The organism is Synechocystis sp. PCC 7509 (genome assembly GCF_000332075.2).
Lineage (GTDB): Bacteria > Cyanobacteriota > Cyanobacteriia > Cyanobacteriales > Chroococcidiopsidaceae > Aliterella.
The window spans coordinates 3,385,042-3,500,384 of the sequence record NZ_ALVU02000001.1; the positions used below are offsets into that span (position 1 = coordinate 3,385,042).

The window sequence follows — 115,343 nt, forward strand, 5'->3', positions numbered from 1 at the left end:
TTCGTCTTGGGCTTCATAAATGCCAAAAACTTTTGTGGTATCTTTTGTTGGGCCAATGGTAATTAAAACCCCCGATGCTTTTTGCCCAGCCAATCCATCTAAATGCGCTTGGCGATAAGGAGCGCGTTTTTCTAGCACATCCTGGCAATAAGTACCCCACATTATGTATTTAGGCATGGTAGTTTTAGTTAGTTTTGAATTGATTTGAGCGGCGAACCGATACACCTGTACATTATTTAACTTCTAAGATTGACATGGAATTTTTCAATCAAAGATGCTCGTACTTTTTGATGGACTGTTTCAACCTCACTATCGGTTAAAGTGCGATCGCCGGCGCGATAAACTAATCGAAATGCTAAACTTCTTTGCCCTGGGGGGACATTTTCGCCCCGGTACTGATCAAATAACTCTACTGATTCTAAAATTTCTTTCCCTGCTAAGGAAATCGCTTTCAGTAATTCAGCCACAGAAATCTGTGTAGAGGCAAAAAAGGCAATATCTCGATCTGTTGCTGGGTAAGTAGAATAACTTTGGAACTGATGCTTGGCAATCTCCGCCGCATCTATACAATCAACTAGTACATCTAAATAGAGTTCAAAAGCATACACCTCATCAGGTAAATCCCTTTGTTTGCGTAACCCTGGATGTAACTGACCAAAAGTTCCTAAGCGGTTTCCCTGCAACCACAAAGACGCTGTGCGACCTGGATGCAGGCGCGAATCTTGATGATTGGGTTGGTACTCCACTATTAAACCTAGGCGCTGAAATACGCTTTCCAAAACGCCTTTAGCTTCAAACCAATTGATCGGGCAATTTTTGCCGCCACGCGTCCACTTTCCACTACTTGGATCGCCGCCCAAAATTCCCGCCAATGCCTCCGCTTCCGCTAATCCTTCCTCGTCTTGCCAAAAAATTCTCCCAATCTCAAAGCCATTTAGGGGCGGATTACCTTGGGAGCGATTGTACTCAAAAGCTTCAATCAAACCAGACACTAAATCTGTCCGTAGGGCGGAGTATTCAGCAAATAAAGGGTTAGCTAAGACTATTTGCCGATCTTCTCCGGGTTTGACTAAAGAATAATGGATTAATTCTGTAAGTCCTGTAGCGCGAAAGGCGGCGCGAATTTCTCGCCTTAGTTGTACCTCTAAACCAAGATCACCAGGTTCAGTTTTTTCGGGGAGAGTGTCGCAAAAGCGATCGTAGCCGTAAACCCGACCAATTTCTTCAATTAGATCGATCTCTCGTTCTAAATCTCGATGGCGGTAAGGAGGAACTTTTACACTCCAAATTCGCGCTGCGTTTGGGTGGGGTTTAATTTCACATCCCAAAGCAGTCAATATTTGCTGCATTTGCTCCTCTTGGAGTTCCCCAGTAGTTTCACCCAAATCTATCGGACCCAACAACTGATTGACGCGGTCTAAACGCAGTTCAATGGAACGCGAAAACGTTTCTAAGTTTGGGCGCGTATCAACCATAACCTGTTGCTCAATAACCGCCCCAGTTATCTCTTGCAACAAGTTTAAAGCGCGATCGCAAGCCCTCTCTAGTTCTACGGAGTTTACACCCCGCTCGTAACGTGCTGAGGCTTCGCTTCGCAGTCCTAAGCTTCTTGCCGAGCGCCGAATTGTGGCACTATCAAATAACGCGGCTTCTAAAACTAAATTCTCTGTCCCTGCATGGACTTCGGTTTCTTGTCCCCCCATCACCCCAGCAATAGCTACAGGCTTGTCGTTGGCGGTAATCAACAAGTTTTGAGGAGATAGAGAACGATTTTGACCGTCTAACGTCCTTAAAGATTCTCCCGCTTCGGCAAAACGAACACCCATTCCTAAACTATTTGCTCTTGCTACCAATTGCAGGCGATCGCGATCAAAAGCGTGTAAGGGTTGTCCCCATTCCAATAAAATATAATTTGTAATATCTACAACATTATTTATCGGTCGGACTCCCGCCGCTTGCAAGCGCTGCTGCAACCAATGGGGGGAAGCCGCAACTTTTACTTGAGAAATTACCGTCCCAATATAAGTAGGATTTGCTTGGGTTGCCGATATTTTTAGTTGCAAGTGACTTGCAGCCGTTGGTTTTTCAACTTTTGCCACTGCTGGTAATTTTACTGTCACCCCAGTCAAAGCTGCTACTTCTCGCGCCACTCCCACCATACTTAATGCGTCGGCACGATTTGCTGTTGCTGTCAAGTCCAGTATTACATCATCTAATCCTAACAAAGGTCTAGCATCGCTCCCTACGGCTAATAAATCGGGATTTTCCTGGTCTACCTCTGCAAAAATATGAATTCCCGCCGATTCCTTGGCTAAACCAACTTCCGCTAAAGAGCAGATCATGCCCTCGGAACGAACGCCTCGCAGTTTGGCGGGGCGAATTTTTAAGTCTATTTTTGGTAAATAAGTACCAACTGTTGCTACCGGGACGTAAATATCTGCCCGGATGTTAGCCGCGCCACAGACAATCTGCAATGGTGACGATTGCGAACCAATATCAACGGTTGTAACGCTTAATTTGTCAGCATTTGGGTGGGGCAAGCACTCTAATACCCTACCCACCACAACCCCAAAAGCCCAAGAAAGACGATCTTCAATGTCTTCGACCTCAAACCCTGCCAGCGTTAGGATTTCGGCTAACTCCTCTGGAGTAAGTGTCAACGCTGGTTCTACCAGTTCCCGCAGCCAGTTAAGAGAGATACGCATGGAAAAAAATGCTTATTTTATGCTCAAGTCAGCCTGACTATCTTACTGCGGTCTGGTAGAAAAACCCAATAATTGGGAATTATAAGTGCGGAGGATAAAAATCCGGATTTTTTCGCGCTTATGGATGATCTTTTGGGAGGTTTCCGTAGCACGGAGTTAATCACTGACGTATCTTTATCTTGTCTTCACAAAATCTTCAGCAAAAATGAGTTTGTATTTGTTCGTATTTGTTTGGATAATTAAGTTGGGGTACAACTATCCAAAAAACCCTAATCTTAGGAGTTGACCCGTTCATGACCTACTGCTTAAATCCTAAATGTCGTCATCCAGAAAACCCTATAGAGCAAACAAAATGCGCTGATTGTGGTTTTAGTCTAGTTAAGTTGCGCGATCGCTATCGTGTATCCCAAGCACTGGCTCATGGAGGCTTTGGAGCTACTTTTCTAGCGCAAGATGAAGGCTTACCTGGCGAACCTGTGTGCGTCATCAAACAACTGCGCCCATCGGTAAATGAGCCAAATGTTTTTCAAATGGCACGGGATTTATTTGAACGGGAAGCTAAAACTTTAGGCAGAATTGGCAATCATCCCCAAATACCAAGGCTACTTGATTATTTTGAAGAAGATAATCAATTTTATTTAGTGCAAGAGTACGTTAATGGCGCTACCTTACAGCAAGAAGTCAAACGCTACGGTGCTTTTAGTGAAGCTGGGGTGCAGCAATTTTTAAGCGAAGTTTTACCAATACTGCAATACATCCACGATCAACGGGTAATTCACCGCGACATCAAGCCTGCTAACTTAATTCGGCGCGTGGAAGACTGCAAACTCGTCATGATTGACTTTGGCGCTGTCAAAAACGAAGTCAACAACACCATCAATAGTCAATCCTTGCACACTAATGTGACCTCTTATGCTGTCGGTACGGCAGGCTTCGCTCCACCCGAACAAATTGCTCTACGTCCAGTTTATGCTAGTGATATTTATGCAGTAGGGGTAACTTGCATCTATTTACTTACGGGTAAATCTCCTAGAGACTTTGATTACCATCCTTCTACCGGGGAAATGTTATGGGAAAAAAAAGTTCGCGTTAGCGATTCCCTAACAGAAGTTCTCAAAAAAATGCTAGAAGTATCGGTTCGCCATCGTTACAAATCTGCTACCGAAGTATTAAACGCTATTCAACTTGAACCCTACGAAGACAGTTTAGCGAAAAGCATGGCTAGTCACAAAAAGCCGCTATCTGGTAATGACAAATCGGGGTTTTTAGATCGTTCTAATCCAGAAGAAGGTTACAATCCATCAATTGTCCAAATGGCAACATCAATCCGCGAAAGACGGGTAAAATCTATAGAAGCTAATCCTAAGTCAAGTGCAGATATTACTCAAGAATTAAAAGCCAAAACTTGGAAAGCAAAAATAACTAATCAAAGTATTCCTCTTAGTTCCAAAAATCCGCCTGTTCCTCGTATAGATAGCAATACTTTATTAAGTGCTTATATCAACGGCAGACGTGACTTTGCTATGCAAAACTTAAGTATGCTGGATTTGGAAAGAGCAGATTTAACGGAAGTAAATTTTCACGGTTGCAATTTGCATAAAACTAATTTACACAAAGCAATTTTATTTAATAGTGATTTAGGGCAAGCTAGTCTCAATCAAGCCTCCTTGAAAGACGCAAACCTTAGTAGAGCTTACCTTAGCCATGCTGACTTAGAAGGGGCAGATTTACGCGGCGCAGATTTGAGCGATGCCTACCTTAATCATGCTAACCTACGCGGGGCTAATTTAAGCGGTGCAAATCTCACTAATGCTAAGGTTTCTGAGGAACAGTTAGCAATGGCTAAAACTAATTGGATGACTGTACGCCCTAATGGCAAACGCGTAGTTTTGTAGAGACGTTATTAGTTAATTTGGAGAACTTGAACCTGCTCTCCGGCGGGGATATGGGTTTGTCCTACAGGCAACACGGCTAAACCGTTGGTTTGGGCTAAGTTAATTAAATTACCTGAACTTGGACTACCACTTGCGAGGGCAAATTCATAATTGCCATCTACTAAATGTAACTGTCCCCAGAGGTAAGTTTCGCGTTTACCATCAGAAGTTAAATCGTAACGAGTCCGCGCTAATACAAACTTTGGTTGCCAATTATTTGCCAAGCCAGAAAGTTTCCGCAATGCTGGTTGAACAAATCGCCAAAAAGTTACTAAAGCCGAAACCGGATTTCCGGGTAAACCAAAGTATAAAACGCTTTGTTGGGTTTTGGGCTTGGGAAAGGTAGCGACTGTTAGCGGTTTACCAGGTTTTATGCCTACGGAGCGAATATGAATTGTAGCTCCCAATTGCTCTAAATTTTTATCTATATAGTCGTAATCTCCAACCGAAACACCCCCGGAAGATAAAACTACATCCGCTACAGATATTGCTTGAGCAATGGCTTTTTTTACCTGTTCTGGGCGATCGCGCACAATTCCCATTGGTACGGGTTCTGAGCCGATTTGTGCCACTAATGCCGCTAAAGCATACTGATTTGAGTCTACAATCTGACCGGGATGGAGCAGTTCGTCGGGTGCTACTAATTCGTTGCCTGTAGATAAAATTGCCACGCGCGGACGACGGTATACAGTTACTTCTCGACATTGCGCCGCCGCTAATACGGCAATTTCTGCCGGATTAATAGTGATTCCTGGCGGCAATAGTTGCCCTCCAGCTTGGTAAAATGAAGCGCGATGACGAACAAATTCTTGGGGTTTGGGAGCCGCTAATATTAATACGCGATCGCCTTGTTTTTGGGTTTGTTCTTGCATAACAACAGTATCCGCACCTTCGGGCATCACCGCCCCAGTAAAAATCCTTGCTGCTTGTCCCGATTGAATATAGCGTAAAGGTTTGACTCCGGCGGGGATTTCTTCCACTACTTCTAAAACTGTGGGACAGTCTTTAGTAGCGCCGCTAACGTCTTCGTAGCGTACTGCGTAGCCATCCATTGCCGAATTATCCCAGTGGGGAAAATCTAGTTGGCTAGTCACAGGTATTGCTAAAATGCGATCGATCGCCGTTAATAAAGTCACTAACTCTCTGTCCCATTTTTTATCTAGAGGCTGGACTAAATTAAAAATAATTGCTTCCGCATCGCTAACTTGTAGCATGGCGCTCTCTTGCTCCGACTTTTTTACTAAACTATCAGCTATAAAAACATCCACAACTATAACTTGTGCGTGGCTCACAAATTATTAGTTATTTAGCTTGCGATCGCCCTTCCTAGTCAAAATTAATATATTATTTTTTCTTTCCCCTGACTTCGCCCTTGGGAATTAAAAAGTAAATATTTAATAATAGTTGCTAGGATAGACAATCGTGTGAGATAATAGATATTTGTGTAAAATTCCGTCCAAAGCAAACAGCATTAAAGACTATGGCTAAAAGCAAAGGTGTACGGATTGTTGTGACATTGGAATGTACCGAGTGTCGCACCAATCTAGATAAGCGATCGCCGGGTGTATCTCGTTACACCAGCATGAAGAACCGCCGCAATACCACCGCCAGATTAGAATTAAAGAAATTTTGCCGCTACTGCAACCGTCACATTGTTCATAAGGAAATTAAGTAATATATGGCTTACTATCGCCGTCGTCTATCTCCTATTAAACCCCAAGATCCAATCGATTATAAAGATATCGATTTGCTGAGAAAGTTTGTAACCGAGCGAGGCAAAATTCTACCTCGTCGAATTACGGGATTAACATCCAAGCAACAAAGAGACTTAGCACTAGCAATCAAGCGGGCGCGAATTGTGGCTTTAATGCCATTTATCAATGCTGAAGGATAATTGGGCAAAGCGGTTACAAAATCGCTTTCAAGTTGCAGATTAAAAGTTAATAATTTTTTACGTTTGTTGTGGATAAGGGAACGCTAGTTGAATTTAAAGTCCAAGGCGATCGCCGACTTGCGGTGGTAGATCGTCCTGATGGCAAAACACGTTGGTTTGTAGTCGATGAGCGCGGTACTGCTCATAGCTTAACGCCTCGACAAGTTACCTATAGCGTTCCCGGACAAACTTATAAAGCTTCAGAAATTCCTAAGTTTTTAACCGCAGTCCAACCTTATATCGATCCGTCAAGCTTGGAAATAGCCTGGGAATTGTTAATAGAACTGGGGGAGGAAAGTGTTAACCCAAAAAAATTAGCTTCCTTACTATTCTCCGAGGAAAACCCACCCCAGTGCTACGCGGCACACTGCTTATTATCGGAGGATAAACTTTATTTCAAGCTAAAAGGCGATTATTACGAACCGCGTAGCGCCTCCCAAGTAGCAGAACTCAAGCACCAAAGCGAAGTAGCCAACCTTCGCCAAAAAGAGCAAGAGCAATTTTTCGCGCGAATTTCTCAAGTTCTAGATGGTGCAACGGTAGAGTGGGAAAAGTACGATCGCCAACGTTTAGAAGCGATAGAACGTTTTGCCTTAACCATGGTTGAGACAGGGCGGTCAGGAGGAATGCAAGATCCTAATCGCAATCCCCCGGCGTTGCTACTAGAAATTATGAATCATCTAGGACGCACCGCTACCCCGCAAGCGGTAATGCAATTATTGATTGATTTAGGTATCTGGAGCGAGCATGAAAATTTGGTATTGCGGCGCTCATTAATTCCGTCTCAGTTTCCTATCAAGGTATTAGAAGTGGCGCAGCAGTGCTTAGATTCCCCACCACCAGACTTAGACCTAGACCGTTTAGACTTAACGCGGTTAAAAGTTTATACAATTGATGACGAGAGTACCAGCGAAATTGATGATGGTCTAAGTTGGGAAGTATTAGCCAACGGACAGCAAAAGCTATGGGTACATATTGCCGATCCCACGCGCTGGCTAATACCGGAAGATGAATTAGATAAGGAAGCAAGAAGGCGCGGTACAACAGTGTATTTGCCTACAGGGATGATCCCAATGTTTCCCGCAGTATTGGCTACAGGCCCAATGAGCTTAATTCAGGGCAAATCTTGTTGCGCCTTAAGTTTTGGTGTAATTTTAGACGAGCTAGGGGCGGTGGAAAGCTACAGTATCCATGCAAGTGTAATTAAGCCCACCTATCGCCTGACCTACGAAGATGTAGACGAGATGTTGCAACTAGGATTACGAGCAGAACCAGAAATTGCGGCGATCGCCTCTTTAGCCCAATTACGTAAAACTTGGCGGCATTCTCAAGGCGCAATTAGCATTCATTTACCCGAAGCCAGCATCAAAGTCAAAGGCGACGAAATTACTATTAATGTTTTAGAAGATTCGACTTCTAGGCAGTTGGTAGCCGAGATGATGATTTTAGCTGGGGAAGTTGCGGGGCGCTACGGTCAAGCTCATAATATTGCTTTGCCTTTTCGCGGTCAGCCGCAGCCGGAACTACCTTCTGCCGAAGAATTGATTCAATTGCCCGCCGGGCCTGTCCGTGCTTGCGGGATGCGCCGTTGTATGCCTAAAAGTGAGATGAGTATTACCCCCAGTCGTCATGCTGGATTGGGTTTGCAAACTTATACGCAAGCAACTTCCCCCATCCGTCGCTATAGCGATTTGCTAACTCATTTTCAACTCAAAGCTCACCTGCGGGGCGAAGATTTGCCTTTTTCCGCCGAACAGCTTAAAGAAGTGATGTTAAGCGTATTTAGCGTCACTCAAGAGGTGGTTCTGGTAGAACGACAAACTAATCGTTATTGGGGTTTAGAGTATCTCCGCCGCCACCCAGAGGAAGTGTGGCAAGCCTTAGTTTTGATGTGGTTGCGCGAAGACACGGGTTTAGCATTGATTTTAATTGAAGACTTGGGTTTACAGTTGCCCATGCCCTTTAAACGAGATGTCGCCTTGGGCGAACAAGTATTACTCAAAGCTGCTTATGTAGACCCCCGCCAAGACATACTTCAGTTTCAAGAAGTAAGTCATGCAGAGGTTTAATCGGGCTTTTTGAAGTCTTGCAAAATTGCTGATAAAGATAAATGCTTGCGAATATCCATCATTTCGGCTAAAGATTGCCCACTTAAATCGCTAGAAACTTGAGTTGGTTCTGGTGGTAGTACGGTAACTACAGGGGTATTATCTATTAAATCAGTCTCTACAGATTGGGTTTCTAATAATGGCTCTGGGATAGGTGGTGGCTCTACTTCTACCGTAGTAGTCTTATTGCCTACAGTTTCACCTTGTTTGAGCATTAGTCGGCGCTGCTGGCGACGCGATCGCCCACGTTTAGGAATTGTTGGCAAATTATGCCGCCATTTATAAATTGCTACCGTACTTGCCACACCAGCACCCATTAACGCAATTGTTGGCAACCAGTTACCCCCGGTAGGAGTAGGTGCTTTTTGACTAGCGATGGTAGTTTGTTGGCTGGAATCTTTATCGGTACGCCCGGTATTAGTTAAGCTGACAACCGCGATCGCGGCGATCGCCATTGATAAAGCGCCAAATCCCAATATTAGCAACCAAAGATATATCAACAATGGCGACTTATTCGGCAGCTTCGACTCGGTTAATTTGGGCGGAGGCTCTTGAGTATTAAGGTGGTTTGTCATCGCGATTTTCAACGACTATTTAGAGATTTTACATTTAAGGCGATCGCTCCTCCAAGATCGGGATCAACCAATTGATAATACATGGCTTCAGTCCTATAGACTGTAACTTCAAGATAATATTTAAACGAATATATCCAAAAATAAGTAGATTTTTGACTAAGAGTGTTTAAGTAATACTTAAGAAGTTAGAAAGTGCGATCGCCAGTAGATGATCGAGCGGAACGCTCGAACCGATAGGGCTACACCTTCTGCTAATAAACTAGCCCTAATAGTATCCAAAATTTAGGGTACGCACGTCTGAGACACGTGGGATATAATTTTATACTCAATCAATTTCTTATTTGGAGTTATTATGCGTTATTTTGACGTATTGGTTGGTGCGATCTTAGCACTAGCCATCCCCTCGACTGCTGTCGGTGCGACCTGTGAAGATAGCTTTGTCAAGAAAGGCAACGAGCTATCAGGGCTGCGCTTTATCGCGGAGATTGCCGTTGAGGATTTGATGCCGCCTACCGCCATTGGTCAGATGCGTGGGATAGCGGTAGCCAAGGGCTATGACATCATTACCGAAGAGGCAGAGTATGGAAGTATGCTGATTGAACAACCACGTTCAGGTTCAGTACGACCCTTCCCGATTGTTGTCACTGCGACATCAGAAGGTGGTGCTTCGCGAGTAAAGCTGGAGGCAAAATTGTTCAGAGGGATGTTTGCTGGTGTAGAGAATGCAAAGACCGAACTATGCAGTATGTTGAACAAAGTGCAGGGTGGACCCGCCGGGATTGAAGCTGCGGCGCGCAGTAAAGACGCAGTTTCAGCCAATGCGCCCAGCGTCAGTGCCTCAATGACGCTTTCACAGCAAATTTCCCAAGAAGCCGCCAGCAATGCGGCGATTGTTCCGTCGCGCTATCGGGGGAAGTCATACACGATCAAAGGGCGTGTTGCTTATGTAATTGAGGATGCCGATAGCTATCGCATTGCTTATGATATTCCAGAAACGACTAGCGATCTCGCTCTGCATATAGGCAAGTTCCGGTTTTTGACACAGATTAGCTGCATCGTCGCCAAAGGGCAGAGCGCTTACGCATTATCCCTAAAGAAAGGCAGCAGCATTAAGCTAACTGGTCAATATCGCGACTTTGACCAATTCAAGCACGTCATGTGGTTTGACGGTTGTAGACCCGCCGAATAAGAGATTTTGCTCAATAGCTAATTTTTAATTCATTCTTCGCTGAGAATAGCCGTTTGAGCCAACCAATCAATAATCAAAGGATTTACTTTGTCTGGTGCTTCATCGTGGGGACAGTGACCAGCATTGGCAATCGGCTTCACCTGTACCGGTTGACCCATTGCGCTTAAGTCTTGAAAAATCTTCGACCCATTAATCGGAGTCCAGGGGTCAGCATCTCCCCAAATTACCAACAACGGACACTGAACTTTAGGCAATAACTGAGCAGGGGTTGGCCCTGGAGGTGCAGTTAAAATTGACACAAAAACCTGTTGCGCCCCTTCGTCGCAAGATGGTTGATACAGCAGGTCTACAAGCTCATCGGTAACGGCTGTGCGATCGCGATACACTTGCATCAGACTCCGCCTTATTTGCGACTTTTGCCGCACTCTATTAAACAAAACTTTGCCAGTAATCTTAGAACGTATTAAGCGATTAAATGCGCCCATTACCAACCTTAAAGGCGGATTTAGTTCGTGGGGACGGTGGCTAAGTCCTCCCGCACAGTTAATTAGAATTCCCCCCGCCGCAATGTCTGGATGATTGGCAATCACCATCAAGCTTAATAATCCGCCGATAGAATTACCCACAAATACCGCCCGTTGCCGAATATGCGCCGTCCAAAAATCTTTAACTAATTCTTCCCATAATTCCATTGTGTAGTTCAACGGTGGCTTATTGGAACTTCCAAACCCCAGTAAATCAATGGCAAATACTCGGTAGCCCGCCGCAGCTAATACAGGGATATTTTTGCGCCAGTGTCCGATAGAAGCACCGAAACCATGAATTAATAATAAAGGTTGTCCCGTACCCATGACTGTATAGCCAATTTTGTAACCTTTCCAGTCCCAAGTTAGTTTGTCGAAAATGCCAATTACCTGTTGCTCAGTGATCACAATAAACTTTATTAATATTTGTAACTACTTAAATTGTAGATTAAAGGGCGTTGATGTCGGTGTTGCTGAATTGGTAATGGGTAATTGGTCATTGGTAATAATTTCAATGAGCAATTTTCAACTTTCAACAACGCCCACAATGTCTAGTTCCCCCAGAATTGGGGGTTAGGAGGTGTGTAAAGCTGTTTAAAGTCCCAAGTCTACCGCTACTCGATGAGCGCAAGCAAAACCAGAAAAAGCTACAGCATTCAATCCTTGTCCGGGAAAGGTACTATCACCCACGCAATAAAGCCCAGGAATTGATGTGCGGTTAAAAGGCATCCCCAATAATCCCATTAACTTCCGCCGGGGGATAGGGCCATAAGTACCATCTTGTCGATTTAAAAACCGTCGATGGCTGCGAGGCGTTCCCACTTCCATGTAGTCTAAAGCCGCATCTAAACCCGGAAAAATCTGTTCTAAACGTTTAATTATTTTTCCTGCCGCCGCTTCTTTTTTTTGTTCGTACTCGCACTGAGAAAGCTCTTGCCAATCTTCTACCCAGCTTGGAGTAAAAGTATGAATAATATGATGACCCGCCGGGGCTAAATCGGGGTCTAGTAAGGTAGGAATTGAAACAAAAATAGTTTCTTCCATTTTTTCCCAATCTTCTACCAAAATATGATGGCATTCTGTCCCCACAGGCAACAATTGCGCCTTTACACCCAAGTGCAGATTTAAAAAACTCGGAGATTTTTGATAGCGTTGTTGCCATTTTTGCTCGGAGGCTGGCATTTTTTCTTTTGGTATCAATTTCTCGAAGGTATCCCAGCGCGTAGCATTAGAAATAATCCTTTTTGCCCTGTAAACTTTTCCCGAAGCTAGCTTTACGCCAACGGCGCGATTATTTTCGGTCAGAATCTTTGTAACTCTAGCTTGATACTGAATTTCTCCCCCAGCTTTTTCTAGCCCATCGGCTAATTTTTGGGCAATTTGACCGACACCGCCTTTGGGGTAGTTAATTCCGCCGTAATGACGGTCAGAAAAGACCATTCCCCCATTAATCATTGGTGTCAAGTCGGCGGGGACTACTGACCAGATATAACACTCTATATCAATAAACTTCAATAACAAAGGGTCTTTAATATACTTTCGCGCTACATCGCCCACATTTTGGGGCAAATACTTAACCAAACCCAAACAAGCCAAAGGATGCTGAAAAAATACCCGTGCTAGATATCTTGGTTCTTCTAGGGAAAGTAAATCCATCCGATTGAGACAGTTAAAAACTGTCCAGCATTCATCGTAAAATTGGCGGATACCTTGCTTTTCGTGAGGAAAATAACTTAGGAGTTCTTGCAAAAATTTCTCATAATCGCGGTGAACTTTTACTTCTAAATTGTTAGGTAAATGATAGTGAATTTGCACCGGGTCGGGGATCGTTTCCAGACTTACATTTACTGCCTCTAACGCTTTGGTGAGAAGGTTTGTAGTGCCTTGAGTCCCAAAGCCAAAAATCATCGACGCGCCAACATCAAAGCGGTAGCCTTCGCGCTCAAAATACCCCGCACTTCCTCCAGGAATTAAATAGCTTTCTAGAACTAGCACTTTAGCGCCCTTAGCTGCTAACTGAGTAGCCGCCACTAAGCCGCCAATACCAGCACCGATGGTGATCGCATCAAATAAAGTTTCGGCAGTAGGCATACATTCAACTTTGTTTAAGAGTTCTAAATAAAATTTTTGCGCTTGCTGGATATACAGTTTAGCTCTTTTTAGCTCTCCGCACCAGGCAAAAAAAATAGGATGGGTCTGCTGACTTGAGCCGACCTATCCCATCTGCCGATCCTTAAAGAGAGGAGAACACTGAAAATTACTATAAACTTGATTGAGAATTTATGTCAATAGCTAATGCAAATTATTTTCAATTAGCGGCAAAAACTATAGGAGTAAAACAGACTTTTTTTCCAGATTGGTACTAAGAATATTATGATGAGTCAGACTTTAAAAGAAGTGCCACCCCTAGCTATGACACTGCAACTACGTGTTTACGTTCCCCCCCATCCTTTAATCAAGCACTGGCTAGGAGTTGCCCGCGATGAGGCCACGCCGTCAGTATTGTTTAGAAGTGCGATGACTGAGTTAGGGCGTTGGCTTACTTACGAGGCAATCCGCGACTGGTTGCCTACAGAAGAAACTATCGTGCAAACGCCCCTAGCACCTTGCAAAGCGACGATGATTGATTTTACAATTCCGATTGCCGTAGTACCAATTTTACGAGCGGGGTTGTCTTTGCTTGAAGGAGCGCAGACATTGTTACCTTTGGCATCCATTTATCATTTGGGATTGGTACGAGATGAAGCAACTCTTACTCCTACTTGCTATCTCAATAAATTACCTGCGCAGTTTGTACCCGAAACTAGAGTATTGATTCCTGAGCCAATGTTGGCAACGGGCGGCTCAATTATGGCAGCAATGGAGCAATTGGTATCTAGAGGAGTAGACCCAGCCAAGGTGCGGATTATTTCAGTAGTAGCTGCGCCTCCAGCTTTGCAAAAACTCAGTGTTGCTTATCCAAATTTGATTATTTACAGTGCAGCTATTGACGAAGAATTAAACGATCGCGGGTTTATTGTGCCAGGATTAGGGGACGCAGGCGATCGCACCTTTGGCACTTGAGGGGCAATACTTCCGGTAAAATAGTCTGTATTTAGAGCGAGTCATTTTTGAAGACGGTAAGCATATGAATCAGCGCGATGGATTTACAGGCGGCTTTATAGCAGGGACAGTTGTAGGCAGTGTTGTAGGCGGTGTCATCGGCGCACTACTCGCTTCACGAGTTTTAAATGAAGCAGACAGCGATATCGAGCCAAGAAAGAAAACAAACTTAGCAGAGGGTAGTAACTCTAGACCAAAACGCCGTCCGCTTAAAGCTTCTTCCGAACAAACAATTGAGGTGGCGCGGCGCTCTTTAGAAGACAAAATTGCCCAACTAAATGAAACAATTGACGAAGTACGCCTAAACTTGGGCAATGTAAATGGAAACCCACTACCAGCCAATTTAGAAAGGACTACTTTGGGAGAATAACTCAATAGTGGGTTATTTGCCTTACTATTGTCAGAGCAAAAATCCGCAGAAATCGGCTAGATTAAAGTCAAACCGATATCGCTGTTAAAACTTACCACTCGCTGAATTAACCTATGTCTTCAATCGCGTTACTCGCCAATACGCTATCTACTTTTATCACCATTTACACCGGGCTATTATTTGTTCGCATTTTGTTAACTTGGTTTCCCAATATCAGCTTTTACAATCAACCCTTTGCGACTCTAGCCCAACTTACCGATCCTTACCTTAATTTGTTTCGGTCAATTATTCCGCCTCTAGGTGGCATGGATTTTTCGCCAATGTTAGCAATAATCGTTCTTCAATTGTTGGGTAGCTTTGTGGCAGGAATTCCAGCATTTGTATAGAAATAATTAAAACTTGTAAAGACAAAACCCGCAATAAGTACGGGTTTTGTCTTTAGGGTAATGAGTAAAAACAATTACTTTCTAATCAATAATTCCTATCTTCTAACTTGTCCGCTAAAACCTGCGGCTTTAAACTGCTTGAGTTGCAAGGGTAAAGGCTGATTTGCGGGTACAGAAATTCGCATATTAAACTCGCTTACACCCGCAGGTATTTCAGGAATTGAGCCAAGTCTAGTACGGTTTTGCATTACTGAGTCATTGTTAGCATCGTAAATCCGCCCAAATACATCAGCGTCATAAACAGATTTACCCGAAGTATTTTCAGCTTTGCCCGTCACAATAAAACAATTAGCGGCGGTGGTAGTCCCGCTAGTAACCGCCCCTTGAGCGAGTTCTGGGGGACACTCTTTATAACCAATATCTGTTAATTTAATTTGAGTTAGCGCACTAGCTGAGGGAGTATATACCAAGGAACTTATCCCCAATAGCATAGTCAAGGCGATAACAAATAGGGAGCGTAACCGCATACACTGCACCACATAAAAGGCAACTTTTTTAGCTTACCACGCGATCGCTCCAAGGAAAATTTACCCTACTTTGTGAGGAATCGCGATTATTAAAGTTTTGTCATAATTAATTAATCAAGTGCGAAAGCGCAAGTTAGCCATGACACCAGCCGATCTTGAAGCCGCCCTAAAAGCTGCTTTTAGCCGTTGCGATCACAATTTTTGCCCTTTAAGTGAGGAGCAAAAAGAAATCCTGCTGCAAGTAGCGGCGGAATTGAGTGGGCAAAAAGCAAAAACTAATAATAGGTTAAATAACCCCTTAGACGAACTTTCCCCAGAGCAACGTCAGAGCTTTTGGCAATATATTCAAGTTCAAGAGCAACAAAATCTCTCGTGGAAAGCGCAGTTACTCAATGATTGGTTGCAAGAGCGCGATTCTGGGGAAATGCAATTTATCCGCGAATCCTATGGTTTTGCTTGGCTTAATCGCATTCAGCCTGCACACATTGCTAAATATGCCCAAGAAGTCTTAAAACTAAAAATAGGCGATCGCATTGAAGTAGCTAACGGTTTATGGGAATGGGTGCAAGAAAATGGTCCCTGTAGCCGCCAATGGTTTCCCTGTACAGTAGTTGCTGTAGATGACACAAGTTGTACGATTCGCTTTAGTAACGGCGCTGAATACCAAATTCAGGGCGTTTACAACTGGAATCGTTACAATTGGCGCTGGATAGAATAATAACTAGCCACCGATGCCCAAACGCCCCGCCAATGCTGGCGTTAGCGGCAAAAGGACACAAATCATCAAAAATAATGCAAGTAAGCCTAAAGCCGCTCTAGCATCGTCTGGTTCGGTAATTTCGTTGAGGCTGGGACGCTCCAAATCACGCTGTAAAAACAAAATTGCGATCGCCCAATACATGGCTACAGGGTTTGCTAATGATGCCACAGCTAAAATAATTAACGTGGCAATAGTAGCCCGTCCTGCGGTCTTGCGCCCGTAAATAGCTTGTACAATCCGCCCCCCATCCAACACCCCGGCGGGCATTAGGTTTAGAGCAGTAATCACTAAACCCAACCAACCGATTACTGTTAATGGATTTACGTCAACTAAACTATCGTGGAGATTAGCACCAATAATTACCCGTGCTAAAGTTCCCACTAATATTGAGCCTTGAAAAAACTCTGTAGGGACTTGAAACAAACTACCGGGGTGAGATAGCAATAAACCAACTATTAGCAGCAATAGAGAAAGCAAACCCCCCGCCGCCGGGCCTGCAAAAGCAATATCAAACAAAGCTTGGCGATGGGGAACTAAAGACGCAAACCGGGTAATTGCGCCAAAAGAACCTAGTTGTAAAGTTGGTAAGAAAAAAGGCGGACTCAATTTAACTTGGTAACGTCGCGCTACAAAGTAATGAGCAAGTTCGTGGGACGCTAAAATAGCAATAATCCCGATACCAATAGGTAAAACCTCTGTAAAACGCTCTAAGTGAGTAAAAAAATCAAAACCCAGTAATATACCAGCCGTTTCAAAAATCGTCGCCATAGTGGCAATAATTAAACCCACTGCCAAGATATACTGACTCACCGTTACTGGACGTACATCGGCGCTACGGGGAAGGATGATTACTACAGGTTTGGCATCTACATTTTCGACCAAAAACAGCCGATAGCGATCGCTTAATTTCTCCTGCAAGGAAGCCGTCAACTTTTTGTGTACAGCTTCTGGTTCTCCGCGCAAGTTTCCCTTAATAATTACTCCTTCTTGATAGGGAATTGTTTCTACAGCAAAATAAGTATCAATACTAAAAATTCCTCTAATTGCTACCATATCGTCCGAGGGAATCGGGACTATAGTTTGCTCTGGTGGCTTGCTTGGCGTAATCGTCTCGTTGGTGGGAGTTGGTGGCGTAAGACTAGGTTTAGTTTGGGTTTGGGTTCTTAGCCGATTATTAATTGCTATATAAGCCACCGTTGAAGCTACAACTAAAAATAAAATACCCACAAGATTTAGATAAATTCCGGCAGCAAATAAGCCAAAAAACAACAACCAAGGAGCAATTAAGACCACCGACTGTAACCAAGTCAAAAGGCCTAACTTGCCCAAAGCTTTAGCTCGATAAAAACCCCAGCCCAATATAGCGCAAGCTACCAATACAACTAAGGCGATCGTAGAAGTTTCTGATGCGGTGTACATTTTTAAATAAAACTACTTTTTGCTATAGCCTATAAGTCTACCGTAATCCCGTAGGCTATCCAAAAATCACCCTGGATCTCTAACATTGAGACTGGGCTGCTAATAGATCCTCAATTGCTTTCGTATTTACGGCTTTTGAGAAAAAATACCCCTGTGCGTATTGGCATTTGAGCGCTTTGAGTTTCATTAGTTGCTCTTTGGTTTCTACGCCTTCGGCTACAACCTCTATTCCCATATTTGCGGCTAGAGCGAGGATAGTTTGGATAATCTTAATTTTAGAATTGTCGTCATCGTCATGGTTATTCATACCCAGGACAAAAGAACGGTCAATTTTTAAGATGTCAATAGGAAAACGGTGCAGATAACTAAGGGATGAATAGCCTGTACCAAAGTCATCTAGACACAAGATTATCCCTAAACTTTTTAATTGCTTGAGAGTTTGGTCAATTTGCTGACTATTTTCTACCAGTACGCTTTCGGTAATCTCTAAATGTATATGGTTTGGTTGCAAGTTATAGGCATCCAAAATTTCTTTTATAGATTTAACTACATTGGGGGAGGTGAATTGTTTGCTAGAAAAGTTCACACTCATAGTGATGTCAGCGTTAGGAAATTTTACTTGCCATAAATGTAACTGCTTGCACGCCTCGCGCATTACCCACTCTCCCAAAGGAATAATTAGCCCCGTTTCTTCTGCTATAGGTATAAACTCTGTAGGTGAAACAAAGCCTAAATCGGGATGCTCCCAGCGCAATAAAGCTTCAAATCCAATGATTTTGGCAGTTTTTAGTTCTACAATCGGTTGATAATAAATTTGCAACTCTTGGCGTTCTATAGCTCGGCGCAAGTCTGTTTCTAACTGCAACGTTGCTATTGCTTGGGAGTGCATATTGCTATCAAAAATTTCATGCCTGGCTTTACCTTGAGATTTAGCGTAATACATAGCTGTATCTGCATCGCGCAAGAGGTGGTCTGGTTGATCGTAACCTTGATTATTGATAGCAATGCCAATGCTAGTGGCGGCAAACATTTCGTGACCGCTCAAATTAAATGGTAGTGCTAATTCCTTTTTGACTCGCTCGGCAATATCTGTCGCCGAATTGACATCTTTGATGTTGTCTAGCAAAATTGCAAATTCATCGCCTCCCAGGCGCGCTACAGTATCGCTAGAGCGGACGCATTTTTCTAAACGGCGGCTAAGTTCAATTAATAAGCGATCGCCTATGCGATGCCCCAAACTATCATTAACTAACTTAAATCGGTCGAGATCCAAAAATAAGACCGCAAACTGGTAATCTTGATGGTGTTTGGCTTTTTGAAAGCAATTGGTTAGGCGTTGCATCAACAAAGCTCGATTGGCAAGTCCTGTCAGCACATCGTGCAAAGTATCGTGGACTAATTGTTTTTCAATTTGCTTAAAATGGGTAATATCCACGATGATGCCCCGTAAAAGCTTCGTATTTCCGGCTTCATCTTTTACCGCTTGTACCAAATCGCGTAGCCAGACTTCACGACCATCTTTTGTTTTGGCTCGATACTCTACTACTTCCTCTTGTCCCATAATTACTGCCACTTGATAGCGGCTTTGAACTATCGCCAAGTCGTCAGGGTGAATATAAGTTTCCTGAAAATTCGCCTGATCCAACCATTTACTAACGGGATAGCCGAGTAATTCTTCTGCTCGTTGGCTAATAAAAGAAAATTGCATTGCGATCGCGTCGGCTTCCCAAACGATCGCATCTAGTCCATGTACTAAGTCGCGAAATCTTTGTTCTGAGGCTTGAGCTAAGGCTTGCAATACTTCGCTATGAATCTTAGCTTCCTGTAAGGTTTTAATTAAGCTTTGTAATTGCTTTTCCATACTGCCAACTACTTTAGTGGGAAAAAAGATAATTAAAATACCTAGCCCCGTACCCAGGGTAATCGACAAAGTAAAAAATGCTAAAGTCGTTTTTTCTAAATTGTCTTGAGACAAAGTAACTTCTACAGTTCCCAAAGTGCGATTATTAAATTTAATTGGTGCTGTACTTCTAGAGTCAAGGCTCTGCCACCATAGTTTATCTATTTGAAGATTATGTTCGTAATGTGCGATCGCCATTCCTCGCTCATCTAAAACTCTCAGACTTACTTGTTCTGTTTCGACAATTTCTTGGGCAATTATCTGGGTGTATTTGTGGCTTTGATATTTCCACAAATTCGGCTCTTGCAATACCAAGTCAGTAAATTTTTCGGCGAGGTTTTGAGCATGGATAGTTGCAGTCCTTTTTAGGGCGGTAATTTCCAAAAAGTAGAAAATTGCTGGAAACCCCAAGCTAATTAATAACCAAACTAGCACTGTTAATGGATATAATCGTTGTCGCAAACGTTTACTTAGTCTAATTTCTGTTTGCAAGTCCATAAGAGGTGCGTTGAGACAAATAGGTTTAAGTTTCGATCTAAATCAAGTCATTATTCCCAAACTTAAAACTACTTTTTGTCTTCCCCCATTGCCAAATAGCTATTGGCGGCTAATATTTTTGCTCCATCCTGCGATCGCACAAACTTTATAAATTCTTGAGCATCTGGGGAAATTTTACCCGGATGAAAAACAAAATACAAGTTTTTGACTAAAAGGTATTTGCCCTTAGCGGCATTTTCTATAGTTGGAGCAATACCATTAAATTTCAAAATTTTTATAGAAGATAGTCGTTTTTCTGTTGTAATTGTTCCTATGTCAGCGATTCCTAGAGCTAGAGGTGTTTTTTCTAGTTGCTGGTTCATTTGTTGGTCTTTGTACAAAGTAGTCCAACGCTCGTCTTTCTGGCTATCTGTGTAAACTTGTTTAAACCCGCTAATTTTTTGCTCTAATATAAGAATCGAGCTATCGCTAGGCTCTCGCGTCAAAACGATTATTTCTTTACCATCAAGCCACTGAGTTTTTTTGCCTTGATAAATATCAAGTAATTGGGCGGAAGTAATATTATTGTCAGCGACGGAGGGATGAACGGCGAAAGCTAGAGGCGTTTTTGCGATCGCAATTACTGTAAGTCCCAGTTTTTTTTCCTTTTCTTTCAACGGTCTAGAAACCATCCCAACAGCCACTGCACCATCCGCCGCCGCTTGAATTGCTCCACCAGAACCAATACTTGCAGGCACATTTATCTTGATTTCGGGATGAGTTTTTTGAAATTGTCTGGCTAAAATTCTGGTGATTTCTAAACTTACTCCCGATCCAGCAAAGGTTAGTGGTGTTACGGTGGGCGGTTGTATATCTGTTTGGGGCTTAATTGGTGTATTTAGTGAGACAGTGTTATTAACTTGACTCTGGTTATCTTTAAGTAAAGATCGCCATACTAATACGGTATTGACGGACATCCCAAAAAATATTAGTAGTATTAACCACCAAACTATATCGATGCTTTGCACTTTGGCGAAGTTTGTTAGCCTTTGCCAAAACGCTGAATGCTTAGGTTTATCCATTTTTTAACCACAACAACGTTGTTTATTAACTCACATTCGTAGGTTAATTATAGATACCTAGTTGGGTTAGCGCTGACTGAGTAGTATAGAGCGCAACCAGTCTATATAGGTTAATTTTATCAAGTCTAGAATGCTTAATTCTATAGTTCCCATTTTTGCCATGATTATAACTAAGCTGACAAATTTGTTGTCCGATTGACTACAAAAATATTGCGATTGCGATCGCCTAGCTTCTCATAAACAAACTTATCCACCCCTTGAAAAGCTAGAAAAATCCCCAATCCCCCTATCGGTCTTTGCGCCAAAGGTCGCTCCAAAGTTTCGGTTTCTACCGGTACTTTTTCCAACGGGTTAAAGGCTGCACCCGTGTCTTCAAGGGCAATTGTGACGCAATGATCGTCAATATCGGCTTGTACGCCTAATACGCCCTCTTTTCCCGCTTCTTGGTAGCCATGAATAATTATATTGGTGGCAATTTCGTCTATGGCTAGACGCAGCTTGTAAGCGGCTTTTTTATCTAATCCCGCTTGAGTGGCTACAGCAAGAATGTATTTAGCGATCGCATCTAGTGATTCAATAGTTCCCGGTACGGTTATAGCTTCCATAAGTTTCATCGTAGTTTTAATAATTAACTAATCAATGGGTGTATTCCACTGCACCGCTAACATGGTGATATCGTCAAACTGTGGCGCTGAGTCGGTATGAGCAACTACATCGGTTTTGATTTGCTCTAAAAGTTTGCAGGGAGAAGAAAAGGATTGAGTTATTAAGGAAACTAAACGCTTGTAGCTAAAAAATTCCCCCGTAGGACTTCGCGCTTCGGTAACTCCATCGGTGTAGCCAATTAAACTGTCCCCAGGTTCTAATTGCAAAGTGCCGATCTTAAACTTAGCATTGGGAATCATCCCAACGGCTGGCCCTGTAGGCGCTAGAGTTTGTTTAATCACTCCAGCATTGGCAACTATTAGCGGCTCGTGTCCGCCATTAATATAAGTCATCAATCCTGTATCCGGGTTGAGGATGCCAAAAAACATGGTGGCAAACATCCCCGTCTCGCCGTGTTCTTTGACAATATAGTTATTGGTAATTTCTACTGCTCCTAGTCCATAGGTTTGCTCTAGTTGGTTTTCTTCGGGTGCTTTAGTCAGACAATTTTCAGTTGTATTTCTGGGAGTCAGTGCTAATTTATCCAAGCAAATTTGTCCAGAAAAAACTCTAATAAAGCTGCGAAATAGTCCCATAAACATTGCTGCGCCGACACCTTTATCGCAGACATCAGCAATTACAAGTCCGACATAGTTGCCAGGAAGCATAAATACATCATAAAAATCCCCAGCTACGGTTTTTGCTGGCTCAAAAACTGCGGCAATTTCCCAGTTAGGCAATTTTAAAAGTGGTTCTGGTAAAAAATCTCTCTGGAGTTTTTGACCTTTTTCTAAATCGAGTTCTAAAGCTTGTTTTGCTTCATTTAATTGCCTTGTTCGTTCCGTAACTCGATCTTCCAAAGTGCGGGTATAGCTACCCATTTCGGCAACCATTGAATTAAATGTTTCTGCCAATAGTTCCAGTTCATCATTACTTTTAATTTCAACTACTGTATCAAAATTGCGATCGCGTACTTTTTGCGCTCCTTCGTACAGTTTAATAATGGGTCTAACTAACCACTGTGCCAAAATAAAAGCCACTAATAGCGAAAATAGCAAGCTGCCAACAATCACATGAAGGTAAGTATATTTCAACCCTTCAAGCTGTTTAGCAATGCTTCTCACATCCATATCTAAACCCATGACAGCGATTACTTTGCCGCTTGCATCTTTAATCGGAATCCCCGCCGTAATAAAACTACTCCATTGATTGGCATAAAATGTACTGTCAGATTGTGCTACCCCATCAAAAGCTGGAGCAAGGGAAACAGAGCCAGGAGTATAATAATAGCCAATCCAACGGTTGCTTTTTGAGGTAGACGTAGCGTATCTATATTCTCCATCCTCTGCTAAAACTCTTAATATTTTTCGGTCAGAGGAGTTAGGCGCAGTAGTAACTAAATAACTACTCCAAATAAAAACATCTGAGCTATTATCTCGACGGGTTCTATTTGTAATATCTCCTAGTTTTTGAGCAATAATTTGATAAATTTTTAAGTTAACAATTTTGGTTCTTTCCGCCTGAGATTTCAAGCCATCAGCAGCTATCTGAGATTTAAAACCACCGGCAGCAATTTTTTCTTCTAAAAGTATTTTATGATCTGTTGGAACACTTGCCTTTGCTACTTGGTTACTTATCTGGCTAATTGCCTTGATATCCTCCGGTGTAAAACTTGCAGCTTCTTTAGTCCCAATAGCTTTTAATTCCTCAGACAAATCTGCCAAAATAGCGCCTTGGGTGCGGGTATAGATCCAGCTAATACTTGCCCCCGCAACGCTAACTGACAGTAAAGAAATAGCTAATCCTAATTTGAGATAAAAAGGGAAAGTTAGCCCTTTTTTCGCCATTATCTTAGGAACGTCAATAAGGCTTTCTGCCACACTATTTTTTTTGGGCTTTTGCAGCTTTAAATAACCAAGCATCTGCATTTTTTTACCTTTGCTATCAAGCAAACGATCAGGTTATCAATGATTTAATCATCGATAAACTTATGGACTCAAACTAAAAATTTGTAGAGCTATAGCAATCCTATTTGATTCATAAACATTAACCGTAGGGGTGTAAGGCATTACACCCCTACAACGTTCGCAATTGATTTAGGATTGCTATAGAATTATTTTCTATCTCTACTGCAACTAGCAGACAAGTATTTTAAACTTGAGCAACTCCGTATTCTTCAACAACAAATACACTTTCAGCAAAGCCAGTTTTGGTAAGAGTATCTAGCACCATCTCTTGAGGAGCAACTACATAAATATCAACGTCAGAACCCATCTTTTGTTTAGCAAAGATCAGGACGCGCAAGCCAGCACTAGCCATGTATTCTAAGTCTTGCATAAACAGCACAAGTTTCTGTGGTTGACTTGCGGCGGCTTGTTCTACCGCAGTTTTAAATAAAAGTGCTGAACCTGCATCTAATTCGCCAACTAAAGTAATTTTAGCGACATCTTTGTCCATTTCTAGAGTTGCAGTAAAAGCCATAATTTTGTTTTCCTTTGATGTAAAATTATTTACCAACGAGAATAACTACCGTGCGATCGCCTAGTAGTAAACCAGACTGATTATCTAAGCGCGGTTCTGTCCCTGGAATCCAGCTATCTTCCCCAGGGTTAGAGCCTGTATTAGCAAAAACGTGCCATTGCATAGAATCCGGCAATCCCGGCAACTCAAACCAATGAGCAACATAATCGGTATTCATCGCTACATAGATGTAGTTATCAACTACCGTTCCCTCTTTGGCGTGTTTGCCACAAAGCATAAAAGCTAGGGTGCGGCTAGACTCTGACCAATCAGCACTCCAAGCTTGCTGTCCGTGCCAGGTGATGTCTGCGTAACCGCTACCAACATAGTCTCGATTCTGGAAGTGAAAGCGATTTCTTAGTACCGGGTGAGCTTGGCGGAAAGCATTGCAGTGGGCAAAGAATTGAAATAAATGCTTGTTGGATTCTAATAGCGTCCAATCGATCCAGTTAAGTTCGCTATCGTGGCAATAGGTATTGTTATTACCTTGCTGACTGCGCCCAACTTCATCTCCCATCAAAATCATGGGTACGCCTTGACTAACCATCAACATAGCAACAGCATTTTTCATCTGCCGTTGACGTAAGGCATTTATTCCTGTATTTTCTGTCCACCCTTCAGCGCCACAATTCCAGCTATCGTTATCATTACCTCCATCGTTATTGTTTTCGCCATTTGCCTCATTGTGCTTATCGTTGTAAGACACCAAATCCGCCAAAGTAAAGCCATCATGACAAGTAATAAAATTAATCGATGTCGCTGGCCCTCTACCCGCCCAAGCATACAAATCGGGAGAACCTTGGAGACGTTGAGCCATATCGCCTACACAGCCCGGTTCTCCTTTCAAAAACTTGCGAATCCCATCGCGGTACTTACCATTCCATTCTGCCCAGCGTCCAAAGGCGGGAAAAGAGCCGACTTGATATAAGCCGCCAGCATCCCAAGCTTCAGCAATTAGTTTGCATTTAGCAAGGATGGGGTCAAAAGCTAGAGATTCTAAAAGCGGTGGATTTGCCATTGGCGCACCCCAAGGATCTCGCCCCAAAATTGACGCAAGGTCAAAACGGAAGCCGTCAACGTGATACTCCGCCGCCCAAAAGCGCAGACAATCAAGCACCATATTTCGCACAATGGGGTTATTGCAATTTAAGGTATTGCCCGTACCGCTAAAGTTGAAATAGTACCCATCGGGGGTAAGCATATAGTAAGTTTGGTTATCAATCCCCCGGAAGGAAATTGTCGGGCCGCGTTCGTTACCTTCGGCGGTGTGGTTAAAAACTACATCTAAAATTACTTCAATACCGTTTCTGTGTAGTTCTTTAATTAGCGTTTTTAACTCGTCAACCTGCATTCCCAACTTACCTGTAGCTGCATAGCCAGCTTTGGGAGCAAAAAAGCCGACGGTACTATAACCCCAGTAATTAAATAACATTTCCCCGGTTTTGGGGTTGGGGCGGCTATTTTCAAATTCATCGAATTCGTAAATAGGCAGTAATTCAAGACAGTTAACGCCTAATTCTTTAAGGTAGGGGATTTTTTCGCGGATAGCTGCATAAGTCCCTGGATGCTTGACTCCAGAGGAAGGATGACGAGTAAAACTCCTGACGTGAGCTTCGTAGATAATTTGATCTTCTGGTTCAATTTCTAAAGGGCGGTCATCTTCCCAATCAAAGTCATCAAAAGCAAGGCGGGCGCGGTGTTGGTATTTATCGTTCCAATCTGGCGTATTACCCCAAACATCTCTACCGCCAATGAGTTTGGCGTAAGGATCCATGAGGATTTTGGTAGAATCAAACCAATAACCTGCGGGGGGGTCAAAAATTCCATCCATGCGGTAGCCGTACTCGATATCTTCGTAATTGAGATCGAAGACAATCATGCTAAATACGTTGCCAATCCGAAAAGCATCAGGAAAAGGAATTTCTACTAAAGGTTCGAGGGCGTGTTTTTTGAATAAAACTAATGTACAAGACTTAGCATGGCGCGAATAAATCGAGAAATTTACACCTCCCGGTAATAAAGTAGCGCCAAAAGGTAGGGGTTTACCGGGTCTAAGCTTGTAGCCGTTGTGGGTGTGAGTGGGGCTAATATCAATTCTGCCTAGGGTCATGGGGATAATTTACAATTACTAGGTGGGTAATACTTGGGGTTGATTCTTTAAGGCAGCAATTCCCGCTTCAACGGTATCGCAGTTGATAAAGTAGTCTAAAAAACCTGTAATAGACATCGTGTCTTTGATGTCGTCCACTAAGCCAACTAAAACTATTTGCCCTTCTTGGTTTGTGACTTGCCGATACAAAGACAACATCATTCGCAGTCCCGCACTCGACATATAAGGAACTTTAGTCATATCCAATAAGAGTTTGACCTGGGGTTGAGCAAGAGGTAGTAGCTGATCTTCGACCATCGGAGCGGTGTTATAGGTTACTTCCCCATTCATTTCAACTAGGGTGATGTTGGTTGCTGGGTTGGCTTCTGGCAGTGGTATCGTGGCGATTTTAATTTCCATATTTGAGCTGTTTAGAGGTTGAAAGATTGACTTATTGGTTATCTAAAATTTCGTTGAGGCTACTAAAACAGCCAGCAACTTTGTTGAAACCTGCATAAACGCACATAAATAACAGTAATTCTTCAATTTCGGCGCGGGTTGCTCCTTGCTTAGTTGCCATGTCTACATGAGCCGCAAAGGGGCTACCTGTACCGATTTGGTCTTGAATTACTACATCAACCGCGATCGCAATTAAGGCTTTAGTTTTTTGGTCAATTAGCGGCAATCCCCACGCTTCTCCAGCAACTCTAGTCACAAAATCGCCAAACTTGGGGTTAATTTGTTTTAACGCCTCTTGGAGTTCGTGGTCGTCTAAAACTGCATTTTTATAAGTCATATGTGATCGTTTTCCAGTATTTTTTTAACTAGGAGGCAGTAACTAGCACTACCTCCCACAAATCCCTAAACTGGGGCAATTTGAACTTTAACGGTGACTCTTTCGGTTGTTTGGGGCAATTTTACCGTCAGCGCTTCCGCATCAAAATCGGTGTAAGGTTCGCCGTTGATTTCGCACTTGGCAATTTTGACGCTACCAGGGGGCAAAATATCGGGTTGAACGCGCAAAATATTATCTTTAAACCCTCCCGGTTGCGGCTTAAAGAAGAAGTCCATCGGCTGCTTATTCGTTAGCAAATTGGTGTAAACCGCCGCTAAAAAGCATAGTTCGGTGGAGTGATAACCGCTCATAGAGTGGCTACCCTTAAAACGCTCTGTACCTGTGAGAAAAGGAATGCCGTTAGCTTGGACGTTGAAATAAACCCCGCCGTCGTCATGGTCTAAGAAATAGGCATTGTAGAAAGCTGTAACTTCCCGACTATGGCGCAGAGATTCGGGATATTTGAGAACGCCTTGCAAAATCATATAGGCTAGGATAGCTTGCTCTTGCTGCCACCAAGCTTTGCGATCGTGGTAGACAAAGCGATAATGTTCTTCCCCAGGCTCTAATTTGCGCTCCAATACATCATACCAACCTCCCCGTTGGCGATCGCTGGCAAGGTCTGGCATTAGTACGGCTATTTTGGTTGCTAAAGATTTGTATTCCTCTTTAGGTTTCAACGAGTGCATCCGCATCAAGTTCCAAGCAATTTTCAGGTTGTGACCAACCACCGCCCGGTTTTGCTGTCCTACCCAGGTACTATCATGCGACCAGTCTTCGTGAAAGCGCTCTTGTACAAAGGGACTATTTTCAAAGTCAGGGAAGTATTTAGCAATAGTATCGAAGGTGTCTTCTAACATCTCTGCGTACTCGGCTTCACCTGTTGCTAAGTACAAATTGATCAAATAAGCCGGAGCATGATCTCCTACGGAGTTCCAGTTTTTACGGGCGCGATTGACTCCCAATGTCTCGCTACGGGGGTCTAAAGTTAAGGGATCAATACTGGAAAAATAGCCGCCTTGTACGGGGTCGCGGTAGAAGTTTTTAAACAGTTTGACAGTTTTTTGGGTATCGCTGAGAATCTGGGGATCTCCGGTAATTCGATAAGTCTGTACTGGCCCTGCTAGAGCGTAAACTTGCTCGTACATGGGGATCGATTCGCGGTCTTCGCTAAAAGCATCGCCATGTTCAGAAGATAATAACTTTAATTCGCGATCGCCTTTAACTTGAATGCCGTGATACCAGTAAACAATATCTTCATCTTGGTCATAAAACCGCATATGGTCGCGCAGGTATTCTGTTCCTTTTTCCGCCGCTTCCAAAAATCGGTCTTCCCCAGTCATCATGTAAGCAGTAGCAAAACCATAAACTAAGCGAGAAATCGTATCGGTTTCTTGCAGATAGTCATCTTGCTTTTTTTCCCCAGCTAAATTGAGGTAAGTCCGGTAATTACTGTAATCAATTTCTTGGTTTGGATAGTTAAATTGCCATTTGAGATAGGAGTCAGCAATGGAGTGAATTTGCTTCACCCACCAGTCGGGTTCTTCATGGCGATAGTTTTCGGGTGCATCTCCAGGGAAAACTAGCGATTTAACTTCAAACTTATGTTCGCCACCTTGGGGGTAAAAGATTCCATAGGCAAAAACGTGTTGACCGGGAATTAGTAGTTCTGCCAACCGCCCCGTACAATCGTTGTAAGGCTCTTCTAAATTGTGGGTAATTCGAGCGTAAACTGTTGGGGTTAGGTAAGCTTGAAACTCTTTGCCATCAGAGGTTTTAATCCCAAAGCTTTTTTCTGTCCGGTTAAAAGAGGTAACGTACCCGGCGATCGCATCTGAAAATGTAAACTCAATATTACTCATCTATTTGTCTCTCTTTGCTAAAAGATAATTACTTGAATTTGCTGATATTCCACCCTAGACAACACAATTTTTAAGCCAGATTTATGGCTATTTATCCAGCAATATTCACTAAAGTTTGTTGGGATTGCTTTTCAATTTCTCCTACAAATGATTGGAGAAACATATCAACAACTCCCGGATGTTTGGCAGTGATTAAATCACCGTCAATTACTAATTCTGCCGTGCCATCATTCTCATAAACAACCTCACTCCCGGCGTTTTCGACATCACAAATAATATTGTGAGCGCAAGTAACTTTACGACCTTTTATTAAGTCAGAGTCTGCACAAAATAGCCATAACCCATGACAAATAGTCCCTACTTTTAAGCCTTTTGTCTGCATAGCTTTGCGGAGAAAAACAACGGCTGGAGCTTGGTTTTTTTGACCTTTTTTAACCGTTACTTGATATCTCAAACGATCCATTGCATAAGCGCCAATTGCAATGATGCCTTTGTAATCTTCTGGATTAACTTCGTTAACTTCAGTAGTTACAGTTACATGATCTTCAACTTCGCCATTATCTGGATTAGCACCAAAAGTTAATTGAGGATTTCCCCACAAATGCGAAATATATTCAACTTCATAGCCTTGGGATGGAAAGTATTTATTAAATTCGCGGTATTCAGTTTGATCGAAATGTTCTTCAATCAAAACACCAATTTTACCTTTAATGGACATTTTTAAACCCCAAAAAATTATTGAACTTAAGTTGTAATTAATTGCAAAAGTGGTTCTGGAGCAAATACATCGCGGTAAAAAGTTAACTGCTCAGTTTTTAAGTAACAAGCACCTCTATGTCCCCTCCGTATCCAGGTAACATTACCTTTAGCAAGAGTTTCGTTTGTTTCGTCGTCTACACACTTCCATTCAAAGTAAGTAACTTCACCGTGAAACATGACAATTGGCCAACACATAGTTACGCCGGGTTGAGCAATTAACGCCCACCAATGTTTTTCACGGATTTTTTGTTTTTCTAAACCGTAATAAGGGCCGTCTTGACAGAGATAAACTAATTCATCACGATATTCCGCAGTAAGAATATCGCCGCGTCCTTGCCTTAAAGCTTCGCAATGAGTTGGCCACCAGTCTTTATTTTCTTGCTCTATTTGTTTAAGAGTGTATTCGCCAATTTCTGGCAAAGTATCCTCTTTCATCGCCATAAATTTTTCCGCATCTTGAATAAAGACCGTTTTTACTCGATCTTCAATTAATCCAGGTTTTGAATAGTCGGCGGCTAAAGCTTTGTAGTAATTGGTTTTTGCCCCCATTAGGTCGCTCCTTGATAGTTGTATTAGACATTTTGCTAATAAATTGCGCGATCGCATTTAGCAAACATATTAATTTGCCAACTATCAAGGAGAAACCCGTAAAACTACGGCAAGTTTTATTTTGCTTCTAGCTAATATCAGTGAATATACTGTAGTCGATCTATTTAAAACCTTAAGTGCTATTTGTTAATTAACGCAAATTAAATATTGCATAGAAAAATGTTTTTTAAGGCTTAGATAAATTATTAATTATAGTTATAAACTAATAATTGTATTCAATATTTTTACTCCCCCCGAAAGAAATAAAATTTGTAATTAAACATCAATTCAAAATATTTAATTTATTGCTGCAACAATCATTTCAAAATTACCCATTTTCAAGAAATCGTACAAATTTTAATGATTGCAATTCTACTAATTATTAAAATCTATAGATTTAAGGGAGTACAGCAAGTATAGGTTGTTTGTAGCTAAGAAAATAAGTTGAATCGCTGCAACTGCGTTTCAATGACCTGGGGCAATACTTTATCTAGTTCAGCGCTATCCTCAAAGGGCAAAGATTGGTAACTCGGTAGTTCAAAAGGATATTGCCCTAATAGTTGTCGCGACATTTGAGCAATTAAGATTTGTTCTGAACGTTTGCTAGTCACCGCATACCCAATTTCGACACACACGCTCGGACTTAAAATTAGCTGCGTAGTGCCATCAATTTGAGCTAGGGGCGTACCGTCAGCGATAAATAACAGGCTTTTACGGATTTTGCGAGTAGCAGTGCTGCTAAGTCGCAGGGGGCTATTACCAGAACGTGAGGATTCCACTAGAGTTATGGGGAAACGCGATCGCTTGTTTAAGTTTTCTAGTACCTTAACTAGGGATGCTCTGAGTATTTGACTTGACTGTGGGTACTCGTTTTGATTGCATAAAAAAATTGTTGGCTCTATCTGAGCGATGGTTGTCTGCTTGATAAAATAAATTTCATGGCTGCTCAAATCGATATTGGCGATCGTGTAGCCGCCACTACCTTCAATATAAAATTCGACTACTTCTCCATCTAGGTAGCGTTGAAACCATCCTGACTGCTTAATTTCGGCGCTGTCTTCTAAAAAATCTGCTCTTAGCGCCGACTTGAGGAGGCTATTTTTACTGAGCCTCAAATCGTGGGGGCGTTTTTCTAATTCTTGAAGCGGCTCATACTTGTTTAAATACCAAGCTTTTAGGGCAATAATCGCCATAACACAGATTTTATTTAAGGCTGCTTTTTAATTATATTTACTCAGCCTAGGGTTGTAGTAAAATTTTTCATACAACAACACCCAACTTGATACTAGCCGAGGAATTTCCTATCTTAGGCGATTTTACTTAGGGTTGCACTGAATAATTACTGTATTATTAAGCTCAGTAATATTGCTTTCAGTCGCAGCGCCCCCGATTATAACCACTTCAGGAAATATCAGTTTTAAATAAGTTGGGTGTTGCTGTGTATTGACGAGACAGATAAGAATTTAACAGCGCTTTTTACCTCTTAATTTATATGTGGACTTTAGCTGTTGGATCTGCCAGGGAAGCTTTGTAGCTTCAATTAATAGATTAAGCTTTTGACGCTGATAAAAGCTAGGAAATGATATTAAAGTTTACTTTTAATTTCTTCCCGGACGCTCATCAATATTTTGCCTAAATGGTTATCGCCAGTTTTGGCTTCTCCACAACCCCAATAATAGTCATTCGGTGAATTTTCTACTATTATCAAGTTGGCAGTAGATAACAAAATGGCTTGAATATCTTGATGAGTCAAAAACTTTTGCAATACCGCAAGTCGCATCACTTGAGTTTTGACTTGTTGCCAATTTGAGCGCAGTTGACGGCTACAGTCGCGCCCCAAGGCGGCGGCTTGTTCTGGGGTAGAGGCGGCTTTAATTATGGATGCGAGTTTTTCGTCTAGGGAGCCGATAAACTTTTGCGCCTGATAATAATGCTCGACGGTTTGCCAAGTCTCGCCCTGTAGCTCAATACTATGGGGGGAAAAGTTGGAAAAGCACCCGTAGGGTTCATTCACCTTATAAAAGTAAATGGTCATTGCGATCGCACTTGTTAACTCCAACTTTCTCAAGTGTAAATAATAACAAAAAATGTTTGCTTTTAGCTAAATATTATTAAATTAATTTAATAATCGATTAATTAAAGTCTAAGTATGCTCTACTTTTAGCTTGGCTATATTTAATTTAGCCCGCAGTTATTAGCTAAACATAGTTTTTAAAAATTATCCAATTTTGAGATCGGTAAAATACACGCTCCAAAAAGTAAAACTTATTTGTTATTTAGTTAAAATAACCCTCTTTTTTAGGAGAGGGAATAGGATAACTAGGCTGGCTTTTAAAGCCATTAATCGGGCAAAAGTCCTTTTTGGGCTAACCAATCTCGGTTAAACAACCGCGACTGGTAGCGAGTACCGCTATCGCACAAAATTGTCACGATTGTATGTCCATCTCCTAGCTGTTTTGCTAATTGGACGGCGGCGGCAACATTGATCCCTGTAGAGCCGCCCAGAAATAGCCCTTCTTCTTGTAGTAATCGGTAAACAACGCGGACGGCTTCAGCATCGTCTATTTGAATTGCATCATCTATGAGAGCATTGATTAAATTAGCAGTGATGCGACTATTGCCAATACCTTCGGTAATAGAGCTACCTTCGGCGTGGGGTTCGCCCGTTTTGACATAGCTATACAGCCCGCTACCCATAGGATCGGCTAAAACGGTTTTAATTGCTGGATTTTTTTCTTTAAGGTACATGGAAACGCCCGCCAGCGTCCCACCAGTTCCCGTCGCTGCTACCCAAATATCAACTTTTCCGTCGGTTTGTTCCCAAATTTCTTTACCTGTAGTTTCGTAATGCGATCGCCTATTTGCCAAATTATCAAACTGATTTGCCCAAATAGCATTTTCCATTTCGGAGGCAATTCTACCGGAAAGTCGGACGTAGTTGTTAGGGTCTTTGTAGGGTACGGCGGGAACGGTTCGTACTTCAGCACCTAGAGTTTTTAATGCCTCAATTTTTTCTTGGGACTGAGTATCGGGAATTACAATCAGGCATTTATAGCCCTTGGCGTTGCAAATATGGGCAAGTCCAATACCTGTATTTCCGGCGGTTCCCTCCACTACCGTACCACCGGGTTTGAGTAAGCCTTTTTCTTCCGCCTCTTGAATCATATACAATGCCGCCCGGTCTTTAACAGAACCGCCGGGATTCAAAAATTCGGCTTTACCAAGAATTTCGCAGCCAGTTTCAGCGCTGAAGCGATTTAAGCGAATTAATGGCGTATTGCCTACAGTATCTATGAATCCATTTTTGATATCCATGCCCAGATTACCTAATATACCCTCTATAAAGATTTTGGCTTAGATTTGCGATCGCACTTCTATCTTTAGGAATTAGTTTGGCGATTTCACTGGTTGCCGGGATATCTTGAAAACATAAATACTGCTAAAATCTGCTCGACTTTTAGCAAGCACATTTTTTACTTTGAGATGTTTTGCATCTATTTTTGTTAAGAAAAATTAAAAAATTTTGTTGTTAAATTACTTGAAATTTGCTTGATTTTTTGATAAAATTTATTTTATAATGGAAAGTCAAACTTTAATAAAAAAAATTCTGATATTTCCATTATTTAATTATACTTTAAACATTGTCAATAAAAAGCTAAAAATTGTTAAAATAACCAAAATTTTTTAGATAAAACTTAACAATGAATTTGGATAAACTCTAACGCGGTTGCCAAGTCGCTAGTTTGCTGAGGATAAGAAATCACAGGTCTAGCAACTACAATTAATGGAATATTTAATTGTTGGGCTACAAGGCGCTTGACAGCTTCACCACCCGCCGCTCCAGAAGCTTTAGAAACCACTAAAGAAATCTGCCATTGCTGCCACAGACTGCGCTCTAATTCCAGGGAAATAGGGGGACGCAAACAGATGAGGCGACTATTAGGGAAGCCAGAATTTAAAGCAGTTTCTAGTGCGATCGCACTAGGTAAAATTCGCGCAAATAAAGTAGATTTTTCTTGCCAAGATTGAAATAGCGGTAATGTGCGATAGCCGACAGTTAATAGCACGCGATGAGAGTGCAAATAATCACCCGATAGTAGCGTATTAAAACTATCTACATTTATTACTGAAGCGTCATCTATAGCAGGTCTTTCGTAACGTAGATAGGGAATTTGTAGCTTTTGAGTAATAGAAATCGCCCTTTGGGAAATTTCTGTAGCATAAGGGTGAGACGCATCTAAAACCGCCGTGATTTTTTGTTGGCAAAGAAACGCCTCTAACTGTTGAGAATCTAAACGTCCTACCCAGACTTGGAGATTAGGACTAGGGGGATAAAGATTTTGCGCCCAAACCGTAGTTACAGAAACTACACAAGAAATATGACTGTGATAAGAAAGTTCTGCGGCAATGGCGGCACTTTCAGTCGTACCGCCAATTAGCCATAGACGGCGGGTATAATCTATTAATGGCAATACTTTTTAGCCTTTAAGCGCTTTTCTAAAATTCTGGCGATAAGATTTGCTGTACGCTAACAGAAAAGGCCAAAGTATTGCTAAACGCAACTTATTGGTGAAAGCACCGTTGAAACTTGTGCGCCTAAAACCGTTCCAAAACTTCCACACGCCACCACCATAAACCAATATCAAACCAAAAGTAATAAGACCACCCATTTTATTCAACCTCTTGAGCGAATGACAAAATAGAAATTGAATCTGCCAATTAGATAATTATACATTTCGGAGATTGTGTTACTCCCTAAATAGGTTATCAGCGATCGCTTGAGTATACTAGGCACAAGTAATTGCTGGTACTACCAGTGTAGATGAGCGCTTCCAAAAACTTGATTTTAGTTTGCTCCCCTGGATGTGTCTTGTGGGAGTATCTTAAAAGCCAAGAAAAATCAGAAAATAGATTAATTATTAGTAAAGTGCGATTTCGTCAGCTTTAAGTCTAAAGACGAATTGCCCACACCTCAAGGAGAAGTTATGCGTGCAGTATTGATGGCTGGAGGATCGGGGACGCGGCTAAGACCGTTGACTTGTGACTTTCCTAAACCGATGGTGCCGATTTTGAATCGCCCAATTGCCGAACATATTATTAATCTCCTCAAACGACATCAAATTAACGAAGTAATTGCGACGCTGTATTATTTACCTGATGTATTTCGAGATTACTTTGGCGATGGTAGCGATTTTGGCGTACAGATGACTTACGCCGTTGAAGAAGATCAACCATTGGGGACGGCGGGTTGCGTAAAAAACATTGCTGATTTTTTAGATCGAACTTTTTTAGTAATTAGCGGTGATAGCATTACAGATTTTGACCTTACCGCCGCGATTGAATTTCACAAACGCAAAAAATCAAAAGCAACCTTAATATTAACTCGCGTCCCCAATCCAATTGAGTTTGGGGTAGTAATTACCGATGAAGACTACCGGATTCGCCGTTTTTTAGAAAAACCTTCTACAAGCGAAATTTTTTCGGACACTGTTAATACTGGCACTTACATATTAGAACCGTCAGTCTTGGATTATTTACCGACAAATCAAGAGTGTGACTTTTCTAAAGATTTATTTCCCCGGCTATTAGAAAGCGATGAGCCAATGTACGGATATATTGCTCAAGGCTACTGGTGCGATGTCGGACACCTAGAAGCTTACAGAGAGAGTCAGTATGACGGCTTGCAGCGAAAAGTAAAACTTGATTATGCTTACGAGGAGCAATCCCCGAATCTCTGGGTTGGGCAAAATACTTTTATCGATCCTAGTGCAAAAATTTCCACTCCCTGTTTGATTGGTGATAACTGCCGAATTGGAGCTAGAGTCCAAATTGAAGCTGGAACAGTAATTGGCGATAATGTCACAATTAGCGCTGATGCTAATCTTAAGCGTCCGATTATTTGGAATGGGGCAACCATTGGAGAAGAAGTTAACTTACGAGCTTGTGTCATCGCTCGTGGTACGCGCGTAGACCGCCGCGCTCAGGTGTTGGAGGGTGCTGTAGTTGGTTCGTTGTCTACGGTGGGAGAAGAAGCTTTAATTAGCCCTGGAGTGCGTGTTTGGCCCAGCAAACAAATAGAATCGGGGGCAACTTTAAATATTAATTTAATTTGGGGTCACACCGCCCAGCGTAATTTATTCGGTCAGCGTGGGGTACAGGGACTGGCAAATATTGATATTACGCCAGAATTTGCGGTCAAGTTAGGTGCAGCTTACGGTTCGACCTTAAAGCCTGGTAGCCAAGTTACCGTATCGCGCGACCAGCGTAGTATGTCTCGGATGGTAACGCGAAGTCTGATTGCGGGTTTAATGTCTGTGGGCGTGAATATCCAAAACTTAGATGCGACGGCTTTACCAATGGCGCGAACGGTAGTCTCTAAGCTTTCGGTAGCTGGAGGTATTCACGTGCGCTTGCATCCCGATCGCCCAGATTCGATCTTAATTGAATTTATCGATCGCAAGGGCATTAATATTTCTAAATCCAAAGAAAAGAAAATTGAAGGCTCTTACTTCAAAGAAGACTTGCGGCGGGTACAAATTCATGAAATTGGTAATGTAACTTATCCAATTCAGATGATTGACACTTACTGCACGGCTTTCGAGAAAAATTTGAATGTGGAAGCAATTCGTCACAGTAACTCAAAGGTAATTATTGACTATACTTACTCTGTTTCTGGGGCAATATTACCGCAACTACTAGCTAAATTTGGCTGCGATGCGGTAGTGCTAAATGCCAGTCTCAAACCTTCGGCGGTTTCTCCAGTAGAAAAGGAGCAATTACTGACTCAATTAGGTCAGGTGGTAGAAGTCTTAAAAGCTAGTTTTGGGGTGCAAGTGTCGGCAAATGGCGAACAATTAATTTTGGTGGACGAGTCGGGGATGCCAATCAGGGGTGAATTGCTCACAGCGCTAATGGTAAATACAATTTTGACGGCTCATCCTAGAGGCACTGTAGTAGTACCGATTCATGCTTCTAGCGCCGTAGAGCAAATTGCTCGTCGTCATGATGGTAAAGTTACGGTTCTTCCGAGCTTTTGGTGATCTAGTCATAAAGCTGGATAATTCTAGGAGGATAAGACACCTTTAAAGCTTATGACTGTGCAATTCTTCCAATACCTACTTCCTGATTGCAACCTGCTCCGTTTAGAAGACTGTGAAATCGACACGGATAACTATCTGATTACTTTGAACGTATCCTCAACCCAGATATCAGCCCAATGCCCACTCTGCGCTACGTCAACGCAGCGCATCCATAGCCGTTATAAACGAACACTAGCAGACATTCCTTGTGTGAGCTTCAGTTTGACCTTAGCACTCCAAGTCTGTAAGTTCTTTTGCGATAATTGCGCTTGTGTCCGTCGTATTTTCACCGAGCGGATTGGGGGAGTCGCTGCTCCTTGGGCAAGAAAGACCGTTCGCTTGGTGCATTGGTTGCAGAGCATTGGTTTAGCTTTAGGAGGTGCCGCCGGGACACGTCTGGCGCACCAACTGGGCATTCAAGCTTGTGGAAGTACCCTGTTGAACCACCTCAAACAGTTACCCTTACCACAATTGGAGGTGACAAAACTGCTGGGGGTGGATGATTTTGCTTTTCGTAAGGGACGGCAATATGGCACTATCTTGGTGGATCTAGAGCAGCATCAACCGATAGCTCTACTGGCAGATCGCAAAGCCGAAACGTTGGCACAGTGGTTATTGCACCATCCTGGGGTGGAAGTTGTGTCGCGCGACCGTTCTAAGGTCTATCGAAGTGGGATAAACCAAGGCGCACCGGATGCTTTGCAAGTGGCTGACCGATTTCATCTAGTGCAAAACTTAGTTGAAACCTTGGAAAAAGTATTTAGCAGCTATAGTGCTGAACTCAAAGCCATTGAGCAACGGCAGCGCCCCAATGTCACTGCACCGAAGCCAGCGATTGTCAAGGCTAAACCAACGGCAACCGTAACGGCTCAAGCCCAGACCCAGACTGCTTATGAGCGAAGGGTGGAGCAACAGCAGCAGGTAAAGAAACTCCACCAGCAACAATGGTCTCAAATCGCTATTGCCCAAGCCCTTGGGGTTAGTGTTCGGACGATACATCGTTACCTGACGCGGCCAAACTTACCAGCAACACTGCCTCGGCGCAAATCCTTTGGCAGAAGTGTACTTGACTCTCACAAGCAGCTTCTTTTAGAGTGGTGGAATGGGGGCATCCGGCAGCCTAAACTGCTGGTGAGCTTGCTGCAACAGCAGGGATACAGTGGCAGCGAGCGGACTGTGACTCGCTACATTAGTCAACTGCGTCAGGCTCAGGGGCTGCTTGCAAAACCTGGGCATTCTGCTCAAAGCCTAACCAAAGTGATTGACGAGCAGTCTCCGCCTTTGACGGCTCGTCGAGCCAGCTATTTAGTTGTGAAGCGCCAGGAGAATCGAGCGTGCGAAGACATCGAACTGTTGGGGCAGCTAGTAGCACAGCACCCAGACTTAGCAATGGCAGTAGAGTTAGCAGAGGAGTTTTTACGACTGCTACGCCAGCGACAAGGTGAGGCGTTTGCAGCTTGGTTGACTAAGGCTCTCAAAAGTTCATTGCAGCCCTTTCAATCACTTGCATCAGGTCTTTTTGATGACTTTGCAGCTGTTAAGGCAAGCATGATGTTAAGCGTGAGTAATGGTCCAGTGGAAGGATTGAATAATCGATTAAAGATGTTGAAACGACAGATGTATGGACGCGCTGGATTAGCATTACTCAGCAAACGCTTTATTCTGTCTCAGTAAGCCATATCCAAGCATCATCAGTTCCTCACATTATGACTAGATCACCAAAAGCTCGGAAGAACCAAAGTTACTCGTACCAAAGCTAACCCCACCGCGTTGATGGAAGAATGTCAAAACGATCCCAATGTAGTTATGGGGGGAAGCGGCGATATTGGCTTTATTTTCCCGCAGCTACATCCAGGGTTTGATGCCATGTTCTCGATCGCCAAACTTATTGAAATGCTGACTATCCAAGAGCGCAGTTTAGCTTCGGTGCGAACAGAGTTACCGCGCGTTTATCACAAAACTTACACTGTACGTTGTCCCTGGACGGTCAAAGGTGCGTTAATGCGCCATTTGGTTGAAACTCATCCCGCCCAGGATTTAGAGTTGGTTGATGGAGTCAAAATTATTAATCCTCAAAATGACAACTGGGTGCTAATTTTGCCTGATGCCAGCGAACCACTGGTACATTTGTACGCTAACAGTAATGATAGAGAGTGGGTAGATAGCAGTTTGAGGGATTACCGCGCTCGCGTTCAATTATTTGTGGAGCAAGAGCAAGAGGCAAGTGTAGAAATCAATCAAGAAACGGTAATGGGATAAGCAACAGACAGAACTGTTATCTACTCAAAGTCAGGCAAAATTAGTTAGGCAGCATAATGATTTTATGAATAGTTGCATTTTAATGGCTCAAATTGTTCAAGAACCGCAGTTGCGCTTTACCTCTGACCAAATGGCGATCGCCGAAATGTTGGTAGAATTTACTGAGCGCGGCGCAAACGCTCCATCCCAGCTAAAAGTAGTCGGTTGGGGAAATTTGGCTCAAGAGATTCAAAAGTCTTACCATCAAGGCGATCGCGTAATTATCGAAGGACGTTTGACCATGAATAGCGTTCAACAAGATGGTTACAAAGAAAAAAGAGCCGAATTAACGGTACAAAAGATTTATCCTTTGGGTGCGGGAACAAATCTTGAATCCTCCGTAAGTAGCGGCGACCAATCAGATAATTATGAAATGCGATCGCCGGTGAGTGTAAGTAGCTACAACCAAAGCCCTCAAAGCGATCCCGAAGGCGAGCAAAGCGATCATAGTAGTGACAGGTTTACTCGCCCCGAACCTCCAGCGCCGTTACCGGACTACAGTGCGGACAACGACGATATTCCGTTTTAAAACTTGCGTCAGCTACAGAACGTAGCTGACGGATTAAAAATCCAAATATTAGTTAAATGCACAGAAAACAACCAAAAGCACTGTTAAAATCCAGTTAATTTTTAGCGACCGACCCACAATTCCTATGAGTGAAACAGTCTTAGATGTTCGCAATTTACAAGTTGAATTTATTACCGACAACAAAGTAACTACGGCAGCGCAAGGTATCTCTTTTAAGTTAGAACAAGGTAAAACTCTAGGAATTGTTGGCGAATCGGGATCTGGTAAATCTGTTACATCTTTAGCATTAATGGGATTAGTGCCAAGTCCTGGAGTAATTAGCGGCGGTGAAATTTGGTTCAAAGACGAACACCAGCCAAAGGTAGACTTATTAAAGCTATCTCAAGAGCAAATGCGTCAATACCGAGGTGGCAAAATTGCCATGGTGTTTCAAGAGCCAATGAGCGCTTTAAACCCAGTCTACACCTGTGGCTTTCAGTTGTTAGAAGCTATACTGCGCCACCAAAAAGTATCAACTATAGAAGCGCGACGCATAGCATTAGGTTTGCTCCAAGAAGTTAAGCTCATACCTAGCAACGAAGAATTAGAAGCTCAATTAATCGCAACTAAAACTGCTTTAGGACAAAATAAGCGCAAATTAGCTCAAGCCGTAGACGAGCAAAAACAAGCCATGCTCGATCGCTATCCGCATCAACTTTCTGGCGGTCAATTGCAAAGAGTAACGATCGCTATGGCAATTTCTTGTAACCCCGCCATTTTAATCGCTGACGAACCCACTACCGCCTTGGATGTTACGGTACAAGCTACGATATTAGACTTGCTGCGGGAATTGAGCTTAAGCCGTCAAATGGCAATGATCTTTATTACTCACGATTTGGGACTGGTGGCAGAAATTGCCGACTCAATAGCGGTGATGTACCAAGGACAAATTGTCGAATGTGGACTTGTAGAAAGCGTATTTACTCAACCCCAGCACCCTTACACTAAAGGGTTACTTGCTTGTCGTCCCAACTTAGAAGTGCGATCGCAATACCTGCTTACAGTTGCTGATTTTATGGGCATGACAAGAGTAGAAAATGGTCACGTCCACATTGAAGAAAAAAGCCCTTTACCACCCCCAGAAGTTACAACAGATGCCTTGGAGCAGCGTTTAGCAAATCTAACTAAGCAAAACCCCTTGCTAGATGTCCGTGACTTGCAAGTAGGTTTTCGCCAAGCGGGAGCTTTTGGTCAAACAAAACGTTATTTTATGGCAGTTAAAGGGGTTTCTTTTCAAGTCTACCCTGGGGAAACTTTAGGTTTAGTCGGCGAATCTGGTTGCGGTAAAACTACCTTGGGACGGACTTTACTAAAATTAATTACCCCCATTAGCGGCAGTGTAATGTTTGAGGGGCAAAATGTGGCGACAATTCGCGGTATGGCTTTGCAAAAACTGCGCCAGGAAATACAGATTATTTTTCAAAACCCCTTTAGCTCCCTCGATCCCCGCCTAAAAATTGGCGATGCGGTAATTGAACCATTGGTAATTCATGGTAGAGGCAATAGCGATCGCCATCGGCGCAAAATTGCGGCGGAACTTTTGGAGCGAGTAGGACTAGATCCGGTCTTAGTCAATCGTTATCCTCATGAATTTTCTGGCGGTCAACGGCAAAGAATTTGTATTGCGCGGGCGTTGGCGTTGCGACCTAAATTTATCATTTGTGACGAATCGGTTTCCTCTTTAGATGTCTCAGTGCAAGCACAAGTATTAAACTTGCTGAAGGAATTGCAAAAAGAATTTAACCTAACATACATTTTTATTTCTCATGATTTGAATGTAGTTAAGTTTATGAGCGATCGCATTTTAGTGATGAATCAAGGGCAAATTGTCGAACAAGGAGCCGCCGAAAGTATTTATCGATCCCCACAACAAGACTACACCCGCCGCCTGATTGCTTCTATTCCGACAGGAAAAAAAACGCCTAAATCCTGATAATTTCTGTGGGATTTTCCTTCTAGCAATTTTAGCCAGTTGTGGTAATATACCCTTTAAAATTAGCTGATTAATTTTATTTATTCGTGAAAAATAAGGCTTAAAAAACTGCTGGATTTGGCAGCAAAAAGCCTATTTTTAAAAGCAAGGAAATCACACCAACATAAATTGTCAGATTACTATGAATAATATTGCCTCCGTTTCTCAAGGAGAATTGACTCAACGCCGTTCCCTGCTGCGTCGTCATAGACGATTAAAACAGATCAAATCAGTTTGGAGAACTGTGGCAATTGGTGGACTATTGGGAGGATTGGTATGGGGAGTTACTCAGCCTGTGTGGATAGTGCGAGAAGCTGGACAAATTAATGTTACAGGAAATAAGCTTTTAACTACCCAAGCAATTCAATCGCTATTAAAAATTGCTTATCCACAAACGTTGATAGAAATTAAGCCCGAAGCATTGGCACAATCTTTGGAAGCCCAACCAGCGATCGCCCAAGCGAGTGTAACGCGCTCTCTATTTCCGCCTAGCTTGAGCGTAAAAGTTATTGAAAGAGTACCAGTAGCGATCGCCTTAACCAAAAATCCAACTTCGCCAGGTCTAATTGCCCTTGATGGTGTATGGATACCTCAGCAAAGCTACAACCCGCCTAATAGTACATCGTTTAAAATGCCCAAACTAAAAGTTGTGGGAGAAGTAAAACAGTACCAATCTCACTGGACGCAAGTTTATCAAGCTGTAAATAGTCTTAATATTCAAGTCAGCGAAATTGATTGGCAAAATCCCAACAATTTAATTTTAAAAACTGAGCTAGGAGTCGTACATTTGGGCGCTTATAGCTCAAAATTAAACGATAAGCTCCAAGTTCTCGAAAAAATGCGGTATTTACCTAAGCAAATAAATCTTCAAGACGTTGCTTATATTGACCTCACAAATCCTGCAACTCCATCGGTACAAATGACTTTGGTAGGTTCACAGCTAGATAAACGAACCAAAAAACCTGATCCCCGCCCTCAATAGAACTTTTGGAGAGCAAAAAAACACATTAGTTAAGCGAAATTCTTGTAGGTAGTGTAACCTAGGGACTGTAAAGCATATTGCAGCATCTATGTTAGAAAGTCACCTTAGTATTAGACTTCCAGAAACAGAAATGAAAGTTTTAGAGCAATATTGTCACAACGCCCAAAGGACTAAAACTGACGTGATTCGAGAGTTTATTCGCTCCTTGAATCAAAAAGTTTAGGGGAGTTTAAGTGCGATCGCACTAGCAAACAAGTTTGGCATTACTTTTGCTCAAAACTACCTTGTTAGTTATCTAACAAAACTTTAAGCTAAGGAGTAAATTGCTTGTCCTAGGATCTACGATCCTCAAAACTGCCCAAAAGTTGATTCTATACTCCAAATTTTTTGTAATCAAATAAGCTGAACACTCAGACGGATTCGTAAAAGTACGGGATTATAGTAGACTCTTAGCCAAATTGCCCAAAGTCGTTTATAAAAGTAGTTTGAAAATTGCAATGTCGCTCAACAATAAACAAGGGCTTGCCCATAATAATTCTCAATCACCAGGACAGTCAGCGTTTACACTGGCAGTAAATTCTCACAATCCTTTTAACAATACAGGGCTTAATTTCGGTCACGACGACAAGGGAATGCCAGCAACAGACGACTTAAGTAATCCTATTGTCCCCGGTCGAGTAGCAAATATCAAAGTAATTGGTGTTGGTGGTGGTGGTGGAAATGCTGTAAACCGCATGATTGCAAGCAACGTATCGGGAATTGAGTTTTGGTCAATTAATACCGATGCTCAAGCTTTGGTACAGTCAGCCTCCGTCAAACGCTTGCAAATAGGGCAGAAATTAACGCGGGGTTTGGGAGCTGGGGGTAATCCAGCGATTGGTCAAAAAGCTGCGGAAGAATCTCGCGATGAAATTGCGGCGGCTTTAGAAAATGCGGATCTGGTATTTATCACCTCTGGAATGGGTGGCGGTACAGGTACAGGGGCTGCACCTATAGTTGCAGAAATAGCTAAAGAGATGGGAGCGCTGACCGTTGGAGTTGTGACTCGCCCATTTATATTTGAAGGTCGGCGGCGGACAAGCCAAGCAGAGCAAGGTATTGAGGGGCTAGAAAGCCGAGTAGATACGTTGATTGTGATTCCTAACGACAAATTGTTGTCAGTAATTTCGGAACAAACCCCCGTACAGGAGGCTTTTCGGTTTGCCGATGATATATTGCGCCAGGGCGTGCAGGGAATTTCGGATATTATTACGATTCCCGGTTTAGTGAATGTAGATTTTGCTGATGTCCGAGCAATTATGGCAGATGCGGGTTCGGCTTTGATGGGTATTGGCGTAGGATCGGGCAAATCTCGCGCCCAAGAAGCCGCCAATGCGGCGATTTCGTCTCCGCTCTTAGAGTCCTCGATTGAAGGGGCTAGAGGGGTTATTTTTAATATCACTGGTGGCAGCGATTTGACACTGCATGAAGTCAACGCCGCCGCCGAAATTATCTACGAAGTAGTAGACCCCAATGCCAATATTATCTTTGGCGCTGTAATTGATGAAAGACTGCAAGGAGAAGTCAGGATTACAGTTATTGCCACCGGGTTTACTGGCGAAGCGGTGGCTGCATCGCCCACGGCTACTAAAGTAGCCCAGACGACAAAAACGCCGCAGCCTACTACACCCCCACCCAGCGCCGCAAGTTACGAACCCAAAGAAAAAACCGGGTTAGATATTCCTGATTTTCTGCAAAGAAGACGACCTTCCCGTTAAGAAGGCAATAGGGAAAAATAACTTAGATTTTTCCCTATTGCTTTTGTTCTACCCATTGAATTACTTGTTGCCCTAGGTGCGTAGCTTCTAGGCGATCTATTTCTCTAATCCCGGTAGGACTTGTGACATTGACCTCGGTTAAGTAGCCACCAATAACATCAATACCGACAAAATACAAGCCATCAGCTTGCAGTTTGGGCGCAAGTTCGCTACAGATTGCCTGTTCGCGTTCGGTAATTTCCGTTTGGGCTACTGTACCTCCAGCCGCCATATTATTGCGAAATTCGTTACCGCTAGAAAGTCGATTGAGAGCGCCAATAGGTTCGCCATCAAGTAAGATAATCCGCTTGTCTCCTTGCTTGGCGGCAGGTAAAAACGTTTGCACCATCACCGGAATTCTGCCTTGGAAGGTACTTAGTTCAACGATAGAATTAAAATTGCGATCGCCCGGCTCTAAATAAAGTATTCCTTCTCCAGCTTTATTACCCAAAGGCTTCAAAATTGCCGCCCCTTTTGCTTCCATAAATTCCCGAATAACTTGTTTATCGGGACTAACAATAGTTTCGGGGATAGAATTTGTAAACTGCAAAGCGTACATTTTCTCATTAGCCGCCCGTAATCCTTGGGGATTATTGACCACTAAAGTTTTGGTGTCTATATAATCCAGAATGTAAGTAGCGTAGAGATAAAGGGAATCTATCGGGGGATCGGTACGCATAAAAACGGCATCCATCGTTTCTAGCGGGGCAAAAATGCGATCGCCTAGTTGATACCAAGGAGATTTTATTACCCATCGCCCTGCTACTAATTCCGCTTTTTGCAACTGCACTGATTCTAAGGTCGCCCAAGCTTTGCTAGCAACGACACTTAGTGAGTTTGCCTGAGTTATCCAAACTTGATGACCTAGCAATTGCGCGGCTTCCATCAGCGCGACGCTAGTATCGTGGAGGGGATCGAGAAGGGCAATGGGATCGATAATAAAGGCAATTTTTAACACAAGTATTGTTTGATGATTAATGGGCAATGGACTAAAGTATCACCAAATTATACGCTGTTGTTAGCCGTCAGCAGTTCGTCAAGCTTGCCTTGCCAGTCTAATTCGTACATATCATCGCAACCGCCGATATGTTTGTCGTTGATAAATATTTGCGGTACAGACCTTCTACCATTGGCACGTTTAGCCATTAGGCTGCGCGCGGCTTCATCGCCATCAATACTGTACTCGGTAAATTGCGTGCCTTTGCTTTGGAGCAACTGTTTAGCACGAATACAATAGGGGCAAGTTCTCCAAGTGTAAATTTCAACAGTGGCAGCCATGATCTGATCTCTACTATGAATAATGATTTTTAATTTTAAGCCTTCTAGTCATTGTCACCCATTACCCATCTTCATCAAACTTTTGCAATCCTTGCTGCTGACTGCGGCGAGATGTACGACGATATTTTTTAGTTTCAAGCTTCGGTTCGTACTGATTTTTACCACGCTTAGTTTTTAACTTCGTAGTAGCTTCGGGGTCGCTTGTGCGATCGCGTAATGTAGCACGAGTAATCGCCTCTGCCAAAAATTCTAAATAATGCTCGTAGCGTTCCCAATCCCCCCGGACAACACAGTTTGGCTCGTCTCGGTGCGTACAGTCATTAAACTGACAATGAGCAACGGCTAAACGCTCCCTAGCTTCGGGAAAGTAATTAATTAATTCTTCTGGTTCGCAGTCCAAGTCTGGTTGATTAAAACCTGGAGTATCGGCAAGTAAGCCCCCTTTAGGCAACTGGAATAGTTCAACGTGGCGCGTAGTATGACGACCTCTGCCCAATTTGCCCGAAACCTCGCTAGTACGCACTTTAGCATTAGGAATTAAATAATTAATTAAGCTAGATTTTCCCACCCCTGAAGGCCCAGCAACGACAGTAATTTTGTTATCTAGTTGACCTTGGATCTGTTCGATAGCGGCTTGATGGACGCTGATAAAAACGGGATCGTAACCCCACTTATGCAATCGTTTACGCCAATCAAGCAACTGTTCGGGGGTCAATAAGTCACTTTTATTTAAGTATAAGTACACTTCTAAACCTGTAGTTTCTGCCTTAATTAAAAAACGGCTTAATTGATAAGGCTCTATTTTTGGTTCTTCCAAGGCAAAAACTAATAAAATTTGCTGGGCATTAGCAACGGGAGGACGATCCAATTGTGTATGTCTGGGGAAAACTTGGGAAATTGCTCCGCGTCCGCCTGCCCAATCGGGTTCTACCACTTCTACGCGATCGCCTACCATGACTTTTTGCCCCATTTTCTTGAGCAATGCTCGCCGAGTACAGAGTAATAAGGGCGAAGCACTAAGCTCTAACTTAACTTGATAATAATTGGCTTGAACAGCAATTACTGTACCCGTTAAGGGCAAGTTAGAGGGTAATTGTAGCTCGTCCTCTGGCTTCATGCTGTAGACAGAGGACAACGAACTAACAAACAATAATAGCTGGCAACGGGTGCTATATGTTCGATACTGTAACCCGCCATAGTTAGGCTATCAGGGACTTGCTCGATCGGTTCTCCGGGGTCTAGCCATACTTCTAATAATGCCCCTGGCGGCATCTGCTCTAAACGAAGTTTAGTCCGCACAAAATTGATCGGACAAGGTGTACCGCGTAAATCTAGCTTGGCATCAGGAGTAGATATATTACTCATTATTGAAACAACTTACCAAACAAGCCATCTCTACCACCTTTCCCCGTGCGATCGCCTTTAATTTTTGCCAATTTTTCTAATAGCTCCCGTTCCTCGCTACTAATTTTATTAGGAATATCTACTAAAACTGTAACTAAATGATTGCCACGACTTACCGGATTGCCTAAACGCGGCACGCCGCGATCTTCTAAAGTCAAAACTATATGTGGTTGAGTTCCAGGGGCAATAACTTGTTCGACCGGGCCATCTACAGTATTTATTTCCAGCCGAGCGCCTAAAATTGCTTGCAAATAGCTAATTTTAATTTCCGATAAAATATTGATGCCGTCGCGTTTAAACTCCGCATCTTCATTAATGAACAAATACACATACAAGTCCCCTGGAGGCCCGTTGCGCTGCCCGGAATCACCCTCAGAGGAGATGCGTAAACGCGTACCGTTATCTACTCCCGCAGGGATAGTAATTTTCAGTTTTTTAGTAACTTGGTGCGCGCCTTTGCCATCACAAGTTTCACATTTATCTTCAATCATCTGCCCTGTACCGTTACAGGTAGGACAAGCCGATACTTGAGTAAAACTGCCAAAGGGCGTTCTGGTGACGCGGCGCACTTGACCAGAACCAGTACAAGTTGAGCAAGTGCGGGGACGAGTACCAGGTTTAGCACCAGAACCGCTACATATTTCACAAGTTTCTAGGTGGGAAATGCGAATTTCTTTCTCGCCACCAAATACCGCCTCGCGAAAGTCTAGTCTGAGGTCTAAACGCAAGTCATCGCCGCGTACTGGCCCATTGCGCCGCCTTTGACTTTGTCCTCCGGCGACACCGCCAGCAAAATTATTAAACAAATTTTCAAATATGTCCGCAAAGCCGCCCACATCACTAAAGTCTTGAAATCCGGCTCCGCCAGCACCGGCGGCTACTCCAGCTTCGCCAAAGCGATCGTATCTTTCGCGGGTTTCGGGTTCCGATAAGACTTCATAAGCACGACTAATTTCTTTAAAGCGGTCTTCGGCTCCAGCTTCTTTATTGACATCAGGATGATATTTCCGGGCTAGGCGGCGGTAAGAGGATTTTAGTTCTTCTTTGTCTGCATTACGAGAGACACCCAGAATTTCGTAGTAGTCGCGGGCCATAGAGCGCTGCTTCGTTTATAGATAAAGTTTACGGATAGAGCGGAAAGCTAATAGCTATTAGCGTTAGTTCTCTTAATTAAATGTAGACAAATAACTGCAACTACAACAAGCCTACTTTACTCAATTGCTTCATAATCAACGGTTACTGTGCTATCTTCTTCGGCAAAGTCTAGATCGAATACTTCTGCGGTTATTGGTACAGAAGCCTTGGTAGACTGGGGTATTGTTTCTTTGTTTTGCGGTGAAACTGTAGTTTCTACGAAGTCGTGCGCTCCTGAAGAATTAGCTTTTTGATAAACGCTTGTGCCAATTGTGAGCAATAACTGCTGGAATTGGTCTAACTGTTGTTGGACTCTGTCTATTGTAATTGCCGGATCGTTGAATAGTCCTCGCAGCAAAATTACGCTTGCGTCTGCTTCACCCTTCAACGCTTCTGCAACCAAAGAGCCGTTGTCTTTTAACGTGGACTCGTAACTGTAGATCAAATTTTCTGCTTGATTTTGTAAATCGATTAATTCAATGCGTTTTTTATCTTGCTCTGCATATACTTCAGCTTCAAGGCGCATCCTTTCTATTTCGCTAGTAGTTAATCCTCCAGTGCTTGTAATCCGAATGCTTTGTTCTCGACCTGTGCCTTTGTCTTGAGCAGCAACTTTTAATATACCGTTGACATCAATTTCAAAACTTACCTCAATTTGCGGCATTCCGCGCGGAGCAGGGGGAATCCCGGCTAAAACAAATCTACCCAGGCTTTTATTATCTGTTGCCATCGCCCGTTCGCCCTGAAGGACATGAATTTCTACAGAAATTTGTCCATCGGTAGCTGTAGAAAATATTTGGGCTTTACTGGTGGGAATTGTCCGATTGCGTTCGATTACTTTAGTAAATACTTCCCCTAAAGTTTCAATTCCCAGCGATAGCGGCGTGACATCTAATAGCAATACATCTTGAACTTCGCCACCCAAAACGCCACCTTGAATTGCTGCTCCTAAAGCTACAGCTTCGTCGGGATTAACTGATTTATCAGTAGCTTTGCCACCAAAGAATTTTTGTAGCGCATTTTGCACCGCCGGAATCCGCGTCGAACCGCCAACTAAAATTACTTTATCAATGTCTGAAGGCTTGAGTTCACAATCTTTAAGCGCTTGTACCATTGGTTCGATAGTTCTCTCTACCAAGTGTCCAGCTATCTCCTCAAATTTGGAGCGGCTTAGTTCCATTGCTAAATGCTTTGGCCCTGTGGCATCGGCAGTAATGAAGGGTAAATTGATTGACGTTGATCCCAGCGCGGAAAGTTCTATTTTGGCTTTTTCTGCGGCTTCTCTAAGCCTTTGGGTTGCCATATTGTCTTGAGACAAGTCAATTTGCTCTTGTTCTTGGAATTGGGATAGCATCCACAAAACTACACAGTTATCAAAATCATCGCCACCCAGATGATTGTTACCAGAGGTGGCTTTAACTTCAAATACTCCCGATCCTAGTTGCAGAATTGAGACATCAAACGTGCCACCCCCTAAGTCAAATACCAAAATTTTTTGTTCTTGATTGAGCTTATCTAACCCATAGGCAAGGGCGGCGGCGGTGGGTTCGTTGACAATGCGGAGAACTTCTAATCCGGCAATAGTGCCAGCATCTTTAGTAGCTTGCCTTTGAGCATCAGTAAAATAGGCTGGTACGGTGATTACTGCTTGGTCTACCGTTTCCCCCAAAAAATTTTCCGCATCTTGTTTGAGCTTGTACAAAATCATCGCCGATATTTCTTGAGGGGTGTAGTTGCGCCCGCGAATTTGCACATCTACCGTATCGTCTCGCCCTTTCACGCACTTATAAGTGACTCTTTGGCGTTCGCTAGCCGTATCATCCCAGCGCCGACCAATAAAACGCTTGATACTATAAATTGTATTTTCCGCATTGGTCACGGCTTGGCGCTTTGCCAATTGACCAATTAAGCGATCGCTACCTTTACCAAAGGCTAATACACTTGGGGTAGTGCGTCCGCCTTCGGAATTAGCAATGATTGTTGGTTGACCACCTTCTAAGATGGCAACACAACTATTTGTTGTGCCTAAGTCGATACCGATGACTTTTCCCATACTTAGTAGCAGTTGTTTTCAAGGGTTAGTGGGTGGGAAGTGGTGTTTACAAGGCTTAGAAGTTAGAAGCGGGGAAAATTTTTTGAGTCAAGACAAGCTAACTTTCTTCTGGAGAAGTTGCCGAATTTTCTTCTGAGGTTACCACGGACTCTATAGGAGCCGCAACTTTGACCATAGCGTGGCGCAAAATGCGATCGCCTAAGAAGTATCCGCGTACTAATTCCTCTAATATCGTACCTTCCGGTTCAGCGCTGGGAGCGCGCATGACAGCTTCATGAAGACTAGGGTCAAATTCCTTCCCTTCGGGGCGCATGGGGGCAACTCCCAGGCGTTTGAGACAGTCTACCAGTTGTTTGTATACGCTTTGATAACTTTTATGAATGTTCATCTCCGCGTCGGTTTGGGGTTTAAGTTGCGATCGCGCCCGTTCAAAATTATCTACTACTGGCAGCATCTCCGTAATTGTATTGCCTTTAATTTGCTGTTCTAACTCGTCTTTTTCTTTTTGAGAGCGTTTGCGGAAATTATCAAAATCTGCCACAATTCGCAAATATTGGCTGGTACGTTCTTCTACTTGAGTTTTTAGCGCTTCTACTTCTTGTTCTTTTTGGGCTAATGCTTGTTGATAATTGCCATTATTTTCACTAGCCGAGGCGACAGTATTTTCATCTAGGGGGATTTCCTCCCTTGATAAATTAGCTGATTCGACGACTTGGGGATTTTCCTCGCTATTGGCATCAAAGTTAGAATTCATTTTTGCTGGTGTTGTCTCCATTGTTACTTTTGAGTTTTCTAGGGGTTCTGTAATTGACTTAGTGTATTGTTTGTTTATTTTTCCTCAACCATTATGCACTAATCCTAGATGCTCAAAACTGTTCTTTAAGAGGCATATTTTCTTCATTTACTTTCTCTAGGATGCACCAATTAACCCTGGAATAGCAAAGTTTTAAAAATAAATTGCCCGAAAAAGACATTTTGTTGCTATTCGATGGCTAGAACCTCTTTTCTAGCCGCCTCCAAGGTCTAAGTTGACTTACAATTAACCAAACAGAAATTTGTATTTAGATTATTCCAGCCATTTTTGGCAGCCTTAGACAGCTAAAACTTCTTCCTAGGTTTATTTATTTATATTTTTTGCCACAAAATGCTTTTGCATAGCAACTCTAACCTAGGGTTGGGGCATACTCTATCTATAGCAACTTTTATCACAAATTATTTATGACTTACTCCCCACAGCAGCGACGAGCGCTAATTGTTAAAAATGACCTATCTCCTTTTGGCAATAAAGTAATTGAAGCGGGCTATGCTAACCGCGATCAAGTGCATCAAGCTTTAACAGAGAGCCGCAAATCGGGAAAATCTCTGACAGATTCTTTAGAATCGATTACGGGGAAACAACTCACCCCCGACTTGATTAGACACTATAAAAAGCAGCAGTTATTTGAACTAAAAATTCTTTACGGGGTTGAATTCCTCGATCCCGAAGTTAGTGAAACTAGCATCCCTGCCGCCGGAAACTTAATTGATACTCTCATTCCTGTAGATGCTTGTCGTCGCTATCGGTTAATTCCTTTAGCCAAAAATGATACTTCACCGCCTTCGGTGCTGGTGGCGATGGTCGATCCTGATAACCTAGATGCTCAAGACACTTTGAACCGAATTTTGCGCCCCAAAGGGTTGAGCCTCCAAAGGATGGTGATTACCCAAGAGGACTTTCAGCAAATCCTCTCCAAATATCTAGACGAGCAAGTTGAAAAACAAAAGCTGATAGATATAGAAAAGTCCGTTGATGTAAAATCCGAACTCGAAAATCTGGACTTGCAAGAGGACCCCGATGACGTAGACGCAGATTTGGGGGCGGCGGTGCAAGATGCGGGGGCGGCTCCCATCATTGCTTTAGTAAATAAAATTCTTGTCAAAGCGCTGCAAGAAAAAGTTTCTGACATCCATATCGAACCCCAAGAAGAACATCTGCGCATTCGGTTTCGTAAAGATGGCGTGTTGCGTAAAGCTTTTGAGCATCTGCCCAAACAAATTGTCCCCGCCGTTACCGCCCGGTTTAAGATTATTTCGGACTTAGATATTGCCGAACGGCGGATGCCTCAAGATGGACGCATCCGCCGAATGTTTGAAGGGCGCAAAGTAGACTTTCGAGTTAGTACCCTACCTAGCCGCTACGGGGAAAAAGTCGTGCTGCGGATTTTAGATAACGCTTCTACCCAGCTTGGCTTAGACAAATTAATTAGCGACCCTGTAAGCCTCCAAATTGTCCGAGATATGGCAAGTCGTCCCTTTGGGTTATTGCTCGTTACTGGGCCTACAGGCTCCGGCAAATCCACCACTCTATACTCAGTCCTCGCCGAACGCAACGATCCGGGCGTAAATATTAGTACCGCCGAAGATCCAATTGAGTATTCCTTACCAGGAATTACCCAAGTACAGGTAATTCGGGAAAAAGGCATGGATTTTGCTTCAATTTTGCGCTCCTTCTTGCGCCAAGATCCTGATGTAATATTAGTGGGGGAAACTCGCGATAAAGAAACAGCTAAAACGGCAATTGAAGCGGCTTTAACCGGACACTTAGTTTTAACTACTCTCCATACCAACGATGCCGCCGGAGCAATTTCGCGGTTAGACGAAATGGGTGTAGAACCCTTCATGGTATCGGGTTCGCTCTTGGGGGTAGTTGCCCAACGTCTAGTACGGCGCGTTTGTGTTCAGTGCAAGATTGCTTACACCCCAACGGCGGCAGAACTTGCTAGATTTGGCTTATCAAGTTCTTCTCAAGAAGTCGCAATTAGTCTTTACAAAGCCAATAGTTTACAACCAGAACAAATCCAGCAAGCTCGAAATACTGGGGAACTTTGCTCAAACTGTAGTGGAATAGGTTACAAAGGACGTTGTGGTGTTTATGAAGTTATGCGGATCACCGAGCGGTTGCAAACTTTGATTACTGAAGGAGCGCCCACCGAAAGGCTCAAAGAAGTTGCCGTAGAAGAAGGAATGGTCACTTTGCTAGCTTATAGCCTCAACTTGGTAAGAGAAGGAAGTACAACTTTGGAAGAAGTAGAACGAGTAACCTTTACCGATTCGGGATTAGAGTCTGAACTCAAAGCCAAACGCAAAAGTTCTTTGGAATGCCGTAATTGCCATGCTCAATTACAACAAGAATGGTTAGATTGTCCTTACTGCATGACTAATCGTTTTCAAGAATAAACAATTTTAAGTTTAAGATTTGCCCTAAAACAACGACGTTGCTATTTCCAGCCTTAAATATATTTAACTAGGAGAAAAAACATGGAGTACATGATTGAAGACTTAATGGAGCAAGTAGTGGAAAGTGGTGGCTCCGACTTGCACTTATCGGCGGGTTTACCTCCCTACATTCGTGTCAGTGGCAAATTAACGCCCACAGAACACGAACCATTGACCCCAGAACAATGTCAGCGACTAATATTTAGTATGCTCAACAACACCCAACGCAAAAACTTAGAGCAAAACTGGGAACTAGATTGCTCCTATGGTGTAAAGGGGTTAGCTCGCTTCCGGGTAAACGTATATAAAGATCGCGGTACTTATGCGGCTTGTTTGCGGGCTTTGTCTTCCAAAATTCCGGCGATGGAATTATTAAATTTGCCCAACATCGTCCGGGAAATATCCGAAAAGCCCAGAGGACTTGTACTGGTAACGGGGCCGACGGGATCGGGTAAGACTACAACCCTAGCTTCCATGATCAATAATATCAATATGACTCGCTCCGAGCATATTTTGACGGTGGAAGATCCGATCGAATTTATCTACGAACCACTGAAAAGTTTGATTCACCAGCGTCAAGTGGGAGAAGATACGAGAAGCTTTGCTAACGCTTTAAGAGCAGCTTTGCGCGAAGATCCAGACGTGATTTTGGTAGGAGAAATGCGCGACTTAGAAACTATCCAGTTGGCAATTTCGGCGGCGGAAACTGGTCACTTAGTATTTGGAACTTTACACACAAGTTCTGCCGCTCAAACTGTTGACCGGATGGTGGATGTTTTCCCTCCTGAGCAACAACAACAAATCCGCGTCCAGCTATCTAACTCTTTGATTGCCGTATTTAGTCAAACTTTAGTATCTAAGAAAAAGCCTAAACCTAACGAATTTGGACGGGTAATGGCGCAAGAAATTATGATTGTTACCCCGGCTATTTCTAACTTAATTCGGGAAGGCAAAACCGCTCAAATCTACTCAGCAATTCAAACAGGGGGTAAGTTGGGAATGCAAACTTTGGAGAAAGTGTTATCGGACTTGTACAAAGCTGGAACTATCTCTTTTGAAGCTGCGATGTCTAAAACGTCTAAAGTTGATGAGTTACAGCGTTTGATTGGTGGAGTTCCGGGAAGCGCAACACCAGGCGCAAAACCAGGAATGGCGGGTATGCAAGCTCGTTAGTTTTCTCTAGAGATGTTATAAAAGCTTCTCTATTTACTAAGTTATCTATTACAAATTATTAGGAGAAAGGCTATGCCTACCTACGTTGCCCGTGTTCGAGATTCTAAAGGGAATGCGAGAAAAGAAAAAGTTATTGCAGCTTCCCCCTTTATAGCCCGTTCCAACTTACGGGAAAGAGGTCTTGTAATTCAAGACTTGAAGCAAGCTCAAGAATTTAAACTAAGTGGAGATTTAGACCTCAGTCAATTTACCGCCGCTTTGGCAAAAGTTTCTGTTAAGGACAAAGCGGTTTTTTCCCGTCAGTTTGCGGTGTTGACCAATGCGGGAGTAGCGATCGTTCGCAGCCTTGGGGTACTAGCTGAACAAGCGCCTAACCCAAAGCTAAAAAAAGCCTTAATTGAAATTAGTGAGGACGTGCAGCAGGGAGTAAACCTTTCTGATGCAATGCGCAAGCACCCGCAATGTTTTGATAATTTGTACGTCAGCATGGTGCAAGCAGGAGAGGTTGGCGGTGTACTTGACGAAGTTATGAATCGTTTATCTAAGTTGTTGGAAGATGTCGCAAGACTACAAAATCAAATTAAATCCGCTTTAGCTTACCCGATCGCTGTGGGCATATTAGCTTTACTGATTTTCTTGGGTATGACAATATTTCTAATTCCAATTTTTGCGGATATTTTCAAACAATTAGGCGTAGAGTTACCGCCTCTAACGCAGTTTATGCTTACCATTAGCGAAACAATTACAAGTTGGAAGGTTTTTATTCCGATTGTTGTATTTATGGGTAGTAGTTTCTTTTTGCAGCAATACTACAGAACTCGGCTTGGTCGAGAAACCATAGACCGCCTTTCTTTAAAAGTACCTTTGTTTGGCGACTTGATTCAAAAATCTGCCGTAGCTCGTTTTAGCCGGACTTTTGGCGCTTTGACTCGTTCAGGCGTACCGATTTTGACGGCTTTAGAAATTGTCCGCGATACGGCGGGAAATCAAGTAATTGCTAATGCTTTGGATGCTTCAAGGTTAGAGATTCAGCAAGGTGGCATGATTAGTTTGGCTTTGAAGAAAGATGCAGTTTTTCCAACTATGGCGATTCAAATGATTAGTATTGGTGAGGAAACTGGGGAATTAGATCAAATGCTGATGAAAGTAGCTGATTTTTATGAAGACGAGGTAGAACAAGCAGTAAAAGCGCTTACCAGCGTCATCGAACCAATTATGATTGTGGTTTTAGGCGGAATGGTAGGAGTAATTTTGCTATCAATGTATTTACCAATGTTTAAGGTATTTGAAACTCTAGGTTAAAACAAAAAAGTTGTGTAGGGGAGACTAACACCCCTGCAATTTACCTTTAGTTCTAAAGGTTTTTGTTTGCCTAAAAAATAGCTAATTTAAAATATGACGAGTAAAAAATCTGATTACGAACAGTTATTGGCACAATACAGCAATCCAGGATCTGCGATCGCACTTCTCAAGCAACACCGTCCTTATTTAGAGGCTATTCCTAGTCTCCGTCGCGCTGAAGAAAGTTTAATTACTATTCCTTTACCAGTTGTGCGCTTGCGTCAACCCGCTTCTAGCTTTTCTGAAAAAACTACGGAAACTAGAATGCTACCTTGTGAAGTGGCTATATTAATGTGCGATCCAGAATGGAAAATCAAGACAGGCATAGAGCTTTTTGTTTTTATTCACCGCCCTGATGAAGATTTTTCTGATTTACTGCGGCGCTGGCGACAAATTCAAGTTTGGCTAGATAAGGATTATGAATGGGTAATGCCTCCCCGCTACAAACATATCTTTAGTGAAGGAGCTAATGCTATTCACCCTTTGTTTGTGGTCTTTCCAGAAACTCCAGAAAGAATAAAAAAAGGCTTGCAAGGTGCAAATTTGCCTTTTGTGCCGCAAGTAATTACGGCGGATAATGAAGAAATAGCTTCGTTGACCAAAGAAAATGTTTAGAGAGACGTTTCGGTGAAACGTCTCTACAATTCTATTTGACAAACTGGGGCATAATTTCCGCCGCCGTAAATAAACCGTAAATTCCCCGCTTTTGCAGTCCAATTCCGGCTTTGAGATAACCAAAAGCAGTTCCGCAAACGTTTGCTGCCATGCTGGTTTCGTCTCCTAGAGTAAAAGTATGAGTGGAAATTTTGCCTTCAAAGGTTCTACCCGTTACCTGAACATTGGTGCTGAGGGGTTTTTTGGGATTACGAGTATCGACTACGCCTCCAACAGTAACGCGATCACGATCGCATATCCCAGCTAATTCCAACATCACATCGTCGGCGTGTTCCATATTTTCTAAAGTTAATACGCCATTAGTTTCATCTAGCAAAGCTTCTACTTGTGCGTCAGTCATGGCTCTTGCTCTTTCGACGCTATAACCTGGTAAATGAGCGATATCTTCTCTAATTGTTGCTCTATAAGCTTCCCAGTTGGCAATTCCTACGCCAAAGGTAATTTTGACGCTATGAACTTCGGCGTAGCTTTGGGCCGCTAAAACGGCGGCGGCGGTTAGTAATCCTGGTGTTGCGCCACAGCCTGTTAAATAGGTAATTTTGGCAGCTTGGAAGTCTGATTTTAAGGCTAATAGTTGCTCTACAGCGCTTGTGCGTTTGATTGCGTCTACTAATACTCCTTGCCAATGCGATCGCATAAACATTTGCGCTACAGACGCTATAAAGGTATTTGGCAAGTTAGGTAAGGCTAAAAAATAACCATCTACTTCCGAGTTTTCGATTAATTCTTGAATACTTTGGTTACTGAGTATTCCCTCGGCTTGTAAATATCCTACCGAGCCTTGAGAGCTATAAGCACTAATACATTTATCTACATTTAACCCTTGGGGGGCGTAAGCATAGCCTTTGAGATCGGCTACTGCTACTAAAATCATCTCGCTTTTGGGGGCAATTAATTTAGCCGCCGCTTGTCCTAATCCACCAAAACCCAATACTCCTACGCGCATTGGAGTAGTAAAACTTTTAATATCGGCACTCATGCCTGTTACCCATACTGAACGAATTTTAATTATCGTAAACTTTTGCCGCTTTATTTCGCCTCTTTTAGCGCAAAAATTCCTTTATTTGTAACGTTAGAAAGCGATCGCGCTAATTGTAAAGTTTTTTATCTCCCTTGACGGCAGCGTATAGTTAAGGGAAACTTACATATAACTAATGCCACCGCTCAGTTATTTATAATTTTTGTATCTTTTGGATTCTATCTAATTTGATAGATGAAAAAGTAAGCTACATAGCTGACAAATTAGTTATAAGCAATTTTTGCTTAAGTTATGTAAATTTTTAGTACAGTTATGTAATTCTATGCTGTAGGAAATTTAGCGATATATGGAAACTTTAGAGTTTGTTATTTATCCAGACGGTAGAGTGATGGAAACAGTTACCGGAATTATTGGCGCTTCTTGTGCGGAAGTTACCGCAGCCATTGAAGCCCAGTTAGGAACAGTAGTTGACACAGAACAAACCTCAGACTTTTTTACCGCTCAAGTTTATCAAACTAACGTTACTACAACTCAAAATGCCTTGAATTCGTGGTAGCTTATATTTTTTATTTTGTTTAGTCTTCTTTACTTACAAACACCATGTCACATTTTAGCCAAATCAAAACTCAAATCCGCAACTTAAACTCTTTACAAGCTGCGCTTACGGATTTAGGAATTAAGTGGAAAGCCGAACCTGAGACAGTACGGGGTTATCGGGGACAAAGCCGGGAAGCGGCGATCGCAATTGAGCAAGAAAACGGCTATGATTTAGGGTTTAGCTGGAATGGCAAAGAATACGAATTGGTAGCGGATTTACAATATTGGCAACAACCTTTATCCGTTAAGGGTTTCTTGCGCCAGGTAACTCAACGTTATGCTTACCATACAGTAGTTAACGAAACAGCAAAGCAAGGTTTTCAAATTTCCGAACAACAACAAAATACCGATGGTTCAATTCGGCTTTTAGTGCAGCGTTGGAGTAATTAATGGCTGAATTTGGACAAGAGCGCTCGGAATTAGAACCAGAATTAGGGGGAATTTTTCGAGACAATCCGGAGCGTTCTGGTTTCGAGCCAGAATTGGGGGGTATAGTCCGGCAAAATGGCGTATATGTAGATGAAGTAATCTGTATTGGTTGCAAGCATTGCGCCCATGTAGCCCGAAATACCTTTTATATTGAGCCAGATTATGGGCGATCGCGGGTAATTCGCCAAGATGGGGACTCAGAAGAATTAATTCAAGAAGCCATTGATACTTGTCCAGTCGATTGCATCCATTGGTTAGATTATACAGAAGTCAAAAAACGCGAAGAAGAACGCCAATATCAAGCAATTCCGCTAATTGGATATCCCGTAGATGAGGCGGTAGTTGCGGCACATAGGCGACGCAATAAACAGGAAAAATTAGCTCGGAAAAAAGGAAAATATTAGAGAAGTTAAAAAAGCGGTTGTTTAATACAATCGCTTTTTTGTTTAATATATAGCGATTGTATATGTTTTTTGACATACTCACTGGGCTGAAGCCGCAGTGATTCTTGACGCTTCAACGACGGATGCTACCAAAGTAGTCTTACTCTGTCTCTGCGTCCGTTTAGAGTCGTGCCTATGCCCAGTGCCGACTTTGTTTATATTTTTAGCTGCATTCTCATCGCGATCTTGTTGAATACCGCAATTGATGCAAAGTACAGACCTTATTGATAGGTCTAGCTTCCCCCATTTATAGCCGCAATCGTTACATATTTGGCTAGTGGGTTCCCATCTACTGATTACTCGAAAGTCTCTGTTATATTTTTCTGCTTTAGCTTCACAAAAAGTCCTAAATTCACGCCATCCTAAGAGACTAATTGCTCTAGATAGTTTGCGATTTTTGACCATACCAGAGACATTCAAATCTTCTAAAATTATTGTTTGGTTCTCACTAACAACTTTAGTAGATAGTTTATGCAAAAAGTCTTTACGAGTATCAGCTATTCGATTGTGGGTTTTTGCTATCTTTAGGCGGGTTTTATTCCTATGCTTAGAATTTTTTTGTTGACGGGCTAATTTCTTTTGAAATGAGCGAACTTTACGATCTAACTTTTTATAGCTAGGGCTTACTGCTTTAGTTCCGTCAGACATCACTGCAAAGGTTTTAATACCTAAATCAATCCCGATGCTTTGATTAATAGCTTCTGTAGAAACTGATTCAATTTCAATTACAAAGCTTAAGAAATAGCGGTCGGCACAATCTTTAATGACGGTTACTGAACTTGGCTCAGATGGCAAAGCTCTTGACCAAATAGGCGTAAGATTGCCAATTTTAGCTAAATAGACAGAACCATTTTTAATGCTAAACCCAGAAGTCACAAAGGTAGCCGATTGCTTGTTAGTCCTCTTTTTAAATTTGGGATAACCTACTTTTTTACCTTTTCTTTTGCCTTTGCAGGAATCAAAAAAGTTTTTGTAAGCGGAGTCTATTGCTTTTAAAGACTGTTGCAAGGGGACTGAAGATACTTCAGACAACCATTTACGCTCATCAGTCTTTTTAGTTTGAGTTAACAATCCAGCTAATTTGTTGTAGCCCAGATACTTATCCGTCTCTTTGCTAAAAGCTAGGGCATCATTCCAAACTACTCGCACACAACCAAACAATGATCGCAGTCTCTTTTGCTGTTGGTTTGTCGGATAGAAACGGTATTGATACCTAGCTTTCATTGCTTATGCTAAAATTGGTCTACAGCTATATATTAACTTGGTCTACAGTAAATGACAACCCAATTACGCAGGGAAAGACACTCTGTTTCTAGCCTTAAAATACATTTGGTGTGCGTAACTAAATATCGTCGGTCGGTGTTTACTTCGGAAAGCCTTAGTTTGATTGAAATATCATTTAATGAAGTGGCAAAAAAAATGGATTTTCAGGTACTTGAATTTAATGGAGAATCTGACCACATCCATGTACTAATTGAATTTCCCCCTAAGCTTTCTATCTCTCAAATGGTTAACGCGCTAAAGGGAGTATCTAGCCGCCGCTACGGTCAAGCTGGACACCCTAAGCCTTATGGAAAGGAAGCTCTCTGGAGTCCATCGTACTTTGTTAGTTCTGTTGGTGGTGCGCCTATTGAGGTTCTGAAAAAGTATATCCAGAATCAAGAAAAGCCGTGCTGAAGCAACGGGGTTTTTACCCACTTTTCTGATAATCATTTTCCGTCGCAAGGCCTTGCGCCCCTACAAGTCCACAATTGATTAGACCTCCGGTATGAATAGTAATAACTCCTCTGTTCTATAACTTTTACACCAATTATTTACACAAACGTACTCAAAAAGCACCAATAATAGTACGGAATTACTATAAATCAATCTTTTCAAGATAGGCTGAAAACCCTTGAAGTGACTGAATTGCTTGTGTTTAATTAATGCCAGGACGCAGATTTGAACTGCGGACACGAGGATTTTCAGTCCTCTGCTCTACCAACTGAGCTATCCCGGCGCACAGCAACTTGTGTTTTGAGTGCTTTATTAAGCTAGCAAATATAGATAGTTTTGGCAAGCAAATAATCAAAAAAACTTAAGCTGTCTTGATTATCAACTTAGCAGTACCAAAAATCGCCAAAAATAGCACAAATTGCACCAAAACAATACTAGGCCCGGAAGCTAAGTTGAATAAACCAGATATCACCATTCCAGCGAGGCTACTTATTGCCCCAAGAAATACAGATAGAGTGAGAAAGCGTGTAAAGTGATGGCTGAGAAGTTTGGCGCTAGAAGCAGGAATGACTAAAAAAGCATTGACTAGCAACACTCCTACAGCTTTAATTGCTACGGCGACAGCTAGAGACAGCAAAACTACAAAAAAGTAACGATATAACTGTACAGGAATCCCCTGAACTTGCGCCACTGCTGGATTGAGAGTGAGTAATATTTGCTGGCGAAGTGTAGACAATAAAAAAACCGCCGCACCTACTAGCACGATCGCAGTCAAAATTAAATCAGTAGTATTAATGGCAAGAATATCGCCAAATAGTACCGCCATTAAGTTACCGCGATAGCCTTTAATTAAGCTTGTCAGGATAACACCGACAGCTAAAGCCCCCGATAAAACAATGCTAAGTACGTTGTCACTAGCTAAATCAGTTTGATCGATTAAATACAGCACCACTAAGCCAAATACTAAAGTAAAGGGCAAAAGCATTAAAGTGGGTTCTATATGCAGTAATACGCCCAAAGCCACACCAATTAAAGCCGCATGACCGACTGCATGGCTAAAAAACGATAGTTGACGTAAGGTAACAAAACTCCCTAGTAAGCCGCCTAGGAGTCCCATTAATACCCCACCAGCGAGCGCTCTTTGCATGAAAGGAAACTGTAATAGAGTTACTAAGTTTTGAATATTAGTTACAGCAAAATAGAAATCAGGATTAAACATCAGCAAAAATAAACGCATTAATACCCTTAGTGTGAGGCAATTTCGCTTTTGTTATGGTGAAAATTATTTTAAAGCGCGATCGCCCTATAGCAATCCGTTTTGATTTATAAACATTTTCCGTAGGGGCGCAATGCATTGCGCCCCTACACGTTCGTAATTGATGCGAGGATCGCCCTAGCAATGATAATTACCCATTCTCAAATTCATCTAGACGATATTGCTCAGTTTCTCTCTAACTTTTTTAGGGTAGATCGTTTTAGCAATGACCAAAATGGGGTGTATATACCATCAGAAAGAGCGATCGCCCGTTTTGGACTTGCCTTAGAACCTTGGTCAGAACTCGCTGCCTGGACGCAGCAAGAGCGCTTAGACGGGCTATTTTTACATCGCCCTTGGCAAATGCCAACGGTTGATATTGGTGTAATTGCTTATCATTTAGCTTTTGATGAATCTTTAACTATTGGTTTTAATCCTCGCCTCGCAACGGTACTAGAAATATCTAATTTGGAAGTGCTAGGGGAAAAAGAGGGACGCGCTATTGGGATGATAGGAGACATTGAGCGCCATAGTTTCGATAAATATTGCGATCGCCTCAACCAAATTTTTCATGGGTGCGATCGCGTAATTCCCGGCACTACAGGCGATATTTCGCGGGTGGCGGTGGTGGGTGCAATGACAGATGTTTTAGTCCGCGAAGCTAAAGATCGAGGGGCAAATATTTACATTACCGGACAATTGAGGCAACCAGGTAAACTAGCTTTAGCTGAAACTGGGATTAGTTGCGTAGCTATTGGACACAGACGCAGTGAAGAATGGGGATTGCGGTCATTATCTGGCTTGCTGCGCGATCGCTTTAGTCAATTAGAGGTTATTTTACCTAAATAATTTTCCACAAGTTTCAAAATCCGTTCTGACGCATGACCATCACCAAAAGGATTAATTGCTGTAGACATTTTTTGATAAGCAGTTTCATCGCTTAATAATTCCTTTGCATTCGAGACAATGACATCGGGATTAGTGCCTACAAGCTTTGCCGTACCTGCTGTTACAGCTTCCGGGCGTTCGGTAGTTTCCCGCAATACTAATACAGGTTTGCCTAAACTTGGCGCTTCTTCTTGTAATCCGCCGGAATCAGTTAGTAAAAGATAGGATTTGGCGATCGCGCCGACTAATTGAGCATAATCTAAGGGTTCTGTTAAAAATACTCGCGGATGATTGCCTAATAGTTGCTGTAAAGGTTCGCGCACTGTAGGGTTGCGATGCAAGGGTAATAGTAAAGCTGTATCGGGAAATAATTCTAATAATTGTAAAAAGCTTTGAGCAATATCTTGAAGTGGTTCGCCCCAATTTTCCCTTCTATGCACGGTTGCGAGTAAAACGCGGTATTTTGACCAGTCTAAACCCTTGATATCGCAAGCTGGTTGACGTTTGGCGACAGCGAGTAAAGCATCAATAACGGTATTTCCTGTATGGTGAATTTCCCCCACAACTCCCGAACGTTGCAGATTTTCCACTGCTAAAGTTGTGGGTGCAAAATGCAATTGCGTAAGCTGCGAAATTAACCGCCGATTGGCTTCTTCGGGAAAGGGATTAAATAAATCGTCGGTTCGCAATCCTGCTTCAACGTGACCTACAGGAATTTGTTGATAAAATGCTGCTAAAGTCGCTGCAAAAGCTGTAGTAGTATCGCCTTGAACGATGACAAAATCCGGCTTATTTTGTTTAAACAACTTCTCTAAACCGCGTAAACTACGTTCGGTAATATCTGTAAGCGATTGTCCCGCTTGCATAATCTCTAAATCTTTATCGGCTTTGAGGTCAAATAGCTGCATTACTTGTTCGACCATTTCTCGATGCTGACCTGTTAAAATTACCTCCACGTCTACAGATTGGGCTTTTTGAAACTCTTGAATTACGGGAGCAAGTTTAATTGCTTCGGGGCGCGTACCTAAAATAATATTTACTTGGGGTTTAAGCATATTCCTTTAATTACTGATTAAATTTCTAATCGATCGCATAAGTCAGCCAGGTAAAAACACCATTTTTAGCCACTTTCGGCAATGCCAAACGCCAAGTTTTACCTTCTTTTTGGCGCTGCAAATAAAGATCGAAGGGGTTTTTCTGTTGGCTTATTTTTTTTGAAAACTTAGACGCAGGAATACTCCCGCGCTCAAGTTTCCGCTCAATTGTAAAGTCATAAGTACCTTGGATTCGATAACCTGTTAATTTGTCAATGCTTAATGGCTGCTTTTGGGTAATATTTACTTGGGAAATGTCCAATTTACTAACGTTTTGCTGTAACTGCTGTTGAAGTTGCCGAGTTTGCAAAGCGATCGCATTAGTTACTATTTCTCTGTTTGGTTCTCCGCTAATACAACCTGTCAGCAATAACACTAAAACTAAAATTAACCGCCACATAACTACTTTTATTGCAAGTTTCCAGCGTTAGTATAAGCTTGAGAACCCAAATAATCCTATCTATGTCCTCAATTAGTCACGCACTCAAAGAATGGGCGATCGCCATTAATGCCTTAGAACAAGGTAAAACAATTATGTTGCTGCGTAAAGGCGGCATCAAAGAAAGCAATGGTAAATTTGTTGTCCCGCGCGATCGCATTCTCCTTTATCCCACTTACGAACATCAACAACCAGCACTTTTAAAACCTGAGTATCAAAGCAGTGTTACCCCCGTAGCTTCCGGCTGGCATCCTCAGCAAGTTACTATATCTAGCTGGGCAGAAATTACCGATGTTTTGCCTGTCAGTGAAGAAAATACAGTAAAAGCGCTTTTACCTTTCCATGTCTGGAACGAAGAATTTATCACAACTCGCTTAAAATGGAAACCGCGCCAACCTATCTACATTCTGTTACTACGCACTTACAAGCTACCAGTACCCCAAGTTATCGATTATCGTACTGAATACGGCGGTTGCACGTCTTGGGTCGATCTAGGTTTGGGTATTGATTGCGATCGCACTTCCCCAGTTTTGCTAGATGATACTTATAAACATTTAACTACCGAAATTCGTCAGATAATCGGCAGTAACTTAACTTTTGCTTAAATATTTTATATCAATCCTAAATAGACTTCTTGCGTAAATAATTTTTTGCCCCCCTAACCCCCCAATTCTGGGGGGAGACAGAGTTTGAAATCCCCCAAAGTTGGGGGATTTAGGGGACGATCTTAAGATTCATTCAAGAGGTCTAATAGACGGCGTTTGAGTAGCAAGTGTGACAAAAACCACTCTAAGAGCTTTTAGCCAAGTTAAGTCAACGAGCGCGCGTGGGCTTTCACCGGTGCGAGATCGCACTTGAAATTTTTAGACCGCCTGTATAATTAGTAATTCTATACTTATTAAAACTTTGCTATGACAGAGTTTCAGGCAAAACATTTTTTTTCTCCGTTGCTACTCCAACCCCATTTCAGGCTTTGCAGTTGGGCAATTAAGGCTGATTCTAGTTCGGCTTCGATTTGAGTAGTCATAGATGAATGCTAGGTAACTGTTTGAATGTCAGTTTTAGAAAAATCGTCGCCTTTAAACAATAATGACTGATTGAGATATTTGGCGATCGCATAACTACAACAATCACCCCACAGTCCGCTCGGACTCTGCTCATAGCCCAATATCTCATCGGGAGTCCGCTCGTCAATTACTGGTAAACTTTCACACCTTTTAATAATTTGTTGAATGGCTGAAAATTTTTGGGATTTTTTGAATTCCGACTTGCTTATCATGAGAAAGGAGTATTTTGCACAAACGAGCTACTTCTACGCAAATTCTAATAAAGTTACTCTCGTTACAAGTAATGGATAAAAGCTATAAATGATTGAAACCTCTGGACAAACTCATCTAATTGCGGCGGTTGTCGTTGCTGCGAGCTTGATTGCACTTGCTTTTTTTGTGTGGGAAGGAATAACAATGGCTTCTCTGTACGATCGCGGTGTCAAGTTGTACCAAAAAAAAGACTATAAAAGTGCGGAGTCTGTTTTTGTCAACGTGCTTTCTAGACATCCTAGTAACGATATTGCTCGTCTGCTGTTAGGCGAATCGTTAATGGGGCAAAATAAAATAGAGGAGGCGGTGACTCAGTTTACAACGTTGATTGCTCGCGCTCCCAAAAATGCTGAGGCTCAAGTTAGATTAGCAACGGCTTTTATGAAGTTAGAAAAGTTACCAGAAGCAACGCTATCTCTAGAAAAAGCCCAAAATTTATTTAAGTCCCAACGCAACGAGCAAAAATCTGAGCAAATCGAGCAGTTATTGCAGAGCATTTCTGCTAATAAAAATATCTAAATATACTAATTTTTCCTTGGTACGCCTGCTAACTTATGCGCGCAATTCGCTTTATTAGGTTTTTTTACTATTTGCGTTGGGCGACAATCATCAAAACTATTGCTCGTGTAGGCGAACGACGGCTACTAGGATTGTCTTCAGAAATTGCTTACAATGCAATGCTATCGTTATTTCCAGCTATTTTGGCTATCTTGACAGCGATCGGTTTATTTGAAGAATCGTTGCAATCATTTTTTCGAGATTTAGCCGTGCAAATTAGTAAAGTTGCCCCCGATGAAGCTTTAGTATTAATTCGGGATTTTGCCAGGCAAATTACCCAAACCAAAAATACAGGCTTATTTTCTCTGAGTTTTATTGTGGCAATTTGGGCAGCTAGTGGGGCATTAAGTGCGGCGATGAATGCTTTAGATCAAATTCATCAAATTCCTGCTAAACAGATACGTCCTTTTTGGAAAGCAAAAATTATCTCTATTGGCTTAACTATTGGCACAATTGGTTTGCTTGTATTAGCTTCTTTTTTAGTTTTTATTAGCGATTGGTTGCTGAACTATTTTGTCCGTGAAAGTGGTTTTTACATCTTATTAGTTGTTTGGCAACTGCTGCGCTGGCCCTTGGCTTTAGCGATTGTTTCGGCGGCTTTTGCTTTTGTCTACCGTTATGGGCCAAGTGTTTGGGATGCTGGTACACCAATTATGCCCGGAGCTTTCTTAGCGGCGGTTTCTTGGGCGTTGGTATCTGGTTTATTTCGGCTGTATGCGTCCAATTTTGGCAACTACAATCAAGTGTATGGCGCAGTGGGAGCGGTAATTGTTTTGATGCTGTGGCTGTATATGAGTGCTGTAGTGCTTTTAGTGGGCGATCAATTAAATGTTACCGTGGGCGAAGCCATGCGATCGCCAAAAATTTCCGCTTCCTAAATCTAGCTGTAGCTAGAGCGCGATCGCCACTCAATTATATTTGCATAGATAAAGCGCGATAAATTAGGTCTATGTCTCAACCTGTTCAATTTGCCTCTATGGTTGCTCCCTCGAAACTTGCTACTCTCAACCGTTTGCGTAAGTTTAGCCGCTTGCTAGATAGTGCTATTGGCATTCCGGGGACAAAGTTTCGGTTTGGCTTAGATCCCATATTAGGACTAATCCCCGGTGCGGGAGACTTTTTAGGTACAGTCCTTTCAGCTTACTTAGTAATAGAAGCGGCGCGGCTAGGTTTACCCAAAGAAACGTTACTTAAAATGGTGTCTAACATCGTTTTAGAAAGTGCTGTAGGTACGCTTCCAGTAGTTGGGGATTTGTTCGATGTGGCTTGGAAAGCTAACACCAAAAACTTTGAATTAGTCGAAGCTCATCTCAATATTCCTCAAGCAGTTGAAAAGAAAAATCCCTGGTTTATTTTTCTCCTGATAGCTGGATTATTTATATTCAGCGTCGGTATCTTAGCGATTAGCTTTTTTACGCTCAAATTGTTGATTAGTGTCATAACTGGCTAAAAATATAAAATTGAAGTAAGCCCTTAAACCTTGCTTGCTTATATATGGAAACCAAAACCCAGTTACCAATTCCCCCACACTTCGATGCTCAAAAAGTAGGAGAAGTTTGGCGCGTACCTTACCTTGAAAGAGCAGAACAAGCTAGAGACTGGGCAAAAAAGTATAATATTAAGCCAGCTTTTGAGGACAAAGAGCGAACTTGTTTGCTATTAATCGATGTGCAAAATACTTTTTGCATTCCTGGCTTTGAACTGTTTGTAGGCGGACAATCGGGAAATGGTGCTGTAGAGGATAATAAAAGGCTGTGTGAGTTTATTTATCGCAATTTAGGGTCAATAAGCGCGATCGCACCTACCCTTGATACTCACACAGCAATGCAAATTTTTCACCCGATATTTTGGATAAATGCCGCCGGAAATCACCCCACCCCTGCCGCTACCAATATCACGCCAGAAGATATCGAACAAGGAAAGTGGAAAGTCAACCCCGCCGTTGCCTATAGTTTAAAATCCGATTACGAAACGCTGCAAAACCACGCCCTGCATTACGTCAAGCAATTAAGTCAAAATGGTAAATATCCATTAACCGTCTGGTTTTATCATTCTATGCTTGGTGGTATTGGTCACGCTTTAGTTTCCGCCGTAGAAGAAGCTGTATTTTTCCATTGCATTGCTCGCGACAGCCAAACTCAGTTTGAAATCAAAGGTAATAATCCTTTAACAGAAAACTACTCAGTTTTGCGTCCTGAAGTGCTAGAAGGTGTAGGTGGAAAGCAACTAGCGCCAAAAAATACCCGCTTAATTGAACAATTACTAGCATTTGATAAAGTAATTATTGCCGGACAAGCAAAAAGTCATTGTGTAGCTTGGACAATTGACGACTTACTAACAGAAATTAACCAAATAGATCCACTTCTGGCACAGAAGATATACATTTTGGAAGATTGTACAAGCCCTGTAGTAGTCCCCGGCGTTGTAGACTACACCGAACAAGCGGAGTCAGCCTTTGAAAAATTTGCTAAGGCGGGAATGCACTTAGTAAAATCAACCCAATTTTAAACTTCCCTTGTCTTGCTAAGTCCAAAGGCAAAATAAAAATTATTACCAATTACCAATTACCCATCCAGCAATGACTTCTACAAACTCTTTTATTCGTTCAGCGCGTCGGGGTAAACATAAAATCTTTATTGGGATGGCTCCAGGGGTAGGCAAAACTTACCGAATGCTTGAAGAAGCCAAAATGCTCAAACAAGAGGGAATTGATGTCGTTATTGGCTTGCTAGAGACTCACGGGCGCAAAGGAACGGCTCTTAAAGCCCTCGATTTAGAAATAATCCCCCGCAAACAAATTGAGCGCGGTGAATTGACACTAACCGAGATGGACACTCAAGCAATTATCGAGCGATCGCCTTCTTTAGTATTAGTAGATGAATTAGCTCATACCAACGTCCCCGGTTCTCCCACAGAAAAACGCTACCAAGACGTGGAACTAATTTTAAATGCTGGTATTGATGTCTATTCTACGGTGAATATTCAGCACCTAGAAAGCCTTAATGACCTAGTAGCTAGGATAACTGGGGTTGTAGTCCGCGAACGAGTCCCCGATCGCCTGTTGGAAGAAGCTGACGAAGTTGTTGTAATTGATGTTACCCCCGAAACTTTAATTGAGCGCCTCCAAGACGGTAAAATCTACGCGCCGCAAAAAATTCAACAGTCTTTACAAAACTTTTTTCAACGCCGCAACCTAATTGCGCTGCGAGAATTAGCGCTACGGGAAGTCGCCGACAATGTAGAAGATGATGCCATTTCTTCCACTCCCGCCGGAAAATTTTGCAATATTCACGAACGAGTTTTAGTTTGTGTCTCCACTTATCCCAATTCTATGCAATTATTGCGCCGGGGAGCGAGAATAGCGGGCTATATGAATGCGCCGCTTTATGCCTTGTATGTTGCCAATGAAGATCGCTTTCTTACCAAAGAAGAAAGCTTGCATATTGAGACTTGCGAGAAACTATGTCGAGAATTTGGCGGCGAATTTATCCATATTAAAGACCAAAATATTCCCAGTGCGATCGCTCAAGTTGCCCAAGAAAAACATATTACCCAAATTGTGATTGGCGAAAGTCAGTGATCGCGGTGGAAAATGTTATTTCAAGGCTCTTTGACTCAACAATTGATGCGATTGCTGAGAAATATTGACTTGCACATCATCGCCACTGAAAAAATAACCGCCCCATCCTTATCGAAGGCAGAGCTTAAGTAGGCGATCGGGTTTAAACTCTAAAAATAAAAAACTAACTTTATTATGACCCGTGTAATTGGTTTAATCAGTGGGACATCCGTAGATGGCATTGATGCAGCATTAGTAGACATAACAGGAACAGAATTAGACTTAAAAGTTGAGCTTTTAGTTGGGGAAACCTATCCTTACCCAGAAAAATTGTCAGCGCAAATTTTGGCAGTTGGCGGCGGCAAAGAACTATCAATGGCAGAACTAGCAGTGCTTGACGACGAGATTGCTTGTAGCTTCGCCCAAGCTGCCCTAGATATTCAAAAGCATGGCGGCGCGTCACTAATTGGTTCTCACGGACAAACAGTCTATCATCGACCCCTTGACCCCACTACTCCTCATTCTTTAGCTTATAGCCTCCAACTCGGTAGGGGCGACTTAATTGCTCAACTTACGGGAATTCCAACTATCAGCAACTTTCGCGCCGGAGATATCGCCGCCGGGGGAGAAGGTGCGCCCTTAGTGCCAAAAGTAGACGCTTATCTTCTCAGTCATCCAGAAAAATCTACCTGCGTTCAAAATCTAGGCGGGATTGGAAACGTAGCTTACTTACCTCCTCGCAGCAATCCCCATTGGCTAGCAGAAATTCGCGGATGGGATACAGGCCCAGCAAATTCCCTAATTGACTTAGCCATGCAGCACTTAACCGATGGCGCTCAAGCTTACGATCGCCATGGGCTTTGGGCAACAAGCGGTAAGCCTTGCGATAAATTAGTAGAGCAGTGGCTGGGGCAAAATTTTTTTGGACAGTCACCACCAAAATCTACCGGGCGAGAGTTATTTGGTGCGTTATACCTCCAAGAATGTTTCGCGGATATGGAAGCTTACAAACTTAGTGCCGTCGATAAAATAGCTACTCTTGCCGAATTGACTGTTGCCTCAATCGTGCATAGCTACCATACTTTTTTACCTCAACTGCCGAATCGAGTTTTATTATGTGGTGGTGGTAGTAAAAATCTCTATATCACTAATCGGCTGCAAACCCTTCTACAAAGCTCCGCCGTAATAACTACCGATGAAGTAGGATTAAGTGCAGACTTTAAAGAAGCGATCGCCTTTGCTGTGTTAGCCTACTGGCGCAATCTGGGTATTGCTGGCAATTTACCCACCGTTACTGGTGCAAGACAAAAAATGCTCCTAGGAGATATTCATCAAATTTTTGACAATATTATTAGTTAGTACAGTAAAGAAAATGGGTATCCTAAGTTCGTCACTGCTTAATTGCTGTAAAAATTTAGCTCGTTGCTTACAAGCTCCCAATTGATTGAATAGTTACTCTCCTCCTATGACAGATCCCAACATTGGTCGTTTATTAGCTAAACGCTATCAGCTTCAAAAATTAATCGGCACTGGAGCGATGGGGCAAGTTTATTGTGCCAATGATATTTTGTTGGGTGGCGTACCAGTAGCTGTCAAATTTCTCGCCCTGTCAATTCAAAACAAAAAAATTCGTGTCAAAGAGCGCTTTGAGACTGAAGCAAAAACTTGCGCCCTACTAGGACAAAAAAGCATCCATATCGTCCGCGTCATGGATTACGGTGTAGACGAACATGACACTCCTTTTTATGTGATGGAATATTTGCAAGGCGAAAACCTCAATGATGCGGTTCGTTTGCAACCAGTTACTTTAGCTAGGTTTTTAAGTTTGGCGCGGCAAATCTGCTTGGGCTTACAATGCGCTCACCAAGGTATTTTGGTTGATGGGGCAATCTGTCCAATTATTCACCGGGATATTAAGCCTAGCAATATGCTTGTAGTCCAAGATCCAAGTTTTGGTGAATTGGTCAAAGTATTAGATTTTGGAATTGCTAAACTAATCCAGGGTGATAGCAACCAAACTAAATATTATTTGGGGACTCTAGCTTATTCTTCCCCGGAACAAATGGAAGGCAATGATATCGATCCGCGCTCTGACATCTATAGTCTGGGCGTGATGATGTTTGAAATGATTACAGGTAGTATGCCGTTTCAAGCAAATACCGAGTCCTTTGGCGGTTGGTACAAAGCTCATCACTTCCAAATTCCGCGTTCTTTTGCCTCTACTGGTACTAAATTAGTTATCCCCAAAGAGGTAGAAGATTTGGTACTTAGTTGTTTGGCTAAGTCTCCTGACGATCGCCCCCAAACTATCGGGGAAATTCTTGAGGCGATCGTCGCTTTGGAACAAAAACAAAGTCTGGTAGTTGTATCTAATCCTTCACCACCCTTACCACTCCTTCAAGAGGAAAGTATTAACCGCTCTCTAACGATGGGAGTGCCATTTTTAGATCGATCTTTTTCTGACGATCCAGTTTTTCAACCTACAGCCTGGCCCAAAAATAAGCCGATCGCCGATATTGTTTTTCCCCAACCCATTCGCACTAAAGGCGAAATTATTTCGGCTCTTTGGGTGATGTTACCCCAACAGGAAATTCAAAAGCGCTTGCAGGGGACACGCTTTAATCAATTTTTGTTTATCAGCACTCCTCACCCAATGATGTTGTGGATTACAGCACTTTACAATGCCCAACACGGTGTTAAGTGGCTGGCTTATTATATGGACTTAAAAACTCGTCAAGGTCAAGAAATAACTAGATTATTAGGAGAATCTGGTTCTTACCGTTTGTTGCTATTTGCTAGGGAGTCCCCGGAGTGTGTTTGTAAGACTTTGTTAATGGCGATCGCGCCTTTGCAGCGCCAACAATTGCAACAGTGGGTGATGACTAGCCAAAATCTGGTTTCTGTTGCCGAGGCTCAAGTTAGTAAAAGTCTTCTCCGGCAAGAGTTTGAGAAGCTGAAACCGCAGATTTTAGCCAAGTTGCAACCTTCTGGTTTGGACTCGGTTTTTAATGTAACTTTGTAGCGCTATATTTTTGGCGTGACAATTATTATAGTTACCAGCTTAGAGGTTTTTTCCACCTTAATAGTTTTAAAGTAACGCCCCGACAGCCCCAGCCATTTTCTGCCCGCAGAATTCAGCTAGAGAAGGAGGTCGCCCTTAGTGGACTGTTAAAAAACATTAGCTGAATTTAAACTCCACCTTCAAAACCCCATTGGTGCTTGATTAGCTCCTTGTAAGTAGCTTCGCGCATCACCATTTGTTGATATAGCTTCACTAAAAAGTCTTGAGCTTGTTCGTGACTCATTTGCTGTACTTGAGTTTCAAAGGAGCGAATGCTGAACTGTTGTTCTAGTGATAGTTCAATTGGGTTACTCATGATTGACTCCAACAAAAAATATAGAGGCGTTAATAGCATTTCTGCTTAAGAGCTTGGCGCTTTGTCAAAACTAACCTTGCTGTATTAAAAAATATAACAAAGATTTGACAAAATGCACCTACTTCTAAATGTGTAATTCCATATAAACCTTAAGAGATAAATTTCACAATAGTGTTAATACGGAAAACTACAGGTAGTTTTAGCAAGTTGACAAGCTCAAAAATGCTTAAACTGAACAAAGGTAAGTATATGTACTTAAAAAACCGCAGCAAAGATTTCTTTGCTGCGGAATTGGTGATTGGAAACTGCTTAACCCATTACCTAAAAGGTTTTATCGTAACGATCGAGTTGGATAATTGTCCGCATCAAAACAACCCCCAATGCTGCCGCCGCGATCGCGGCAATTCCTGCCAACCACAAATAACGATTAATTAGTAATAGAGTTGCCGATAAAGTCAAAGCGCTAAGTACCAAGGCATAAATAGTAGCTAGTCCAATATTGCTTTGACGACGCAGCAAGCGCTCGGTTTCAATGGAACGGACACGCATCCGAATATCGCCGCGTTCTAGCTTGTCTAGGGTGTCTTCTAGCCGTCGCGGTAAGCCGAGTGCTGTGGTGCTGACTTGCGCCGCCTGACGACCTAATTCATTGAGAAAAGTATTTCCTTGAGAACCATTACCGTTTGTCATAATTTCCATTGCAAAAGGCTTTGCAACCTCCATAAAACTAAATTCTGGATCTAAACCTTTGCCTACACCTTCCAAGGTTGAAAAAGCCCGCATGACAAAGGTAAAGGTAGCGGGAAAGCGAAAAGGCTGATCGTAAGCAATCTCATAGAGGTCTTCACTAATGGCGCTGACCGATTGATTTTCAAAGGGTTGATCCATAAAGTGATCTAACATATATTGAATCGAGCGCCTTACTGGGCCCATATCATCGGTAGGTGCGATCGCTCCTAATTCCACTAAAGACGCAACTACTTGACCCGCATCTTTTTGAGCAATACCAAACAGCGTTTTCATCAATTGCTCTCGCACATCTGTACGAATCTGTCCCATCATCCCGAAATCGTAGAAAATCAACGAGCCATCGGGACTTACAGCCAAATTACCAGGATGGGGATCGGCGTGAAAAAATCCATGATTAAGCAACTGTCTTAAGTAAGATTCTGCTCCTTGACGTGCTAGAAGTTTGCGATCTAAACCCGCCGCTTCCAAGGCTTCGTAGTGACTGATTTTAATGCCTGGGACGTATTCTAAAGTCAGCACTCTGGGAGACGTATAGCGCCAATAAACTCGCGGTACTTTTACCCAATCGTGAGCGCGGAAATTGCGGCGAAAGGTATCGGCGTTGCGTCCTTCATTTAAGTATTCAATTTCTTCCCATAAAATTCGGCAACACTCATCATAAATTCCTAGCCAATCTCTACCTCTACCCCATTCTGGGTGACTTTGAAAGTAACGAGTAATACCTTTAAGAATTCCTAAATCAATCTCAAATAATTTTTTTAATCCGGGACGCTGAACTTTAACAGCGACAATCTCTCCAGAATGCAGGGTAGCTTTGTGAACTTGTCCTAAACTAGCAGCCGCTATGGGAATTGGCTCGAAATTTTGGAATAGTTCGGGGATGGTTTTTCCTAACTCCTGCTCGATAATATTTTTTGTTTGCTCGTAACTAAAAGCCGGAACTTTGTCTTGAAGTTTGACAAGTTCATCAACGTATTCGCTGGGAAATAAATCGGCGCGAGTAGAAAACAATTGACCGACTTTAATAAACGTTGGTCCTAGTTCTAGCAAAGTGTTACGAATCCAAACCGCTTGCTCAATCCGTCTAGCCTTGCGTTTTTCTTCCGTAACTCCGCCGGGATAGCTCCAAGATTTTTTGTTGACCCAAAAACCCGTCATTAAAGACAGCACAAACGACCATATGTCAAAAAAGCGCCGATTTCGGGAGTAATTGTTCCGATTCCAGCGATAGGCATTATCTTTATACACCATCGAACTACGTTTGCGGTCAGACTTAGTTTTGATGGAATTTTTGACAGGAGGAGAAAGAGACACTCGAATTCCTAATCGTTATTTTTGCAGGAGGTTAGAAAATGCAGCAGCAAGCCATTAAGATTTTTAGGGTAAATTATCCCTACAAACACAAATTTAATTATTTTTCCCAACTTTAAGTAGAACTACTACGGTGACGTTGTAGTTCTGCTCTTAGTAGAGCAATTTCGGCTCTAAGTTCGTCAATTGTCGCTTGTACGTCTGTGGGCGCTGAACCGGGAGAGGAAACTGTTGTAGTGCTAGAACCACTATAATTGTTTGCTGTTTCTCGGTTAGCTCTTTCCATGACTTCCGTTGTAAACTGGCGCAGGCGTTCGCGCTGTTCGGCATCAAATTTACCTAGTTCGCTTAAAGCATCGGTTAAAGCGTTTTCTAAATGTTCGTTAGCAATTTCAGCTACAGCCCGACCAACAAAAAAGGCATGAATTAAAGGATTAGTCATAAATTGTTTCAACGCTCCATACGCGAAAATTATAGCTTGGTTGTTTAAGTCGCCGCCTCCACCGTAGTAGAGATTGAGGGAGCATCAGAAACTAAAAACTTCTTTACTTTACTTTACAATGGATAGTGAATAGATAAAAACTTTTCAGCGCTAGAGCGATCGCTTATAATTCCGTCTAAAGTCGCCGCAAGTAAATCTTCTAACATTTGCCGAAACTGTGGACTTGGTTTGTAGCCTAGTTTTTTGAGGTCATCACCATTAAGCGGCGCTTGAATATTTGCCCAACAATGAAGGTATAGCCAAATTTGACGGCGAACAGTTTTAGAAGTGCGTACCATAACCAACATTAAAGTCGCTTCATCGTAGGGTTTCAGTAGTTGGACTACTTGACTTTTGGGTGAAGTTGGTAGTAATTCTCTAACTTTAGCTTCTGCATCCGCTAAATTTTCTAGCCTTTTAATACTGTCATCGGGCAATTGTAAGTTTTTGGCTACTAAACCGCGCTCTATTGGTAGTAACTGAGCGATTAATACTTCTAGTCGTAACAACCAACTAGGAGAGAAACCGCGTTTTAATAGTTCTAAAAGCCGTAACTGCTGCCATAGAGTGCGATCGCATTTTAAATCGGGATGAATGCACTTTGTCGCATCCAAGTCTGCGAGTAATCTTAGTCCAGCTTGCCAATAAGGCGATCGTAAAAGGTATTTTAACTCGCTGCGGAGACGAGTTTGCAAAGCGGGTCTAGTTTTATGATCTGTTTGGCTATAAACGCCGCTAGAAATGGCGTAACGAATATACTCAATAGTGCGCTGTTCAATTTCAAAACCCAAACGTACAGCAAAGCGGACAGCGCGATAAATTCTTGTAGGATCTTCAATAAAACTATTGGCGTGTAAAACTCGAATTTGTTTGGCTTGCAAGTCTCGCATTCCGCCAAAAAAGTCTAATAATTCCCCCTCACGCGGATTAGTTAGCCGCATAGCCAAAGCATTAATTGTAAAATCGCGCCGATACAAGTCTTGACGAATAGAACTTGCTTCAACTTCAGGATTCGCCGCCGGATAAGGATAAAATTCCGTTCGCGCGGTAGCAATATCTACCCATAAAGAATCTAAAATTGGGTCTTTATGCCACAACAAAGCCGCCGTTTGAAAAGCGCCGTGTACTTCTAATCGAGCTTGAGGGTAAGATTTTTGTAAGGCTTGAGCAAGTTCTACCCCCGCGCCTACATCTGTAGCACTATGAAAGCCATCAACTACTAAATCAATATCTTGAATTAGTACCGCCGCCTCTCCCTGAGCTAACAATAAGTCTCGGACAGCGCCACCAACTAAGTACAAATGCCAACCGCGTTTTTCTGCGGCTACAGAAGCAGTTTTCAGCAGAGTTTGTAAGGCTGGATTTAGACGATTATTGAGTAAATTGAGCAGAGAGGGATTAACAACTAGGGAATTATCGTTATTTTGGATTTTTCGGGCTTTTTCTTGGTGCATTTCCCGTAATATATCGGTGCGCGTCACTATACCCACCAATTGACCCGATTTTAAAACAGGTAAGCGCCCAATATCGTGAGTTACCATCGTTTCTTGAATTTCCGGTAAAGTTGTAGTGGGAGTAATAGTTTTTACATTTGTAGTCATGTAGCCCTTAACGGGAGCGTGACTAAAGCCGTGATGTAAAGCGATATCAATATCTCGCCGCGATACAATCCCTACTATTTTAGCCGCTTCATCCACCACCGATAAACCCGAATGACCGTAGCGCAGTAAAATTCTTTGAGCTTCTGCAATCGTCGTTTCTGGCAATATAGTCCGCACTGGAGACGACATTAAATCTCGCGCTGTGGGTGGGTGGGGAACTTGATTAATAAAACTGTCTACCAATTGCTTTAAAGTTTCCTCTGTAGCTACTCCGCGCAAAGATAAAGACGCAGCTTGATAATGACCACCGCCACCCAAGGGTTGAAACAAAGTATTGAGGTTTGTTTGGGGAATTTGCGATCGCCCAATTACTGTTAACTTATCTTTATAGCTTGCCCCTAATAGGATTGCGTCACTTTCCGTTAGCTGCATTAATTGCGAAATTAACCCCGATAAACCCGGTACATGGTCGGAAGTTTTGAGCATTACCCAACCAACACTGTAGCCATTGATTTTTGTGGTTTGCAGGCTATTAATTGCCGTTAATAGTAGTGGCTGTAATTGTTTGGATAAACCCGGCTCTAGGTACTCATTAACCATTGCTAAGGAGGCTTTTTGCTGCATCAACCACGCCAAAGCTTGAGCATCTCGCGCGGTAGCAGTGGGAAAGGTCAAAGAACCCGTATCGACATGAATACCTAAAGCCATAACTGTCGCTTCCGCAACGGTGAGGTCAATATTGGCTGTTTGCAATTCTTCGACAATTAGCGTCGTAGTTGCACCTACATCCGCTATGTTTGTTTCTGTAGCCGGAATATCTAGCTGACTATCCAAATGATGGTCGTAAACGATTACCGATTCCAACTGCGGTAAATCCAACCATTCGGCGACGACTCCCAAACGAGTCTTATTTTGCGTATCTACTACCGCAATTAGTCTAATTTGTTCGAGATTAACGGCGCGGCGCTCAATAATTGCATACTCATCTTTATGCAGTGCCAAAAAATCCCGTACTACTTGGTGACAGCCGCCAGGGATAACAATTCGGCTACCTGGCAACAAGCGCGTCAAACCTACTGCCGCTCCCAGCGTATCAAAATCGGCGGTGGTGTGGCACAAAATTAGATTCATCTGGGCAAAAATTCTTTCTCTACTCTTACTTTCTATAGTGGCTCAATTTCTGATAGCGTAACTATAGGAAATGCTAGAAACATAGCAAGTTTTATACTCAATTTTTTTTGTCCCCCTAGGAGAAATATCAATGTTCACAATCCTATTCCAAATTGCTTTACTAGCCCTAGTTGGCTTATCCTTTGCAATGGTTATTGGCGTTCCCGTTGCTTACGCGACTCCCCAAAGCTGGAACGAATCGAAAAAATTGCTCTGGCTAGGCTCTTTTGCCTGGATTGGGCTAGTATTTTTGGTAGGTGCTTTAAACTTTTTGGTTGCTTAAGTTAGGCTGTAGCTATTAGCTTATTTTTGAGTCTGCAATTGCCCAAAAAGCTAATAGCTAATTTTTGTATTGTTTATGTGAGAGAGATTGATGGCAGTTTTTGAGGGGACTTTTACTCAAACCGAACCGTTACGACTAGCAATAGTGATTGGGCGATTCAATGACTTGATTACAACTAAGTTATTAGAAGGCTGTCAAGATTGCCTGAAGCGTCACGGTGTAGACCCCAATCCTCACGGTACTCAAGTAGATTATTTTTGGGTTCCTGGTAGTTTTGAAGTTCCTTTAGTCGCCCACCAAGTAGCTTTAACTGGGCGCTATGATGCAATTATTTGTTTGGGTGCAGTTATTAAAGGTCAAACTCCCCACTTTGACTATGTAGCGGGAGAAGTGGCTAAAGGGATTGCGGCGGTAGGTTTTCAAACGGGAGTCCCGGTAATATTTGGGATTTTGACTACTGATACCATGCAACAAGCAATGGAAAGAGCAGGCATTAAAAGCAATAAAGGCTGGGATTATGCCATGAATGCTCTAGAAATGGCGAGTTTAATGCGTAGTATGCGCGCTAGCAGCGATTATAATCAATTGCCATCGTCGTTAAAAAGTGCCTCGGCGCAGCTAAGTGAGTTGACGGCGGAATAGTTTGGGCAAAAAGCTTGACATTAATTCTTAAATTTGAGAGAATGAGTTTCGCGGTCAAAAACTGCGGGTATAGCTCAGTGGTAGAGCGTCACCTTGCCAAGGTGAAAGTCGCGCGTTCGAATCGCGTTACCCGCTTAAAAAACTCATATTAAATGCGGCGTTGTATTGACTCCAAAACTTTGAATCATAGGCTATAGCTATTTGTTGTCGATGGGAAAAGGGAGCTGTTGATACATTAAATTGATCGGGAAGTATCAAGACTTGGGGATGCTTTACATTAGGACTGCATATGTGGGTTTGAGTAAAAAGGCTTATTTTTGTTTTCCCAGCTTCTTACACAAGCGCCCTAGCTCTGCTTGTTCGTCTAAGCTCAAAATCTTCATTTGCTCGGCGATCGCCTCTACATGAGCCGGGAATATATCGCTAATTAGCTGTTTGCCTGCCGGGGTAAGGGATACAGATATACATCGGCGATCGCCTACTTCGCGATCGCGTTTTACTAACTGTCGTTTTTCTAAGTTATCAATTACTAAAGTAATATTTCCGCCACTTTTAAGTAATTTCTCGGCTAAGTCGCGTTGGTGCATTGCGCCCAAGTGAAGCAATACTTCTAGTACGCCAAACTGAGTAACCGTTAGCTTATAAGTTTCTAAATAAGGCTGGAGGCGATGAGTTACTGATTCTGTGGCTCTAACGAGTTTAATGTAAGCATCTAAAGCTGTAACTTCCTCAATTGTTCCTAAATATCGAGTTCCCATTAAATATCTTTACATTGAATTATTCAATGTTAATTTAAAATTTTGCTTTCTGTGGGTTCAACGGGACTGGGGTATTTATTCCAAATAGTCACTACTGTACCCGTACCTTGTTTATCCGGCGCTAAAGCTAAATAAAGAGCAGGAGAATTATCTTTAGGAGTTAATTTATAAAGTCCGCCCCCCGCCGCATAAGTACCGGAAGGCTCAACATTAAAATTGGCAGTTGCTAATTGCAAACGAAAGAACTCATCAAACACTATATCGGGGCTTTTGTCAGGAATTTGAGCAACTTTACCTACAATATCGGGATGTAGCGTCCCGTCAGGCTGGGTAAACATTTCAGCCTCCGCCATGACTTCGTTGGGCTGTTCTACAGCTTGCCAATTTGGATCGACAGGTACACCATTAATTGCCTTTGTTGCAATGGTTACAGGGCTAGGAGACACCGAAGGAATAGCTTGAGGCGGCGGGAGTAATTCTTGAGTTGTTGAATCTAGCTCAATTTCTGTAGGTTGCGGTAAAGGATTAACTGCCACAGGTGTTGCAGGCTTTTGAGGAGTCGGTGCAACAACTGGACGAGGAGAATTTTTAACGACGGTACGCGGTATTGGTTTTGTCGCGACGGTACGCGGTATTGGTTTTGTAGCTACTACTTTTTGTGGTACTGGGGGGCGACTACTAGCTTTAGGCGTTGGTTTTGGCGTGACTATCTTATTGACGGGCGAAGGTGTGACGGGAGTTAGCTTGACTAACTCTTGGGGCTTTTTCGTTGGTTTAGGTGTTTCCGTTGAAGGTATGGGAATTACCAGTAGCAAGCCATGCAAGCCCAAAGAGGCTAACCACATTGGTTTCCACATCTTACTTAATGATGGCGGTGAGTGTTTGGTGTGCGTCATGAATTTATTATTCCCTACTTTTACTCCACCAAGTTTTGAACTCGCTTTCAACCAAGTTTCCTAACAGCAACAGACTAATTGTAAAGCTTAGTCATAATCATTTGCAATAAGTTGAAGCTAAAAATAGCCTGTAAAGACTGTAAAATAAGCACTTGTTAATATTTTTACCTTGTTTTTAACAAAAATGGTTTGCAAAAACTTCTTAAATAAGTAGCTATTTAATGGTATTTTTTGAAAGTAAAGCTAACGTCGTTCAGGCAAAAAAGTTGGGAGTAAGGATTTCTTCGCCAAACTTGGCGCTCGAATAGATAGCTAGTTAAATATATGAGGATAAAAAATTAGTGGCGACTAAGTTAGGGAAAATTTCGGCGATCGTAGCGGCGGCAATAGTTGTAGGTGGGGGAATAGCGTTTAGTAGTAAAGCAGCACAACAAAAAACGCTGACTATTTACTCTGGTAGAGAAGAAAAATTAATTGCGCCCTTAATTGCCAAAGCTGAGAAAGATTTGGGGATGGATATTGAGGTACGATACGGCGATACGGCGGAACTTGCGATCGCATTAATAGAAGAAGGTAATCGCAGCCGCGCCGATATATTTTTTGCTCAAGACGCTGGTGCTTTAGGGGCTTTAGCCAAAGAAAAACGCACATTACCTATTTCTAATACCTTACTAGCCAAAGTAGAGCCACAATTTCGCTCCTCGGCGGGACAATGGATCGGTATTTCAGGACGGGCGCGAGTAATTGATTACAATACAAAGCTAGTCAAACCCAGCGAATTACCCACAGCGATCGCCCAATTAACTAATCCCAAATGGCGCGGGAAAATAGGTTGGGCCCCTTCAAATGGTTCTTTTCAGTCTTTTGTTACTGCTATGCGTTTGCTAGAAGGCAATCAAAAGACTTTGGCATGGTTAAAGGCAATGAAAGCCAACGGGACAAAAGATTATGCCAAAAATGCCGCGATCGTAGAAGCGGTAGGTAAAGGCGAAATCTCTTTAGGATTAGTAAATAACTACTATCTCTATAGATTTACCAAAGACAATGCTAATTTTCCTGTAGCCCATCACTATACACGCAGAGATGCTGGCGCAATGGTGAATGTAGCAGGATTGGCAGTATTAAATACTACTGACCAAAAGAGCGATGCTGACAAGTTTTTAGCTTATATGCTAACTCCCAAAGCCCAGGCTTATTTTGCTCAAGAAACTAACGAGTATCCGTTGGTAAAAGGCATTCAAGCATCGCAAAAACAAATTCCTCTCAGTCAGCTTAAACCACCTAAAGTTGACCTTAGCAACTTGTCTGATTTGCAAGGCACTATAGAGTTACTTCAAGAAGCAGAGGTACTTTGAGGCGTAAGGCTTCTTCACCACCGTTATTTTTAATTGCGATCGCGACTATTACAGCGATCGCAATTACTTTACCATTGACCTATCTTGTAATTAGGACGGCAGGTGTAGGTACAGAAAAGCTAATTAATTTAGTATCTCGTCCCCGCACCTTAACTGTATTGTTCAATAGTGCAGGAATGGCAGCTTTAGTAACCCTATTTAGTGCCTTAATTGCCGTACCTCTTGCATTTTTAACCTTACAAACCGATTTACCTGGGCGAAAGTTTTGGTTAATTGCGACTACCTTACCTCTAGCTGTACCTAGCTATGTAGGTAGTTTTGCCTTAATTGCCGCTTTTGGACCCACAGGTAGCTTATTGCAGCTATGGTTAGAACCCTTGGGCGTAACTCAATTACCGGAGATTTACGGCTGGTTTGGGACTATTTTGGCGCTGACACTGTTTACTTATCCTTACCTACTTCTTAGTGTACGAGCGGGATTGATGTTAATCGATCCGGCGACAGTAGAAGCGGCGAGGAGTTTGGGTTTAAATCAATTAAGTACATTTTTTCGGGTATTGTTACCACAATTGCGCCCATCAATAATTGCTGGCGGTTTGCTGGTAGCTTTGTATGCGTTAAGGGATTTTGGTACACCTTCATTAATGCGGTTTGATGCTTTTACGCGGGTGATTTTTCTGCAATACAAGTCAAGTTTCAATCGCAACCAAGCGGCGGCGCTGGCGATGCTATTGGTGGCTTTGGTGTTGGGGATATTGTGGTTAGAGTATAAAGTGCGATCGCGCGCTGCTTATTACAGTCGCAATTTATCAATTAATCGTCCACCTGTAATTGTAAAACTGGGCGCTAGTAAAGTAATTGCTTTATTATTTTGTGCGATCGTCGTTAGTTTAAGCTTAGTTTTGCCCGTTGGCGTGACAGTGTTTTGGTGGTGGCGAGGCTTGACAAGTAGCGATGGGGCGTATGGTACGGCTTCTTGGAGTGCGATCGCAAATCCCGCCCTTAACTCTATCGTAGCGGCGGGTTCTACAGCAATAATTGCCACTATTTGCGCCATTCCTGTAGCAATATTAGCCGTCAGGTTTCCCAGTCGCGTAACTACAGCAATTGAAAGGTGTAGTTATATTGGTTTTGGCTTACCGGGAATAGTTGTCGCTATATCATTAGTATTTCTAGGTTCTCAATACTTGCCTTGGGTGTACCAAACTTTGCCGATGCTAGTATTTGCTTACTTGGTGCTATTTTTGCCCCAATCTGTAGGCACAATTAGAACTTCACTGTTGCAATTGCATCCGCAGTTAGAAGAATCAGCTAGGCTTTTGGGGCGATCGCCTTGGCAGACATTGAAAGAAATTACTTTCCCTTTGGTGCGTCCTGGGGTGTTGAATGGGGCAGTTTTGGTATTTTTGACCGCAATTAAAGAATTACCCGCAACGTTGCTTTTAGCCCCGATTGGCTTTGATACCTTGGCAACAGAGATTTGGAAAGCTACAGAAAATGTATCCTTTAGCGATGCGGCGGTGGGATCATTGGCAATGTTAGTAATTTGTATAGGTTCAACTTTGCCCCTATTGTTGCACGAGCAGAAAACGAGCCAAAGATAAGATAAAAAAGAGTTATGGAGAAAATTTTACAGCTTGATGGTGTGAGTAAGTGGTTTGGCGAAAGTCAAGCAGTGGCGGACGTAAGTTTGAACTTACCCCAAGGAATCCTAGCATTACTGGGTTCATCTGGTTGCGGAAAGACTACTTTACTAAGGTTAATTGCTGGATTTGAGCATCCAGAAACCGGAAGTATTGAAATTGCTGGGCGCAAAGTTGCAAGTAATAATTGTTGGATTCCGCCAGAAAAACGCCGTTTGGGGATGGTGTTTCAAGATTATGCTTTGTTTCCGCACTTAACAGTTGTGGAAAATGTAGCTTTTGGGTTGAAAAAGCTAGAAAAAGCCGCCGCTAGACGATTAATTGAATTAGTAGGTTTAACTGGGTTAGAAAAACGCTATCCTTATCAACTATCGGGAGGACAGCAGCAAAGAGTAGCTCTTGCGCGTGCTTTAGCGCCTCAACCGCCGTTAGTGTTGTTAGATGAACCTTTGAGCAATTTAGACGTGCAAGTAAGGTTACGATTGCGAGAAGAAATTAGAGATATTTTAAAAGCAACGGGAACATCGGCAGTGTTTGTGACTCACGATCAAGAAGAAGCATTAGCGATCGCCGATTTAGTAGCAGTCATGAGTAAAGGTAAATTAGAACAAATCGGTACGCCTCAAGAAGTCTATACACAACCTTCCTCCCGGTTTGTCGCCGAATTTGTCACCGGAGCTAATTTCATCTTTGCCGAGCGTCAGGGCGACTTGTGGACAACGGAAGTTGGCTGTTTTGCCGCCTCTGATGTGGGAGAAAAAAAAGCCGACTTAATGATTCGTGAGGAAGATTTGCTAATAGAACCGACAGAATCCGATGGAGCAGTAATGATTCACAGTCGGCGCTTTTTGGGGAGAGAGTATCGCTACTGTTTGCTTACGCCTTCGGGGAAAGAATTACACGCTAGGACAGCTATTAGCCAAGTCTTACCCGTAGGTGCGAAAGTAAAATTGAATGTAGCAAGTACAATAAAAATATTTCCGGCTTAATTGCTTAAACATGAGCAAATCTTTAGACATAAATCTTTCCACCCAAATCGCCGAACAGATTGGTAGTAAGGCGAATAAATGCTTTGACAATGCCTATCAAGCAGCAATGCTCGATAACAATTATTTGTACGTGCAAGGCTTTTTAGTTGTGGGAGTTGAGCCTTATGCAATTAGGGAATATGGCTGGATTGAGCTTGACGACAAAATTATCGACCCTACTTTTGTTTCATTGAGTCTAGACGCGCAAAATCTCTACTATTTTCCCGCCCAAAGCTTAAAAGTCAAAAAACTTAAAGCCATCATTGACGAATCAAAAGAAGATTATCCCGAAGATGATCCTCTACCCATTTACGGTAATGCACCTTACGAATACTACGGCGAAGTTATGCTAGGCGGTAAAGAATATCTAGCGGCCTATCAAGCTGCGGAAGCACAGTGTATAGAGTTGTCTAGATTAGAACCACAACATTTCTCCAACTAAAGCGATCGCACACTAACAAAGATTTTGGCTTTGTCATTGGGTGCATTAACTACTTGCCCCATCACCCTTGAAACTTAACTATAGCTTCGGTGCGATTTTTACCATCAACGGATGCGTTGGCATCATCCTTGCCTAAATTTGGTGGTGGAGAACTTGGAGGTTTGGGACGTTTGAACGCAAATTCGTAGAGATTTTTAATTACTACATACAACACTGGAACTAATAAAAAGCTCAACAATGTGGCAACTAATAAGCCGCCAAAAACCGCCGTACCAAGCGACCAGCGACTTGCTGAACCTGCACCCGTTGCCACCACAAGCGGGTAAAAGCCAACCAAAGAAGCCGAAGCGGTCATCAAAATCGGACGAAAACGTTGTTGGGCGGCATGAATTGCCGCTTGGGTGATCGTCATTCCTTGTTCTCTGGACTGATTGGCAAACTCTACAATCAAAATTGCGTTCTTACTCGATAAACCAATCAGCATCACTAGCGCCACCTGACAGTAGATATCGTTTACCAAACCCCGCAGGGAAACAAATATCATCGCGCCCAAAATTGCCAACGGTACAGTCAAGAGAATAATAAATGGATCGACATAGTTTTCGTACTGAGCCGCCAAAACTAGAAAAACCACCAACAACCCCAGCCCAAACACCAATACAGCTTGTCCCCCAGAACTGATTTCTTCTCTAGAAAGCCCTGTCCAGTCGTAGCCAAGCCCCGATTGTTCAAATTCGGCAAAAGTCTCCTGCATAGCAGTAATAGCTTGACTTGAACTATAACCCGGTGCAGGATTGCCTTGGATTTTGATCGTGCGAAACAAGTTAAAGTGACTGATCGTTTGGGGCCCGGTAATCGGTGTTACCGTTGCAACTTCACTGAGGCGCACCAAATTATTACTACGACTTCGTACATAAATTTGTCCAATATCATCAGGGGAGTTACGAAACTGCTGATCGGCTTGAATGTAGACCCGATAACTGCGTTGAGCAAAGGTAAAATCATTTACATATTGCCCGCCCATATAAGCCCCTAACGTACCAATCGCCTGACCAAAATCAACATTCAATGCTTCCAAGCGATCGCGATCGATATCAATTTGATATTGGGGAGTACCCGCCGTAAATTGCGTAAAAACCTGACTTAGAAGCGGATTTTCATTTGCTTTAGCAATCAACTGTTGAGCCGCAGCTAAAAATTGATCGATGCTCAATTGTCCGCCAGTGCGGTCTTGAAGCTGAAACTCAAAGCCGCCACTGGTTCCATAGCCGGAAACGGCGGGAACATTAAACGTAGTTACAAAAGCATTTTGATTTTGACCTAGCTGCCCGTTGAGGCGTTCCACAATGGCGGGAACGGCGTGTTCTTCGCCTTTTCGTTCTTCCCAAGGTTTGAGCCGGATAAAGAAAGTTCCTTGATTTGGCCCGTTACCATTAAGTCCAAAGCCCGGAAGAACTACTGAGGCTCTTAATTCGGGAACTTTGGCAAGAGTTTGAGAAACCGTGCTTGCTACTTTCTCTGTGTAGTTAAGGGGAACGCCATCGGGAGCTTGAATAATGCCGACAATCAACCCTTGATCTTCTTGAGGGACAAAACCAGAGGGAACGGAAGTATACACGATCGCCGTAGCAAATAATCCCAGCACAAATACGCCAATAACAATTATCCGCACCCGAATTAAGAAGCGGACAGTCTGTTGATAGCGATCGGTTACCCAACCAAAGCCGCGATTGAACTTGCGAAAAAACCAGCCAAGCGGGCCTCTACCTTCTCCGTGGGTGTGGCGCAGGAAAATCGCCGACATACTAGGGGTAAAGCTAAGAGCGTTAAAGGCAGAAATAGCAATAGAACAGATAATTACCATTGCAAACTGGCGATACATAATTCCCGTTGCGCCAGGAAAAAACAAAACTGGTACAAACACTGCCATTAACACCAAAGACGTAGCAATTACCGCTCCTGTTAGCTCCTCCATTGCCTCCGATGCTGCCTGACGCGCGTTCATGCCTTGTTCCATCTTGGCGGAGATCCCTTCTACAACAATAATCGCGTCATCTACTACTAGACCTGTTGCCAGCACTAACCCAAACATGGTTAATGTATTTAGAGAAAATCCCAACATATAGGCAAAAGCCAACGCCCCCAGTAGAGACACCGGAACAGCGATCGCCGGAATAATTGTTGCTCGCCAGTCTTGCAGAAAAATAAAAATTACTAGCACAACTAAAGCGATCGCTTCTTCCAATGTTTTCAGCACTTCTTCAATGGAAACTTCCACAAAAGTAGTTGTGTCATAAACAATTTCCTCTGCCATTCCGGGGGGGAAGTTTTTTGCTAATTCCTCCATCTGGGCTTCAATAGCGGCGGCAACTTGGAGGGCATTACTACCTGGAAGCTGGTAGATAATCATGGCAACGCCCGGTTTACCTTGAACTAAAGCCGTAGAACTGTAGTCTTCCGCTCCTAATTCTGCGCGACCGATATCTTTGAGCTTTACCAATGTGCCGTCAGCTTCGGTCTTGAGTACCAAATTTTCAAATCCTTTCGCGTCCTTAAATCTGCCCTGTACTCGCAGCGCGAAGTTGTAAGGTTGGTCTGGGTCTGTAGGCGCTTGACCAATCGATCCCGCCCCCACTTGAATATTTTGAGAATTTAGGGCTGTCGATACATCGGTGGCGGTCAAACCTCGACTAGCAAGGGCATTAGGGTCGAGCCACAATCGCATAGCATACTGTCGTCTACCGGCTATATTGACATCTCCCACTCCCGGTATTCTTTTAATTGAATCAATCAAAAAGGAATCGGTATAGTTGCTCAAAAAGATGCTGTCATATTCATTGTTTTCGCTGTATATACCGTAGACCAACAAAATGCTACTAGAACGCGCAAGAGTAGTTACACCAGTTTGGCGAACGGAACTTGGTAGTGTGGGAGTGGCGATCGCCACTCGGTTTTGAACGTTGACTTGGTTAATATTGCGACTTGTAGAAGGCGGAAACTGTACCGAAATTGAGCTAGTACCATCGTTTCCACTGGTGGAAGTCATGTATTGCAATCCTTCCACCCCGTTTATCTGCCGCTCGATTACTGTTGTTACCGTGTCTTCAACAGTTTGGGCATCGGCTCCAATGTAGGCGCTAGTAGTTTGAATTTGAATCGGGGCAATCTCTGGCAGATTATTAATCGGCAGTAAGGGGACACTTATACCACCCACCAGCAAAATCAGCAGAGTACAAACTGTTGCCAAGACTGGTCGCCGAATGAAGGTATCGGCAACAGATAAAATAACCATGAATAAACCTGCCTATGATTCTGGTTGAATTGCCACACCATCGCGCAGCTTGATAATATTGGAAACGGCGATGCGATCGCCAGTATTGAGTCCTTTTATCACCTGATAGCTACTTCCCTGCACCTCTCCTAGGGTTACAGGTTGCTGACGCACTACTTTTTGTGGGCGTGACTTATCTGTTTGGGCAACAAATACAAAGCTTTGCCCACCAATACGATTAATTGCCGTAGTCGGAATCAAAATTCCTGAACTATTGCTCCAAATAATTCTTGCCCGTACAGATTGCCCATCTCGCAAACTGCCATTAGTATTGGCAAACTGCGCCTTGGTTAATATTGATTGGGCATTAGTCGCCACCTGTGGAGAAACAAAGCTAATACTACCTGTTGTCAGCCGCTTGCTGTTGTTGGCATCTAGTAATTCTACGGGCAATCCCTGGCGCAACTGTGGGGCATTGTTGGCAGGAACGGAAATTCGCATATCCAGCAAGTTATTTTGAATTACGGTCGTCAAAGTTTGACCTATGGTGACGTAATCTCCAGCTTTAATTGAAAAGTCTCCAATTATTCCAGAAATCGGAGCGGCAACTATTTTGTAGCCAAGATTGACTCTAGCTGAAGCAATATTTGCTTCCGACTCTTGAAAGTTCGCCGTTGCTTCATTAACAAGCGCTCTGGAGGCGTTGACTTGTTTTTGGGCAGCTTGCAAGGTGGCGTTTGCCGTCTCTAATCTATTGCGCGCTAGGTCTAATTCTTGCCGCGCCTGTGCGCCCGCTACTACCAGCTTTTCTGTGCGATCAAACTGCAATTGTTGTAGCCGCACATCGGCGGCGGCTCTAACTTGCTCGGCGGCTACAGCTTGAAGTTGTGCTTGCGCCGTGCCAATCGCCGATCTAGATGAATTGGCGGCGGCGGTCGCACTTGCTACTTCTGCTTGAGTTTGGTCAAGACTAAGAGAGACAACGGGCGTACCTTGAGCAACGCGATCGCCACTACTAACAAACACGCGCTCAATCCGTCCTTGAATCTGCGGCTGCAAAGAAACACGTTTTTGCGCTTCTAGCGTCCCCACAAATTCCGAACTTGCCTCTACTTGCGTTGGTTCTATAGTTTGTAGTTTTACCGAAATGACTGGTGGCGCTTCTGCTGGGGCGGCATTTTTGGCACTCCACCATTTCCCCAACGCCAAACTACTACCGCCTAATAGCAGGATAGCTAGAGGTATACCCACCCATTTAAAATAACGGCGGCGAGGTGGATGAGGTAACTTGGCAGGTGCTTCAATAGCAGTTACTTCAGAGGTTTTCATAGAATATTTTATAAAATTTTAATAATTTTCCGATAGTTATTAATAGAACTTAGGTGATCTACTACATTGTGTCGTCAGTCGTAAGACGCAAAAAGCGATCGCTAGTTTTCCCCCTAAGTTGATTTGCTATTATTTTGGCGTTGCTGAAGGTATAAGGATTGTTCTAGTGCAACTACTTTCCTGTCTCACCCGCTTTCATAGCACATTAGGAATTATTGAGTAAAAAAACTAAATAATGGAGGTTAGCGGACTCGAACCGCTGACATCCTGCTTGCAAAGCAGGCGCTCTACCAACTGAGCTAAACCCCCCTAGGACAAATTGTATTATAGTTGATAGCGATCTTTTAATCAATCTGCGATCGCCTACTCGCAAAAACATCTCAATTTGCGCCCAGAAATGACTTACATTGTTGCCTCTTTTTATAAATTTGTACATCTACCAGACTTTGCCACCAAGCAACAACAACTCCTAGCTTATTGTCAAAACCAAGAAGTCAAAGGCTCAATCCTTTTGGCAGCAGAGGGGATTAATGGCACTGTTGCTAGTATTTCCGAAAACAGTATTAATGCAGTTATCTGTTTTTTGCGTTCTGACTTGCGTTTAGCTGACTTGGAATACAAATTGTCCTTTGCTCAATCTCCGCCTTTCGAGCGGATGAAAGTGCGCCTAAAGCGAGAAATTGTTACTTTGGGATTACCAGAAATAGATCCACTTCAGCAAGTTGGTACTTATGTAAGTCCGACGGAATGGAATGCCCTAATTAAAGATCCAGAAGTAACAATTATTGATACTCGCAACGACTACGAAGTAGATATTGGGACTTTCAAAGGAGCGCAAAACCCCAACACTAGCTCTTTTAATCAATTTCCCAACTATATCGAGCAAAACCTAGACCCAGCTAAACATAAAAAAGTAGCCTTGTTTTGTACTGGGGGGATTCGCTGCGAAAAAGCATCATCCTTACTGTTATCTCAAGGTTTTGCAGAAGTCTACCATCTCAAAGGCGGCATCCTCAAATATTTAGAAGAAGTCCCGGAAGGTGAGAGTTTATGGCAAGGAGAATGTTTTGTATTTGACGAACGAGTGGCATTACAGCACGGTTTGCAGCCGGGAAATTATCAATTGTGTCGCAGTTGTGGCAATCCTGTAGCGCGATCGTACTCCTGTCCTCACTGCACCACTAAGGAAGTTTCCTAGCCAACGTCAAACCATCAGAAATCGGCACTAAGCTGAGATTTATGCGCCCGTCTTGATGCAGTTTTTGGTTAAAGTCGCGAATTTTTATAGTGCGATGATCTTGAATACTCGTGTCGGCAACTCGTCCTGACCACAGTACATTATCTACCACAATCAACCCCCCAGGACGAACTAATTGCAAAGCTTGTTCGTAATAAGTATCGTAACTACTTTTATCAGCATCAATAAAGGCAAAATCAAAAGTATTAGCTTCTCCCCTAGCTACTAGCAACGCCAGAGTATCTTGAGCAGGGGCAATATGCAGGTCAATTTTATCTATTACCCCGGCTTTTTGCCACCAATGACGGGCGAACTGTGCGTACTCTTGGTTCATCTCACAAGCTACTACTTTGCCTCCCTGGGGCAATGCCAACGCCACTACCAGCGCACTGTAGCCTGTAAACACTCCTATATCTAAAGTTTTTTTAGCGCCGATTAACTGAATTAGTAACCCCATAAACTGCCCTTGTTCGGGGGCAATCTGCATTTGCGCCATCGGTTGACTTATGGCGGTAGCTTGTCTTAATTGAGCTAATATATCGGCTTCCCGTAAAGAAACAGAAAGTAAGTAGTTGTAAAGCTGCGCCCCAAGTCCTAAAGTTTGATTAGCCATTAATCTTTACGCACTTTAAACGTACCTACCGAAGTTTGCAACTGCTGCGCTACTTCTACCGTTCGTTTGAGAGACTTCGATACTTGGCGCGAAGAAGAAGCAGTTTCCTCCGAACTCATAGCCAACCCTTTCATCAACTGGGTTACAACTTGAGCGGTTTTTGCTTGGGAGACTGTAGAACGAGAAATTACTTGGACTAATTCATCAATTTTGCGCGATACAAGCAATATTTCTCCCAAACTTTGCTTCGTATCTGCCACAAGCTGAGTACCTTCATTAACTTGCATATTACCTAGTTCCATAGCTCTAACCACTTCGCTAGTTTGCTGCTGGATATTTTCTAGCACTTGCTCAATTTCTTTAGTTGCTCCGGCGGCTTTAGTTGCCAGTTCCCCTACTTCTTCAGCGACTACCGCAAAGCCTCTCCCTTCTTCTCCCGCACGAGAGGCTTCAATACTGGCATTAATGGCGAGGACGTTGGTTTGCAAGGCAATTTGGTTAATTAAAGTTGTAACTTTAGAAATTTGCTGAGATGCTTCGCCTAGGTTTTTAACTTTCTTGGCGGTTTGGGCGATCGTATCGCGTAAATTTATAATGCTAAATACTGTGCGCTCCATTGCTATTTCTCCAGTTTGGGCGCTAGTTGAAGCATCGCGGGCAACTTCTGCCGCTAGGGTGGCGCTATCTGCGACTGATTGAATAGATAGCGTCATTTGCTCCACCGAATCAAGAGTATTGACAATTTCTACATTTTGTTTGACAGCTTCTTCCGCCAGTTGCCGAATTGCCCCTTCGTTTTCATTAATAGAAATATTTACTTTGTCGGTAGCGTGTTTTACCGAAATGACAATTTCTCTTAAACTTTCAACGATCGCATTGAAAAAATCTGCTACTGTACCAATCTCTCCCTTGGTAACTTCCGCCCTGACTGTCAAATCGCCTCTAGTTGCTCCTTCTACTTCACTAAGCAAGTCTACTAATTGATTTTCGAGTAATTCTTTTTGTTCTCGCTGCTCAAGAGACATTACTTCCGCAGCCTTTCGAGATTGTTCCACTTGTTCTAACAAATTTGCTTGATCTAAAGCAAAGCCGATTTGCGCCGCTAATTGGGTAAATAAATTAATTTCTGACTCTTGCCAGTTGCGCGGTTCTGAGCAATGATGAGCAATCAACAAACCAAGCAATTTTTTATCTTTAAGAATTGGTGCAACTAAGTTTGCTTTAACTTCAAATTTTTCTAAAGTTTGGATATGACACTCGGTAAGTCCAGCATGGTAAATATCATTAATTCCCCGTACTCGACCATTTTTATAATTTTTTATATGATGCTCCTTAAAACAAGGATCGTCAATAGTTTGTTGTAGTGCTTGCGTCCACCCAGGTACAACAGATTCGGCAACCACAGTACCGCTAAAATCGGGGTTAAAGCTGTAAATAACTACTCGTTCGGTGTGCATGACTTTTCGTACTTCTCGAACGGCGGTTTTTAAAATGTCGTCTAGGTTTAAAGAGCGACGAATGCGTAAAGTAATATCTGTAAAAGTCTGCGCTGCTTCTGTGGCTGATTCTTGCTTGTAAAGGAGATTTTGCAGTTGTTGAGCCATGCCATTGATATTAGCGCCCAAAACGGCTAATTCATCAGCACCTTCTACCGCTAGGCGTGTATTTAAGTGTCCTTCTCCTAGTTGACGCACGGCGTTTGATGCTGCCATAACTGGGCGCAAGGCTCTATTTACTAGCCAGGCGGCGAAAGCTGCGACCATCAGGGCGATCGCACCTGTTGCTATAGTCAAAGTTACTATCGAAACATCGCGGGTAGCAAATATTTGGTTTTCATCTTGACTAACCAGTACGCTCCAATTTAGTTGAGATGCTCCAGCAAACTTACCTACAGGAGTAAAAGATATTAAGTACCATTCTTGCTCTAATAAATCTTTTTCAACAACGCTATCAACCTTATTTACTGTTTGTAATCGCGCCGCTACTTGAGGAAAAATTTCTTTAGCATCCTTACCGATATAGTTAGTATGCTCTGTGGGTGAAACTACAATTTTACCAATGTCATTAATTGCATAGTATGCTTCTGGTACGTAGCCATTAATGGTTTGCGTCAACTCTTTAGCTTCCGCTTGAATAATATTATTAAAATATTTTAGGGGAGTACGCGATCGCACGATGGCAATTGTCTCTCCGGTGCGCGTATCTATTACTGGTGCGGCTACAAATATCGAATATTCTCCAGTTCCCGACGATCTTCTTGGGGGAGTAATTACGGGGCGATTTGTTCTTAAAACTTCTTGAAAATAGTTGATTTCGTTATAGTTGGCGATTACCGCTCCGGCGGACTGTAATAAAACATTTCCTTCTAAATCTATAACAGCAATACTGTCATATATCGGATTATCTTTGATATAGCGGTCCAATATTGCTTGCTTCGCTCTAGTTGAAGTTGCAGCTATAGTTGCCGGATTGTTCAAAATACTTAGTTGGGATAGAGTTTTAATATCTTGGTATTGTTGAACTATAAATTGATTGATTTGGTTAGATAAACCAATTACTCTGGCTTTTTGTTGCTGTTGTAAGTTTTCGGTAATTTTTTCTGTAGTTACATAGGTGGCGATCGCTCCAATTACAATAATTGGGATGACGCTTAGAGCGATTGCTGAAATTGTTGCTTTAGTTTTTAAACTTAATTGCTGACTAAACTTGGCTCGATTTTTTTTTTGTACACTAGCTTTCAATTTGTTCAATTGTTCTTGAAAATTCCTTTTTTCTACCTGTTGCTCGACGGCTGATTCCGGCTCAAAATTTGTACTCATAATATCCTTCCTTTACCCCGCGATTAAGTTTTTAAATTAGGGGAATTAGTAATTTTTTCTACATCTAAAACTATTAAAATTTCATCCCCTTGTGTAATACATTCACTTACATAAGGAGCAAGCCCGGTATATAACTTTGTTGGTGTTTGGCGGCAATGATTGGCAAAGTAAGTTACACCTTTAACCGATTGTACAACTAGCCCTAACTTAACTTGTTTTACCTGAATAATTACAATTTGATACTGTTGAGCAATTGGTTCTGTTCCAGGTAAATTTAACATTTGTGCTAGATTTACTACCCACAGTATTTTGCTGCGCCGATTTAATAATCCTAATACGCATTCCGGCATATTTGGCATGGGGGAAAGGCGAGTTTTGGGAACAATTATTACTTCCTGAGCATACTCCATTAACAATAATGCGGGGGTTTGTTGATTTAAGTAGAAACTTAAATAGCGATCGTCGCATGGCTTAATGGGCGGTGCAATTTGTGTATTCATTAACCCACCACCGATTGAATCGCTACTAATAATTGCTCCTTTGTAAATGGTTTTGTTACGTAAGCATCAGCCCCTTGTTTTTTGCCCCACAATTGGTCTATTTTTCCAGACTTTGAGCTACAAATAATAATTGGTACTTGCTCTGTTGCTGGGTTACTTTTTAGTTGACGGCATAATTCAAAACCACTCATTCCTGGCATAACTACGTCAGTTATAATCGCATCAGGCTGTTGTTTTATCGCCTCAATTAACGCATCTTTGGCATTGTTTGCCATAATTACGGTGTAACCACTATCGCGCAGATAGCCAGCTATCAAGTTTAATAGACTTCGCGTATCATCCACTAACAAAACTGTACTCACAATTTTTTTAATATCCTACTATTCCGATAGATGTCTAAATACAATTTTTAATAAGTCTGACTGAGCAAAAGGTTTAGTTAAATAGCCTGATGCCCCTACAATTCTAGCTTTAACTCTATCGATAATTCCTGTATTTCCCGTCACCATAATAATTGGTGTGGTTTTAAAAAACGAGTGATTTCTTAATAAGCGACATAGCTCGTAGCCATCTATTCCTGCCATTTTTACGTCTAGTAATATCAAGTCTGGTTTGAGCCTAACTATTTGCATCAAAGCCTTAACTGGATCGTTAATTGTAGAAACCGCAAAACTTTCATCATCTAAAAAGTAGCTGATTTCTTTCAACATTGCGGGGCTATCATCTACACAAACAATTTTGTAAGTTTTTTTGTTGGTTGGTGCTTCTGGTAGATTGTTAATTGGTTCGGAAACAACATTCACGCTCTGAGGAGGGCGTGAGGGAATTTGTGGTAATTGAGCAGTAGATGTTGGCGGTAAGGAACTTGCTACAGTAATTTTAGAAGTCGGTATTTTTAAAGCTAATGAATAGTTATTTACTGGGGTTTTTGGCGATTGAATAAAAGGCAACCGATCAAAGGGCGCAGAGGGAGGTTGTAGTAATATATTTCCTGCCTTAATATAGGGGTATAAACTTTGTGCTAACCGTAGTTCATCTTGATTGAGTAAAATTGCTAAATGATGAAAACTAAATCCTTTTAAAATCGCGGTTAATTTTTGGCGTAATTCTGAAGAAAGTTTTTGATTGATGGGCGAAGAAGCTAAGTAAGGACATTGATAAGGCGAAACTATTTCCGGTGCTAAAGCTTGCCAAGCTTGTAATTGCTTTTCCGCATATTTAACTAAACTTGGCAAATCTAATTGACAAAAACCTGAATTTGTCTCCGAAAAACTATGTAACTCATAGCTACCTTCTTCTACCAATAAAAATGATTCAATAACTTCTTTAACCAATCCTTCAATTAAATTTTTTGCTTGCACGTTTGTTAAATGCTGATGTTCGATTAACCAGCAAATAGCTTGATAGTCATTTATATTTAGTTGCTCTCCTCTTGACTCATTTTCAAACATTAACCTTAGCTTTGTGCGAGTATCGCTGCTTAAGGAGGGGATTTTATGAGCTAGGCGGCGTAAATGGCAATCTAGACGATCAAAAGGTTCTACAGAATGAGAAGCGTAAATTATCTTACCTTTATCTAGATAGATCGACCAAGCAACTGAATTGCTAAGTACCTTTAAGTGAGCGCTATCGTAAGAATTTGATAAGTGGGTTAACAAACTGAGCGGGCGTAATTTTTGAAATGTTCCACAGCTAGTCATTTAGCACTTATTCCTTACAGCAAATGTTAGTAATTTCAAGCTTCAAGAAATCCCAAAACTTAAGTTAAGTTAAACTATCTCAATAAAATTAGACTTATTTGCGACCATCACAACTCAAGTTTGGCAGTAGCACTTTTAGTCAAAGCTATAAGTACCTAAGAATAATCTATTATACAAATGATTCTAGATCAAGATTTTCAACCTGTAACATCCAGGAGAAACTTTGCTAATTTTGGCGGGATTCGTTCCCAAATATTTGTATAAAAATATACAGTAATTTTTAGATGGCTGAAATCAAGACTCTGATAGATAATCTAGGCGGTAAAAAAAGAGACTTATTTACCTGTAAGTTAAAAGTCGTCAAGAAAATTTCAACTATTCGGCGCTTAAACAAATGATGTAAGCTAAAAATGAACCATTAATTCAAAATAATTCTTTGTATACCTAAACAGCATGGCAAAATGTAGGCTCGCTGAGACTTAGTATAGTTAGAATCTGTAAAGTAGCTAACCCTATTGTCAGTTAAAAATTATCATGACTACCCCTGCGACTAAATGCAAGTGGATATTAATCAAAAATTCATGCAGACAGACGAACCCATAGTTAAAAACTTAGATCGTTGGCGAGTGGTAGCAGCATCCGTGCTGGGAAAAAGCCATGAAAAAGTAAAGCAACATTGTCAAGATGCCCATCATTGGGAGTTGTTGCCAGAAGGGGTATTAGTAGCAGCCGTAGCAGATGGTGCGGGGAGTGCAAGTTTGGGGAAAGTAGGGGCAATTGTAGCTTCCCAAACCGCCGTTGAAACCATCCGCTTGCAGTATGCAATCAGCAAAAGTGCGGAAGATGAAAACGATCTCAAATGGCAATTATTACTAAGTAACGCCCTAGAAGCGGCGAAAAAAGCTGTAGAAGAAGAAGCTTTCGCCTGTAAAGTTGCGGCTAGAGAATTAGCTACTACTTTAATTATTGTCGTTGCCACCTCAAACCTAATAGCCGCAGTCCAAGTAGGTGACGGCGTAGCGGTGGGGTGCGATCGCACGGGCAACATGATCGCCCTCACCGCACCGCAACGGGGAGAATACGCCAACGAAACAATTTTTTTAGTTTCCCCCCATGCTTTAGAGAATATTCAAGTAAACGTCTGGCGTGGTGTTGTAGCTAATATTGCCATGCTCTCTGACGGACTGCAAATGTTGGCTTTAGAAATGAGTGGAGGTAAACCCCATGCACCCTTTTTTTTCCCAATGTTTCAATTTGTTGCTGATGTTACCGACGAAGGAGACGCTCAAGAGCAATTAGTAGCATTTTTGCGATCGGAACGCATTAGCACGCGGACTGATGACGATCTAACACTTTTACTGGCGACGATAGTCAATTAATGCCATGAGGTTGAAACGTCAACTCGACACCCAAATTATTACTATAGACCCCACCTCAAGCTTAGGACATGGCGGGGAAGCAAAAGTTTATAGCGTGCCGCAAGATGAGACTCTGGTGGCAAAAGTCTATCATAAGCCCACCGAAGCCCATGCCAATAAATTAATGTTGATGCTGGCAAACCCACCCGACAACCCCGCCGCCAGTAAAGATCATATCTCTATTGCTTGGCCTGTGGACGTACTGCGGACAATAGATGAAAAACAAAAAGTAGTGGGTTTTTTGATGACGCGAGTCAAAGAAATGCACTCGCTATTGGACTTTTATAACCCAAAAACCCGTCGCCAAAAGTGTCCCTTTTTTAACTATCTTTATTTGCATCGTACCGCACGCAATCTTGCCGCCGCCTTTGGCGCACTTCACGCTCGCGGTTACTGTATTGGCGATGTGAATGAATCAAATATTTTAGTTAGTAATACAGCTTTAATTACATTAGTAGATACAGATTCTTTTCAAGTTAGAAACGAACGCAACGGCGAAATCTACCGTTGCGCTGTGGGCAAACCAGAATTTACCCCCCCCGAACTCCAGGGGCAGAGTTTCGCCCAGCTAGATCGAGCGCCAGAACACGATTTATTTGGGTTGGCAGTTTTAATATTTCAGTTGTTGATGGAGGGTACACACCCCTTTGCAGGCATCTATCAAGGTAGCGGCGACGCGCCACCCTATGAAACGAGAATAGCTGAAGGTCATTTTGTTTACAGTCGGCGGCGCGTACCTTATTTACCGACCATAATTTCCCCCAAATTTGAGCTACTGCACCCAATATTGCAACAGCTATTTATCCGTTGTTTTGAAGAAGGGCATAACAACCCCCAAATGCGCCCTACGGCTCAAATTTGGCAAAGTGCGTTAAGTGAAGCGGAACGGGATTTAACTACTTGTAAAGTCAATAGTCACCATCGTCACGGCAAGCATTTAAGCTATTGCCCTTGGTGCGAAAGAACTTTTAAGCTGAGTGGGCGAGATCCCTTCCCTTCCTCTCAAACAGTCCAAAAAGGTCAGCATTTACTACCCCTCAAAAAGCGCAACCCTACCTTGGTACTACCAAAAAGTCAGCCCGTTAGCAGCTTTTACCGTCAAAATCTCCTTAGCACAAGTCCTCGTCAGTACCGCCACAAACAAAAAATTAACGCCGCAATGTTGAGCGCTGTGGGTGTAGGGGCTGTGGGGTTATTTGGATTAACACTAATAGTTAAAGACTTTAAACTTTCAAGCAAAATTAGCGAGACGCTTTTTCCTCCAGCAGAAGTTGTGACTTCCAATCAAACGGCTGATGTTAATAAAATTGCTTCCAAGTATAACCATCAAGGGAAAATATCTTCTAAATATGAAGATTATGACGGAGCAATTGAAAACTTTAATCAGGCTTTGATTCATAATCCCAACGATGCCCAAGCTTATATCGATCGCGGAAATGCGCTGTATGAAAATGCTCAAAATAGCGGCAACCCTGATGAAGAATACAAAATAGCCCTTAAAGACTTTGATAACGCTCTAAAACTCAATCCCAATGAAGCTGAAGCTTATATTAGTCGGGGAACTGTGCGCTACGACATCGCCGAATATAGTCCTGATGCTATCGACGAATACAAAGCAGCGATCGCTGATTTTAATCAAGCTATTAGTAAAAATCCCACTAATGCCCTTGCTTATGTCAAACGCGGCATTACCCAGCAAAAACTAGCCAAAAAAAATAGCGGCGACTTAAATCAAGGCTACCAAAAAGCTCTTAAAGACTTTGATTTGGCGCTGCAACTCGATCCTAAGTTAGCCGAGGCTTATGTAGAAAAAGGTAATATTTTATACGAATTAGCAAAAATTAATGGCAAAAACGAAAGCGATTATTGGGGAGCGATCGCCAACTTACAAACAGCAGCTAAAATATTTCTCGATCGCCAAGATATGGAGCGATACCAAGAGGCTTTAGACACTTTGGGAAATATCTGTTTAGCCATAGAAAATGATTGCCAGTCTTTATTAACTAATCCCCAATTGCCAAGTATTGCCAAACCGCAACCAATTAATAAAAATAAAAGTTAGCAGATAAATTTAATAGTAAAAAGTATATAACTAAAAAAATGCTATGTCTCAAGACAAAGAAGCAGAAATTAAACATCAATTTTTAGAAGAAGCTGAAGAACATATCGCCAAAATTGAATCGGCGCTGTTAGAACTTGCAAGCACTAAAAGCGATCGCCTTTTTGACGCTATATTAAGAGCCGCCCATTCTCTCAAAGGCGGTGCAGCCATGATGGGCTTTCAGACATTAAGCAGTTTGGCTCATCGTCTGGAAGATTTTTTTAAAATCTTAAAAATTAAGCCAAGTTTAATCGATCCAGAAGTAGAAAAGTTATTGCTAACTGGGGTGGATTGTCTAAGTCAAGTCGTCAAATTAAATTTTCGCGGCGACTTAAAGGACGAGCAATGGTTAGAATCTGCTAATCCAGCTTTTGAGCAACTACACCAAATCCTCGGTGAATCTCAAACAATTGCCGACACTATAGCCATTGTGTCCGAAGATGGGCAAGACATGGCGGGGTTGATTTTTGAAACGGAAGTAGAAGAATATCTACAACGCTTAGAATCGCTACTAATTGCCGATCTGCCAGCGATGGAATTGCAAGCAGAAGTAATCAATATGGCGCAGGAATTGGGTAGTTTGGGGGAAATGTTACAGATAGAAGCTTTTACGAGCTTGTGTCAGTCTGTAGTGGAGCAACTAGAAGCAAAGAGCGATCGCACTCTAGAAATTGCTCAACAAGCCTTGCAAGCTTGGCGTACAACCCAAGCAACTATCTTAGTTGGCGAACTTCATACCCTGCCAAAAAGTCTAATTACCGACCAATACAGGCAAGAAGACTCCCAATTGCTCGATCTAATTATGCTCGCAGACTTTGAGCTTCCTGTTGAAAAGGAGGAATTAGCACCATCTGTAGGGCTAGAGGAAGGGGCTGTAAGCCTTAGCTTATCAGGATTAGCCGCAACTAACGACGAGCCGGAAGCCTACTTAGACAGCACGGTACGAGTACCAACTAAATTACTCGAGCGCCTCAATGATTGGTTTGGCGAACTAACTATTGCTCGTAATAGCGTCAATGTATATACAGAAAGACTCCGGGATTTGAGTAGCTTACTTAAGTTGCGAGTCCGGGCAATGCAAAACTTGGATAGTAACTTAGCAATTAGCAGCGCCAATATTTTTGAGCCCAGCGATTACTTTTTGCCTCAAACTATGCTACAAGACCTTGTGCGCCTGCAAGAAGTTACTAATGATATTGATTTGACTTTGGCAGAAACAGATCAAAGTGTTGGCGAACTAAACCGAGTTGCCAAGCAGTTACAAACTAGCTTAACTCAAGTCAGGATGCGACCTTTTGCTGACCTAGTGGCTAGATTTCCTCGCTTTATTCGCGAACTTGCTTCAGAATATGGCAAAAATGTTGAGTTCAAAGTTAGCGGCGAACAAACTCTCATTGATCGCACTATTTTGGAAGCATTAAATAATCCTTTGATGCACCTGCTACGCAATGCTTTCGATCATGGGATCGAAAAGCCAGAAATTCGCTCTGGTTTGGGTAAGCAAGCCGTAGGGACAATTGAAATTAAAGCGGCTTATCTTGGCAACCAAACGATAATTACCGTCAAAGATGATGGTGGGGGCATAAATTTAGAGCTGCTTCGCGCTCATGCTCAACAATTAGGCATCGAGCCGCCTAGCGAGGAAGAACAACTTTTAAGTTTAATTTTCGAGCCAGGATTTAGCACCGCAAGTCAAGTAACGGCTTTGTCTGGTAGAGGGGTAGGTATGGATATTGTGCGCACCAACTTAAGACAAATTCGCGGCGATATCAAAGTTGATACCCAGTTAGGGGTGGGGACAACCTTTACTCTTAGCGTTCCCTTGACATTATCGGTTGCCAAAGTAATTTTAGTTGAAACTAATAGTATTTTGTTAGCGTTTCCTGTGGAGTCTATTAGAGAAATTCTATTACCCAATCCCAACCAATTTTGTGAAATTGCTGGCAAGGAAGCGATTAGTTGGGAAGGATTGATTGCGCCTTTAATTCGTTTAGATCAATGGTTAAAACCACGTCAACAGTTTGAACAAATGGCATTTTACACCGAACCCACAGTATTAACAGTCGAAGATAATAACGAATGGGTAGGATTACTTGTAAATCGTTCTTTAGGCGAACAGGAAGTTGTAATTCGTCAGGTAGAACCGGGAATAGCTATGCCTCCAGGTTTTAGTAGCTGTGCGATTTTAGGCGATGGGAGAGTTGCGCCGCTAGTAAATGTTCCGGCTTTACTTACATGGATTGCTAAAAGTAATCGCGCGATCGCTAATTTGCCTCCAAAAGTTACTGACTTTGAATTAGAAAACAAAAAAGATACCATTTTGGTAGTAGATGATTCTATTAATGTCCGACGTTTTTTATCGTTAACTTTAGAAAAAGCTGGCTATCGCGTAGAACAAGCCCAAGATGGACAAGAAGCTTTGGAAAAACTCTTAACTGCTTTGCCCATTAAAGCTGTAATTTGTGATGTTGATATGCCTCGCTTGGATGGTTACGGCTTTTTAGGGCGGGTTAAATCCAACTCTAAATTTAAACAATTACCGATCGCCATGCTGACTTCTCGTAGCGGGACTAAAGATCGCCAGTTAGCCATGCAACTAGGAGCAACAGCTTATTTCTCTAAGCCCTACAACGAACATGAATTGCTTCAAGCTATCAAGCAAATGGTAGATAATACTTCTAAGCAGAAAGCTTAATTTTCTGGCGTAGTTATTAATACTAAAGTATCTTCAATTGTTTGCCGGACTGACCGACTCATATAACTATTAGTACCAAGACAACTAACTAACAATTTGTTGGCTTCATAATACTGTTTTAGCCTTTCCCATTCTTGATGATTGAAGTCCCAGTTGTAACCAAAATCCCGGTGAGAAACAATAGTCGCTCTTAATTCTTCTGTCCAGTCATGATTATTTACTACCCACCATTGTTTAAACTTTTCGTTGGTATCCGTAAATGGTGTTTGCTTTTCTAGCTGAACTATAGCTTGTTTTAGTTCTCGATTGACGTTGTGCGATCGCTGCTTAGTTCTATCTAAGACATTTTTAAACACTCGCACGGGCTGACTTGCAAAGTCAAGAATATAGTTAAGAGTCAAAGCTCGATCTAAAGCCAAATCCAGCGCCAAGTCGGGGCAAAGTTCTCGTGTAAACTTATTATCTATCAGTCTTGCTAAGTCGAGCGTACCACCAACAGAGTTTTGTTTTCTGGCAATATCCAAATCTAAATAAAAAGCTCTAACTTTGTTTAGTTTATGCTTGGAAGATACTGCATGAGATTTGTTGTCTATCCACTTAATAAAATTTTGTAGCTTTTTATTATCCGCAACTAACGCATCAATTTGATCTTTGAGCATCAAAAGCAAATAATCAGCATTGCGGAGCATTCCGACGGTTAGTAAAAAAACTTCTCGCCAACGTTTTTCTGTGATGTTGCTAACTAAATCTCGTAAAGTTGTTTCTAAAACTTGCGGATTGGAACTTGAAACAATTTCTTTAGCAGCAAAATACTCTTGAAAACTCAAGTGAGAAAAAGAGTAAATTCCTCGCGCTCTTTCTACCAATAGTCCGTGTTGAGCTTCAATTGATTTGACTACAGCTTCGCTATCTAGTTGTAACACCTCAGTTTCCGTACTGACATTAGGTAAATTGCAAATATAATCGGCTATATGTTGCTCTAATTCATTTTGTTTAAAAAAATAGTCGCCTCGCTTGAAGGTTAATAAAGCGATTTGACTGAGTAGGTCTTCTTTATGCTGTAAGGATAATTTTTTGTATATTTGCGATCGCTCAATATTTCTTTTTGCATCCCATTTGCGTAATAGTAAATGCAACCCTTCTTGATAAAGCTCAGAGCTATTAGCAGGGAAGTCGGCTATTTCTTCAAACATCAAACATAGCATAGTTAACAATAGCGGATTAGTTGCTATTTCTTGAATCGGCGGGTTTTTATGGAGCTTCCCTAAAAACTTACGGGTTTTACTTGGCTCTTTTTGGGCAAACCAATTTTGGGCAAATTTAGCTACTTGCTCCTGGTCAAAGTCGGCAATTTCTACTTCAGTAAATTGTTCTAAAGTGTATTCGTGGGTGGCAATGCGGCAAGTAATTACAAAGTAGTTATTATGAAATTTTTCGCTAAAAATATGCACTTCTTGCAGGACGCGATAGCAATCTATTTCTCTAACTTCATCAAGTCCATCTAATAATATTAGCCCCTTGCCTTGGCTAAGTATTTCTTCTGCTGCTTCAACTTTGTTGACCCCATAACCAATAAATTGCTCCGTCACATAATCTAGCAAATGCAAACAATTTTCATCTTCAGCAAAGTCTTTAAGAGTAATGAAAATTGGCACTTTATCCGCTTCTAATTTGCCAGAATTACACTGCACTGCTAAATATTTTAAAAAAGTTGTTTTTCCCGCTCCTGGTTTGCCCAAAACAAACAGTTTAGGATGATTTTTAAGAGCTTCTAATCCCGATACTCGGCTTTGAATTATTTGTCCTAATCCAGGACGATCAAAATCATCAGCAACGCATACTTGAAGTAGGTCTGCAACGCCCAATCGCCGTCTTCCAATAATTTTTTCCAAGACATTGACGTTGGTATAAATATCATCTAACTCAACAGGTTGGGACATATCTAGCACGCGCATTATGCCACACCTTTGCTGAATACTCGCGTATCCTTTTGCTTTTACTTCTGCTACTAAATCATTAATATTATCGTCATTAATGCTGGTTTCTGCTAATTTAGTTGTGTGATTTTCACTCAAATCAGCGACTTCTTGCCAAGATAACTGTAGCTTTTGACAAATATGATGGAAATTCTCTCTTCCTACAGGTTTTCCTGCAAAAAACTTTTGCAAAGTAGCGCGAGACATTTCTAAATCGGCGGCTAAGTCAACTTTGGTAGGAAAGGCTAGAACAGCTTGTTTTGCAAGGTTAATTCCTTGGCTTGACGCTTTTAGCGATCGCTTCGATCTTACTATCATACAATATTGGAATAACTTAGAAACTTAGCTGGGTTACTTATGAATACAAAACAGATTTGATAATTAAGATAAGAAATTAAAATAATTGCATTTGTAAAATCTACCCATTTAATTACTTAGTATATTTTAATCTCCTCCTTCAGGCTGATAGCTAACTCTACTAGCTGTTTTAAACACTAAGTTTTTATAAGTATTTATTAAATATATATTTATTCTGCACAAATAACTAATTTTATTATTAAATCATAAAATCTTTCTACATTGCATTTTTTATCACAAAATAGGTTTTTCTGAAGGCTGATTTTTAGTAAGCTTTTACTTCGTTACTTAGTACCTTCTATACTAAAAAGCTGAATATAACGGCGATAAAATTGCCGAATTTGAATATTTATTTAAGGCAAAACCCTTAGCAGACTAATAACTGCCGCTATCTACCGAAGCTACATAATTACAATAATCTATCTGAAGATAGATGCAAAGTTGAGAAGTACAAAGAGCTTGCTAAAAAGCATCAAGTCTATATAATTACTTGACATAGCTATTAATAGTGCGAGATTCTGTTATCTGTGGAAAAAGTCATAGATACAAGCAATTGGCAGCCCCAACAGGAGAATAACAAGCATCCGTGCAAGTCGGATTATCTTAGGTATAAGCAATTGGTATCAAATAAGTTCTGTTAGCTTGCTAATGCTATTTAAAGCAGCGACAAAATCGTCAGATATCAATAGCGATCGCTCGTTTAAAATCAAGATATTGATGATGTGGCTAATGATACCAACTAGCACATCCAAAACTAATCAAATGGAAAGTAATTTTCATCAATGTTGCAAGGAATTTTTCAAATTGCTTTGACGCTATTACTCATAATAGCGATCGCCTATCCCCTTGGCAGATACATAGCTCGTTTGTTTTTAGGGCAAAAAACCCTCCTCGACCCGTTAATGAATCCGATAGAGAGCATTCTCTACAAAATAGGAGGCGTACAGGCAAAAGATGATATGACGGGCTGGCAGTACGCCAGAGCAATACTATATAGCAACCTAGTCATGGGAATAATAGTATTTTTGCTCCTTAGCACCCAAGGATTATTACCTTTAAACCCTACAAGCTTAACTGCTCCAGTTTGGCACTTATCTTTACACACAACAATTTCTTTTTTAACTAATACCGACCAGCAGCACTACTCCGGTGAAACAACATTAAGTTATCTCAGTCAAGTATTAGGGCTGGGATTTTTAATGTTTACCTCAGCAGCGACGGGTTTAGCGGTAGGTATTGCTTTTATTAAAGGCTTAACGGGACGACCATTAGGCAACTTTTACGTTGATGTAACTATTTCCATTACCCGAATACTGCTACCGCTATCTTTTGTGGGGGCAATATTGCTAGTAATTTTAGGCGTACCAGAAACCCTAGCCGCCCCGGAAACAGTGACGACTTTAGAAGGAGCAACTCAAACTATTGCTAGAGGCCCCGTAGCTCATTTTGAAGCGATTAAACAATTAGGGGAAAATGGCGGCGGTTTTTTTGGCATCAACTCCGCCCATCCCTTTGAAAATCCTAATCCTGCCACAAACTTGCTCGAAACTCTGGGAATGGTATGTATTCCCGCCGCCTTGATTTTTACTTACGGCATAATTGCCGGAAATCTTAAACAAGCTTGGCTGTTATTTGGGATGGTATTTTTACTTTTTACGTTTCTAACTTTCCTTACTGCTGTAGGAGAATTTCAAGGAAACCCCTTAGTAAATACTCTATTAGATACACCGCAGCCAAACTATGAAGGTAAAGAAGTTAGGTTTGGCTGGGCGCAAACTGCATTATGGGCAGTTACCACCACCGGGACTATGTGCGGTGCAGTCAATGGAATGCACGATTCTTTGATGCCCAATGGAGGCTTTTCAACCTTACTCAATATGTTCTTACAAATTGTTTGGGGCGGTCAGGGAACGGGAACAGCCTACTTATTTATTTACTTAATTTTGTCGGTATTTGTCACCGGGTTAATGGTGGGACGTACCCCAGAATTTTTGGGGCGCAAAGTAGAACAACGAGAAATTGTGCTGGCTAGTGTAGTGCTACTGGTTCACCCGATTGTAGTTTTAATTCCTAGTGCGATTACCCTTGGCTTTGCCGATTCTTTATCAGGAATTAGCAACCCAGGATTTCACGGGCTGGCGCAAGTAGTATACGAATATACCTCCGCCGCCGCTAATAACGGTTCGGGTTTTGAGGGATTGGGAGACGCGACTATTTGGTGGAATCTCAGCACGATTGTGAGTTTGCTAGGGGGTCGCTACGTGCCGATTATCGCTATTTTGCTATTAGCAGATAGTATGAGGCACAAACAACCCGTACCCGAAACTTCCGGGACATTGAGAACTGATACGCTTTTATTTACCACAGTTACAGCCGGAATAATTTTAGTTTTGGGCGTACTGACATTTTTCCCAGTTTTAGCTTTAGGGCCAATTGCGGAAGCTTTTAGCCTTGCAAGTCAACAGTAGAAACATTTATCAGACTTCGAGATTACCAATTACCCATAATGGATGCAAATACTCAACCAAGCGCTCCTCGTTCGTCACGCCGAAATAAGCCTAAAACCAACACTAAAGGGATTTATTCAAGAGCCATCAAAGAGGCTTTTGTCAAGCTAAATCCCAAGCAATCCATCAAAAACCCTGTAATGTTTTTGGTTTGGGTAGGCACAATTGTTGTTGCTTTATTAACTATCGATCCGAATTTGTTTGGCCCGGTGCAAGGGGAGAATTTACGGCTATTTAACGGTTTAATTGCGTTAATTTTGTTTTTTACGGTTGTTTTTGCCAACTTCGCCGAAGCGGTAGCCGAAGGACGAGGTAAAGCTCAAGCTGATGCTTTGCGTTCCACAAAATCCGATACGATCGCACGTTCGCTATTACCAGATGGTTCAATGCAAGAAGTATCCTCAACAACTCTGCATCGAGGAGATACGGTTAAAGTCATTGCTGGCGACATTATCCCCGCCGATGGTGAAGTTATAGCCGGAGTCGCATCAGTAGATGAATCGGCAATAACTGGCGAATCTGCCCCGGTACTGAAAGAGCCAGGATCGGACGTTGCAAGCTCCGTTACTGGGGGAACGCGGATATTATCGGACGAATTAACTATCCGGATTACCTCAGACCCTGGTAAAGGCTTTATCGATCGCATGATTGCCTTAGTTGAAGGCGCGGAACGTTCTAAAACCCCCAACGAAATAGCTTTAACAGTATTACTTGCGGTGTTGACGCTGGTATTTTTGTTTGTAGTCGCTACTTTAAACGCGATCGCAAATTATGTTGGAAGTCCCGTTAGTGTTACGGTTTTAGTTGCTTTACTTGTGGCATTAATTCCTACAACTATCGGCGGCTTGCTCAGTGCGATCGGTATTGCCGGGATGGATAGGGTAGCTCAATTTAATGTCATAGCCACCTCTGGAAGAGCGGTAGAAGCTTGCGGCGACGTGAATACCTTGGTTTTAGACAAAACCGGGACAATTACTCTAGGAAACCGCCTAGCGGAAGAATTTATCCCCGTTAACGGTCACTCAATGGCAGAAGTGGCTAAAGTAGCTCTAGCTGCTAGTATTTTTGATGAAACACCCGAAGGTAAATCTATTGTGCGGTTAGCGGAAAAACTAGGCGCAACGGTAGACTTCGATCGCAGTGCGGCGGAAGGATTGGATTTTTCAGCTAAAACTCGCATGAGTGGCACAAATTTACCCGATGGGAGAGAGACAAGGAAAGGTGCGGTAGATGCGGTTAAAGGGTTTGTGCGATCGCGTAGTGGAACTTTAACTCCCGATCTCGATACTGCTTACGAAAAAGTTTCTAATCTTGGTGGTACGCCTTTAGCTATAGCTTTAAATAACGATGTTTACGGCGTAATTTATTTAAAGGATATTATCAAGCCTGGTATCCGCGAACGTTTCGACCAATTGCGGCGTATGGGTGTCCGCAGTGTCATGTTGACGGGAGACAACCGCATTACGGCTTCGGTAATTGCGGCGGAGGCGGGTGTTGATGACTTTATTGCTGAAGCTACCCCGGAAGACAAAATCGAAGTTATTAAGCAAGAACAAGCTCAAGGTAAGTTGGTAGCAATGACTGGAGACGGCACTAATGACGCTCCGGCTTTAGCACAGGCAAATGTAGGCGTAGCAATGAATACGGGGACTCAAGCCGCCAAAGAAGCCGCCAATATGGTCGATTTGGACTCTGATCCCACAAAACTGATTGATATTGTGGCAATTGGTAAGCAATTACTAATTACTCGCGGTGCTTTGACTACTTTCTCGATTGCTAACGATATTGCGAAATACTTTGCCATTATTCCGGTAATTTTTGCTTCAGCGAAGTTAGATAGTCTCAATATTATGCGTTTGACTAGCACCAATTCCGCCGTATTAGCGGCACTGATTTATAACGCTTTGATTATTCCGGCTTTGATTCCTTTAGCATTAACAGGGGTAAAATTTAGACCTTTGACGGCGAATCAATTGTTGCAAAGGAATATCTTAATTTATGGCTTAGGGGGCGTGATTGCGCCCTTTATAGCGATTAAAATCATTGATTTAGCGATCGCATTAGTGGGTTTAGCTTAAAAAAAACATGGAAATAATTAATCTATTGAAGGGAATTGAGTGGCGCAGGCAAAAAATGCCCCTATTCGCCTTTTTACTCCTTTGTTTAAATTTAGTCATTGCACCCGCCGTTTATGCTGCTTCTAGTGGCGCATTAGAACGCCGTCATGCTTACGCTTTGGGGATACTGGGTTTATTGACCTTTGGACTTGTTATTTACTTATTTGTGGTCGTTTTTCAACCGGAGCGATTTTAGCTTATGTCAGTCATTGGCGAAACTACCAAAGCAATTCGGATGACTTTAGTATTGTGGGTATTAACAGCGATTATTTATCCTGTATTGGTTTTAGCCGTCGCTCAAGTGGCGTTTCCCTATCAAGCTAACGGTAGCTTAGTCCAAAATCTAGAAGGAAAACTAATCGGTTCAGCTTTAATTGGTCAAGCTTTTACTACCGAGCAATATTTTTCTACTCGTCCCAGTACCAGCACTTACAGCCAAGGAAAAGAAGCTGCACCGACGGGTTTATCGGGTGCTAGTAATCTTGCGCCTAGCAATCCTGACTTACTTAAACGCATTCAAGAAGAAGTTACAAGGTTGCAGGAAATCAATGTACGACCTACCGCCGACTTAGTTTATACTTCAGGCTCTAGCTTAGATCCCCATATTACTGTAGCAAGTGCGATCGCCCAGTTGGATCGAGTTGCCACCGCCCGAAATTTAGCTAGTGAAGATATCGCGCCGTTAATTGTCAAACATACTCAAGGAAGATTTTTAGGTATTTTTGGCGAACCGGGAGTAAATGTTTTAGACTTAAACCGCGAACTTGATATTCTTACCTTGTCTCGTCAAAATACACAATAAGGCATGAATATTTTTTGAAAAAATCATGGGAAATATCTTCAAACTTAGTTAGTTTCTATTAGATAGCGGGAACACTAGATAGTATCAGGAGTAAACCTTATCTATCAATCGCCTAAAGTTATGGACCAAGCTATTAAAAAAACAGATATTCTCCCAAATCCCCAATCTTGGTTCGCCAACCAAAACTCATCAGGCGCTACAAATCGTTTCCAACTGCTAACTATTCCTCTAGCTCTTACGGTGTCGTTATGTGCAGGTATGGGTTGGTATGTGTGGGATTCTTATAATGCTTTTAAAAAAATTCAAACTCAAGACTTACAAATTCAAAAATTGAGCGGTGATATTACTTATTTAGATGAAGTATTAACTTCTAGCGCTCGTTTAGCAGCTACTACCAGCAACAAGCGCTGGGAACAGCGTTATCTCGATTATGTCCCAAAACTAGATGCGGCTCTAGCCGAAGCTCAGAAATTACTACCAAATGTCTTTAAAAGTGACGCATTTACTAAAACTAACATCGCCAACCAAAAATTAATTGCTCTAGAAACCCAAGCTTTTGAGCTAGTAAATAAAGGCAATCAAAAAGCCGCCGCCGCCTTGTTACTAGGTTCAGAGTATGAGGCGCAAAAAGAAATTTATTCCCAAGGGTTAAAAGAAGCAACCGCAGCTTTACAAAAGTATGTAGATTCAAATATACAAGCAAAATCTCAACAGGCATTTGGTGCGATCGCCCTGCTTATAATTGCTTTAGTTATTTTACTATTTGCCTGGATAAGTGTATTGCGAACCATGCGGCGCTACGACCAAGCGATCAATAGTGCGGGGTTGCTAATTTCCACAAGTTCTCATGAAATTGCTGTCACCGTCCAACAACAGGAACGAGCGATCGCTGGACAAGCAAGTTCAGTTAATCAAACTACAACTACAATCGAAGAATTGGGTGCATCTTCTCGTCAATCTGCCGAACAAGCAACCGCTTCGGCTTCAGGAGCGCGTCAGGCATTGGTTTTAGCCGAGGAAGGAACTAAAGCCGTACATCAAACCATTGCCGGAATGTCTACCCTTAAAGACAAAGTGGAAGCGATCGCTCAAGCAATTATCCGCTTAAGCGAACAGACCAATCAAATTAGCGGTATCTCTGGTTTAGTTGGCGATTTGGCTAACCAAACTAATATGCTGGCACTAAATGCCGCCGTAGAAGCCGCGCGTGCGGGGGTACATGGTAAAGGCTTTGGCGTAGTAGCAAGTGAAATTCGCAAACTTGCCGATCAAAGTAAAAAATCTGCCGATAAAATCACCGCTTTAGTAGGAGATATCCAATCTGCGATTAATACAACAGTTATGGTGACAGATGAAGGGACTAAAACTGTAGATAAAGGTTTAGAGCTTACTAATTCTACAGCTACCACCTTTGCTGGATTTGCTGATTCTATCAATAATGTATTTCTCAACAGCCAACAAATTGCTCTTAGCGCTCAACAACAAGCTTTAGCTGTCCAACAGGTAGTTGCAGCCATGAACTCGCTTAATTTAAGCGCCAAAGAAAGCGCTACAGGTATTACTCAAGTTAAAGTCAGCACCGAACAACTCAACGAAGCGGCTCAAAAACTTAAAGCTGTTATCTAACTCATTACATGAAAAAGGGGTTAACCCCTATTAAACTGGGTTAACCCTCTAAACTTTGAAACGCGCTGGAATGGATTACTGCTGCACAACTAGCTTGACGTTGGCATTTTGTAAACCGCGTTGCTTGACTTCCGATAAAGTCTTGTTAACAGCGTACTTTTGGTTGATAGAGTTGATTAACTCAGTTTGGTTATGCTTTTTAGCAACGCCCCATAGGTCAGCGATTAGGTCAAAAGAACCATCGCTATTGCGTGACCAGCCTAAATCATATTCGCCTTCCAATACTGCAACTAGGTCAGCACGAACTCTTTGACCGTTGTAGCCGCGAACGTCAGCTTCGGTCTTGGTGTTGATGCCTAAGTCGCGTAAGGAAGCCTTGAGGATTTCGGCATCAGCGATCTTGGTGCGTAGAGTGCTAAAATGGGACATTTGGGTTTCCTCCTAGGAAATCTGAATTAAAACGACAACAGTCTCAGTCAGGTTTCGTCGCGCTGTTTGAAAAGGGATAACCAAGGCGACTTTTTGTCAACTGCTGGCAATTGCCAGCCTTTCCCCCTGTGGTAGCAGGAGAAAGCTTTTAAAACTCCATGCGCTGATATTCAGCTACGGAGGTTGCAGCAGGTCTAGCACGCTGTCTTGCCCAATCTCTCAAGGCGGTGACTTGTTCTGTCATGGTCTTCGACAGAGGCAGCGTGGACTTGATAGCCGCAATAATATCTAGCTGGGTAAATTCTCGGTCTTGAGCAAAAGCCTCGTACATGGCTGCAACTAATGCTTGCTCAATTTCTGCACCGGAAAACCCATCGGCAACTTTTGCCAATTGCTCTAAGTCAAAGCGAGTAATGTCGCGCTTGCGTTTGAGCAAATGAATGTTGAATATTTCTTTGCGCTCGTCTGCTGTAGGCAAATCTACAAAGAATAGCTCGTCAAAGCGTCCTTTACGTAAAAATTCCCCTGGTAAGCGTTCGACGCGGTTGGCGGTTGCCATCACAAATACCGGTGACGTTTTTTCCTGCATCCAGGTGAGGAAAGAACCAAAAATTCTACTTGATGTACCACCGTCAGAATCCGCCGAACCTGTAGTTCCAGCAAAAGCTTTGTCTAATTCATCGATGAACAAAATCGCTGGGGAAATCGATTCAGCCGTTTTTAAAGCATTTCGTAAATTTGCTTCACTTCGCCCCACCATCGAGCCATCGTAGACTCTACCCATATCTAGTCTTAGTAAGGGTAAACCCCAAAGACGAGAAGTGGTTTTAGCAATTAACGATTTGCCGCAGCCGGGTACGCCCAATATTAGCATTCCCTTGGGTTGAGGCAATCCATACTCTCTAGCTCTTTCGGTAAAGGCGTTAGAGCGTTGCTTCAGCCAGTGCTTAAGTTCGTCTAGTCCGCCAACAGCTTCTAGAGTTTCGTCTTCTTCAATAAATTCTAAAATTCCATTGCGGCGAATTAGCTGTTTTTTCTCCGATAGTACGATGTCTACTTCGTTCTCTGTCAAGCTGCCTTTGGTAACTTGAGCTTTACGATATACTTTCTCGGCTTCGTCCCTGGTTAAGCCTAGTGCTGCTTTTAGTAACTTTTCTCGTGCCTCAGTAGTAATTCTCCGGGTTTTGTTTTGGTCTAGTTGCTTGGACAAGACTTGATTTAACTCCGTCATGTCTGGCAAGGGGAAGTCAAGAACTACAACTTCTTTTTCTAGCTCAATTGGTACTTGCTGTACTGGTGACATCAAGATAATTGTTTTTTGGGTTCCCTTAAAGCTGGCGATCGCATCTCTTAACCACCGTGTTGTCGCCGGGGAATCTATAAACGGGTGTAAATCCTTAAATATAAATAATCCTGGCTCTTTCTGTCTAATAACCCATTCAATAGCGGCTTCTGGCGATACGGTGTTATGTTGGGTAACATTTCGGGGCTGACCGTATTCGACAATTCCATGAGTTACTGTCCAGAGAAATATGC

General features: G+C 42.4%; 101 protein-coding genes, 3 tRNA genes and 1 pseudogene (2 of these 105 only partly in view). 50 read left to right on the top strand and 55 right to left on the bottom strand.

From position 1 onward, the window contains the following. Both SYN7509_RS0216965 and pheT read right to left on the bottom strand, forming a co-directional pair. Window positions 1–177, bottom strand: the 5' portion of a protein-coding gene (locus tag SYN7509_RS0216965) for a YciI family protein (RefSeq protein WP_028954394.1). 93 nt of this gene lie to the left of the window's left edge; only the first 177 of its 270 coding nucleotides appear in the window; its start codon is at window positions 175–177; the stop codon falls past the left edge of the window. A 59-nt stretch (window positions 178–236) separates the two neighbouring features. Next, the gene (pheT, locus tag SYN7509_RS0216970; RefSeq protein ID WP_009631292.1) at window positions 237–2,705 is read right to left on the bottom strand and encodes a phenylalanine--tRNA ligase subunit beta; all 2,469 of its coding nucleotides are present in this window, start codon (window positions 2,703–2,705) and stop codon (window positions 237–239) included. A 293-nt stretch (window positions 2,706–2,998) separates the two neighbouring features. Here pheT and SYN7509_RS0216975 point away from each other — a divergent pair, with 293 nt between their 5' ends. Beyond that, entirely contained in the window at window positions 2,999–4,600 is a 1,602-nt protein-coding gene (locus SYN7509_RS0216975; protein WP_009631293.1) for a serine/threonine-protein kinase, read from the top strand. Window positions 4,601–4,608: 8 nt separating this feature from the next. Here SYN7509_RS0216975 and SYN7509_RS0216980 read toward each other — a convergent pair whose 3' ends face one another. Further along, window positions 4,609–5,931, bottom strand: a complete 1,323-nt coding sequence (locus SYN7509_RS0216980; RefSeq protein ID WP_009631294.1) for a molybdopterin molybdotransferase MoeA — start codon at window positions 5,929–5,931, stop codon at window positions 4,609–4,611. Window positions 5,932–6,119: 188 nt separating this feature from the next. On the opposite strand from SYN7509_RS0216980, the gene rpmG reads away from it, so the two are divergent. The 3 genes from rpmG to SYN7509_RS0216990 all read left to right on the top strand — a co-directional run bounded on the left by rpmG (window position 6,120) and on the right by SYN7509_RS0216990 (window position 8,641). Continuing rightward, window positions 6,120–6,314 (top strand): 50S ribosomal protein L33, encoded by a 195-nt coding sequence (gene rpmG / locus SYN7509_RS28705; protein WP_009631295.1) that lies wholly within the window; start codon window positions 6,120–6,122, stop codon window positions 6,312–6,314. Window positions 6,315–6,317: 3 nt separating this feature from the next. Beyond that, window positions 6,318–6,533 carry a 30S ribosomal protein S18 gene (gene rpsR, locus SYN7509_RS0216985; RefSeq protein ID WP_009631296.1) on the top strand — a complete coding sequence of 72 codons (216 nt, stop codon included), beginning with the start codon at window positions 6,318–6,320 and terminating at the stop codon, window positions 6,531–6,533. A gap of 68 nt (window positions 6,534–6,601) precedes the next feature. After that, window positions 6,602–8,641, top strand: coding sequence for a ribonuclease catalytic domain-containing protein (locus SYN7509_RS0216990; RefSeq protein ID WP_009631297.1), 2,040 nt, complete (start codon window positions 6,602–6,604; stop codon window positions 8,639–8,641). On the opposite strand, the gene SYN7509_RS0216995 is transcribed toward SYN7509_RS0216990, so the two are convergent. Continuing rightward, window positions 8,638–9,255 (bottom strand): hypothetical protein, encoded by a 618-nt coding sequence (locus SYN7509_RS0216995; protein WP_009631298.1) that lies wholly within the window; start codon window positions 9,253–9,255, stop codon window positions 8,638–8,640. The genes SYN7509_RS0216990 and SYN7509_RS0216995 overlap by 4 nt on opposite strands. 352 nt (window positions 9,256–9,607) lie before the next feature. Between SYN7509_RS0216995 and SYN7509_RS0217000 the strand changes: the two genes are divergently transcribed. Next, a complete protein-coding gene (locus SYN7509_RS0217000) occupies window positions 9,608–10,444 on the top strand; it encodes a hypothetical protein (RefSeq protein WP_009631299.1) in 837 nt (278 codons plus the stop codon). A gap of 29 nt (window positions 10,445–10,473) precedes the next feature. Here SYN7509_RS0217000 and SYN7509_RS0217005 read toward each other — a convergent pair whose 3' ends face one another. Together SYN7509_RS0217005 and crtH are read right to left on the bottom strand one after the other, a co-directional pair. Continuing rightward, window positions 10,474–11,376 (bottom strand): alpha/beta fold hydrolase, encoded by a 903-nt coding sequence (locus SYN7509_RS0217005; RefSeq protein ID WP_009631300.1) that lies wholly within the window; start codon window positions 11,374–11,376, stop codon window positions 10,474–10,476. 186 nt (window positions 11,377–11,562) lie between these two features. Further along, window positions 11,563–13,059: a carotenoid isomerase gene (gene crtH, locus SYN7509_RS0217010; protein WP_009631301.1), complete on the bottom strand. Its 1,497-nt coding sequence runs from the start codon at window positions 13,057–13,059 to the stop codon at window positions 11,563–11,565. A gap of 321 nt (window positions 13,060–13,380) precedes the next feature. On the opposite strand from crtH, the gene upp reads away from it, so the two are divergent. The 3 genes from upp (at window position 13,381) to SYN7509_RS0217025 (ending at window position 14,826) form a co-directional block, all read left to right on the top strand. Further along, window positions 13,381–14,031 carry a uracil phosphoribosyltransferase gene (upp, locus tag SYN7509_RS0217015; protein ID WP_028954397.1) on the top strand — a complete coding sequence of 217 codons (651 nt, stop codon included), beginning with the start codon at window positions 13,381–13,383 and terminating at the stop codon, window positions 14,029–14,031. A 64-nt stretch (window positions 14,032–14,095) separates the two neighbouring features. Then, window positions 14,096–14,440, top strand: a complete 345-nt coding sequence (locus SYN7509_RS0217020; RefSeq protein ID WP_009631303.1) for a ssl2009 family thylakoid membrane protein — start codon at window positions 14,096–14,098, stop codon at window positions 14,438–14,440. 113 nt (window positions 14,441–14,553) lie between these two features. Next, window positions 14,554–14,826: a YggT family protein gene (locus SYN7509_RS0217025; protein ID WP_009631304.1), complete on the top strand. Its 273-nt coding sequence runs from the start codon at window positions 14,554–14,556 to the stop codon at window positions 14,824–14,826. A gap of 95 nt (window positions 14,827–14,921) precedes the next feature. Here the strand turns inward: SYN7509_RS0217025 and SYN7509_RS0217030 are convergent, their stop codons facing one another. Continuing rightward, the gene (locus SYN7509_RS0217030) at window positions 14,922–15,353 is read right to left on the bottom strand and encodes a hypothetical protein (protein ID WP_009631305.1); all 432 of its coding nucleotides are present in this window, start codon (window positions 15,351–15,353) and stop codon (window positions 14,922–14,924) included. 139 nt (window positions 15,354–15,492) lie between these two features. Between SYN7509_RS0217030 and SYN7509_RS0217035 the strand changes: the two genes are divergently transcribed. Beyond that, window positions 15,493–16,071, top strand: a complete 579-nt coding sequence (locus SYN7509_RS0217035; protein WP_009631306.1) for a hypothetical protein — start codon at window positions 15,493–15,495, stop codon at window positions 16,069–16,071. Window positions 16,072–16,074: 3 nt separating this feature from the next. On the opposite strand, the gene SYN7509_RS0217040 is transcribed toward SYN7509_RS0217035, so the two are convergent. The 17 genes from SYN7509_RS0217040 to SYN7509_RS0217120 all read right to left on the bottom strand — a co-directional run bounded on the left by SYN7509_RS0217040 (window position 16,075) and on the right by SYN7509_RS0217120 (window position 34,959). Continuing rightward, a complete protein-coding gene (locus SYN7509_RS0217040) occupies window positions 16,075–17,532 on the bottom strand; it encodes a site-2 protease family protein (RefSeq protein ID WP_009631307.1) in 1,458 nt (485 codons plus the stop codon). A 79-nt stretch (window positions 17,533–17,611) separates the two neighbouring features. Continuing rightward, on the bottom strand, window positions 17,612–19,930 hold the full coding sequence (locus SYN7509_RS26235; RefSeq protein WP_009631308.1) for a putative bifunctional diguanylate cyclase/phosphodiesterase: 2,319 nt from the start codon (window positions 19,928–19,930) through the stop codon (window positions 17,612–17,614). 68 nt (window positions 19,931–19,998) lie between these two features. Next, window positions 19,999–20,991, bottom strand: a complete 993-nt coding sequence (locus SYN7509_RS26240) for a PstS family phosphate ABC transporter substrate-binding protein (protein ID WP_009631309.1) — start codon at window positions 20,989–20,991, stop codon at window positions 19,999–20,001. A 170-nt stretch (window positions 20,992–21,161) separates the two neighbouring features. Further along, the gene (locus tag SYN7509_RS0217055; protein ID WP_202807243.1) at window positions 21,162–21,605 is read right to left on the bottom strand and encodes an ATP-binding protein; all 444 of its coding nucleotides are present in this window, start codon (window positions 21,603–21,605) and stop codon (window positions 21,162–21,164) included. Between the two features lie 18 nt (window positions 21,606–21,623). Continuing rightward, window positions 21,624–23,516, bottom strand: a complete 1,893-nt coding sequence (locus SYN7509_RS27760) for a SpoIIE family protein phosphatase (protein ID WP_158506164.1) — start codon at window positions 23,514–23,516, stop codon at window positions 21,624–21,626. A 271-nt stretch (window positions 23,517–23,787) separates the two neighbouring features. After that, window positions 23,788–24,117, bottom strand: coding sequence for an anti-sigma factor antagonist (locus SYN7509_RS0217065; protein ID WP_009631312.1), 330 nt, complete (start codon window positions 24,115–24,117; stop codon window positions 23,788–23,790). 25 nt (window positions 24,118–24,142) lie between these two features. Continuing rightward, on the bottom strand, window positions 24,143–26,266 hold the full coding sequence (glgX, locus tag SYN7509_RS0217070) for a glycogen debranching protein GlgX (protein WP_009631313.1): 2,124 nt from the start codon (window positions 26,264–26,266) through the stop codon (window positions 24,143–24,145). An 18-nt stretch (window positions 26,267–26,284) separates the two neighbouring features. Further along, window positions 26,285–26,665 (bottom strand): anti-sigma factor antagonist, encoded by a 381-nt coding sequence (locus tag SYN7509_RS0217075; RefSeq protein ID WP_009631314.1) that lies wholly within the window; start codon window positions 26,663–26,665, stop codon window positions 26,285–26,287. Window positions 26,666–26,696: 31 nt separating this feature from the next. After that, window positions 26,697–27,041 carry a carboxymuconolactone decarboxylase family protein gene (locus SYN7509_RS0217080; RefSeq protein WP_009631315.1) on the bottom strand — a complete coding sequence of 115 codons (345 nt, stop codon included), beginning with the start codon at window positions 27,039–27,041 and terminating at the stop codon, window positions 26,697–26,699. A 65-nt stretch (window positions 27,042–27,106) separates the two neighbouring features. Further along, window positions 27,107–28,942, bottom strand: a complete 1,836-nt coding sequence (locus SYN7509_RS0217085) for an AGE family epimerase/isomerase (protein WP_009631316.1) — start codon at window positions 28,940–28,942, stop codon at window positions 27,107–27,109. Between the two features lie 91 nt (window positions 28,943–29,033). Next, entirely contained in the window at window positions 29,034–29,660 is a 627-nt protein-coding gene (locus SYN7509_RS0217090; protein WP_009631317.1) for a DJ-1/PfpI family protein, read from the bottom strand. 26 nt (window positions 29,661–29,686) lie between these two features. After that, on the bottom strand, window positions 29,687–30,250 hold the full coding sequence (locus tag SYN7509_RS0217095) for a hypothetical protein (protein WP_009631318.1): 564 nt from the start codon (window positions 30,248–30,250) through the stop codon (window positions 29,687–29,689). Between the two features lie 470 nt (window positions 30,251–30,720). Continuing rightward, complete coding sequence (locus SYN7509_RS0217100; RefSeq protein WP_009631319.1) at window positions 30,721–31,482, bottom strand: hypothetical protein; 762 nt, start codon at window positions 31,480–31,482, stop codon at window positions 30,721–30,723. A 392-nt stretch (window positions 31,483–31,874) separates the two neighbouring features. Further along, window positions 31,875–32,324: an NADAR family protein gene (locus SYN7509_RS0217105; protein ID WP_009631320.1), complete on the bottom strand. Its 450-nt coding sequence runs from the start codon at window positions 32,322–32,324 to the stop codon at window positions 31,875–31,877. Window positions 32,325–32,629: 305 nt separating this feature from the next. Beyond that, the gene (locus SYN7509_RS0217110; RefSeq protein WP_009631321.1) at window positions 32,630–33,604 is read right to left on the bottom strand and encodes a cysteine synthase A; all 975 of its coding nucleotides are present in this window, start codon (window positions 33,602–33,604) and stop codon (window positions 32,630–32,632) included. Between the two features lie 380 nt (window positions 33,605–33,984). Beyond that, window positions 33,985–34,761 carry a cobalt-precorrin-6A reductase gene (locus tag SYN7509_RS0217115; protein ID WP_009631322.1) on the bottom strand — a complete coding sequence of 259 codons (777 nt, stop codon included), beginning with the start codon at window positions 34,759–34,761 and terminating at the stop codon, window positions 33,985–33,987. A gap of 6 nt (window positions 34,762–34,767) precedes the next feature. After that, window positions 34,768–34,959, bottom strand: a complete 192-nt coding sequence (locus SYN7509_RS0217120; RefSeq protein ID WP_009631323.1) for a hypothetical protein — start codon at window positions 34,957–34,959, stop codon at window positions 34,768–34,770. A 315-nt stretch (window positions 34,960–35,274) separates the two neighbouring features. On the opposite strand from SYN7509_RS0217120, the gene SYN7509_RS26250 reads away from it, so the two are divergent. From SYN7509_RS26250 to ftsZ, 8 genes are all read left to right on the top strand, one after another. Then, complete coding sequence (locus SYN7509_RS26250; protein ID WP_009631324.1) at window positions 35,275–37,329, top strand: sugar phosphate nucleotidyltransferase; 2,055 nt, start codon at window positions 35,275–35,277, stop codon at window positions 37,327–37,329. Window positions 37,330–37,386: 57 nt separating this feature from the next. Continuing rightward, on the top strand, window positions 37,387–39,042 hold the full coding sequence (locus SYN7509_RS0217130) for an ISL3 family transposase (RefSeq protein ID WP_028954398.1): 1,656 nt from the start codon (window positions 37,387–37,389) through the stop codon (window positions 39,040–39,042). Window positions 39,043–39,141: 99 nt separating this feature from the next. Then, complete coding sequence (locus tag SYN7509_RS0217135; protein WP_009633354.1) at window positions 39,142–39,627, top strand: phosphohexomutase domain-containing protein; 486 nt, start codon at window positions 39,142–39,144, stop codon at window positions 39,625–39,627. A gap of 64 nt (window positions 39,628–39,691) precedes the next feature. Then, the gene (locus SYN7509_RS0217140; protein ID WP_028954399.1) at window positions 39,692–40,195 is read left to right on the top strand and encodes a single-stranded DNA-binding protein; all 504 of its coding nucleotides are present in this window, start codon (window positions 39,692–39,694) and stop codon (window positions 40,193–40,195) included. Window positions 40,196–40,319: 124 nt separating this feature from the next. After that, window positions 40,320–42,167 (top strand): ABC transporter ATP-binding protein, encoded by a 1,848-nt coding sequence (locus SYN7509_RS0217145; RefSeq protein ID WP_009633356.1) that lies wholly within the window; start codon window positions 40,320–40,322, stop codon window positions 42,165–42,167. Window positions 42,168–42,348: 181 nt separating this feature from the next. Continuing rightward, window positions 42,349–43,188, top strand: a complete 840-nt coding sequence (locus SYN7509_RS0217150) for a cell division protein FtsQ/DivIB (RefSeq protein ID WP_009633357.1) — start codon at window positions 42,349–42,351, stop codon at window positions 43,186–43,188. Window positions 43,189–43,276: 88 nt separating this feature from the next. Then, window positions 43,277–43,411 (top strand): CopG family transcriptional regulator, encoded by a 135-nt coding sequence (locus SYN7509_RS26255; protein WP_009633358.1) that lies wholly within the window; start codon window positions 43,277–43,279, stop codon window positions 43,409–43,411. Between the two features lie 409 nt (window positions 43,412–43,820). Further along, entirely contained in the window at window positions 43,821–44,945 is a 1,125-nt protein-coding gene (gene ftsZ / locus SYN7509_RS0217160; protein WP_227501565.1) for a cell division protein FtsZ, read from the top strand. Between the two features lie 34 nt (window positions 44,946–44,979). Here ftsZ and gshB read toward each other — a convergent pair whose 3' ends face one another. From gshB to grpE, 7 genes are all read right to left on the bottom strand, one after another. Beyond that, window positions 44,980–45,942: a glutathione synthase gene (gene gshB / locus SYN7509_RS0217165; protein ID WP_009633360.1), complete on the bottom strand. Its 963-nt coding sequence runs from the start codon at window positions 45,940–45,942 to the stop codon at window positions 44,980–44,982. A gap of 47 nt (window positions 45,943–45,989) precedes the next feature. Beyond that, complete coding sequence (gene grxC / locus SYN7509_RS0217170; RefSeq protein ID WP_009633361.1) at window positions 45,990–46,262, bottom strand: glutaredoxin 3; 273 nt, start codon at window positions 46,260–46,262, stop codon at window positions 45,990–45,992. 61 nt (window positions 46,263–46,323) lie between these two features. Further along, on the bottom strand, window positions 46,324–47,379 hold the full coding sequence (gene rsgA / locus SYN7509_RS0217175; protein ID WP_009633362.1) for a small ribosomal subunit biogenesis GTPase RsgA: 1,056 nt from the start codon (window positions 47,377–47,379) through the stop codon (window positions 46,324–46,326). Beyond that, window positions 47,376–47,627 carry a sulfurtransferase TusA family protein gene (locus SYN7509_RS0217180; RefSeq protein WP_009633363.1) on the bottom strand — a complete coding sequence of 84 codons (252 nt, stop codon included), beginning with the start codon at window positions 47,625–47,627 and terminating at the stop codon, window positions 47,376–47,378. The genes rsgA and SYN7509_RS0217180 overlap by 4 nt, the downstream gene beginning before the upstream one ends. Beyond that, a complete protein-coding gene (dnaJ, locus tag SYN7509_RS0217185) occupies window positions 47,627–48,760 on the bottom strand; it encodes a molecular chaperone DnaJ (RefSeq protein WP_009633364.1) in 1,134 nt (377 codons plus the stop codon). Before dnaJ ends, SYN7509_RS0217180 begins: the two co-directional genes overlap by 1 nt. A gap of 116 nt (window positions 48,761–48,876) precedes the next feature. Continuing rightward, complete coding sequence (gene dnaK, locus SYN7509_RS0217190) at window positions 48,877–50,853, bottom strand: molecular chaperone DnaK (protein WP_009633365.1); 1,977 nt, start codon at window positions 50,851–50,853, stop codon at window positions 48,877–48,879. Window positions 50,854–50,950: 97 nt separating this feature from the next. Continuing rightward, window positions 50,951–51,661 carry a nucleotide exchange factor GrpE gene (gene grpE / locus SYN7509_RS0217195; RefSeq protein ID WP_227501566.1) on the bottom strand — a complete coding sequence of 237 codons (711 nt, stop codon included), beginning with the start codon at window positions 51,659–51,661 and terminating at the stop codon, window positions 50,951–50,953. A gap of 410 nt (window positions 51,662–52,071) precedes the next feature. On the opposite strand from grpE, the gene SYN7509_RS0217200 reads away from it, so the two are divergent. The 4 genes from SYN7509_RS0217200 (at window position 52,072) to SYN7509_RS0217215 (ending at window position 57,237) form a co-directional block, all read left to right on the top strand. Further along, window positions 52,072–54,069, top strand: coding sequence for a GspE/PulE family protein (locus SYN7509_RS0217200; protein ID WP_009633367.1), 1,998 nt, complete (start codon window positions 52,072–52,074; stop codon window positions 54,067–54,069). An 81-nt stretch (window positions 54,070–54,150) separates the two neighbouring features. Continuing rightward, window positions 54,151–55,281: a type IV pilus twitching motility protein PilT gene (locus SYN7509_RS0217205; protein WP_009633368.1), complete on the top strand. Its 1,131-nt coding sequence runs from the start codon at window positions 54,151–54,153 to the stop codon at window positions 55,279–55,281. Between the two features lie 72 nt (window positions 55,282–55,353). Beyond that, entirely contained in the window at window positions 55,354–56,583 is a 1,230-nt protein-coding gene (locus SYN7509_RS0217210) for a type II secretion system F family protein (RefSeq protein ID WP_009633369.1), read from the top strand. Window positions 56,584–56,676: 93 nt separating this feature from the next. Beyond that, entirely contained in the window at window positions 56,677–57,237 is a 561-nt protein-coding gene (locus SYN7509_RS0217215; RefSeq protein ID WP_009633370.1) for a hypothetical protein, read from the top strand. Window positions 57,238–57,268: 31 nt separating this feature from the next. Here SYN7509_RS0217215 and bioU read toward each other — a convergent pair whose 3' ends face one another. Beyond that, the gene (gene bioU, locus SYN7509_RS0217220; protein ID WP_009633371.1) at window positions 57,269–58,276 is read right to left on the bottom strand and encodes a (S)-8-amino-7-oxononanoate synthase BioU; all 1,008 of its coding nucleotides are present in this window, start codon (window positions 58,274–58,276) and stop codon (window positions 57,269–57,271) included. Window positions 58,277–58,622: 346 nt separating this feature from the next. On the opposite strand from bioU, the gene SYN7509_RS0217225 reads away from it, so the two are divergent. From SYN7509_RS0217225 to SYN7509_RS0217235, 3 genes are read left to right on the top strand one after another with little or no spacing between them, the layout of a single operon-like run. After that, entirely contained in the window at window positions 58,623–58,832 is a 210-nt protein-coding gene (locus SYN7509_RS0217225) for a DUF2997 domain-containing protein (RefSeq protein WP_009633372.1), read from the top strand. Window positions 58,833–58,876: 44 nt separating this feature from the next. Beyond that, window positions 58,877–59,263: a DUF1257 domain-containing protein gene (locus tag SYN7509_RS0217230; RefSeq protein WP_009633373.1), complete on the top strand. Its 387-nt coding sequence runs from the start codon at window positions 58,877–58,879 to the stop codon at window positions 59,261–59,263. After that, window positions 59,263–59,706 carry a ferredoxin gene (locus tag SYN7509_RS0217235; protein ID WP_009633374.1) on the top strand — a complete coding sequence of 148 codons (444 nt, stop codon included), beginning with the start codon at window positions 59,263–59,265 and terminating at the stop codon, window positions 59,704–59,706. Before SYN7509_RS0217230 ends, SYN7509_RS0217235 begins: the two co-directional genes overlap by 1 nt. 78 nt (window positions 59,707–59,784) lie before the next feature. Here SYN7509_RS0217235 and SYN7509_RS0217240 read toward each other — a convergent pair whose 3' ends face one another. Further along, window positions 59,785–60,969 carry an RNA-guided endonuclease InsQ/TnpB family protein gene (locus tag SYN7509_RS0217240; RefSeq protein ID WP_009633375.1) on the bottom strand — a complete coding sequence of 395 codons (1,185 nt, stop codon included), beginning with the start codon at window positions 60,967–60,969 and terminating at the stop codon, window positions 59,785–59,787. 51 nt (window positions 60,970–61,020) lie between these two features. On the opposite strand from SYN7509_RS0217240, the gene tnpA reads away from it, so the two are divergent. After that, a complete protein-coding gene (tnpA, locus tag SYN7509_RS0217245; protein WP_009633376.1) occupies window positions 61,021–61,422 on the top strand; it encodes an IS200/IS605 family transposase in 402 nt (133 codons plus the stop codon). A gap of 249 nt (window positions 61,423–61,671) precedes the next feature. Here tnpA and SYN7509_RS0217250 read toward each other — a convergent pair. Continuing rightward, window positions 61,672–61,744, bottom strand: a tRNA-Phe gene (locus tag SYN7509_RS0217250). A 78-nt stretch (window positions 61,745–61,822) separates the two neighbouring features. Beyond that, complete coding sequence (locus SYN7509_RS0217255; RefSeq protein ID WP_009633377.1) at window positions 61,823–62,698, bottom strand: metal ABC transporter permease; 876 nt, start codon at window positions 62,696–62,698, stop codon at window positions 61,823–61,825. Between the two features lie 162 nt (window positions 62,699–62,860). Here SYN7509_RS0217255 and SYN7509_RS0217260 point away from each other — a divergent pair, with 162 nt between their 5' ends. Continuing rightward, the gene (locus tag SYN7509_RS0217260; protein WP_009633378.1) at window positions 62,861–63,565 is read left to right on the top strand and encodes a Nif3-like dinuclear metal center hexameric protein; all 705 of its coding nucleotides are present in this window, start codon (window positions 62,861–62,863) and stop codon (window positions 63,563–63,565) included. Here the strand turns inward: SYN7509_RS0217260 and wecB are convergent. Together wecB and SYN7509_RS0217270 are read right to left on the bottom strand one after the other, a co-directional pair. Then, a complete protein-coding gene (gene wecB, locus SYN7509_RS0217265; protein ID WP_009633379.1) occupies window positions 63,538–64,659 on the bottom strand; it encodes a non-hydrolyzing UDP-N-acetylglucosamine 2-epimerase in 1,122 nt (373 codons plus the stop codon). The genes SYN7509_RS0217260 and wecB overlap by 28 nt on opposite strands. Before the next feature lie 25 nt (window positions 64,660–64,684). After that, complete coding sequence (locus tag SYN7509_RS0217270) at window positions 64,685–65,098, bottom strand: hypothetical protein (RefSeq protein ID WP_009633380.1); 414 nt, start codon at window positions 65,096–65,098, stop codon at window positions 64,685–64,687. Window positions 65,099–65,160: 62 nt separating this feature from the next. Between SYN7509_RS0217270 and SYN7509_RS0217275 the strand changes: the two genes are divergently transcribed. Beyond that, a complete protein-coding gene (locus SYN7509_RS0217275) occupies window positions 65,161–65,742 on the top strand; it encodes a DUF1802 family protein (RefSeq protein WP_009633381.1) in 582 nt (193 codons plus the stop codon). 431 nt (window positions 65,743–66,173) lie between these two features. Here SYN7509_RS0217275 and SYN7509_RS31560 read toward each other — a convergent pair whose 3' ends face one another. After that, window positions 66,174–66,416 (bottom strand): type II toxin-antitoxin system VapC family toxin, encoded by a 243-nt coding sequence (locus SYN7509_RS31560; protein WP_009633383.1) that lies wholly within the window; start codon window positions 66,414–66,416, stop codon window positions 66,174–66,176. Between the two features lie 88 nt (window positions 66,417–66,504). On the opposite strand from SYN7509_RS31560, the gene SYN7509_RS0217290 reads away from it, so the two are divergent. From SYN7509_RS0217290 to SYN7509_RS0217320, 7 genes and pseudogenes are all read left to right on the top strand, one after another. After that, complete coding sequence (locus tag SYN7509_RS0217290) at window positions 66,505–66,975, top strand: tetratricopeptide repeat protein (RefSeq protein WP_009633384.1); 471 nt, start codon at window positions 66,505–66,507, stop codon at window positions 66,973–66,975. Between the two features lie 35 nt (window positions 66,976–67,010). After that, on the top strand, window positions 67,011–67,892 hold the full coding sequence (locus SYN7509_RS0217295) for a YihY/virulence factor BrkB family protein (protein ID WP_009633385.1): 882 nt from the start codon (window positions 67,011–67,013) through the stop codon (window positions 67,890–67,892). A gap of 71 nt (window positions 67,893–67,963) precedes the next feature. Continuing rightward, a complete protein-coding gene (locus tag SYN7509_RS0217300; RefSeq protein ID WP_009633386.1) occupies window positions 67,964–68,464 on the top strand; it encodes a DUF4112 domain-containing protein in 501 nt (166 codons plus the stop codon). A 44-nt stretch (window positions 68,465–68,508) separates the two neighbouring features. Beyond that, window positions 68,509–69,522, top strand: coding sequence for a cysteine hydrolase family protein (locus tag SYN7509_RS0217305; protein WP_009633387.1), 1,014 nt, complete (start codon window positions 68,509–68,511; stop codon window positions 69,520–69,522). 70 nt (window positions 69,523–69,592) lie between these two features. Next, a pseudogene (locus SYN7509_RS26265) lies at window positions 69,593–70,726 on the top strand (universal stress protein). A gap of 42 nt (window positions 70,727–70,768) precedes the next feature. Continuing rightward, the gene (locus SYN7509_RS0217315) at window positions 70,769–71,932 is read left to right on the top strand and encodes an anhydro-N-acetylmuramic acid kinase (RefSeq protein WP_009633389.1); all 1,164 of its coding nucleotides are present in this window, start codon (window positions 70,769–70,771) and stop codon (window positions 71,930–71,932) included. 106 nt (window positions 71,933–72,038) lie between these two features. After that, window positions 72,039–73,595, top strand: coding sequence for a serine/threonine-protein kinase (locus tag SYN7509_RS0217320; protein ID WP_009633390.1), 1,557 nt, complete (start codon window positions 72,039–72,041; stop codon window positions 73,593–73,595). Window positions 73,596–73,761: 166 nt separating this feature from the next. Here SYN7509_RS0217320 and SYN7509_RS0217325 read toward each other — a convergent pair whose 3' ends face one another. From SYN7509_RS0217325 to SYN7509_RS0217340, 4 genes are all read right to left on the bottom strand, one after another. After that, on the bottom strand, window positions 73,762–73,950 hold the full coding sequence (locus SYN7509_RS0217325) for an NblA/ycf18 family protein (RefSeq protein ID WP_009633391.1): 189 nt from the start codon (window positions 73,948–73,950) through the stop codon (window positions 73,762–73,764). A gap of 321 nt (window positions 73,951–74,271) precedes the next feature. Next, a complete protein-coding gene (locus tag SYN7509_RS0217330) occupies window positions 74,272–75,951 on the bottom strand; it encodes an ABC1 kinase family protein (RefSeq protein ID WP_028954402.1) in 1,680 nt (559 codons plus the stop codon). Between the two features lie 175 nt (window positions 75,952–76,126). Next, the gene (locus tag SYN7509_RS0217335; RefSeq protein WP_009633393.1) at window positions 76,127–76,453 is read right to left on the bottom strand and encodes a DUF6825 family protein; all 327 of its coding nucleotides are present in this window, start codon (window positions 76,451–76,453) and stop codon (window positions 76,127–76,129) included. Between the two features lie 113 nt (window positions 76,454–76,566). Continuing rightward, entirely contained in the window at window positions 76,567–79,224 is a 2,658-nt protein-coding gene (locus SYN7509_RS0217340) for a CBS domain-containing protein (RefSeq protein ID WP_009633394.1), read from the bottom strand. Window positions 79,225–79,354: 130 nt separating this feature from the next. On the opposite strand from SYN7509_RS0217340, the gene psbZ reads away from it, so the two are divergent. The 3 genes from psbZ (at window position 79,355) to SYN7509_RS0217355 (ending at window position 80,323) form a co-directional block, all read left to right on the top strand. Further along, a complete protein-coding gene (psbZ, locus tag SYN7509_RS0217345; protein WP_009633395.1) occupies window positions 79,355–79,546 on the top strand; it encodes a photosystem II reaction center protein PsbZ in 192 nt (63 codons plus the stop codon). 90 nt (window positions 79,547–79,636) lie between these two features. Then, on the top strand, window positions 79,637–80,188 hold the full coding sequence (ribH, locus tag SYN7509_RS0217350) for a 6,7-dimethyl-8-ribityllumazine synthase (protein ID WP_009633396.1): 552 nt from the start codon (window positions 79,637–79,639) through the stop codon (window positions 80,186–80,188). Window positions 80,189–80,251: 63 nt separating this feature from the next. Beyond that, window positions 80,252–80,323, top strand: a tRNA-Gly gene (locus SYN7509_RS0217355). A 176-nt stretch (window positions 80,324–80,499) separates the two neighbouring features. Here the strand turns inward: SYN7509_RS0217355 and SYN7509_RS0217360 are convergent. After that, window positions 80,500–80,946, bottom strand: a complete 447-nt coding sequence (locus tag SYN7509_RS0217360; RefSeq protein WP_009633397.1) for a MarR family winged helix-turn-helix transcriptional regulator — start codon at window positions 80,944–80,946, stop codon at window positions 80,500–80,502. Between the two features lie 29 nt (window positions 80,947–80,975). Beyond that, the gene (locus tag SYN7509_RS0217365) at window positions 80,976–81,842 is read right to left on the bottom strand and encodes a hypothetical protein (RefSeq protein WP_148298024.1); all 867 of its coding nucleotides are present in this window, start codon (window positions 81,840–81,842) and stop codon (window positions 80,976–80,978) included. 341 nt (window positions 81,843–82,183) lie between these two features. Between SYN7509_RS0217365 and SYN7509_RS0217370 the strand changes: the two genes are divergently transcribed. From SYN7509_RS0217370 to SYN7509_RS0217385, 4 genes are read left to right on the top strand one after another with little or no spacing between them, the layout of a single operon-like run. Beyond that, complete coding sequence (locus tag SYN7509_RS0217370) at window positions 82,184–83,197, top strand: iron ABC transporter substrate-binding protein (protein ID WP_009633399.1); 1,014 nt, start codon at window positions 82,184–82,186, stop codon at window positions 83,195–83,197. Continuing rightward, window positions 83,194–84,801, top strand: a complete 1,608-nt coding sequence (locus tag SYN7509_RS0217375) for an ABC transporter permease (protein WP_009633401.1) — start codon at window positions 83,194–83,196, stop codon at window positions 84,799–84,801. The genes SYN7509_RS0217370 and SYN7509_RS0217375 overlap by 4 nt, the downstream gene beginning before the upstream one ends. 14 nt (window positions 84,802–84,815) lie before the next feature. Further along, complete coding sequence (locus SYN7509_RS0217380) at window positions 84,816–85,829, top strand: ABC transporter ATP-binding protein (protein WP_009633402.1); 1,014 nt, start codon at window positions 84,816–84,818, stop codon at window positions 85,827–85,829. A gap of 10 nt (window positions 85,830–85,839) precedes the next feature. After that, window positions 85,840–86,310, top strand: coding sequence for a hypothetical protein (locus SYN7509_RS0217385; protein WP_009633403.1), 471 nt, complete (start codon window positions 85,840–85,842; stop codon window positions 86,308–86,310). A gap of 61 nt (window positions 86,311–86,371) precedes the next feature. On the opposite strand, the gene SYN7509_RS0217390 is transcribed toward SYN7509_RS0217385, so the two are convergent. From SYN7509_RS0217390 to SYN7509_RS0217400, 3 genes are all read right to left on the bottom strand, one after another. Then, entirely contained in the window at window positions 86,372–89,602 is a 3,231-nt protein-coding gene (locus SYN7509_RS0217390) for an efflux RND transporter permease subunit (protein ID WP_009633404.1), read from the bottom strand. A gap of 12 nt (window positions 89,603–89,614) precedes the next feature. Continuing rightward, entirely contained in the window at window positions 89,615–90,910 is a 1,296-nt protein-coding gene (locus SYN7509_RS0217395) for an efflux RND transporter periplasmic adaptor subunit (protein WP_009633405.1), read from the bottom strand. Between the two features lie 236 nt (window positions 90,911–91,146). Further along, a tRNA-Ala gene (locus SYN7509_RS0217400) sits at window positions 91,147–91,219 on the bottom strand. Window positions 91,220–91,307: 88 nt separating this feature from the next. Here SYN7509_RS0217400 and SYN7509_RS26270 point away from each other — a divergent pair. Continuing rightward, window positions 91,308–92,108: an oxygen-dependent tRNA uridine(34) hydroxylase TrhO gene (locus SYN7509_RS26270; protein ID WP_009633406.1), complete on the top strand. Its 801-nt coding sequence runs from the start codon at window positions 91,308–91,310 to the stop codon at window positions 92,106–92,108. Here SYN7509_RS26270 and SYN7509_RS0217410 read toward each other — a convergent pair. The 5 genes from SYN7509_RS0217410 to SYN7509_RS0217430 are packed head-to-tail and all read right to left on the bottom strand — an operon-like array spanning window position 92,092 to window position 97,779. Beyond that, window positions 92,092–92,760 carry a class I SAM-dependent methyltransferase gene (locus SYN7509_RS0217410; RefSeq protein WP_009633407.1) on the bottom strand — a complete coding sequence of 223 codons (669 nt, stop codon included), beginning with the start codon at window positions 92,758–92,760 and terminating at the stop codon, window positions 92,092–92,094. The genes SYN7509_RS26270 and SYN7509_RS0217410 overlap by 17 nt on opposite strands. Then, window positions 92,760–95,579 carry a methyl-accepting chemotaxis protein gene (locus tag SYN7509_RS0217415; protein ID WP_009633408.1) on the bottom strand — a complete coding sequence of 940 codons (2,820 nt, stop codon included), beginning with the start codon at window positions 95,577–95,579 and terminating at the stop codon, window positions 92,760–92,762. Before SYN7509_RS0217415 ends, SYN7509_RS0217410 begins: the two co-directional genes overlap by 1 nt. 23 nt (window positions 95,580–95,602) lie before the next feature. Continuing rightward, complete coding sequence (locus SYN7509_RS0217420; RefSeq protein ID WP_009633409.1) at window positions 95,603–96,079, bottom strand: chemotaxis protein CheW; 477 nt, start codon at window positions 96,077–96,079, stop codon at window positions 95,603–95,605. Then, entirely contained in the window at window positions 96,079–96,441 is a 363-nt protein-coding gene (locus SYN7509_RS0217425; protein ID WP_009633410.1) for a response regulator transcription factor, read from the bottom strand. Before SYN7509_RS0217425 ends, SYN7509_RS0217420 begins: the two co-directional genes overlap by 1 nt. A gap of 18 nt (window positions 96,442–96,459) precedes the next feature. Continuing rightward, on the bottom strand, window positions 96,460–97,779 hold the full coding sequence (locus tag SYN7509_RS0217430; protein WP_009633411.1) for a response regulator: 1,320 nt from the start codon (window positions 97,777–97,779) through the stop codon (window positions 96,460–96,462). A gap of 554 nt (window positions 97,780–98,333) precedes the next feature. Between SYN7509_RS0217430 and SYN7509_RS0217435 the strand changes: the two genes are divergently transcribed. From SYN7509_RS0217435 to SYN7509_RS0217445, 3 genes are read left to right on the top strand one after another with little or no spacing between them, the layout of a single operon-like run. Next, window positions 98,334–99,158, top strand: a complete 825-nt coding sequence (locus SYN7509_RS0217435; protein WP_009633412.1) for a PP2C family serine/threonine-protein phosphatase — start codon at window positions 98,334–98,336, stop codon at window positions 99,156–99,158. A gap of 4 nt (window positions 99,159–99,162) precedes the next feature. Further along, window positions 99,163–101,259 carry a tetratricopeptide repeat protein gene (locus tag SYN7509_RS0217440; RefSeq protein WP_009633413.1) on the top strand — a complete coding sequence of 699 codons (2,097 nt, stop codon included), beginning with the start codon at window positions 99,163–99,165 and terminating at the stop codon, window positions 101,257–101,259. Window positions 101,260–101,302: 43 nt separating this feature from the next. Then, a complete protein-coding gene (locus SYN7509_RS0217445; RefSeq protein WP_009633414.1) occupies window positions 101,303–103,993 on the top strand; it encodes a hybrid sensor histidine kinase/response regulator in 2,691 nt (896 codons plus the stop codon). On the opposite strand, the gene SYN7509_RS0217450 is transcribed toward SYN7509_RS0217445, so the two are convergent. Beyond that, window positions 103,990–106,287 (bottom strand): NACHT domain-containing protein, encoded by a 2,298-nt coding sequence (locus SYN7509_RS0217450; protein WP_009633415.1) that lies wholly within the window; start codon window positions 106,285–106,287, stop codon window positions 103,990–103,992. The two genes, SYN7509_RS0217445 and SYN7509_RS0217450, sit on opposite strands and share 4 nt — an antisense overlap. Window positions 106,288–107,108: 821 nt before the next feature. On the opposite strand from SYN7509_RS0217450, the gene kdpA reads away from it, so the two are divergent. The 5 genes from kdpA (at window position 107,109) to SYN7509_RS0217475 (ending at window position 113,378) form a co-directional block, all read left to right on the top strand. After that, complete coding sequence (gene kdpA / locus SYN7509_RS0217455) at window positions 107,109–108,794, top strand: potassium-transporting ATPase subunit KdpA (protein ID WP_009633416.1); 1,686 nt, start codon at window positions 107,109–107,111, stop codon at window positions 108,792–108,794. 38 nt (window positions 108,795–108,832) lie between these two features. Then, a complete protein-coding gene (gene kdpB / locus SYN7509_RS0217460) occupies window positions 108,833–110,911 on the top strand; it encodes a potassium-transporting ATPase subunit KdpB (protein WP_009633417.1) in 2,079 nt (692 codons plus the stop codon). Between the two features lie 7 nt (window positions 110,912–110,918). Continuing rightward, on the top strand, window positions 110,919–111,146 hold the full coding sequence (kdpF, locus tag SYN7509_RS0217465) for a K(+)-transporting ATPase subunit F (RefSeq protein ID WP_009633418.1): 228 nt from the start codon (window positions 110,919–110,921) through the stop codon (window positions 111,144–111,146). A 3-nt stretch (window positions 111,147–111,149) separates the two neighbouring features. Beyond that, window positions 111,150–111,752, top strand: coding sequence for a K(+)-transporting ATPase subunit C (gene kdpC / locus SYN7509_RS0217470; RefSeq protein WP_009633419.1), 603 nt, complete (start codon window positions 111,150–111,152; stop codon window positions 111,750–111,752). Window positions 111,753–111,872: 120 nt separating this feature from the next. Beyond that, window positions 111,873–113,378 (top strand): methyl-accepting chemotaxis protein, encoded by a 1,506-nt coding sequence (locus SYN7509_RS0217475; protein WP_009633420.1) that lies wholly within the window; start codon window positions 111,873–111,875, stop codon window positions 113,376–113,378. 75 nt (window positions 113,379–113,453) lie between these two features. Here SYN7509_RS0217475 and SYN7509_RS0217480 read toward each other — a convergent pair whose 3' ends face one another. Together SYN7509_RS0217480 and ycf46 are read right to left on the bottom strand one after the other, a co-directional pair. Continuing rightward, complete coding sequence (locus SYN7509_RS0217480) at window positions 113,454–113,807, bottom strand: DUF1257 domain-containing protein (protein WP_009633421.1); 354 nt, start codon at window positions 113,805–113,807, stop codon at window positions 113,454–113,456. 148 nt (window positions 113,808–113,955) lie between these two features. Next, window positions 113,956–115,343 carry the 3' portion of a stress-responsive protein Ycf46 gene (gene ycf46, locus SYN7509_RS0217485; protein ID WP_009633422.1) on the bottom strand. It continues 121 nt past the right edge of the window, so only the last 1,388 of its 1,509 coding nucleotides appear in the window; the start codon falls outside the window, past its right edge; it ends in the stop codon at window positions 113,956–113,958.

Coding starts and splice junctions, on each gene's coding strand:
- SYN7509_RS0217480 (WP_009633421.1), bottom strand. CDS start 113,807: ATGTCCCATTTTAGCACTCTACGCACCAAGATCGCTGATGCCGAAATC.
- SYN7509_RS0217335 (WP_009633393.1), bottom strand. CDS start 76,453: ATGACTAATCCTTTAATTCATGCCTTTTTTGTTGGTCGGGCTGTAGCT.
- SYN7509_RS26240 (WP_009631309.1), bottom strand. CDS start 20,991: ATGGATAAACCTAAGCATTCAGCGTTTTGGCAAAGGCTAACAAACTTC.
- SYN7509_RS0217445 (WP_009633414.1), top strand. CDS start 101,303: ATGTCTCAAGACAAAGAAGCAGAAATTAAACATCAATTTTTAGAAGAA.
- SYN7509_RS0217205 (WP_009633368.1), top strand. CDS start 54,151: ATGGAGTACATGATTGAAGACTTAATGGAGCAAGTAGTGGAAAGTGGT.
- SYN7509_RS0217435 (WP_009633412.1), top strand. CDS start 98,334: ATGCAAGTGGATATTAATCAAAAATTCATGCAGACAGACGAACCCATA.
- SYN7509_RS0217365 (WP_148298024.1), bottom strand. CDS start 81,842: ATGACGCACACCAAACACTCACCGCCATCATTAAGTAAGATGTGGAAA.
- SYN7509_RS0217080 (WP_009631315.1), bottom strand. CDS start 27,041: ATGACTTATAAAAATGCAGTTTTAGACGACCACGAACTCCAAGAGGCG.
- kdpB (WP_009633417.1), top strand. CDS start 108,833: ATGGATGCAAATACTCAACCAAGCGCTCCTCGTTCGTCACGCCGAAAT.
- rsgA (WP_009633362.1), bottom strand. CDS start 47,379: ATGAAGCCAGAGGACGAGCTACAATTACCCTCTAACTTGCCCTTAACG.
- SYN7509_RS0217105 (WP_009631320.1), bottom strand. CDS start 32,324: ATGACCATTTACTTTTATAAGGTGAATGAACCCTACGGGTGCTTTTCC.
- SYN7509_RS0217140 (WP_028954399.1), top strand. CDS start 39,692: ATGAATAGTTGCATTTTAATGGCTCAAATTGTTCAAGAACCGCAGTTG.
- SYN7509_RS0217415 (WP_009633408.1), bottom strand. CDS start 95,579: ATGAGTACAAATTTTGAGCCGGAATCAGCCGTCGAGCAACAGGTAGAA.
- SYN7509_RS0216995 (WP_009631298.1), bottom strand. CDS start 9,255: ATGACAAACCACCTTAATACTCAAGAGCCTCCGCCCAAATTAACCGAG.
- SYN7509_RS26270 (WP_009633406.1), top strand. CDS start 91,308: ATGACTTACATTGTTGCCTCTTTTTATAAATTTGTACATCTACCAGAC.
- SYN7509_RS0217180 (WP_009633363.1), bottom strand. CDS start 47,627: ATGAGTAATATATCTACTCCTGATGCCAAGCTAGATTTACGCGGTACA.
- SYN7509_RS0217240 (WP_009633375.1), bottom strand. CDS start 60,969: ATGAAAGCTAGGTATCAATACCGTTTCTATCCGACAAACCAACAGCAA.
- SYN7509_RS0217020 (WP_009631303.1), top strand. CDS start 14,096: ATGAATCAGCGCGATGGATTTACAGGCGGCTTTATAGCAGGGACAGTT.
- SYN7509_RS0217325 (WP_009633391.1), bottom strand. CDS start 73,950: ATGAGTAACCCAATTGAACTATCACTAGAACAACAGTTCAGCATTCGC.
- pheT (WP_009631292.1), bottom strand. CDS start 2,705: ATGCGTATCTCTCTTAACTGGCTGCGGGAACTGGTAGAACCAGCGTTG.
- SYN7509_RS0216975 (WP_009631293.1), top strand. CDS start 2,999: ATGACCTACTGCTTAAATCCTAAATGTCGTCATCCAGAAAACCCTATA.
- SYN7509_RS0217475 (WP_009633420.1), top strand. CDS start 111,873: ATGGACCAAGCTATTAAAAAAACAGATATTCTCCCAAATCCCCAATCT.
- SYN7509_RS0217385 (WP_009633403.1), top strand. CDS start 85,840: ATGAGCAAATCTTTAGACATAAATCTTTCCACCCAAATCGCCGAACAG.
- crtH (WP_009631301.1), bottom strand. CDS start 13,059: ATGCCTACTGCCGAAACTTTATTTGATGCGATCACCATCGGTGCTGGT.
- SYN7509_RS0217290 (WP_009633384.1), top strand. CDS start 66,505: ATGATTGAAACCTCTGGACAAACTCATCTAATTGCGGCGGTTGTCGTT.
- SYN7509_RS0217035 (WP_009631306.1), top strand. CDS start 15,493: ATGACACCAGCCGATCTTGAAGCCGCCCTAAAAGCTGCTTTTAGCCGT.
- SYN7509_RS0217145 (WP_009633356.1), top strand. CDS start 40,320: ATGAGTGAAACAGTCTTAGATGTTCGCAATTTACAAGTTGAATTTATT.
- SYN7509_RS0217225 (WP_009633372.1), top strand. CDS start 58,623: ATGGAAACTTTAGAGTTTGTTATTTATCCAGACGGTAGAGTGATGGAA.
- SYN7509_RS0217450 (WP_009633415.1), bottom strand. CDS start 106,287: ATGATAGTAAGATCGAAGCGATCGCTAAAAGCGTCAAGCCAAGGAATT.
- kdpA (WP_009633416.1), top strand. CDS start 107,109: ATGTTGCAAGGAATTTTTCAAATTGCTTTGACGCTATTACTCATAATA.
- SYN7509_RS0217255 (WP_009633377.1), bottom strand. CDS start 62,698: ATGCGTTTATTTTTGCTGATGTTTAATCCTGATTTCTATTTTGCTGTA.
- ribH (WP_009633396.1), top strand. CDS start 79,637: ATGGCAGTTTTTGAGGGGACTTTTACTCAAACCGAACCGTTACGACTA.
- SYN7509_RS0217210 (WP_009633369.1), top strand. CDS start 55,354: ATGCCTACCTACGTTGCCCGTGTTCGAGATTCTAAAGGGAATGCGAGA.
- psbZ (WP_009633395.1), top strand. CDS start 79,355: ATGTTCACAATCCTATTCCAAATTGCTTTACTAGCCCTAGTTGGCTTA.
- SYN7509_RS0217065 (WP_009631312.1), bottom strand. CDS start 24,117: ATGGCTTTTACTGCAACTCTAGAAATGGACAAAGATGTCGCTAAAATT.
- wecB (WP_009633379.1), bottom strand. CDS start 64,659: ATGCTTAAACCCCAAGTAAATATTATTTTAGGTACGCGCCCCGAAGCA.
- SYN7509_RS0217055 (WP_202807243.1), bottom strand. CDS start 21,605: ATGAAACTTATGGAAGCTATAACCGTACCGGGAACTATTGAATCACTA.
- SYN7509_RS0217030 (WP_009631305.1), bottom strand. CDS start 15,353: ATGCGGTTACGCTCCCTATTTGTTATCGCCTTGACTATGCTATTGGGG.
- SYN7509_RS26250 (WP_009631324.1), top strand. CDS start 35,275: ATGCGTGCAGTATTGATGGCTGGAGGATCGGGGACGCGGCTAAGACCG.
- SYN7509_RS0217235 (WP_009633374.1), top strand. CDS start 59,263: ATGGCTGAATTTGGACAAGAGCGCTCGGAATTAGAACCAGAATTAGGG.
- kdpC (WP_009633419.1), top strand. CDS start 111,150: ATGTCAGTCATTGGCGAAACTACCAAAGCAATTCGGATGACTTTAGTA.
- SYN7509_RS0217320 (WP_009633390.1), top strand. CDS start 72,039: ATGACAGATCCCAACATTGGTCGTTTATTAGCTAAACGCTATCAGCTT.
- SYN7509_RS0217090 (WP_009631317.1), bottom strand. CDS start 29,660: ATGTCCATTAAAGGTAAAATTGGTGTTTTGATTGAAGAACATTTCGAT.
- SYN7509_RS0217110 (WP_009631321.1), bottom strand. CDS start 33,604: ATGGATATCAAAAATGGATTCATAGATACTGTAGGCAATACGCCATTA.
- SYN7509_RS0217230 (WP_009633373.1), top strand. CDS start 58,877: ATGTCACATTTTAGCCAAATCAAAACTCAAATCCGCAACTTAAACTCT.
- SYN7509_RS26235 (WP_009631308.1), bottom strand. CDS start 19,930: ATGGACTTGCAAACAGAAATTAGACTAAGTAAACGTTTGCGACAACGA.
- SYN7509_RS0217295 (WP_009633385.1), top strand. CDS start 67,011: ATGCGCGCAATTCGCTTTATTAGGTTTTTTTACTATTTGCGTTGGGCG.
- rpsR (WP_009631296.1), top strand. CDS start 6,318: ATGGCTTACTATCGCCGTCGTCTATCTCCTATTAAACCCCAAGATCCA.
- SYN7509_RS0217440 (WP_009633413.1), top strand. CDS start 99,163: ATGAGGTTGAAACGTCAACTCGACACCCAAATTATTACTATAGACCCC.
- SYN7509_RS0217275 (WP_009633381.1), top strand. CDS start 65,161: ATGTCCTCAATTAGTCACGCACTCAAAGAATGGGCGATCGCCATTAAT.
- SYN7509_RS0217270 (WP_009633380.1), bottom strand. CDS start 65,098: ATGTGGCGGTTAATTTTAGTTTTAGTGTTATTGCTGACAGGTTGTATT.
- SYN7509_RS0217330 (WP_028954402.1), bottom strand. CDS start 75,951: ATGGTGTATAAAGATAATGCCTATCGCTGGAATCGGAACAATTACTCC.
- glgX (WP_009631313.1), bottom strand. CDS start 26,266: ATGACCCTAGGCAGAATTGATATTAGCCCCACTCACACCCACAACGGC.
- SYN7509_RS0217150 (WP_009633357.1), top strand. CDS start 42,349: ATGAATAATATTGCCTCCGTTTCTCAAGGAGAATTGACTCAACGCCGT.
- SYN7509_RS0217025 (WP_009631304.1), top strand. CDS start 14,554: ATGTCTTCAATCGCGTTACTCGCCAATACGCTATCTACTTTTATCACC.
- SYN7509_RS0217420 (WP_009633409.1), bottom strand. CDS start 96,079: ATGAATACACAAATTGCACCGCCCATTAAGCCATGCGACGATCGCTAT.
- bioU (WP_009633371.1), bottom strand. CDS start 58,276: ATGAGTGCCGATATTAAAAGTTTTACTACTCCAATGCGCGTAGGAGTA.
- SYN7509_RS0217395 (WP_009633405.1), bottom strand. CDS start 90,910: ATGAAAACCTCTGAAGTAACTGCTATTGAAGCACCTGCCAAGTTACCT.
- SYN7509_RS0217135 (WP_009633354.1), top strand. CDS start 39,142: ATGGAAGAATGTCAAAACGATCCCAATGTAGTTATGGGGGGAAGCGGC.
- grxC (WP_009633361.1), bottom strand. CDS start 46,262: ATGGCTGCCACTGTTGAAATTTACACTTGGAGAACTTGCCCCTATTGT.
- rpmG (WP_009631295.1), top strand. CDS start 6,120: ATGGCTAAAAGCAAAGGTGTACGGATTGTTGTGACATTGGAATGTACC.
- SYN7509_RS0217390 (WP_009633404.1), bottom strand. CDS start 89,602: ATGGTTATTTTATCTGTTGCCGATACCTTCATTCGGCGACCAGTCTTG.
- SYN7509_RS0217120 (WP_009631323.1), bottom strand. CDS start 34,959: ATGGGTGGTCTTATTACTTTTGGTTTGATATTGGTTTATGGTGGTGGC.
- SYN7509_RS0217040 (WP_009631307.1), bottom strand. CDS start 17,532: ATGTACACCGCATCAGAAACTTCTACGATCGCCTTAGTTGTATTGGTA.
- SYN7509_RS0217215 (WP_009633370.1), top strand. CDS start 56,677: ATGACGAGTAAAAAATCTGATTACGAACAGTTATTGGCACAATACAGC.
- SYN7509_RS0217095 (WP_009631318.1), bottom strand. CDS start 30,250: ATGGGGGCAAAAACCAATTACTACAAAGCTTTAGCCGCCGACTATTCA.
- ftsZ (WP_227501565.1), top strand. CDS start 43,821: ATGCCAGCAACAGACGACTTAAGTAATCCTATTGTCCCCGGTCGAGTA.
- SYN7509_RS31560 (WP_009633383.1), bottom strand. CDS start 66,416: ATGATAAGCAAGTCGGAATTCAAAAAATCCCAAAAATTTTCAGCCATT.
- SYN7509_RS0217100 (WP_009631319.1), bottom strand. CDS start 31,482: ATGGCGATTATTGCCCTAAAAGCTTGGTATTTAAACAAGTATGAGCCG.
- SYN7509_RS0217260 (WP_009633378.1), top strand. CDS start 62,861: ATGATAATTACCCATTCTCAAATTCATCTAGACGATATTGCTCAGTTT.
- dnaJ (WP_009633364.1), bottom strand. CDS start 48,760: ATGGCCCGCGACTACTACGAAATTCTGGGTGTCTCTCGTAATGCAGAC.
- SYN7509_RS0217200 (WP_009633367.1), top strand. CDS start 52,072: ATGACTTACTCCCCACAGCAGCGACGAGCGCTAATTGTTAAAAATGAC.
- dnaK (WP_009633365.1), bottom strand. CDS start 50,853: ATGGGAAAAGTCATCGGTATCGACTTAGGCACAACAAATAGTTGTGTT.
- SYN7509_RS0217410 (WP_009633407.1), bottom strand. CDS start 92,760: ATGGCTAATCAAACTTTAGGACTTGGGGCGCAGCTTTACAACTACTTA.
- SYN7509_RS0217340 (WP_009633394.1), bottom strand. CDS start 79,224: ATGAATCTAATTTTGTGCCACACCACCGCCGATTTTGATACGCTGGGA.
- SYN7509_RS0217075 (WP_009631314.1), bottom strand. CDS start 26,665: ATGGAAATTAAAATCGCCACGATACCACTGCCAGAAGCCAACCCAGCA.
- SYN7509_RS0217360 (WP_009633397.1), bottom strand. CDS start 80,946: ATGGGAACTCGATATTTAGGAACAATTGAGGAAGTTACAGCTTTAGAT.
- SYN7509_RS26255 (WP_009633358.1), top strand. CDS start 43,277: ATGTTAGAAAGTCACCTTAGTATTAGACTTCCAGAAACAGAAATGAAA.
- SYN7509_RS0217380 (WP_009633402.1), top strand. CDS start 84,816: ATGGAGAAAATTTTACAGCTTGATGGTGTGAGTAAGTGGTTTGGCGAA.
- SYN7509_RS0217305 (WP_009633387.1), top strand. CDS start 68,509: ATGGAAACCAAAACCCAGTTACCAATTCCCCCACACTTCGATGCTCAA.
- upp (WP_028954397.1), top strand. CDS start 13,381: ATGACACTGCAACTACGTGTTTACGTTCCCCCCCATCCTTTAATCAAG.
- tnpA (WP_009633376.1), top strand. CDS start 61,021: ATGACAACCCAATTACGCAGGGAAAGACACTCTGTTTCTAGCCTTAAA.
- SYN7509_RS0217315 (WP_009633389.1), top strand. CDS start 70,769: ATGACCCGTGTAATTGGTTTAATCAGTGGGACATCCGTAGATGGCATT.
- SYN7509_RS0217300 (WP_009633386.1), top strand. CDS start 67,964: ATGTCTCAACCTGTTCAATTTGCCTCTATGGTTGCTCCCTCGAAACTT.
- SYN7509_RS0217000 (WP_009631299.1), top strand. CDS start 9,608: ATGCGTTATTTTGACGTATTGGTTGGTGCGATCTTAGCACTAGCCATC.
- kdpF (WP_009633418.1), top strand. CDS start 110,919: ATGGAAATAATTAATCTATTGAAGGGAATTGAGTGGCGCAGGCAAAAA.
- SYN7509_RS0217430 (WP_009633411.1), bottom strand. CDS start 97,779: ATGACTAGCTGTGGAACATTTCAAAAATTACGCCCGCTCAGTTTGTTA.
- SYN7509_RS0217085 (WP_009631316.1), bottom strand. CDS start 28,942: ATGAGTAATATTGAGTTTACATTTTCAGATGCGATCGCCGGGTACGTT.